Annotated in this window: 103 protein-coding genes and 4 pseudogenes; 52 read left to right on the top strand and 55 right to left on the bottom strand. The window is 61.9% G+C overall.

Going from position 1 to position 113,764, the window contains the following annotated elements; translation table 11 throughout:
• Positions 1-75 precede the first annotated feature (75 nt).
• The 3 genes from purD to GFM02_RS23340 all read left to right on the top strand — a co-directional run bounded on the left by purD (position 76) and on the right by GFM02_RS23340 (position 4,110).
• Positions 76-1,353: a phosphoribosylamine--glycine ligase gene (gene purD / locus GFM02_RS23330; protein ID WP_168322927.1), complete on the top strand. Its 1,278-nt coding sequence runs from the start codon at positions 76-78 to the stop codon at positions 1,351-1,353.
• 99 nt (positions 1,354-1,452) lie between these two features.
• Positions 1,453-1,914: a plant virulence effector HPE1-like domain-containing protein gene (locus GFM02_RS23335; RefSeq protein WP_168322928.1), complete on the top strand. Its 462-nt coding sequence runs from the start codon at positions 1,453-1,455 to the stop codon at positions 1,912-1,914.
• A gap of 372 nt (positions 1,915-2,286) precedes the next feature.
• Positions 2,287-4,110, top strand: coding sequence for a methyl-accepting chemotaxis protein (locus tag GFM02_RS23340; RefSeq protein ID WP_168322929.1), 1,824 nt, complete (start codon positions 2,287-2,289; stop codon positions 4,108-4,110).
• Positions 4,111-4,190: 80 nt separating this feature from the next.
• On the opposite strand, the gene GFM02_RS23345 is transcribed toward GFM02_RS23340, so the two are convergent.
• Both GFM02_RS23345 and glyS read right to left on the bottom strand, forming a co-directional pair.
• Entirely contained in the window at positions 4,191-4,679 is a 489-nt protein-coding gene (locus GFM02_RS23345; protein WP_168322930.1) for a DUF523 domain-containing protein, read from the bottom strand.
• A 174-nt stretch (positions 4,680-4,853) separates the two neighbouring features.
• Positions 4,854-6,968 carry a glycine--tRNA ligase subunit beta gene (glyS, locus tag GFM02_RS23350; protein ID WP_168322931.1) on the bottom strand — a complete coding sequence of 705 codons (2,115 nt, stop codon included), beginning with the start codon at positions 6,966-6,968 and terminating at the stop codon, positions 4,854-4,856.
• A 214-nt stretch (positions 6,969-7,182) separates the two neighbouring features.
• On the opposite strand from glyS, the gene GFM02_RS23355 reads away from it, so the two are divergent.
• The 5 genes and pseudogenes from GFM02_RS23355 to ubiA all read left to right on the top strand — a co-directional run bounded on the left by GFM02_RS23355 (position 7,183) and on the right by ubiA (position 13,622).
• On the top strand, positions 7,183-9,492 hold the full coding sequence (locus GFM02_RS23355) for a Tex family protein (RefSeq protein ID WP_168322932.1): 2,310 nt from the start codon (positions 7,183-7,185) through the stop codon (positions 9,490-9,492).
• A 133-nt stretch (positions 9,493-9,625) separates the two neighbouring features.
• A complete protein-coding gene (locus tag GFM02_RS23360; RefSeq protein WP_168322933.1) occupies positions 9,626-10,885 on the top strand; it encodes an SAM-dependent methyltransferase in 1,260 nt (419 codons plus the stop codon).
• A 67-nt stretch (positions 10,886-10,952) separates the two neighbouring features.
• Entirely contained in the window at positions 10,953-11,534 is a 582-nt protein-coding gene (locus GFM02_RS23365; RefSeq protein WP_168322934.1) for a histidine phosphatase family protein, read from the top strand.
• A gap of 157 nt (positions 11,535-11,691) precedes the next feature.
• Positions 11,692-12,504: pseudogene (locus GFM02_RS23370) on the top strand (MipA/OmpV family protein).
• Between the two features lie 158 nt (positions 12,505-12,662).
• Positions 12,663-13,622: a 4-hydroxybenzoate octaprenyltransferase gene (gene ubiA / locus GFM02_RS23375; protein WP_168322935.1), complete on the top strand. Its 960-nt coding sequence runs from the start codon at positions 12,663-12,665 to the stop codon at positions 13,620-13,622.
• Positions 13,623-13,706: 84 nt separating this feature from the next.
• On the opposite strand, the gene GFM02_RS23380 is transcribed toward ubiA, so the two are convergent.
• Entirely contained in the window at positions 13,707-14,273 is a 567-nt protein-coding gene (locus tag GFM02_RS23380; protein WP_168305998.1) for a DUF6101 family protein, read from the bottom strand.
• Positions 14,274-14,573: 300 nt separating this feature from the next.
• On the opposite strand from GFM02_RS23380, the gene GFM02_RS23385 reads away from it, so the two are divergent.
• Complete coding sequence (locus GFM02_RS23385; RefSeq protein WP_168322936.1) at positions 14,574-17,903, top strand: DUF1217 domain-containing protein; 3,330 nt, start codon at positions 14,574-14,576, stop codon at positions 17,901-17,903.
• Positions 17,904-17,926: 23 nt separating this feature from the next.
• On the opposite strand, the gene GFM02_RS23390 is transcribed toward GFM02_RS23385, so the two are convergent.
• The 3 genes from GFM02_RS23390 to GFM02_RS23400 form a co-directional block, all read right to left on the bottom strand.
• The gene (locus GFM02_RS23390) at positions 17,927-19,363 is read right to left on the bottom strand and encodes an FAD-binding oxidoreductase (protein ID WP_168322937.1); all 1,437 of its coding nucleotides are present in this window, start codon (positions 19,361-19,363) and stop codon (positions 17,927-17,929) included.
• A 33-nt stretch (positions 19,364-19,396) separates the two neighbouring features.
• Positions 19,397-20,371, bottom strand: coding sequence for an L-threonylcarbamoyladenylate synthase (locus GFM02_RS23395; protein ID WP_168322938.1), 975 nt, complete (start codon positions 20,369-20,371; stop codon positions 19,397-19,399).
• Positions 20,372-20,475: 104 nt separating this feature from the next.
• Positions 20,476-21,084: a DUF6656 family protein gene (locus GFM02_RS23400; protein WP_131666095.1), complete on the bottom strand. Its 609-nt coding sequence runs from the start codon at positions 21,082-21,084 to the stop codon at positions 20,476-20,478.
• Positions 21,085-21,496: 412 nt separating this feature from the next.
• Here GFM02_RS23400 and GFM02_RS23405 point away from each other — a divergent pair, with 412 nt between their 5' ends.
• Entirely contained in the window at positions 21,497-22,741 is a 1,245-nt protein-coding gene (locus GFM02_RS23405; RefSeq protein ID WP_168322939.1) for an aromatic ring-hydroxylating oxygenase subunit alpha, read from the top strand.
• 142 nt (positions 22,742-22,883) lie between these two features.
• A complete protein-coding gene (locus GFM02_RS23410; protein WP_168322940.1) occupies positions 22,884-23,363 on the top strand; it encodes a BA14K family protein in 480 nt (159 codons plus the stop codon).
• 416 nt (positions 23,364-23,779) lie between these two features.
• Here the strand turns inward: GFM02_RS23410 and GFM02_RS23415 are convergent, their stop codons facing one another.
• Positions 23,780-24,775 (bottom strand): transporter, encoded by a 996-nt coding sequence (locus tag GFM02_RS23415; RefSeq protein WP_168322941.1) that lies wholly within the window; start codon positions 24,773-24,775, stop codon positions 23,780-23,782.
• A 313-nt stretch (positions 24,776-25,088) separates the two neighbouring features.
• Here GFM02_RS23415 and GFM02_RS23420 point away from each other — a divergent pair, with 313 nt between their 5' ends.
• Entirely contained in the window at positions 25,089-26,867 is a 1,779-nt protein-coding gene (locus GFM02_RS23420; protein ID WP_168322942.1) for an acyl-CoA dehydrogenase, read from the top strand.
• A 9-nt stretch (positions 26,868-26,876) separates the two neighbouring features.
• Entirely contained in the window at positions 26,877-27,632 is a 756-nt protein-coding gene (locus tag GFM02_RS23425) for a crotonase/enoyl-CoA hydratase family protein (protein ID WP_020048716.1), read from the top strand.
• Positions 27,633-27,694: 62 nt separating this feature from the next.
• On the opposite strand, the gene GFM02_RS23430 is transcribed toward GFM02_RS23425, so the two are convergent.
• The 3 genes from GFM02_RS23430 to GFM02_RS23440 are packed head-to-tail and all read right to left on the bottom strand — an operon-like array spanning position 27,695 to position 30,740.
• Positions 27,695-28,705: an MBL fold metallo-hydrolase gene (locus tag GFM02_RS23430; RefSeq protein WP_168322943.1), complete on the bottom strand. Its 1,011-nt coding sequence runs from the start codon at positions 28,703-28,705 to the stop codon at positions 27,695-27,697.
• A 2-nt stretch (positions 28,706-28,707) separates the two neighbouring features.
• A complete protein-coding gene (locus GFM02_RS23435) occupies positions 28,708-29,958 on the bottom strand; it encodes an RsmD family RNA methyltransferase (RefSeq protein WP_168322944.1) in 1,251 nt (416 codons plus the stop codon).
• The gene (locus tag GFM02_RS23440) at positions 29,955-30,740 is read right to left on the bottom strand and encodes a TlyA family RNA methyltransferase (protein WP_205930431.1); all 786 of its coding nucleotides are present in this window, start codon (positions 30,738-30,740) and stop codon (positions 29,955-29,957) included. The genes GFM02_RS23435 and GFM02_RS23440 overlap by 4 nt, the downstream gene beginning before the upstream one ends.
• Positions 30,741-30,829: 89 nt before the next feature.
• On the opposite strand from GFM02_RS23440, the gene GFM02_RS23445 reads away from it, so the two are divergent.
• On the top strand, positions 30,830-31,825 hold the full coding sequence (locus GFM02_RS23445) for a DUF4424 domain-containing protein (protein ID WP_168322945.1): 996 nt from the start codon (positions 30,830-30,832) through the stop codon (positions 31,823-31,825).
• A 219-nt stretch (positions 31,826-32,044) separates the two neighbouring features.
• Positions 32,045-33,979 (top strand): methyl-accepting chemotaxis protein, encoded by a 1,935-nt coding sequence (locus tag GFM02_RS23450; protein WP_168322946.1) that lies wholly within the window; start codon positions 32,045-32,047, stop codon positions 33,977-33,979.
• Positions 33,980-34,401: 422 nt separating this feature from the next.
• Here GFM02_RS23450 and dxs read toward each other — a convergent pair whose 3' ends face one another.
• From dxs to GFM02_RS23475, 5 genes are all read right to left on the bottom strand, one after another.
• Positions 34,402-36,324, bottom strand: a complete 1,923-nt coding sequence (gene dxs / locus GFM02_RS23455) for a 1-deoxy-D-xylulose-5-phosphate synthase (RefSeq protein ID WP_168322947.1) — start codon at positions 36,322-36,324, stop codon at positions 34,402-34,404.
• A 165-nt stretch (positions 36,325-36,489) separates the two neighbouring features.
• Positions 36,490-37,413, bottom strand: coding sequence for a pirin family protein (locus tag GFM02_RS23460; RefSeq protein ID WP_017993137.1), 924 nt, complete (start codon positions 37,411-37,413; stop codon positions 36,490-36,492).
• A 171-nt stretch (positions 37,414-37,584) separates the two neighbouring features.
• Entirely contained in the window at positions 37,585-38,352 is a 768-nt protein-coding gene (locus tag GFM02_RS23465; protein ID WP_168322948.1) for an SDR family NAD(P)-dependent oxidoreductase, read from the bottom strand.
• An 86-nt stretch (positions 38,353-38,438) separates the two neighbouring features.
• Positions 38,439-38,690 carry an exodeoxyribonuclease VII small subunit gene (locus tag GFM02_RS23470; RefSeq protein WP_003545921.1) on the bottom strand — a complete coding sequence of 84 codons (252 nt, stop codon included), beginning with the start codon at positions 38,688-38,690 and terminating at the stop codon, positions 38,439-38,441.
• 2 nt (positions 38,691-38,692) lie between these two features.
• The gene (locus tag GFM02_RS23475) at positions 38,693-39,628 is read right to left on the bottom strand and encodes a histone deacetylase family protein (protein WP_020048725.1); all 936 of its coding nucleotides are present in this window, start codon (positions 39,626-39,628) and stop codon (positions 38,693-38,695) included.
• Positions 39,629-39,913: 285 nt separating this feature from the next.
• Between GFM02_RS23475 and GFM02_RS23480 the strand changes: the two genes are divergently transcribed.
• Entirely contained in the window at positions 39,914-40,315 is a 402-nt protein-coding gene (locus tag GFM02_RS23480; protein WP_168322949.1) for an acyl-CoA thioesterase, read from the top strand.
• An 84-nt stretch (positions 40,316-40,399) separates the two neighbouring features.
• Here GFM02_RS23480 and GFM02_RS23485 read toward each other — a convergent pair whose 3' ends face one another.
• From GFM02_RS23485 to GFM02_RS23510, 6 genes are read right to left on the bottom strand one after another with little or no spacing between them, the layout of a single operon-like run.
• Positions 40,400-41,071, bottom strand: coding sequence for a flavin reductase family protein (locus GFM02_RS23485; protein WP_027666643.1), 672 nt, complete (start codon positions 41,069-41,071; stop codon positions 40,400-40,402).
• A gap of 1 nt (position 41,072) precedes the next feature.
• Entirely contained in the window at positions 41,073-42,497 is a 1,425-nt protein-coding gene (locus GFM02_RS23490) for a M24 family metallopeptidase (protein ID WP_168322950.1), read from the bottom strand.
• A 46-nt stretch (positions 42,498-42,543) separates the two neighbouring features.
• A complete protein-coding gene (locus tag GFM02_RS23495) occupies positions 42,544-43,365 on the bottom strand; it encodes an ABC transporter permease (protein WP_072639458.1) in 822 nt (273 codons plus the stop codon).
• The gene (locus GFM02_RS23500) at positions 43,358-44,185 is read right to left on the bottom strand and encodes an ABC transporter permease (RefSeq protein ID WP_163875316.1); all 828 of its coding nucleotides are present in this window, start codon (positions 44,183-44,185) and stop codon (positions 43,358-43,360) included. Before GFM02_RS23500 ends, GFM02_RS23495 begins: the two co-directional genes overlap by 8 nt.
• 9 nt (positions 44,186-44,194) lie before the next feature.
• Positions 44,195-45,244: a PotD/PotF family extracellular solute-binding protein gene (locus GFM02_RS23505; RefSeq protein WP_348643990.1), complete on the bottom strand. Its 1,050-nt coding sequence runs from the start codon at positions 45,242-45,244 to the stop codon at positions 44,195-44,197.
• A gap of 2 nt (positions 45,245-45,246) precedes the next feature.
• Positions 45,247-46,473 (bottom strand): ABC transporter ATP-binding protein, encoded by a 1,227-nt coding sequence (locus GFM02_RS23510; RefSeq protein ID WP_168322952.1) that lies wholly within the window; start codon positions 46,471-46,473, stop codon positions 45,247-45,249.
• A gap of 503 nt (positions 46,474-46,976) precedes the next feature.
• Here GFM02_RS23510 and GFM02_RS23515 point away from each other — a divergent pair.
• The 4 genes from GFM02_RS23515 (at position 46,977) to GFM02_RS23530 (ending at position 50,916) form a co-directional block, all read left to right on the top strand.
• The gene (locus GFM02_RS23515) at positions 46,977-47,909 is read left to right on the top strand and encodes an ABC transporter substrate-binding protein (protein ID WP_168322953.1); all 933 of its coding nucleotides are present in this window, start codon (positions 46,977-46,979) and stop codon (positions 47,907-47,909) included.
• Positions 47,910-47,914: 5 nt separating this feature from the next.
• Positions 47,915-48,787 (top strand): amino acid ABC transporter permease, encoded by an 873-nt coding sequence (locus tag GFM02_RS23520; protein ID WP_168322954.1) that lies wholly within the window; start codon positions 47,915-47,917, stop codon positions 48,785-48,787.
• 88 nt (positions 48,788-48,875) lie between these two features.
• Positions 48,876-50,006, top strand: a complete 1,131-nt coding sequence (locus GFM02_RS23525; RefSeq protein ID WP_168322955.1) for a sugar phosphate isomerase/epimerase family protein — start codon at positions 48,876-48,878, stop codon at positions 50,004-50,006.
• A 163-nt stretch (positions 50,007-50,169) separates the two neighbouring features.
• The gene (locus tag GFM02_RS23530; RefSeq protein WP_168322956.1) at positions 50,170-50,916 is read left to right on the top strand and encodes a GntR family transcriptional regulator; all 747 of its coding nucleotides are present in this window, start codon (positions 50,170-50,172) and stop codon (positions 50,914-50,916) included.
• Between the two features lie 84 nt (positions 50,917-51,000).
• Here GFM02_RS23530 and GFM02_RS23535 read toward each other — a convergent pair whose 3' ends face one another.
• Positions 51,001-51,651 carry a GntR family transcriptional regulator gene (locus tag GFM02_RS23535; protein ID WP_168322957.1) on the bottom strand — a complete coding sequence of 217 codons (651 nt, stop codon included), beginning with the start codon at positions 51,649-51,651 and terminating at the stop codon, positions 51,001-51,003.
• 152 nt (positions 51,652-51,803) lie between these two features.
• Between GFM02_RS23535 and GFM02_RS23540 the strand changes: the two genes are divergently transcribed.
• The 4 genes from GFM02_RS23540 to GFM02_RS23555 all read left to right on the top strand — a co-directional run bounded on the left by GFM02_RS23540 (position 51,804) and on the right by GFM02_RS23555 (position 57,976).
• Positions 51,804-53,228, top strand: a complete 1,425-nt coding sequence (locus GFM02_RS23540; RefSeq protein WP_168322958.1) for a malonyl-CoA decarboxylase — start codon at positions 51,804-51,806, stop codon at positions 53,226-53,228.
• Entirely contained in the window at positions 53,225-54,739 is a 1,515-nt protein-coding gene (locus GFM02_RS23545; protein ID WP_168322959.1) for an AMP-binding protein, read from the top strand. Before GFM02_RS23540 ends, GFM02_RS23545 begins: the two co-directional genes overlap by 4 nt.
• Before the next feature lie 97 nt (positions 54,740-54,836).
• On the top strand, positions 54,837-56,183 hold the full coding sequence (locus tag GFM02_RS23550) for an SLC13 family permease (RefSeq protein WP_168322960.1): 1,347 nt from the start codon (positions 54,837-54,839) through the stop codon (positions 56,181-56,183).
• A 248-nt stretch (positions 56,184-56,431) separates the two neighbouring features.
• Positions 56,432-57,976 carry a methionine--tRNA ligase gene (locus tag GFM02_RS23555; RefSeq protein WP_168322961.1) on the top strand — a complete coding sequence of 515 codons (1,545 nt, stop codon included), beginning with the start codon at positions 56,432-56,434 and terminating at the stop codon, positions 57,974-57,976.
• 145 nt (positions 57,977-58,121) lie between these two features.
• Here the strand turns inward: GFM02_RS23555 and GFM02_RS23560 are convergent, their stop codons facing one another.
• The 9 genes from GFM02_RS23560 to GFM02_RS23600 all read right to left on the bottom strand — a co-directional run bounded on the left by GFM02_RS23560 (position 58,122) and on the right by GFM02_RS23600 (position 66,466).
• Positions 58,122-58,496, bottom strand: coding sequence for a DUF3307 domain-containing protein (locus GFM02_RS23560; protein ID WP_168322962.1), 375 nt, complete (start codon positions 58,494-58,496; stop codon positions 58,122-58,124).
• Between the two features lie 13 nt (positions 58,497-58,509).
• On the bottom strand, positions 58,510-60,372 hold the full coding sequence (locus GFM02_RS23565; protein ID WP_168305969.1) for an adenylate/guanylate cyclase domain-containing protein: 1,863 nt from the start codon (positions 60,370-60,372) through the stop codon (positions 58,510-58,512).
• Entirely contained in the window at positions 60,362-61,678 is a 1,317-nt protein-coding gene (locus GFM02_RS23570) for an NAD(P)/FAD-dependent oxidoreductase (protein ID WP_168322963.1), read from the bottom strand. The genes GFM02_RS23565 and GFM02_RS23570 overlap by 11 nt, the downstream gene beginning before the upstream one ends.
• A gap of 3 nt (positions 61,679-61,681) precedes the next feature.
• Positions 61,682-62,155: a DoxX family protein gene (locus GFM02_RS23575; RefSeq protein WP_168271442.1), complete on the bottom strand. Its 474-nt coding sequence runs from the start codon at positions 62,153-62,155 to the stop codon at positions 61,682-61,684.
• Positions 62,156-62,169: 14 nt separating this feature from the next.
• Complete coding sequence (locus GFM02_RS23580) at positions 62,170-62,955, bottom strand: HvfC/BufC family peptide modification chaperone (protein WP_168322964.1); 786 nt, start codon at positions 62,953-62,955, stop codon at positions 62,170-62,172.
• A complete protein-coding gene (gene bufB / locus GFM02_RS23585; RefSeq protein ID WP_168322965.1) occupies positions 62,945-63,970 on the bottom strand; it encodes an MNIO family bufferin maturase in 1,026 nt (341 codons plus the stop codon). Before bufB ends, GFM02_RS23580 begins: the two co-directional genes overlap by 11 nt.
• Positions 63,971-64,011: 41 nt before the next feature.
• Complete coding sequence (locus tag GFM02_RS23590) at positions 64,012-64,281, bottom strand: BufA1 family periplasmic bufferin-type metallophore (RefSeq protein ID WP_163875367.1); 270 nt, start codon at positions 64,279-64,281, stop codon at positions 64,012-64,014.
• Between the two features lie 243 nt (positions 64,282-64,524).
• A complete protein-coding gene (locus GFM02_RS23595) occupies positions 64,525-65,604 on the bottom strand; it encodes a patatin-like phospholipase family protein (RefSeq protein ID WP_163875371.1) in 1,080 nt (359 codons plus the stop codon).
• A gap of 31 nt (positions 65,605-65,635) precedes the next feature.
• The gene (locus GFM02_RS23600) at positions 65,636-66,466 is read right to left on the bottom strand and encodes a 3-hydroxybutyrate dehydrogenase (protein ID WP_168322966.1); all 831 of its coding nucleotides are present in this window, start codon (positions 66,464-66,466) and stop codon (positions 65,636-65,638) included.
• Between the two features lie 177 nt (positions 66,467-66,643).
• Here GFM02_RS23600 and GFM02_RS23605 point away from each other — a divergent pair, with 177 nt between their 5' ends.
• The 3 genes from GFM02_RS23605 (at position 66,644) to GFM02_RS23615 (ending at position 69,530) form a co-directional block, all read left to right on the top strand.
• The gene (locus GFM02_RS23605; protein ID WP_020048750.1) at positions 66,644-67,540 is read left to right on the top strand and encodes a LysR family transcriptional regulator; all 897 of its coding nucleotides are present in this window, start codon (positions 66,644-66,646) and stop codon (positions 67,538-67,540) included.
• Positions 67,541-67,733: 193 nt separating this feature from the next.
• Positions 67,734-68,225, top strand: a complete 492-nt coding sequence (locus tag GFM02_RS23610) for a cupin domain-containing protein (RefSeq protein ID WP_168322967.1) — start codon at positions 67,734-67,736, stop codon at positions 68,223-68,225.
• A gap of 87 nt (positions 68,226-68,312) precedes the next feature.
• Positions 68,313-69,530, top strand: a complete 1,218-nt coding sequence (locus GFM02_RS23615; RefSeq protein ID WP_168322968.1) for an MFS transporter — start codon at positions 68,313-68,315, stop codon at positions 69,528-69,530.
• Between the two features lie 73 nt (positions 69,531-69,603).
• Here GFM02_RS23615 and GFM02_RS35225 read toward each other — a convergent pair.
• The 5 genes and pseudogenes from GFM02_RS35225 to GFM02_RS23640 all read right to left on the bottom strand — a co-directional run.
• Positions 69,604-69,698 (bottom strand): annotated as a pseudogene (locus tag GFM02_RS35225) (alpha/beta fold hydrolase); the annotation flags it as partial.
• Positions 69,699-69,715: 17 nt separating this feature from the next.
• Positions 69,716-70,252: a GXWXG domain-containing protein gene (locus GFM02_RS23625; protein WP_168322969.1), complete on the bottom strand. Its 537-nt coding sequence runs from the start codon at positions 70,250-70,252 to the stop codon at positions 69,716-69,718.
• A gap of 144 nt (positions 70,253-70,396) precedes the next feature.
• Positions 70,397-70,960, bottom strand: coding sequence for a biotin transporter BioY (locus GFM02_RS23630; RefSeq protein WP_026264979.1), 564 nt, complete (start codon positions 70,958-70,960; stop codon positions 70,397-70,399).
• Positions 70,961-70,984: 24 nt separating this feature from the next.
• Entirely contained in the window at positions 70,985-71,593 is a 609-nt protein-coding gene (locus tag GFM02_RS23635; RefSeq protein ID WP_168322970.1) for an energy-coupling factor transporter transmembrane component T family protein, read from the bottom strand.
• Positions 71,593-72,267 carry an energy-coupling factor ABC transporter ATP-binding protein gene (locus GFM02_RS23640; RefSeq protein ID WP_168305959.1) on the bottom strand — a complete coding sequence of 225 codons (675 nt, stop codon included), beginning with the start codon at positions 72,265-72,267 and terminating at the stop codon, positions 71,593-71,595. Before GFM02_RS23640 ends, GFM02_RS23635 begins: the two co-directional genes overlap by 1 nt.
• 118 nt (positions 72,268-72,385) lie before the next feature.
• Here GFM02_RS23640 and GFM02_RS23645 point away from each other — a divergent pair.
• Positions 72,386-73,564, top strand: a pseudogene (locus GFM02_RS23645) (winged helix-turn-helix domain-containing protein); the annotation flags it as partial.
• Positions 73,565-73,609: 45 nt separating this feature from the next.
• Here the strand turns inward: GFM02_RS23645 and GFM02_RS23650 are convergent.
• The 4 genes and pseudogenes from GFM02_RS23650 to GFM02_RS23665 form a co-directional block, all read right to left on the bottom strand.
• A pseudogene (locus GFM02_RS23650) lies at positions 73,610-73,807 on the bottom strand (3,4-dihydroxy-2-butanone-4-phosphate synthase); the annotation flags it as partial.
• A gap of 431 nt (positions 73,808-74,238) precedes the next feature.
• Entirely contained in the window at positions 74,239-75,342 is a 1,104-nt protein-coding gene (gene ribB, locus GFM02_RS23655) for a 3,4-dihydroxy-2-butanone-4-phosphate synthase (protein ID WP_168322971.1), read from the bottom strand.
• A gap of 13 nt (positions 75,343-75,355) precedes the next feature.
• Complete coding sequence (gene aroC, locus GFM02_RS23660; RefSeq protein WP_168322972.1) at positions 75,356-76,453, bottom strand: chorismate synthase; 1,098 nt, start codon at positions 76,451-76,453, stop codon at positions 75,356-75,358.
• A 220-nt stretch (positions 76,454-76,673) separates the two neighbouring features.
• A complete protein-coding gene (locus GFM02_RS23665) occupies positions 76,674-79,850 on the bottom strand; it encodes a bifunctional diguanylate cyclase/phosphodiesterase (RefSeq protein WP_168322973.1) in 3,177 nt (1,058 codons plus the stop codon).
• A 243-nt stretch (positions 79,851-80,093) separates the two neighbouring features.
• Between GFM02_RS23665 and GFM02_RS23670 the strand changes: the two genes are divergently transcribed.
• Together GFM02_RS23670 and GFM02_RS23675 are read left to right on the top strand one after the other, a co-directional pair.
• Complete coding sequence (locus GFM02_RS23670) at positions 80,094-80,354, top strand: DUF1344 domain-containing protein (RefSeq protein WP_003569889.1); 261 nt, start codon at positions 80,094-80,096, stop codon at positions 80,352-80,354.
• Between the two features lie 23 nt (positions 80,355-80,377).
• Positions 80,378-80,620: a DUF1902 domain-containing protein gene (locus GFM02_RS23675; RefSeq protein ID WP_020048764.1), complete on the top strand. Its 243-nt coding sequence runs from the start codon at positions 80,378-80,380 to the stop codon at positions 80,618-80,620.
• A gap of 22 nt (positions 80,621-80,642) precedes the next feature.
• Here the strand turns inward: GFM02_RS23675 and GFM02_RS23680 are convergent, their stop codons facing one another.
• The 4 genes from GFM02_RS23680 to GFM02_RS23695 all read right to left on the bottom strand — a co-directional run bounded on the left by GFM02_RS23680 (position 80,643) and on the right by GFM02_RS23695 (position 84,146).
• Positions 80,643-81,233 (bottom strand): histidine phosphatase family protein, encoded by a 591-nt coding sequence (locus GFM02_RS23680; RefSeq protein ID WP_020048765.1) that lies wholly within the window; start codon positions 81,231-81,233, stop codon positions 80,643-80,645.
• 23 nt (positions 81,234-81,256) lie between these two features.
• The gene (gene fabI / locus GFM02_RS23685) at positions 81,257-82,075 is read right to left on the bottom strand and encodes an enoyl-ACP reductase FabI (RefSeq protein WP_003545976.1); all 819 of its coding nucleotides are present in this window, start codon (positions 82,073-82,075) and stop codon (positions 81,257-81,259) included.
• Between the two features lie 121 nt (positions 82,076-82,196).
• The gene (locus GFM02_RS23690; protein ID WP_205930432.1) at positions 82,197-83,414 is read right to left on the bottom strand and encodes a J domain-containing protein; all 1,218 of its coding nucleotides are present in this window, start codon (positions 83,412-83,414) and stop codon (positions 82,197-82,199) included.
• Between the two features lie 273 nt (positions 83,415-83,687).
• Complete coding sequence (locus tag GFM02_RS23695) at positions 83,688-84,146, bottom strand: RT0821/Lpp0805 family surface protein (RefSeq protein WP_168265702.1); 459 nt, start codon at positions 84,144-84,146, stop codon at positions 83,688-83,690.
• A 65-nt stretch (positions 84,147-84,211) separates the two neighbouring features.
• Here GFM02_RS23695 and pdxH point away from each other — a divergent pair, with 65 nt between their 5' ends.
• Positions 84,212-84,832 carry a pyridoxamine 5'-phosphate oxidase gene (gene pdxH, locus GFM02_RS23700; protein WP_028742776.1) on the top strand — a complete coding sequence of 207 codons (621 nt, stop codon included), beginning with the start codon at positions 84,212-84,214 and terminating at the stop codon, positions 84,830-84,832.
• Positions 84,833-84,837: 5 nt separating this feature from the next.
• Here pdxH and GFM02_RS23705 read toward each other — a convergent pair whose 3' ends face one another.
• On the bottom strand, positions 84,838-85,875 hold the full coding sequence (locus GFM02_RS23705; protein WP_168322975.1) for a polysaccharide deacetylase family protein: 1,038 nt from the start codon (positions 85,873-85,875) through the stop codon (positions 84,838-84,840).
• Between the two features lie 262 nt (positions 85,876-86,137).
• On the opposite strand from GFM02_RS23705, the gene GFM02_RS23710 reads away from it, so the two are divergent.
• Entirely contained in the window at positions 86,138-87,421 is a 1,284-nt protein-coding gene (locus GFM02_RS23710) for a D-alanyl-D-alanine carboxypeptidase family protein (RefSeq protein ID WP_168322976.1), read from the top strand.
• Positions 87,422-87,504: 83 nt separating this feature from the next.
• Positions 87,505-87,822, top strand: coding sequence for a MazG nucleotide pyrophosphohydrolase domain-containing protein (locus GFM02_RS23715; RefSeq protein WP_168322977.1), 318 nt, complete (start codon positions 87,505-87,507; stop codon positions 87,820-87,822).
• A gap of 112 nt (positions 87,823-87,934) precedes the next feature.
• On the opposite strand, the gene GFM02_RS23720 is transcribed toward GFM02_RS23715, so the two are convergent.
• From GFM02_RS23720 to GFM02_RS23730, 3 genes are all read right to left on the bottom strand, one after another.
• Positions 87,935-88,426 (bottom strand): GNAT family N-acetyltransferase, encoded by a 492-nt coding sequence (locus GFM02_RS23720; protein WP_168322978.1) that lies wholly within the window; start codon positions 88,424-88,426, stop codon positions 87,935-87,937.
• A gap of 16 nt (positions 88,427-88,442) precedes the next feature.
• Positions 88,443-89,858 (bottom strand): metalloprotease TldD, encoded by a 1,416-nt coding sequence (gene tldD, locus GFM02_RS23725; protein ID WP_168322979.1) that lies wholly within the window; start codon positions 89,856-89,858, stop codon positions 88,443-88,445.
• A gap of 422 nt (positions 89,859-90,280) precedes the next feature.
• On the bottom strand, positions 90,281-90,946 hold the full coding sequence (locus GFM02_RS23730) for an invasion associated locus B family protein (protein ID WP_205930433.1): 666 nt from the start codon (positions 90,944-90,946) through the stop codon (positions 90,281-90,283).
• Positions 90,947-91,262: 316 nt separating this feature from the next.
• On the opposite strand from GFM02_RS23730, the gene coxB reads away from it, so the two are divergent.
• The 6 genes from coxB (at position 91,263) to GFM02_RS23760 (ending at position 96,582) form a co-directional block, all read left to right on the top strand.
• Complete coding sequence (coxB, locus tag GFM02_RS23735) at positions 91,263-92,147, top strand: cytochrome c oxidase subunit II (RefSeq protein WP_168322981.1); 885 nt, start codon at positions 91,263-91,265, stop codon at positions 92,145-92,147.
• A 17-nt stretch (positions 92,148-92,164) separates the two neighbouring features.
• Positions 92,165-93,880 carry a cytochrome c oxidase subunit I gene (ctaD, locus tag GFM02_RS23740; protein WP_168271422.1) on the top strand — a complete coding sequence of 572 codons (1,716 nt, stop codon included), beginning with the start codon at positions 92,165-92,167 and terminating at the stop codon, positions 93,878-93,880.
• 66 nt (positions 93,881-93,946) lie between these two features.
• Positions 93,947-94,897, top strand: a complete 951-nt coding sequence (locus GFM02_RS23745; protein WP_168322982.1) for a heme o synthase — start codon at positions 93,947-93,949, stop codon at positions 94,895-94,897.
• Positions 94,897-95,037 carry a hypothetical protein gene (locus GFM02_RS23750; protein ID WP_020048779.1) on the top strand — a complete coding sequence of 47 codons (141 nt, stop codon included), beginning with the start codon at positions 94,897-94,899 and terminating at the stop codon, positions 95,035-95,037. The genes GFM02_RS23745 and GFM02_RS23750 overlap by 1 nt, the downstream gene beginning before the upstream one ends.
• Positions 95,034-95,642, top strand: coding sequence for a cytochrome c oxidase assembly protein (locus tag GFM02_RS23755; protein ID WP_168322983.1), 609 nt, complete (start codon positions 95,034-95,036; stop codon positions 95,640-95,642). Before GFM02_RS23750 ends, GFM02_RS23755 begins: the two co-directional genes overlap by 4 nt.
• A gap of 61 nt (positions 95,643-95,703) precedes the next feature.
• Positions 95,704-96,582 carry a cytochrome c oxidase subunit 3 gene (locus GFM02_RS23760; protein WP_003545992.1) on the top strand — a complete coding sequence of 293 codons (879 nt, stop codon included), beginning with the start codon at positions 95,704-95,706 and terminating at the stop codon, positions 96,580-96,582.
• Between the two features lie 322 nt (positions 96,583-96,904).
• On the opposite strand, the gene GFM02_RS23765 is transcribed toward GFM02_RS23760, so the two are convergent.
• Both GFM02_RS23765 and GFM02_RS23770 read right to left on the bottom strand, forming a co-directional pair.
• Entirely contained in the window at positions 96,905-98,023 is a 1,119-nt protein-coding gene (locus tag GFM02_RS23765; RefSeq protein ID WP_168322984.1) for an IS4 family transposase, read from the bottom strand.
• A gap of 283 nt (positions 98,024-98,306) precedes the next feature.
• The gene (locus GFM02_RS23770) at positions 98,307-98,948 is read right to left on the bottom strand and encodes a chloramphenicol phosphotransferase CPT family protein (protein ID WP_168322985.1); all 642 of its coding nucleotides are present in this window, start codon (positions 98,946-98,948) and stop codon (positions 98,307-98,309) included.
• Between the two features lie 139 nt (positions 98,949-99,087).
• Here GFM02_RS23770 and GFM02_RS23775 point away from each other — a divergent pair, with 139 nt between their 5' ends.
• From GFM02_RS23775 to rnhA, 5 genes are all read left to right on the top strand, one after another.
• On the top strand, positions 99,088-99,468 hold the full coding sequence (locus GFM02_RS23775) for a DUF983 domain-containing protein (protein ID WP_130820449.1): 381 nt from the start codon (positions 99,088-99,090) through the stop codon (positions 99,466-99,468).
• A complete protein-coding gene (locus GFM02_RS23780; RefSeq protein WP_168322986.1) occupies positions 99,461-100,216 on the top strand; it encodes an SURF1 family cytochrome oxidase biogenesis protein in 756 nt (251 codons plus the stop codon). The genes GFM02_RS23775 and GFM02_RS23780 overlap by 8 nt, the downstream gene beginning before the upstream one ends.
• A 257-nt stretch (positions 100,217-100,473) precedes the next feature.
• Entirely contained in the window at positions 100,474-101,475 is a 1,002-nt protein-coding gene (ispH, locus tag GFM02_RS23785) for a 4-hydroxy-3-methylbut-2-enyl diphosphate reductase (RefSeq protein ID WP_003545997.1), read from the top strand.
• Between the two features lie 69 nt (positions 101,476-101,544).
• Positions 101,545-102,510, top strand: coding sequence for a homoserine kinase (locus GFM02_RS23790; RefSeq protein WP_168322987.1), 966 nt, complete (start codon positions 101,545-101,547; stop codon positions 102,508-102,510).
• Positions 102,507-102,962, top strand: coding sequence for a ribonuclease HI (rnhA, locus tag GFM02_RS23795; protein ID WP_003545999.1), 456 nt, complete (start codon positions 102,507-102,509; stop codon positions 102,960-102,962). The genes GFM02_RS23790 and rnhA overlap by 4 nt, the downstream gene beginning before the upstream one ends.
• Positions 102,963-103,063: 101 nt before the next feature.
• Here the strand turns inward: rnhA and GFM02_RS23800 are convergent, their stop codons facing one another.
• The 3 genes from GFM02_RS23800 to GFM02_RS23810 all read right to left on the bottom strand — a co-directional run bounded on the left by GFM02_RS23800 (position 103,064) and on the right by GFM02_RS23810 (position 105,213).
• On the bottom strand, positions 103,064-104,149 hold the full coding sequence (locus GFM02_RS23800; RefSeq protein WP_168322988.1) for a zinc-binding metallopeptidase family protein: 1,086 nt from the start codon (positions 104,147-104,149) through the stop codon (positions 103,064-103,066).
• Between the two features lie 151 nt (positions 104,150-104,300).
• Positions 104,301-104,492, bottom strand: coding sequence for a CsbD family protein (locus tag GFM02_RS23805; protein WP_168306685.1), 192 nt, complete (start codon positions 104,490-104,492; stop codon positions 104,301-104,303).
• Positions 104,493-104,607: 115 nt separating this feature from the next.
• The gene (locus GFM02_RS23810; RefSeq protein ID WP_168271414.1) at positions 104,608-105,213 is read right to left on the bottom strand and encodes a YqgE/AlgH family protein; all 606 of its coding nucleotides are present in this window, start codon (positions 105,211-105,213) and stop codon (positions 104,608-104,610) included.
• A 141-nt stretch (positions 105,214-105,354) separates the two neighbouring features.
• Here GFM02_RS23810 and GFM02_RS23815 point away from each other — a divergent pair, with 141 nt between their 5' ends.
• Both GFM02_RS23815 and GFM02_RS23820 read left to right on the top strand, forming a co-directional pair.
• Positions 105,355-106,206 carry a protein-disulfide reductase DsbD domain-containing protein gene (locus tag GFM02_RS23815; protein WP_168322989.1) on the top strand — a complete coding sequence of 284 codons (852 nt, stop codon included), beginning with the start codon at positions 105,355-105,357 and terminating at the stop codon, positions 106,204-106,206.
• Positions 106,207-106,346: 140 nt separating this feature from the next.
• Positions 106,347-106,832, top strand: a complete 486-nt coding sequence (locus GFM02_RS23820; RefSeq protein WP_011650769.1) for a peroxiredoxin — start codon at positions 106,347-106,349, stop codon at positions 106,830-106,832.
• A gap of 111 nt (positions 106,833-106,943) precedes the next feature.
• Here the strand turns inward: GFM02_RS23820 and GFM02_RS23825 are convergent, their stop codons facing one another.
• Complete coding sequence (locus GFM02_RS23825) at positions 106,944-107,519, bottom strand: peroxidase-related enzyme (RefSeq protein ID WP_003546005.1); 576 nt, start codon at positions 107,517-107,519, stop codon at positions 106,944-106,946.
• Positions 107,516-107,998, bottom strand: coding sequence for a CMD domain-containing protein (locus GFM02_RS23830; RefSeq protein ID WP_168322990.1), 483 nt, complete (start codon positions 107,996-107,998; stop codon positions 107,516-107,518). The genes GFM02_RS23825 and GFM02_RS23830 overlap by 4 nt, the downstream gene beginning before the upstream one ends.
• Before the next feature lie 161 nt (positions 107,999-108,159).
• Between GFM02_RS23830 and GFM02_RS23835 the strand changes: the two genes are divergently transcribed.
• The 6 genes from GFM02_RS23835 (at position 108,160) to GFM02_RS23860 (ending at position 113,705) form a co-directional block, all read left to right on the top strand.
• Entirely contained in the window at positions 108,160-109,158 is a 999-nt protein-coding gene (locus tag GFM02_RS23835) for a LysR family transcriptional regulator (RefSeq protein WP_168322991.1), read from the top strand.
• Positions 109,155-110,642 (top strand): NAD(P)-binding domain-containing protein, encoded by a 1,488-nt coding sequence (locus tag GFM02_RS23840; protein ID WP_168322992.1) that lies wholly within the window; start codon positions 109,155-109,157, stop codon positions 110,640-110,642. Before GFM02_RS23835 ends, GFM02_RS23840 begins: the two co-directional genes overlap by 4 nt.
• The gene (locus tag GFM02_RS23845) at positions 110,635-111,375 is read left to right on the top strand and encodes an amino acid ABC transporter ATP-binding protein (RefSeq protein ID WP_168322993.1); all 741 of its coding nucleotides are present in this window, start codon (positions 110,635-110,637) and stop codon (positions 111,373-111,375) included. Before GFM02_RS23840 ends, GFM02_RS23845 begins: the two co-directional genes overlap by 8 nt.
• Positions 111,376-111,391: 16 nt before the next feature.
• The gene (locus tag GFM02_RS23850) at positions 111,392-112,216 is read left to right on the top strand and encodes an amino acid ABC transporter substrate-binding protein (RefSeq protein ID WP_168322994.1); all 825 of its coding nucleotides are present in this window, start codon (positions 111,392-111,394) and stop codon (positions 112,214-112,216) included.
• Positions 112,217-112,285: 69 nt separating this feature from the next.
• Positions 112,286-112,993 carry an ABC transporter permease subunit gene (locus GFM02_RS23855; protein WP_168322995.1) on the top strand — a complete coding sequence of 236 codons (708 nt, stop codon included), beginning with the start codon at positions 112,286-112,288 and terminating at the stop codon, positions 112,991-112,993.
• Positions 112,994-113,012: 19 nt separating this feature from the next.
• Entirely contained in the window at positions 113,013-113,705 is a 693-nt protein-coding gene (locus GFM02_RS23860; protein ID WP_168322996.1) for an amino acid ABC transporter permease, read from the top strand.
• The last annotated feature ends 59 nt before the right edge of the window (positions 113,706-113,764 follow it).

The following is a 113,764-nucleotide window of genomic DNA, read 5'->3' on the forward strand; positions in this document are numbered from 1 at the left end:
GGGCTGGTAAGCTTTCTCGCTTGACCTTTTAGCCCCTGGCCCTTAACCGCCAGACAGAAAAGGAAAGGGTGGCGCATGAAGGTTCTGTTGATCGGATCGGGCGGACGCGAGCATGCGCTCGCCTGGAAGCTGGCGCAATCGCCGTTGATGAGCGAATTCTATGCCGCGCCCGGCAATCCCGGCATTGCCGAACATGCCATCCTCGTGCCCTTGAATATCGAGGATCACGAAGCGGTCGCGGCCTTCTGCAAGGACAAGGCGATCGATTTCGTCGTCGTCGGCCCGGAGGCGCCGCTGGTTGCCGGCCTCGCCGACCGGCTGCGCGCCAATGGCCTGGCGGTCTTCGGTCCTTCCGCTGCCGCAGCCCAGCTCGAGGGTTCCAAAGGCTTCACCAAGGATATCTGCGCCCGCTACGATATTCCGACAGGCGCCTACCAGCGCTTCAACAATGGACCGAAGGCGAAAGCCTATATCCGTGCCGAGGGTGTGCCGATCGTTGTCAAGGCCGACGGCCTTGCCGCCGGCAAGGGCGTGACGGTCGCGATGACGCTGGACGAGGCGCTGGCCGCGGTCGACGACTGCTTCGAAGGCGCCTTTGGCGCTGCCGGCGCTGAAGTCGTCGTCGAAGCCTATCTCGATGGCGAGGAGGCGAGCTTCTTCTGTCTCTGCGATGGCAAACATGCGCTGCCGCTCGCAACCGCGCAGGATCACAAGCGGGTGGGCGAGGGTGATACCGGCGTCAATACCGGCGGCATGGGCGCCTATTCGCCGGCGCCTGTGATGACTGCCGAAATGGTCGAGCGCACCATGAAAGAGATCATCGAACCGACGATGCGCGGCATGGCCGAGAGCGGCCATCCCTTCTCTGGCGTCTTTTTCGCCGGGCTGATGATCACCAGGAACGGGCCGGAGCTCATCGAATACAATGTCCGCTTCGGCGATCCCGAATGCCAGGTGCTGATGATGCGGTTGAAGAGCGATCTGCTGCCGTTGTTGCTCGCCACCGCCCACGGCACGCTCGATCAGGTCAAGGCCGAATGGAGCGACGATCCGGCACTGACGGTGGTCATGGCCTCGAAGGGTTATCCCGGCGCCTACGACAAGAACACGCCGATCCTCTCCCTGCCGGATGCAGGCGAGGGCGAAAAGGTGTTTCATGCCGGCACGGGTCTGAAGGATGGCGCATTGGTTGCGACCGGCGGCCGCGTGCTGAGCGTCACCGCGTCAGGCGGCACGGTCGCCGAGGCCAAGGACCGCGCCTACGCGCTGCTCGACAGGGTGAGATGGAAAAACGGCTTCTGCCGGCGCGACATCGGCTGGCGCGCGATCGAGCGCGAAACCGGCTCGGAATGAGCATAAACCGCCGCATTTTATAAATTTTTACCCTTTCCCCTGACGGGATGGAAACAAAGCTGCGCTAATTTGCTCCGAAGATGAGACGGAGTAACTTTGATGCGTCAGATTTTCCTCGGTGCGGCAATCCTGCTGATGGCAGGTTCTGCGATGGCGTCCTCGATCGAGGTGGTCGGCAAGACCGCGCCGTCCGCTGAAGGCAGCATCGTCACCGAAACCTGCGCCCATTGCCCGCCGCTCCAGGCCGAGCTGACCAAGAAGGACTATACGGTGCCGGAGCTGAAGCCCGGCGTCCTCCAGGCGAGTGAAATCCGCGATGTCGGCGGCGAAAAGAAGATCTATCGCACCGAAGGCTGGATGGGCGGCTCGCCCGTCGTCTTCGTCAGCAAGGCGACCCCGGAAGCGATGCTTGCCGCGGTGCCTTCCGCCCCGCCTGCAGACGGCATCGACATGAATGCGACGACGGCGGCTGTCATCGGCGGCGACGCCAAGCCCGTTGCCGCCGGCATGGCGGAACAACCGGCAGCCCTTAACGTTTCCGAATTCAAGCTGCGTTTCTAAAGCATGTCGCGCAAAAGTGCGCGGCGCTTTAAAACCAAAATTCCCTGCCCCTGCCTGATCAAGGTTTCGATCGATTGGGGTTCCACCACCGGTGGACCGAATGCACCCTCGATGAGCAGCGAGGGTGCATTCTTGTTTTGATATGCTGAGATCCGGCGGTTTTGCTTTGTAATTTACCCCTCGATTTTTAGGGAAACTCGCGCCGCGAACAATAAAGTTAAAGCTTTTTTATAGGGTGAGCATCAATTGTTCCTTACCCGGTCGCAGCATGTTTGTTTTAGCAGCGGTAGACGCGTCCTCTTTTTGGCGCGCTCGCACAGGCGGTAGAAAACCGCACCGGAATGCAGCCATCCATTCCCGTTGCGAGGCGTTATGAAAAATTTGAAGATATCGAAGCAGCTCATATTGCTGGTCGTCGGCCTGATGATCGCCTTTGCGATCGCCACCTCCCTGCAGATCCGCTCCTCGGTCGATGCGATCTACAAGGAGCGTTACGACATGCTGCGCGCCGAGGTTCAGTCGGCGGTCTCCGTTCTCAAGCTTTACCAGGCCAAGGTCACATCAGGCGAAATGACGCTGGAGGATGCCCAGAAGCAGGCCTACACCACCGTCAACGGGATGAAATACGATCCGGACGGCTATTTCTTCGGCTATAGCTACGACGTCCAGATGATGTTCCACTACGATGCTGCGAAAGTCGGGCAGAACCTGAAGGCTCAGCCGGACAGCAAGGGCAAGCTCTATCGCGAAGAGCTGGTTAAGCTCGGGCAGCAGGGCGGTGGTCTCGTTGAATATTATTCCACCAGCAAGCCGGGCCAGCCGGCCGGCGATTACCGCAAGACGGCCTATGGGCAGGCCTTCGAACCCTGGAAGGTCGTCGTCGTCACCGGCGTCTATATGGACGATCTCGATGCGCAGATAAACAGCACGATCCTGACTGCACTGTCCGGCAGCATCGTTCTGTTCTTCCTTGCCATGGCCGCCGCCTACTTCGTCATTCGCGGCATATCGGGACCTCTCAACAACGTCCATGCCGCCCTGAAGGCGGTCTCGGAAGAGGACGTTTCCATCGCCATCCCGCATATCAGCATGAACAACGAAGTCGGCATGATGGCCAAGGCGACGCTCTCGCTGCAGGAAAAGATCAGGGAACGCCATCAGATGTCGGATCGCGAGGCGGCCCAGCAGCTGGCGCTGGAAAGCGAGCGCGAAAACAACTTGCGCCAGCAGCAGGACGAGGCAACGCTGCAGGCGCGGGTGGTGACGACGATCGGCCAGGCGCTGGAGATGATCGCCCGCGGCGATCTCACCGTCCGCTGCGCCGATCTCGGCCAGAAATACGCCGCCCTTCGCGACAACTTCAACGATGCGCTGTCGCATCTCGAAGCCGCCATGGCCAAGGTCAGCGCCAAGGGCACCGATATCGGCACCAGCAAGGAAGAGATCCGCCGCGCTTCAAACGAGCTGTCGCAGCGCACCGAGCGCCAGGCCGCCAGTCTCGAGGAAACCTCGGCCGCACTCGATGAACTCACAGTCGCTGTCCGCCAGACGGCCGACGGCGCCCATGAGGCGAGCAAGCGCGTCCACGCGGTCAGCACCGAAGCCACCCATAGCGATGCGATCGTCACCCAGGCGATCGAGGCGATGAGCGGCATCGAGAAGTCGTCGTCGGAGATCACCAAGATCATCGGCGTCATTGACGAGATCGCCTTCCAGACCAATCTGCTGGCGCTGAATGCCGGCGTCGAGGCGGCGCGTGCCGGTGAAAGCGGCAAGGGTTTTGCGGTTGTCGCCCAGGAAGTCCGTGAGCTTGCCCAGCGCTCCGCCGCTGCGGCCAAGGAGATCAAGGATCAGATCGCCCGCTCCTCCAGCCAGGTCGACCACGGCGTCCGTCTGGTCGGCGAGGCAGGCGAGGCGCTGAAGCGCATCTCCGACCAGATCAAGGCCGCCAACGAGATCGTCGCCAAGATCGCCCACAGCGCCTCCGAGCAGGATACGACGCTGCGCTCGATCTCGTCGTCGATGAACCAGCTCGATGCCGCCACCCAGCAGAATGCCGCCATGGCCGAGGAGACCACGGCATCGGCAGAGACGCTGGCCAGCGATACCGACGAGCTGATCGACCTTATCCGCGGCTTCCGCGTCAGTGGCGAAAGCGCTGCCCCGGCCATGCATCAAGGTCGCCGTGCCGCTTAAACGGCGCGGGGACAATAAGATATTTTATCACGAAATTCTTAACGGCCGTCGGTTCTCCGGCGGCCGTGCCATTTGGACCCCTACTCCCCGATCTGGTCGATCAATTGCTCGATTTCGTGATCGGAAAACACTTCGACACCGGCCGCTTTTAGCGCCGCCGCCGTCACGCCATTACCGGCCTGCTTGCGGCCGGAAAACGTGCCATCATAAATGAAACCGGATCCGCAGGACGGGCTGCCGTCGATGAGCAGCGCATAATGGCAGCCGGCTTGCAGTGCAAGCGTCACGGCATTCTTGGCAGCCTGCAGGAATTCTTCCGTCACATCGGCGCCCGTCAGCTCGACAACCCGCGCCTTGCCGGCCAGCACCTCTTCGCCGGTTGCCGCCTCTGCGATCTCCGCGGGCGGCCGCGGCACCGTCATGCCTGCCGACATCTCGGGACAGATCGTCACCAGCCGGCCCTCGGCCCGCCATGTCTCGATCGCAGGGTGAAGCAACGGCTTCGCCCGCCCGTCATAGCGGACGGCGTGGCCCATGAGACAGGCGCTGACGAGAATCTTGCTCTGCATGTCTGCATGAATACAGCCGGAGTCGCGGCAATGCCAGCGTTGGATAACCGCTCTTCAAGGGACAGCGAACCGCCCCTTGCATGTTCAAACTGCATCCATTGATGATGGGTGCGACCGCCAAACGTATTTAATCCCAGCACCCACGTGGCAAGCGCCCCGTTCGTGCTGGCAACATCACCCCGAAATCTTCGAGAAGTCCGCAACTGTTCCCGTCGCTTCGCGGATCAGCCGCAGCAGGGCGAGGCGGTTGGCGCGGATGGCGGCGTCCTCGTCATTGACGAGCACCTCTTCGAAGAAGCGGTCGACCGGGCCGCGCAGCTTGGAGAGCGCTTCCATCGCCGAGCGGAAATCCTCACCCGCAACGGCGTCCGAGGCGTCCTTCGAGGCGCTGGAGATTGCGGTGAAGAGCTCCTTCTCGGCGTCGAGCTTCAGAAGCGCTGGCGAAACGCCGTCGGCGATCACGGTGCCCTTCTTTTCCTCGGCGACGAGCAGTTGCGTCGCGCGTTTGGTGCCGGCAAGCAGGTTCTTGCCGTCTTCCGAGGTGATGAAGGCCGTCAGGGCTTCGACGCGGCGCGCCACCATCAAAAGGTCGTCGGCATCTGAAGTCAGCACGGAGTCGATCAGATCGTGGCGGGCGCCCTGGTCGCGCAGATAGACCTTGAGACGGTCGTGGAAGAAGGAGAGCAGGTCGCCATCCCTGGTCGTTGCCAGCAGCGGCAGGCGGATTCTTCGCTCCAGCAGGATCCTGACGACGCCGAGGGCGGCACGCCGCAGTGCAAACGGATCCTTCGACCCCGTCGGCTTTTCATCGATCGCCCAGAAGCCGATCAGCGTATCGAGCTTGTCGGCAAGGGCGATCGTGATCGCCACTCTGTCCTCCGGCACGCGGTCCGACGGACCCTGTGGCTTGTAATGGTCCTCGATCGCGGCGGCAACGGAGGCATTCTCACCCTGCAGCACCGCATATTTGCGGCCCATCAAGCCCTGCAGTTCGGGGAATTCGCCAACCGCTTCGGTGCGCAGATCGGCCTTGGCGAGCACGGCGGCGCGATCGATGAGAGCCGCGTCGGCGCCGGTGATATCAGCCAATTCCTTGGCGAGCGCGCGGATGCGGGCGACGCGCGCGCCCTGTGTGCCGAGCTTGGCATGGAACGTCACGTCAAGCGCATCGAGCTTGGCCATGCGCTGGTCGAGCGGCTTGTTGATGTCGAGGCCGAACTTTGCCGCCGAAGCCGTGAGCGTCTCGAGATCCGGCAGGTTGCCCTGGTCGCGTTTCCAGAAATGCAGCGCGTCTGAAAGCCGGGCCCGCACCACCTTGCCGTTGCCGTGGACGATTTCCTTGCCGCCGTCGCTTGCCTGGATGTTGGAAACGAGGATGAACTTGTTCGACAGCGTCTCGCTGCCGTTCGCGCGCGTCACGAAACACTTCTGGTTGGTCTTGATCGTCAGCCGGATGATTTCCGAGGGGATCGAGAGATAATCCTCCTCGAAACTGCCCATCAGCACCTGCGGCCATTCGACGAGGCCGGAGACTTCCTCCAGCAGACCTTCGTCTTCCACCAGCTCGAGCCCGTTGGCAAAGGCGATGTCGCGGGCATCGTGCAGGATGATGTCCTTGCGCCGCTCGGCGTCGAGGATGACCTTGGCCTTTTCCAGGTTCGCCGCATAATCGTCGAAGCGCCGCACCGTGATCGCCTCGGGCGCATGGAAACGGTGGCCGTAGGTGATGTTGGAGGCGGTGAGGCCGTCGATCTCGAAGGGAATGACGGTGGTCTCTTCATGCTCCGGGCCAAAGGTGCAGACGATCGACTGCAGCGGCCGCACCCAGCGCAGCGCGCCGGGCTTCGACGAGGCTTTGCCCCAGCGCATCGATTTCGGCCAGGGAAAATCGCGGATGATGCCGGGCATGATATCGGTGACGATCTCTTCCGTCGCGCGGCCGGGCTTGGAGATGACCGCGACGTAGAAATCGCCCTTCTTCGGATCGCTCACCACCTGCGCCTCGGAAACCGAGGAAAGGCCGGCGCCGCGCAGAAAACCTTCGATCGCCTTCTCGTTGGCGTCGGTGCGGGGTCCCTTGCGCTCCTCGCGCACATCGGCCGAGCGTGCCGTCAGGCCATGGATGTCGAGCGCAAGCCGCCGCGGCGTCCAGTATTCACGCGCGCCCTCGTAGGACAGGCCGGCTTCGACAAGCGCATCGGTGACGAGCTTCTTCAGGTCGCCGGAAGCCTTGCGCTGCATGCGGGCAGGAATCTCTTCGGAGCGCAGTTCGAGAAGAAGGTTTGGCATGTCAATCTTTTCCTTGCGCCCGCGGGCAGGGCGATCCAAAAACGTTGCTTCTGCTAGCAAAGAATGGCGCATCTGCACAACCGCAAAATCGCCGTCTTTCCGGCATGCTTATCCTGTGGATCGGCGCTCGGCCGTAAACTCCAACATTGCCTTGCCGCTTTTCGCCGCTATGGTCCCGCCACCTTTGTCGAAACAGGAAATCCCCAGGAACCCCATGGCCGCAGACCTCCGTTTTCTCGCAGCCCGCATCTCGGCCGAAATCAGCGCCCGGCCCGAACAGGCCAAAGCCGCCATCGAGCTGCTCGACGAGGGCGCAACCGTGCCCTTCATCGCCCGCTACCGCAAGGAAGTGACGGGCGGGCTTGACGATACGCAGTTGCGCAACCTCGCCGAGCGGCTGGTCTATTTGCGCGAACTCGAAGCCCGGCGCGACGCGATCGTCGAATCGATCACCGGCCAGGGCAAGATGACCGACGAGCTGATGACCAAGGTCGCAGGCGCCGAAACCAAGGCCGAGCTCGAAGATCTCTATCTGCCCTACAAGCCGAAGCGCCGCACGCGGGCCGAAATCGCCCGCGAACGCGGCCTCGGCCCGCTCGCCGAGACGATCCTTGCCGACCGCGCCAGGGAACCGGCGGTGTTGGCCGAAGGCTTCATCACAGCGGATGTGCTCGATGTGAAGACGGCGCTCGAAGGCGCGCGCGACATCATCGCCGAAGGCATTGCCGAAAATGCCGACCTGCTCGGCAAGCTGCGCGCCCATATGCGCCAGGCCTCGCTGCTGAAGGCGAAAGTCGTCGACGGCAAGCAGGCGACGGGCGAGAAGTTCTCCGACTATTTCGACCATTCCGAACGCTGGGCGACTGCGCCGGGCCACCGCGCGCTCGCCATGCTGCGCGGCTGGAACGAGGAGGTGCTGACGCTGACGATCGAGGCCGACGCCGAGACGATCTCTCCGAACAAGCCGGTCGAACGCATGATCGTGGCGGCCTACGAGATCGGTGCGAGCCGTCCCGGCGACCGCTGGCTGATGGAGGTCGCAAGCTGGACATGGCGCGTCAAGCTTTCCATGTCGCTTTCGCTCGACCTGATGCGGGAACTGCGCGAAAGGGCCGAAGAAGAGGCGATCCATGTCTTCGCCCGCAATCTCAAGGACCTGCTCTTGGCAGCGCCCGCCGGCTCGCGCGCGACGATGGGTCTCGATCCCGGCATCCGCACCGGCGTCAAGGTCGCCGTCGTCGACGGCACCGGCAAGGTGGTGGCGACATCGACCGTCTATCCCTTCCAGCCGAGGAACGATGTGCGCGGCGCCCAGGTCGAACTCGCATCGCTGATCCGCAAGCATAATGTCGAGCTGATCTCGATCGGCAACGGCACCGGCAGCCGCGAAACCGAAAAGCTGGTGGCCGACATGCTGGCCGAGTTGCCGGCGCCGAAGCCGACCAAGGTCATCGTGTCGGAAGCCGGCGCCTCGGTCTATTCCGCCTCGGCGACCGCAGCGGCGGAATTTCCCGATCTCGACGTGTCGCTGCGCGGCGCCGTCTCCATCGCGCGGCGCCTGCAGGATCCGCTGGCCGAACTGGTCAAGATCGAGCCGAAGTCGATCGGCGTCGGCCAGTATCAGCATGACGTCGACCAGCAGAAGCTGTCGCGTTCGCTCGATGCCGTGGTGGAAGATGCGGTGAATGCCGTCGGTGTCGATCTCAACACCGCCTCTGCGCCGCTGCTCTCGCGCGTCTCCGGCCTCGGCCCGTCGATCGCCGATGCCATCGTCCGCCACCGCGACAGCGAGGGCCGTTTCGAGACGCGAAAGGATCTGCTGAAGGTCGCCAGACTCGGCGGCCGCACCTTCGAGCAATGCGCCGGCTTCCTGCGCATCCCCAACGGCAAGGAGCCGCTCGATTCCTCCTCGGTGCACCCGGAGGCTTACGGCGTAGCCAAGAAAATCGTCGCCGCCTGCGGCCGGGATCTGCGCGCGTTGATGGGCGACAGCGCCGTGTTGAAATCGGTTGATCCGCGCCAGTTCATCGACGAGAAATTCGGTTTGCCGACGGTCAAAGATATCATCGCAGAGCTGGAAAAGCCCGGCCGCGACCCGCGTCCGAGCTTCAAGACCGCGACCTTTGCCGAGGGCGTCAACGAAATTTCCGACCTGGAGCCCGGCATGGTGCTCGAAGGCACGGTGACCAACGTCGCCGCCTTCGGCGCCTTCGTCGATATCGGCGTGCACCAGGATGGTCTGGTGCACGTCTCCCAGCTTGCCGATCGCTTCGTCAAGGATCCCCACGAGGTCGTCAAGGCGGGTGATGTCGTCAAGGTGCGGGTTGTCGAAGTCGATGCCAAGCGCAAACGCATCGGTCTTTCCATGCGCCGCGACGACGGCTCATCAGCGCCGCCACCGCGTGGTGATTCTCGTCCAAACCAAGGGTCGAGGCCGCAGAACGAGCGCCGGCCTGCGGCTCAGAAACCGGAGAGCCAGGGCGCCTTCGGCGCGGCACTGGCCGAAGCCATGAAGCGAAAATAAGGGTTTAGTGGGCATTTCGGCAAAAATGCAACAGTTTGGCAGCGTTCTGAACGGAGTGCTAAATCCGGCGCTTGTAAGGCGAAAGAGAGCTATTAAGTTGATGTGACTATCCTGTCACATTTGCGAGGCGTCCATGGCGTCGGCATTCTTATCGATCGTCCAGCAAATCATCCGCAAGGGTTCGTTGAAACTGACCCTTGCCAATGGCGAGACCCACACGATCGGCGACGGCACCGGTGAAACCGTTGTCGCCCGCCTTGCCGATCAGGAGGCCGAGGACGCCATCCGGCGCGACCCGACCATGAAGCTCGGCGAAATGTACATGCAAGGCCGGTTCATTCTCGAACAGGGCAACATCTACGATTTCCTGTCGCTGGTGAAACAGAACACCACCAACGAGATTTTCGATTTCAAGATGGCGGCACTGCTCCTCGGCCGCATTGCCTGGCAGCAGCTGAAGAGCCGCGTGCCGGTCAACCGCAACAAGCACAATGTCGCCCATCATTACGACCTGTCGGCCAAGCTCTTCGATCTTTTCCTCGACGAGGACTGGCAATATTCCTGCGCCTATTTCGAGCCGCCGGGCATTGGTCTCGATGAGGCGCAGCTCGCCAAGAAACGCCATATCGCCGCCAAGCTTCTGCTTGAGCCGAACCTGCGCATCCTGGAGATCGGCTCCGGCTGGGGCGGCATGGGCATGTACCTGACGGAGGCGACCGAAGGTGCCGAATTCACGGGCATCACGTTGAGCGAAGAGCAGCTCAAGGTCTCGCGTAAGCGCGCAGAAAAGCGCGGCCTTGCCGACCGGGTGCGTTTCGAACTGCAGGACTACCGCACCATGACGGGCAGGAAGTTCGACCGCATCGTCTCGGTCGGCATGTTCGAACATGTCGGCATCGGCCATTACGGCAATTTCTTCCGCAAGGTATCGGATCTCCTCGACGACAATGGCGTCATGGTGCTGCATTCGATCGGCCGCCCGAAGCCGAGCCTTGCCACCAATGCCTTCATCGAGAAATATATCTTCCCGGGCGGTTACATCCCGTCCGTCGGCGAGGTCGTGCCGCCGCTCGAAAAGGCTGGGCTGCTGGTCAAGGATATCGAAATCCTGCCGATGCATTATGCCTATACGCTACGCCATTGGCGCGAGCGTTTCGTGGCGCGCAAGGCCGAAGCGGTGGCGCTCTACGACGAGCAATTCTTCCGCATGTGGGAATTCTATCTGGCCGGTTCCGAAATGGGCTTCCGCTGGGACGAGCTCTTCATCCTGCAGATCCAGATCGCCAAGAACCAGTTCGCCGTTCCCGACAATCGCAATTACATCGCACGCAACGAAGCGAAGCTGAAGGAATTCGAGGCGAGGCGCGCACCGCTGGAAAAGGTGACGTTCTGATCCCGCGGAAGTGCCGCTTCCGCTGGCGCTTTTGCCGAGGGACGGATTCTCATGAAAGGACGTGCCGATGAGCAATGCGTTTCCCGAGATCTACTTGGTCCGCCACGGTGAAACCGAATGGAGCCTGTCCGGGCGCCACACCGGACGCAGCGATATTCCCTTGACGGCGAACGGCGAGGCCGCCGCCCGCAAACTCGCCGACCGGCTGACGGGCCTTACCTTCTCCGCCGTCTGGTCGAGCCCCTCCGAGCGGGCCCGCAAGACCTGCGCGCTCGCCGGATTCGGATCGGGCGCGGTGATCAAGGACGATCTCGCCGAATGGGACTACGGCGCTTATGAAGGCATCACCACCAAGGCGATCCTTGCCGACCGCCCCGGCTGGCATCTCTTTCGCGATGGTTGCCCGAATGGCGAAGTCGCCGCCGATGTCGGCGCCCGCGCAGACGCCGTCATCCATGCGCTTCGCCAAACGGCCGGCACCATCCTGATCTTTTCCAGCTCGCATTTCCTGCGCGTCCTCGCCGCCCGCTGGCTCGGTCTGCCGCCGGAAGGCGGCGCTCATTTCTCGCTCGATACGACGAGTATCAGCGTGCTCGGCTACGAGCACGATCTGACCGAGCCGGTCATCCGCCGCTGGAACCAGAGATAGGTTGGGAGCAGGTTTGCCGAGTTCGATAGCAGATGCCATCAGCCTTTCATTAGCGCCCTTTGTTTCGCCGTGGTTAACATTGGGGTAACGACATCAGGATAGATGTAGCGAGCGCCGCCCTCCGCGGCTTTGTTTTTGCGTTTTCTGGAGTGCGGACGTGTCTCATCGATCAGTCGTATCGATCTCTCTGGCTATTGCCCTTTTATCCGCTGGTTCGGTGGCCGCCTAGGAAAGCGGCCAGCATTTCTGGTCCGGCGACTGGTATCTGAGCGTCGGCGTCGCTGGCTTCTCCGCCCCGAAATTCGAGGGCTCGTCGCACTATGAATTCAAGTTCAGCCCGCTGATCTCGGTCGGTCGCCAAGGTGCTGGCCCGCGTTTTTCCTCGCGCAACGACAATCCTTCCTTCGCCCTCATCGACAAGGGTGCCTTTCGTGCCGGCATCGTCGGTAAATTTGTGCCGTCGCGCGATGATGGCGACGGCAACGAGCTGAAGGGTTTGAAGAAGGTCAAATGGGGGGCGGAAGCCGGCGGTTTCGTCGAGGTTTACCCGACCGACTTCCTTCGCGCCCGCGCCGAAGTCCGCCAGGGCATCCGCGCCCATGACGGCATCGTCGCCGATCTCGCGGTCGATGCCTTCACCGATATCGCCCCCGACCTGCAACTATCTGGCGGTCCGCGCGCGACGTTTGCCACCAGCGGCTATTACGATGCCTATTACGGCGTCAACGCCAAGCAAGCGGCGGCAAGCGGCCTTGATCCCTACAAGCCGTCGTCGGGCATCCAGTCCTATGGCGCCGGCGCGGCGCTGACCTGGAAGGCGACGGAAAACCTCTCGGCCAGTTCCTTCCTCGAATATAAGCGGCTGGCGGGCCCTGCCGCCGACAGCAGCCTCGTGCGCGAGCGCGGCTCGAAGAACCAGGTCCTCATCGGCGTCTCGGCGACCTACAAGTTCAATTTCTCACTGCAGTGAAAACGCGGCTGCGCATCTCTTTCAGATGCGCAGCGCTGTAACACTTTGAATTACCGCATAATTTCATCCTTGGATCGATTCCGATCCAAGGAATGAACAAATGGCGGCGCAATGATCACTTCTTGACCGCATCGACGGCCCGCCGCTAGATGAGCGGCATGCACGACACCGGCGACTTCAACGATCGCGTCTCCGACGCACCTTCCGACAACTGGGTCTACCGGATCCTGCCGCGATGGCTCTGGCCTTATGCGCAGCTCGCACGCTGGGATCGCCCGATCGGCTGGCAGCTCTTGATGTGGCCGTGCTTCTGGTCGGCGACACTTGCTTCCAATGCGGCGATCGGCGAGGGGATCTATTCCGGCAGCTTGCTGGTGTCTCACCTGTTCCTTTATTTCATCGGCGCGGTCGCCATGCGCGGCGCCGGATGCACCTATAACGATCTCGTCGACCACGAGATCGACATGGAAGTGGCGCGCACGCGGTCGCGTCCGCTGCCCTCCGGCCGCGTCACGCGCGCCCACGCGAAAATCTTCATCGGCTTGCAGGCGCTGGTCGGCCTCATCGTGCTGCTGCAGTTCAACTGGCTCAACGTCTTCCTCGGCGTGCTCTCGCTCGGGATCGTGGCGTTCTATCCTTATGCCAAACGGTTCACCGACTGGCCGCAATTCTACCTCGGACTAGCCTTTTCCTGGGGCGCGCTGATGGGCTGGGCCGGGATTATGGGCGGCCTCTCCTTTGCCGCCATCCTGCTCTATGCCGCCTCCGTCGCCTGGACGATCGGTTATGACACGATCTATGCGCATCAGGACAAGGAGGATGACGAGCTGATCGGCGTCCGCTCCACCGCGCGCCTGTTCGGCGACAGGACGCGGCAATGGCTGATCGGCCTTTACGGGCTGACGCTGGTGCTGATGTTTATTGCTTTCGCTCTCGCCGGCGCCAACCTCATCGCTTTCCTGGCCTTGCTCGGCGCCGCCGGCATGTTCGCCTGGCAGATCGTGCGGCTCGATATCAACGATCCCGACCAGTGCCTGGCGCTCTTCAAATCGAATAACCGCGTCGGCCTGATCATCTTCTTCGGCCTCTTCGTCTCGCTGCTGTTTGCCATTCCCTGATTGGGACGGTGGATGAAACAATAAACCCGGCGCGGGCGCCGGGTTCAAAATGGTATTGCCAAATCGGGACTTTTGCGATTTCGCTTAAGTCCGGGCGATGATTTCCTTACCTTCGATCTTCATGGCGACGCCCAGCCGACCGGTAGTGCGGCGCACGAGGAAGCGCGGACGGCGGTTGGCGAAGTAGGAATGGCGGCGGCGCGGCTTGAGGTCGCTGGTGCGCAAGGCGCCGATGTGATCTTCGAGCGGCCGGGCGACGCCGTCGGCCTCGACCATCAGCATCGGAATGCGGAAGGCCTCCGACCAGCTTCGCCAGTCGGCAGCAATGTCGCTGAGATCATGGGCGACGAGCAGCGGAATGCAGAGCTCCGGATCGGTGTGATGGAGTTCGAGAGTGACCGTGACATCGCCGTCGCCATGGTCGATGGCGCGGGCGGCGACGCCCTTGAAAACGCGCTTCGGCAGCGCAATCGAGAGCGGCAGGCCGCTGGAGGGAAGGATCTTGCGCAGGACCGCTCCGCGTTCGTCTATGGTGATATTGACGTCATCCGAACAATCGTGGATGGCGTAGCTGACCTGCTGGGGAAAGCGGGACGGATCGAGGCGTAACGTCGTGCCAGCCCAGGCGGGCTTCATAACGGGATTGTTCATTTCATTCTACCCTTGTCTTACCTGAGAGCCGATTTCCGGTCTTCTCCTTGGGACTTTTCGTCCTCTATGGCCGACAATAGGCAGCCGCCGTTCCGTACAGCTTAAAAATTGCGGTTAAGAAAACTTTGCCTCCTCTGATGGTTATCAAAACCGAATCCGGCAGGGTTTCCGGAAGGTGAACGATGTGGTGTCCTGGAATGATGCATCCGGAGGTAAGCCTCAGGTAAGCTTTCCATGGCAAAATGTGCTCACCAGCATTTCGTCGTTCTTTTAGAGATTTTGCCGAAAAGGGCGCTTTCCATGATCACGGCTTCCCTCGCTTACACGATCCTGTCGCGGGACATGACGTCGAGCCTCAACAGGGTCGCGTCGCAGACGACGGTCAAGAAGGATGCCCAGTACTACGCCGACAACATCAATAAGGTCACCGACGTCGACGACTTCCTTGGCGACTACAAGCTCTATAGCTATGCGATGAAGGCCCATGGCCTCGAGGACATGACCTACGCCAAGGCCTTCATGAAGAAGGTGCTGGAAAGCGATCTCACCGATCCCAACAGCTACGCCAACAAGCTTTCCGATACGCGCTACCGCGAATTCGCCGCCGCCTTCAATTTCAACGCGCCGGAGAAGGACGTGCAGACGGATGCGCAGGAGGACGAGCTCATCGGTCTCTACAAGCAATCCTTCGCCGACGCCGAAAAGGCCGCGAACGCCGAGAGCACCTATTACAGCAACAATATCGATAGCGTGCAGAGCGTCGACGATCTGGTCAACAACACCCGGTTGCGCACCTATGTGCTGAAGACCTTCAAGATCGATCCCACCTATGCGTCGAAGGATTTTCTGCGGCAGGTGCTGACCAGCGATCTCAGCGACCCCACGAGCTTCGTCAATACGCAGGGCGGCGACAAGTACAAGGCGCTTGCCGCCCAGTTCAGCTTCAACGCCGACGGCACCGTCACCGGCACGGCCCAGACCGCCGCGCAAAAGGCCTCGGTCATCGAGTCCTACACGCTGAATTCCCAATCGGTCATCATCGACAATTCGGTCGGCTCCGACGTCTACTACGTCGGTAAGACGGCGGCCGAATACAACAAGGCCTATTACACCGCCAAGATCGGCACGATCACCAATGTCGACGATCTGGTCGCCGACAACCGGCTGACTTCTTATATCAAGACAGCCTACAGCATGGGCGCCGACTTTACCGCCGCAGCGCTGCGCACGGTGCTGACCGACCCCGGCTATGCCCAGCTGATGGGCTTCACCAACGTCTACAATGCTTTCAATTTCAAGGCGGACGGTTCGACGTCGAACACGGCGCGCGCTCAGTCTATCGCCCAGGCGAACAATCTGCAGTCGGCTGCGTCGAACACCGGCAGTTATTATACCTTGACCTCGCAATCGAGCAGCATCACCAATGTCGACGACCTGCTCGCCGACAACGTGCTGGCGCGCTACATCAAGGATGCCTATGGTCTCGGCACGAATTTCAGCAATGCCGACCTCAAGAGCATTCTGACGGATCCGGCCTATGCCGCGGCTCAGGGCCATGCCGGCATCAATGCCGACTTCAATTTCCAGGCGGACGGTTCGATCAACGGTTCGGTGATACAGACCGAAGCGCAGCGCAAGTCGACCACCGACAAGTCGGCGGCGAACGCAGCGCATTTCAAAGGCATGATCGGCAATGTCACCAATGTCGATGGCATCATGTCGGATGCCGTTGCCGTCAGCTACATCAGAAACAGCATGCAGATCGCAGACAGCGTCTCTGATGCGACGTTGAGGACCTTCTTGGTCGATCCCGCGGCTGCCAGCGCCCAGGGCTATAGCGACGTCCACGATCTTTTCAATTTCAAGACGGACGGTTCTGTCGCCACCCTTTACGCCTCGCAAAGTGCCTCGCAGAGCGCGAGCACCACCAGCAAGGCCAATGATGCCGCCGTCTACTATCAGGCGACCATCGCCGGCATCTCGGACGTCGATCAGTTGCTGGCGGACCAGAAACTGAACAATTTCGTCCGCAACGCCTTCGGCATCCCGTCGACGGTCAGCGATCTCGATCTCAGGAATATCCTGACTGACCAGAGCGGCACCGGCACTTATGCCGACGTTGCTGCTGCCTTCAACTTCAAGGCGGACGGCACGCTTGAAGATGGTATGCAGGCGCAGACGGCCGCCCAGATCAGCAATACGAAAATTAGTGCGACAGCGCGGACCAACGACTATTCAGCACGGATGGGGGAGATCGCCAATGTCGATGATCTTATTGCCGATGACGGCATCACCAATTTCCTAAAGAGCACTTACAATCTGCCGTTCGATATCTCGAACGCCGACCTGAAGAGCATTCTGACCGATTCGACGGCCGCTGCAGCAGCCGGCCACGCGGATCTCAATGCCGACTTTAACTTCGCCGCCGATGGATCGCTTCCTGTCGTCAGTTCGGTCCAGACGGCCGATCAGGCGCAGACCACCAACGACAATTACGCGGCGCGTTATGACGACGAGCGCGACGAGGCGATCGACGAGGTCGCATCCAACTACCAGAAGCTTATGGCCGACAGCAGCAGCCTGCTGAATTTCTCCGACGTCGACAGCGTCAATGATTTCCTGCGCAGCAATTCGTCGGCCGATTTCAGCAAGAGCAACGACAATCTGCCGGATCTCTTCCATGTGGCGCTGCAGGCTTTCGGCCTGACCGACCAGGAGGTTTCGCGTTCGATGATGCGCAAGATCCTGACCAGCGATGCCTATGATCCGAACGGCTATGTCGCTTCGCTCAAGGATGAACGCATCACCAACCTTGCCCGCGCCTTCAACTTCGGCCCCGACGGCAAGGCGGCATCACCCTTCCAGGCGCTGCCTGACGCGACAATGGCCAAATACGCCACCGACTATAGATCGCATATGACCATGCTGATGAAGGACGGTCCGGTAAAGGACAAGGCGGCGAAGGATGCGACGGCGGAAGTTGATTATTTCGCCAAGGGCATGGCGAAGGTGAAGTCGCTCGACGATTTCCTGAACGACAGCCGGCTGACGGATCTGGTGCTGAAGGCGAACAACCTCGACCCGAAGAATTACGACAAGGCTACGCTGAAGAAGATCTTCACCTCCGATCCTGACGACAAGAAGAGCTACCTCAACGCCACCGCCGATGCGCGCTTCAAGGATATCGTTGCCGCCTTCAACTTCGATAAGGACGGCAATCTCACCCGTGCCAAGATCGGCACCATCCAGAACAAGGCCGCCGAGGAACACACCCAGGAGCTCTACGTCCAGCAGACGATGGAAGCCCAGGAAGGCGAAAGCAATGACGGCGTTCGCCTGGCGCTCTATTTCAGCCGCAAGGCCTCGAGCATCACCTCGATCTATGGGATCCTCGGCGACAGGGCGCTTTATCAGGTCATCACCACAGCCTACAGTCTGCCATCGCAGATCTCGGGCATGGATGTCGCCAAACAGGCCGATCTCATCAACCGCTTCGTCAAGCTCGAGGATCTCCAGGATCCGAAGAAGGTCGACAAGCTGCTGCGCCGGTTCACCGCGATGTACGACGTCCAGAACGCCACCCAGCAGTCGCCGGCGCTGATGATCCTGACCAACGGCGGTACGCAGTAGGCCTGATGACGTGCCGGTCAACCTCACGGATCGAGGCTGACCACTTTTCCCGGGTTCATGATATCGGCAGGGTCGAAGGCGCGCTTGATGCGGCGCATCAACTCGATTTCGATTGCCGGGCGAATCGCCGCCAGTTCGTCGCGCTTCAACTGGCCGATACCGTGCTCGGCCGAGATCGAGCCGCCATGGGCAAGCACCAGTCCATGCACGATAAGGTTCATCTCATGCCAGCGGGCGATGAAGGCGTCCTTGTCGGCGCCGAGCGGCTGGGAAATATTGTAATGGATGTTGCCGTCGCCCATATGGCCGAAGGCGCAGATGCGGGCGCCGGGCATCGCCGCCATCACCGCTTCTTCGGCCTCGGCCATGAAATGCGGGATCTTCGACACGGGCACGGAAACATCGTGCTTGATCGATCCGCCTTCCGGCTTCTGCGCATCCGACATGCTCTCGCGCATGTGCCAGATCGCCTTCTGCTGGGCTACCGATGAGGCGATTGCGGCGTCGAGCACCAGCCCGGCCTCGAAGCCCTGTTCCAGCACGCCACTCATCATCCGTTCCGCCGTCTCGGCCGAATCCGACGTCGAAATGTCGATCAGCACATACCAGGGATAAGCCGTTTCCAGCGGATCGCGCACGCCGTCGATATGGCGCGTGGTGATCTCGACGCCGAAACGCGGCATCAGCTCGAAACCGGTGAGCGAGGCGCCGCAGAGGCTGGAGGCGAGGTTAAAGAGGGCAAGGGCGTCCGTCACCGAATTCAGGCCGGCGAAGGCGACCTGATGGCCGAGCGGCTGGGGAAAGAGCTTCAGCACCGCGCCGGTGATGATGCCGAGGGTGCCCTCGGCGCCGATGAAGAGATCACGCAGGTCGTAGCCGGTATTGTCCTTCTTCAGGCGGCGTAAGCCATCCCAGATCTCCCCGGTCGGCAGCACCACTTCGAGGCCGAGGCAGAGCTGACGTATATTGCCATAGGCAAGCACGGCCGTGCCGCCGGCATTGGTGGAAAGGTTGCCGCCGATGCGGCAGGAGCCCTCGGCGCCGAGAGACAGCGGAAACAGCCGCCCATGCGCCTCGGCTGCCTTCTGCACCTCGGCCAGGATAGCGCCGCCATCGGCCACCAGCACATTCGCCACCGGATCGACATCGCGAATTCTGTTCATGCGTTCGAGCGACAGGATGATATCGGACTTGCCCTGACGCGGCGTCTGGCCGCCGACGAGGCCGGTATTGCCGGTCTGCGGCACGATCGCCGTTCCGGTCTCCGTTGCAAGCTTCATGATATCCGAGACTTCCTCAACCGAGCCGGGTTTCAAGAGGAGAGGCGAGGAGCCATGATAGAGCCCCCGGTTTTCGATCAGATGCGGCGCGAGATCGGCTTCGCTGCTTAGCGCATACCTGTCGCCGACGATCACCCTGAAGCGATCGAGGAGTTCGGTGGAAATGCTGGAATTGCTCATCGGGCTCGGTCCTCCATCGTGATGCGCGGTTTTTCAGTCGCGGGGTGCGGCTGCCCGTTGCAGGCGGTCGTTGATCGCCTCGCCGAGCCCCTCCTCGGGAATCGGCGAAAAGGCGATGCTCTGAGCGCCGCTGGCATCGGCCCGCTTCATATAGTCGAAAAGATTGGCGGCAGCCTCTGCCAGGTCGCCTCGCGGGCTGAGATCAAGGACGATCCGCGCACTGTCCGCGCCGGAGACCACAGCGCTGCCGAAGGCGATCAGCGCTTCGCCGGATTCGACTGCCGTTGCATTGAGGCGCACGGAAGCACCCGGCGCGTAATGGGAGGCAAGCATGCCCGGCGCCTCGATGGCCGCCGATGCCGCCTTCGCCCGCAGCAGTGGCTGGCCTGCAACACGCTCGATCTCGCGCGCCGCCAGTCCACCCGGCCGAAGCAGCCTGAGTTGGCCACCCTCTGCCTTGACGATCGTCGATTCGACGCCGACGGCACTCGGGCCTGCGTCGAGGATCAGCGGGATTTTCGCCCCGAGATCGGCTTCGACATGGGCAGCGCTCGTGGCGCTGACCCCGCCCGACGTATTGGCGCTGGGGGCTGCGAGCGGCCGTCCGAAGGCGCCGATCAAAGCGCCAGCGAAACCCTTCGGCACGCGGATGCCGACGCTGTCGAGTCCGGCGGTCGCCAGCGAATGGATCGAGCTCTGAGGCTTCAGCGGCAGCACGAGGGTGAGCGGGCCGGGCCAGAAGACTTCAGCGAGCGCTCGCGAGACCGGGTCGAACTCGGCATGTTCTTCGGCCATGGCGAGGTCGGCCATATGACAGATCAGCGGGTTGAAGCGCGGCCGTCCTTTTGTCTCGTAGATGCGGGCAATGGCCAAAGGATTGGTGGCGTCGGCGGCAAGGCCGTAGACGGTCTCCGTCGGGATGGCGATGGCAAAGCCGTCGGCAAGAGCGGCTGAGGCCGCCTGCAGCGCTGCCTGCCTGTCTGTCGTGATATCGATCGTGCGTGCCATGTCCTGCCCGGTACTTGCGACTGCACCCTTGGCGCGTCTGAAGTGACGCGCGGCGCTGTAATTCCGGCAGTCATTAGGCTTTCCGCCGCCTGCGATCAATCGCTTTAGAGCTGCCGGATGATTTCGCGCAGCTGTTCGTTGCGGGCGCCGAGCAGCAGGATGTTGCGGATCGCCGCCTGCGGGTCGTGGGTGCGGAAGAGCAGGCCGTTGCCGCGCACCGAGCGGTCGATGGTCATCTTTTCCGCGGAGTCCTCGCCGGGTTTAATGGCGACGGCGAAATACATGCGGGAATAACCGACGTCGATGCGCTCAAAGAAATTGTCGTTGTCGCCGATGTCGGAATAGAAATTGGCGATGTAGAAGGCCCAGCTCACCTCTTCGTAATGGGCGAACTTCGTCCGCGCGGCGGTGACGTGGCAATAGCCGAGATGCGGGCTGTCCTGCAGCGTCCGGTGGAAGATCATCTTCGGAAACTGGATCGAGTGGTGAAAGCCGTTGATATGCTGATGCGTCTTCTCGCCGGCCACCTGCAGCTTGCGTCCGGTCTTCGCGGCGACCTCGTCATGGGTGAAATACCGCTTTTCCTCGGCCAGCCAATGCCGCCGCTCGCGGGGGATGCGGCCGGTGCGCAGGAATTCGGAATGGGCGGCAATCAGCTGCGGCTCTTGCGATCTGCTCGCATCTTTCGCGTCGAAATAACGGAGTCTGGCCATGGTTCGCGTTCTTCGGTCGGTCGGTGATCACCAGGAGGATAGGACCGTATGCTTAAGGCGATGTTAAAAAATGGCCCTTAACCGGCCGGCTGGGAGGCAAATACCGGCAGATGTCGCAAACGCGACTGACATCGATATCAAGCAGCCGACCTCTTTGCGGAGTGGGTCTTTACGCCATGTCGCAATTGACGATAATCGCTTGGAGAGTCGGGCGATGTCATCGACCGGGATCGGCAGCTTGCGGCTTGCCGCATCCTGTCGTCAATTTCGAAGCCGATGTCGCATTACAACCAAGCGGCAGGCAAGCTCGGTGATTAAATGCATGAACAACTCTCCCCGAAGGAGAAGGAAGCGGGCGCGCTTCCGCCGGCCTTCTTGCCGGAACGGCAGCCGGATGCACGAGGACATGAAGATGGATATTCGCAGCAACGTTTTGCGTCAGCTCAAGAGCCGCCGTGAGGGCTTCAGCCTCGAGCAGCCGTTCTACATCGACGAGGATTATTTCCAGCTCGACATGGAGATGATCTATTATCGCGACTGGCTGTTCATCGGCCATGATTGCGAGCTGCCAAAGCCGGGCGCCTATTTCACCGTTCAGATCGGCAGCTATCCCGTCGTCATCGTCCGCGGCCGCGACAATGTCATCCGCGCTTTCCACAACAGCTGTCGCCATCGCGGCTCGCGCGTCTGCACCAAGGAGCATGGCTCCTCCGTGCGTCTCGTCTGCCCCTACCATCAGTGGACCTATGATCTCGAAGGCAAGCTCGCCTTCGCCCGCCACATGGGCGATGATTTCGACAAGACCGGCTTCAACCTGAAGCCCGTCCATTGCGAAATCGTCGCTGGCTATGTCTTCATCTGCCTTGCCAATGCCGCTCCGGATTTCCAGCCGGTGCGCGACAAGATCGAACCTTATGTCGCGCCGCACCGGATCAGCGAGAGCAAGGTCGCCTTCCAGAGCACGATCATCGAGAAGGGCAACTGGAAGCTTGTCTGGGAAAACAACCGCGAGTGCTATCACTGTGCCGCCAATCACCCCGAGCTCTGCCGCACCTATCCCGAAGCCCCGAGTGTCACCGGCACGGATGGCGGCGCCGACGATCCGGAGATCGCCGGCCATTGGGCGCGCTGCGAGGCGGCCGGCCTGCCGAGCAAGTTCCAGATTTCGCCGGACGGTCAGTTCCGCACCGCCCGCATGCCGCTGATCGAGGATGCCGAGAGCTACACCATGTCGGGCAAGAGCGCCGTCAAGCGCCCGCTCTCCGAGGATATCTCGATCAGCCACATCGGCACCATGCTGCTCTTCCATTATCCGACGACGTGGAACCACCTGCTCGGTGACCACGCCATCTCCTTCCGCGTGCTGCCGCTCAGCGCCAATGAGACGGCGGTGACGACCAAGTGGCTCGTCCACAAGGATGCCGTCGAAGGCGTGGATTATAATATCGAGGAACTGACCCACGTCTGGACCGAGACCAACGATCAGGATCGCCGCATCGTCGAGGAAAACGCCTTCGGCATCCGCTCGCCCGCCTATGAGCCAGGCCCCTATTCTTCCCTGCATGAGGGCGGCGTCATGCAGTTCCTCGAATGGTATTCGAATTTCATGGTGAACCGTCTGCAGGGCGACCAGGCGAAAATCTCGGCCGTTGCCTGAGAGCGTTTTGCCGCGCCGGTTAATCTCCGGTTCAGTTCAGACTCTTTAAAAGGGAGACAGCCGGCCCCGGCCGCTTCGGAACCATTCTGGCGCGAAAGCGTTGCTGGGCAAGCGGTGATCGCTGTCGAATGGGAGATGAGCAATGATAGGGCTGAGAAATAAGATCGCGACTGCAGTTCTGGCTGCCGCCGTGGTTCTGACGGGTTTTGTACCGTCGCAGGCAATCCAGATGCCCACCGCCCCGCAGGTGGAAAAATCCTCTGACGTCGAGAACGTCCAGTATCGCCGCTATTATCGCCCCGGTTACCGCCCGGGCTACCGACCTGGCTATCGTCCCGGCGCCTATTACCGGCCCGGTTATTACGGTGGCTATCGCGGCTATTCCTATTACCGCCCGGGCTATCGCCGCTATAATGGCTACTGGTATCCGCTCGCCGCCTTCGGCGCCGGCGCGGTCATCGGCGGCGCCATTGCCGCGCAGCCGCGTTACGTCGCACCTGCGCCCAGCATGGGTTCGAGCCACGTCGCCTGGTGCGCCAACCGCTACCGGTCCTATCGCGCCTACGACAACACGTTCCAGCCCTATAACGGCCCGCGCCAGCAGTGCTATTCGCCGTATTGAGGTCGGGTCTAGGAGACGCGCTACCCATCCGCTGCTTCGGGTGCTCCATCAGCCAGGCGCTTACCTCCCTCATTCCTGTGCTTGTCACAGGAATCCAGCGCACCCAAGTCCTTGGGTGCAAAAGACTCTTTTCGTTTGAGGTATCGGTTCATTCACCGCGCAGACGCGCGGTGGCTGGATTCCTGTGACGAGCACAGGAATAAGGGAGGGATAGGGGATGCCTCGCGGCAGCGGTGGCCTGCGAATGTGTCCCTCCGCCCAACTATCCTCCGTCGTGCCCGGGTTACGTCTCGATTCCCCACTTCTCCTCAGCGGGAGAAGTGGCGGAAGGCGCGGTGGGTCCGCCGGACGCACAGATTCACGGGCGTTCTGATCCCAGACCGCCCTGCGGTTTTGGCATGCCCGGCCGCCCTGCCTCAAAGAATATCCACCCGCCTCAGCAGCCACCAGGCAAGGGCAACGGAGGCGAGGATGAGGACGATGGCGTATTCCGTGCCGTAATCGCCGACGGAGAAGGGCAGGTTTGCCGTGTTCATGCCGAAGAAGCCCGTCACCAGGGTCGGCGGCAGCAGGAAGGCCGTCATGATCGACAGCAGATAGAGGTGACGGTTGGTTTCGGAGGATTGTTTCGAATCGATTTCTTCGTGCAGCAGGCGTGCCCGGTCCTGCAGCGCATAGATATCGTGGTCGACCGTTTCCAGCCGGCCCGTCAGCCGCCGTGCCACGTCGTCGAAGCCGAAGGGCATTTCGTCGTCGTCGGCCGCCGCCGCCCGGCGCATCAGCGCCAGCACGGTGCGCAGGTGCCGATGCAGCCTGACCACGGTGCGCCGCACCGGCGCCAGGCGCCGGCGTTCATCGCGTTGTGCGCTGTCGTAGACGATATCCTCGATCTGGTTCAGCTCTTCGGTGAGTTCGATGACGATCGCGATCAACGTACGCTGGAATTCGGTCACCAGCAGTTCGAACAGATCGACCGGCCGCGAGAATTTGCCCGGATTCTTCTCGATCAGGGCGCGTGCCCGTTCGACGCTGCGCAGCGGCTGCAGCCTTGTTGTGATGAGGAAGCGATCAGACATGGCGAAATGCAGCCAGCCGAGATTGTTGGTATCCTCAGCGAAATCGCGCTGGCAATCGACAAGCGTGCCATAAAGCATCTGCTCGTCGACGGTGATGGCCGCATGCGTATCCCGCGTCGTCAGGGCCGACTTCGCGTCCTCCGTCAGCCCCTCCAGCGTCTCAAGCAAGGCTGGCACGCGGGCGTCGACAAGGTTGAGGTGCAGCCAGTAGAAACAGTTATCGGCGGTCAGCTCCGCCACCGTCGCACCATTGTTCAGCCGCACCGCGGTCTTTTCATCCGGCGAGAAGCGATAGGCCCAGACGAAACCGGGTATGTTGACGGGCAATGTGTCCATTGTTCGCCGATCCTTTGCGAAGGCGAGGTCTTCCCTTAAAGTATGTCGCGCAAAAGTGTGCAGCGGTTTTGCGATAACGACATGCGTAAAAACAAAGATCTAAAGCGCGACGAGCGAATCTGAAAGATCGCGACGCGCTTTAGAGTTTGTTCATGACGTCCATTTGGCCGACGGTGCAAGCGCAAAGCGGCATATCAGGCAAATTATCGCATCGCCGCCGAGGAAATCGAAATTGACGTTTACGTAAAAATCAATTAGCCCTTGCCTCGGAGGGGCTTTGCCGCGCGCGAGGCCGGTCTGCGGAGGAAAAACCATGTACAAGGCGCCCGTCGAGGAAATTGCGTTCACGTTGAAGCATGTCGCCGGCATGGGCGAGGCGATTTCGAAAGGACTGCTCGGCGATCTCGGCGAGGATCTGGTCGACGCGATCCTCGCCGAGGCGGGACGTTTTGCCACAGAGGAAGTGGCGCCGCTTGCCGAAATCGGCGACCGCCAGGGCGCCCGTCTGGAGGGTGGCGAGGTCAGGCTGCCGGATGGCTGGCGTGATCTCTACCGCCATTGGATTGCCGGCGGCTGGAACGGCCTGACGGCGCCCGAGGCTTTCGGCGGCCAAGCCCTGCCGCATATGCTGAATGTCGCAGCACTTGAAATGTGGAATTCCGGTTCCATGGCCTTTGCGCTCGCCCCGACGCTGACGATGGGCGCTATCGAGGCCGTCAGCGCCCATGGCAGTGCTGCGCTAAAAGACACATATCTGGAAAAGCTGGTCTCCGGCGAATGGACCGGCACCATGAACCTGACGGAGCCGCATGCCGGCTCCGATCTCGGCGTGCTGAAAGCCCGCGCCGAGCGTCGCGATGACGGCAGCTACCGCCTTTTCGGCCAGAAGATCTTCATCACCTGGGGCGAACACGACGCGGCTGACAATATCATCCATCTGGTGCTGGCCCGCCTGCCGGATGCGCCGGCCGGCACACGCGGCATCTCGCTCTTCCTGGTGCCGAAATTCCTGGTAAACGACGATGGTTCGCTTGGCGCCCGCAACGATCTCTTCTGTCACTCGCTGGAGCACAAGCTCGGCATCCATGGTTCGCCGACCTGCACGATGATCTACGGCGACGGAAAATTCGGCGGTGAAAAGGGCGCTGTGGGCTGGCTGGTCGGCGAGGAGAACAAGGGGCTCGCCTGCATGTTCACGATGATGAACAATGCCCGCCTTGCCGTCGGCATGCAGGGCGTGGCGATCGCGGAGGCCGCCACCCAGAAGGCCATCGCTTATGCCCGGGAGCGTACGCAGGGCAGGGCGCCGGGTTCAAGCGTCGCCGGCATGAGCCCGATCGTCGAACATCCCGATGTCGCCCGCATGCTCCTCACCATGAAGGCGCTGACGCAAGGGGCGCGCGCCATCTCCTATGCCTGCGCCCATGCGATCGACATGTCCCATCGGGCAGGTGACACCAGTCGCCACTGGCAGGAGCGCGCCGCCCTTTTGACGCCGATTGCCAAATCCTTTTCGACCGATGCCGGCGTCGACGTCGCCTCGCTCGGCATTCAGGTGCATGGTGGCATGGGCTTCATCGAGGAGACGGGTGCGGCGCGTTATCTCCGCGATGCCCGCATCGCCCCGATCTACGAGGGCACCAACGGCATCCAGGCGATCGACCTCGTCACCCGCAAGCTGCCGCTCTCCGGCGGCGATCAGGTGAAGGGCTTCATCGCCGAGCTTAGAGAGATCGCCGATGGCGTCCGCCGCTCCAATCTCAATGGTTTCGGCGAGACCGCTGTGAGGCTCGACGCTGCGATCACCGATCTGGAACAGGCGACCGCCTGGCTGATAAAGACGCTTGCCGATGACAAGACCGCCGAGGCGCTCTCCGGTGCCACCCCCTATCAGCGCCTGTTCGGGCTGGTGCTCACCGGCTGTTATCTTGCCAAGGGCGGTCTCGCCGAGAGTGCCGATGGTGCGGCCCAAAACCGCATCGCGCTTTGCCGCTTCGCTGCCGAAAACCTGCTTGCCGAGACCGCAGCCCTGCGCGACCGGGTCGTCAATGGTGCGGCAAGCCTTGCTGCCGCCCGCATCCTGCTTGCCTGAGGAGACCTTATGACCGATCACATCATCGTCGAGCAGCCTTCCGCCCATCCAGGCGTGCAGCTGATCCGCTTCAACCGGCCGGAGAAGAAGAACGCCATCACCCGCGCCATGTACCGAACCATGGCCGATGCGCTGAACGCGGCCAACACGAACCCCGGCATCCGCGCAACCGCTTTGCTCGGCACCGAAGGCTGCTTCTCGGCCGGCAACGACCTGAACGATTTTCTCGCTGCCGCAATGGGCGGCCGCGGCTTGGAGCAGGAGATCCTTGATTTCCTCTATGCGCTGGTGAACGCCGAAAAACCCGTCGTCTCCGGCGTCGACGGCCTGGCGATCGGCATCGGCACGACGATCCATCTGCATTGCGACCTGACCGTCGCGTCCAGCCGCAGCCAGTTTCGCACACCTTTCGTCGATCTGGCGCTGGTGCCGGAGGCCGGTTCCAGCCTCGTCGCGCCGCGGCTGATGGGACATCAGCGCGCCTTCGCCATGCTTGCCGCCGGCGAAGCCTTTTCGGCCGAGGAGGCGAAGGAAGCCGGCCTGGTCTGGAAGGTCGTTGAGTCAGGCGAGGTCGATGCCATGACGCTTGGCCTCGCCGCAAAGCTCGCCGCCAAGCCGCCGGAGGCGCTGCGCATCGCCCGCGATCTCATTCGCGGCGATCGCGGCGAGATCATCGCCCGCATCGACGAGGAGGCCCGCTATTTCTCCGCGCGGCTGAAAAGTGCCGAGGCCCGGGCGGCCTTCGAAGCCTTCATGCGCCGCTGAGCGTCGCTTCGCGGCGATCTCGGTCAGCAGGCCGACCAACACCCGGAGCAAACGGATAGCGATTAGGCCGCCGGCACATCGAATACTTCGCCGGCCCTGAGCGGCCGGAACCGGTCCGGGGGAATATCATGCTCGCGCATTGCGTCTTGCAAGGCTCTTGCCGGCGCGTCGACCGCTTCATTTGTCAGTTGGAACGTGGCGAAGTGATGCCCGGCCACATAGGCCGCATTTGCCAACTTCATCCCGATCACTGCCTCCTGCGGATTCTGGTGCTGCCCTTTCATGAACCATCGCGGCTCGTAGGCGCCGAAGGGTAAAATGGCCAGGCGAAAGCCGCCATGCTTCTGCTGTGCCGCTTTGTAATTGATGCCTTGGTGAAAGCCCGTATCTCCGACGTGATAAATTTTTCCGGCAGGAGTCGACAAAACGAACGACGCCCAGAGTGCCATCCGGCGATCGGCGGTTCCGCGGGCGGACCAATGGTGGGCAGGCTCCGCATCAATGCTTATTCCGGCGTGCGAAATGCGCTCGCCCCAGTCCATCGATGTCGTCTCTATATCGGGCGCGGCACGGCGTATGATCGTGTCATTGCCGAGTGGCGTCACGACACGTGGCCGATGCTTCGCACTCAACCTCCTGAGCGTTGCGATATCGAGATGATCATAATGATTGTGCGACACCAGCACGAGATCGATTGGCGGCAAATCATCGAATGCGATGCCCGGTTGGACGACGCGCTTGGGTCCGGCAAAAGCCAAGGGACTCGCGCGCTCCGACCACACCGGGTCGGTGAGGATATTGAGCCCAGCGACCTGCACGAGCATTGTTGCATGACCAACCATGGTCACCCTGAGATCCTCGCCGTCGACGCGTGGATCTGGCTTGGCCGCAACGTACGGACTTGGGACCGACCTCGGCCAGCGCTCGCGGCCACCGCCCAATTGCCAGCGCAGCAGATCGCGGAAACCAAGGGGCTCAATACCTTCGGGATTGAAGAAATGCGTGCCGTCGAAATGATCGGACACTGGACCATTATAGTAGGGGTTGCGTTTTTTGGTCTTTCCGACAGGCACGCCTATTTCTCCAGCGTTGCCACCACCTCGACATGCGAGGTCCAGAGGAACTGGTCGATCGGCGTCACGCCGGTAATGCGGTAGCCGCCCTCGACGAGGATCGCGAGATCCCGCGCCAGCGTCAGCGGATTGCAGCTGACGGCCACGATCCTCTTTACGCCTGAGCGGGCAAGCTCCTGGCACTGGAACTCGGCACCGGCGCGCGGCGGATCGAAGACGACGGCGTCAAAGGGCTTGAATTCCTGCGTCATCAAAGGACGGCGGAAGAGATCGCGCTTTTCGACGGTGACCGGTTTCAGCCCTTGGGTGTTGCGGGCCGCATGATCGAGTGCGGCGAGCGCCTTTGCCTCGGCTTCGACGGCGTGCACGCGGCCGATCCGCGCCAGCCGCAGCGAAAACGTGCCGGAGCCGGCAAAGAGATCGGCGATCCGCTTCGCCTTGCCGGCATGGGCAATGACCAGCTCCGCCATCGCCTCTTCCGCGGGCTTGGTTGCCTGGGTGAAGCCGCCCGGCGGCGGTGAAACCTGGACGCCGCCGAATTCGACCATCGGCTTCGACGGCTCGACGAGGATTTCGCCGTTCAGCGAAACACGGGCGATGCCGCGCAGGCTGAGCGCGGTCTCGATCGCCTTGCGCCGCTGCGGATCGGAGAGTTTCTTCACCTCGTCGACTGATATGTCGAGGCCGGAAAGCGTTTCGAGCACGGCGACGCGGAAGGGTTCGGCGCTGATCGCGAGCGATGCAGCAATCGCCCTGATCGCCGGCAGCCGGGCGATGATCCCTGCCGACGAGATCGGACATTCTTCGATGGCGACGATATGGTGGCTTTCGGCCTGGTTGAAACCAACAAGCATGTCCTTTTCGGTCTTGCGCGCCGCAAAGACGAGACGCCGCCGTTCACCCGGCCGGGCCGGAACGATCTCGCCGACGTCAGGCGTCAGCCCCTTGGATTTCAGTGCGTCGATGACCAGCTGGCGCTTGAAGGCGCGGTAGGGCGCATCCGCCATATGCTGCAGCGTGCAGCCGCCGCAGGTGCCGTTGACGCCATCCAGCCCGAAATGCCGACAGGGCGGCTCCTGCCGGTCGGGCGAGGGCGTCGTGATCGACATGATCGTGCCCTGGCTCTTGACGCGGGCAATCGCCACCGTTTCTCCGGGCAGGGAAAAGGGTACATAAACAGGTCCGCCGGCGCTGCTGGCGATGCCGTCGCCCTGGGCGCCGAGCTTCTCGATCTTGACGGTTTCGGTGCTCACGGTTTCAATCCTGCCAGAAGAAATTCCTGATTGCCATCGCCGCCGGAAATCGGGGAGGGGATGAGGCCGAGGCTCTTCCAGCCCATATCCTCGATGAACCAGCGCTCCAGTTCCGCAGCAACGGTGGGAGCGGACGAGGGGTCCTTCAGCATCCCGCCCTTGCCGATCGCCTCGCGCCCGGCCTCGAACTGCGGCTTGACCAGCAGCACGGCGACAGCGCCGGGTTCGGCGATCTCAAGAGCCGGCGCGAGCGCCAGTCTCAGCGTGATGAAGGAGACGTCGGAAACGATAAAGGTGGCGGGATGGCCGATATCGTCTGCCGTCAGGTTGCGGGCGTTGAGGCCCTCCCTGTTCGTCACCCGCGGATCGCCTGATATGCGCGGATGCATCTGGCCATGGCCGACATCGATCGCGGTGACATGCGCGGCGCCGCGCTGCAGCAGCACCTCGGTGAAGCCGCCGGTGGAAGCACCGACATCAAGACAGTGATGGCCGGCGGGATCGAGCCGGAAATGGTCAAGTGCGGCGGCAAGCTTCAGTGCGGCGCGCGAGACATAGTCCTGCGCCGGATCGTCGATCTCGATTGCCGCGTCTGCGCTAAACAGCGCGCCGGCCTTCGTGACCACCTGGCCACCGATCCTGACGGTACCGCGCTGCACGGCGTCGCGGGCGCGTGAACGGCTGGCAAAGAGGCCGAGGGAGACGAGAAGCTGGTCGAGACGTTGAGTGTTTTGATCTGACATCGGCTGTGCATGACCGGCAAAGCCGCCGGTTGCAAGCATTTTGTTCCCCAGACCGTCATTGACCCTCGAAAGCTTTCGGCGATAATCCTGCCGCGGCGATCGCGGGGCGAGCCGCATGGGGGTGCTCTATGCTGAAGCTCTTCACTTTTCTAGTCGCCGCGGGGATCGCATCGCCCGCGCTGGCGAACGATACTCTGGCCGAGATCAAGACCGGCGGACTGATCTTTGCCCAATCGGACGATGTCAGCATGGCGCAAGAGGATCTCTTCATCTCCGCTTCGGAAGTGCGTGTCGACTACGTCTTCGAAAACAGCTCCGACAAGGACGTCGAGAGCCTGGTCGCCTTCCCGATGCCCGACATATCAGGTCAGGTGGACAACAATTCCGCCATTTCCGATTATGACAGCGACAATTTCCTGCATTTTTCCACCCAGCAGGATGGCAGGCCGATCACCGCCAAGCTGCAGCAGCGCGTCGTCTCTCTCGGCATCGACGTCACTGACGAGTTCGCCGAACAGGGCATTCCCGTTCTGCCCTATAGCCAGAAGACCACCGAGGCGCTGGCCAAGCTTCCCGAAACCGTCCGCAAGGACTGGATCGCCCGCGGCCTCGTTTATCCCATGGGCGCCGGCGACGCCGAGATTGATCTCGTGCCGCTCTGGACGCTGCGCTCGACCTATTGGTGGCGCACGACCTTTCCGGCAAAGAAGAAGGTCAGCGTAGCGCACCGTTACAAGCCGGCCGTCGGCGGCACCGTCGCCATCAGCTTTCTCGAAGGTGGCGAGCCGAAGGGGGAGCGCTTCGAGGAGTATTCCCGCAAATACTGCCTCGACGGCGACTTCGTCAGGGTTGCCCAGCAGCGTGCCCGGGAAGCCGAGACCGGCGGCGCCAACTATACCGAAAGCTGGATCTCCTATGTGCTGTCGACCGGCGCCAACTGGGCGGGGCCGATCAAGCGCTTCCAGCTGACGATCGACAAGGGCAAACCCGGCAGCCTCATCAGCTTTTGCGGCAGCAATGTCGAGAAGATCGGCCCGACGACCTTTCGTATGACATCAGAGGATTTCGATCCCTCAAAGGATTTAGACATCCTGATCCTCAATCCTCCGGAAACGGCACAATAATCCGCAGGTTTGGCCGCTGCTGCGCTGCACAAATTTAAACAAATTTAAAGCCTGCCCGGGTAGGGTCGGCGTGATTGCAGCGGTTCATTCGAGCCGCTCGGCGCCATGACGGCGCACGCGTTTCCACGCCGATCATGTTCTCAGATTCAAACATCCCGGCGGTTGCGTCTTGCGCAACCTGCCTCTCGCCGCGTCGACTGTCGTCAGGAGAAATCACCGATGTCCGCCAAAAACATATCCTTGAACGGTAAGCTTGCGGCCACGTTCGCAGCCCTCATTCTCATTTTCGTCGCCGTTTCCGCTTTCGTCTATTCCAAGGCGACGGCGTCCGCGGCAGCGTCTGCCGAGCAGGAAAAATCCGAGCTGCTCGTCAACCAGATCGACGATGCGCTGCAGGCGATGCTCGAACAGGCCGTCAACCTGCGCGGCTTCATCCTATTCCGCAGCGACAGCACCTATGGCGATGTCTTCGCCAACCGCGAGCGCATGCTGAAGGCGATTGCCGCCGCCAAACAGACGGCCGCCGGCGAGCCGCAGCTTGTCGAGATGATCGACGGCATGCAGAAGGCCGCCGATCTCTACTTCCATGAACTTGCCGAGCCGCAGACCAAGGCACGCAAGGAAACCGACATGCCGATCGCAGAGGTCGTCAAAATCGGCGTCAACGCCACCAAGGGCCAGCTCGACGGCTTCCGCCAGGCCTCCGCCAAGATCAAGGCCACCGCGCGGGAAAAGTCGAATGCGCTCGCCGCAATCCGGGCCGATGCCAACAGCCATCTGAAGACGACGCTCATTGCCGGCGGCATCGTCGCCTCGCTCGCCGCCGCCATGCTCGCCTGGCTGATGTCGCGCATCATCGTCCGTCCGGTCGTCGGCATGACGAGCGCCATGGATCGCCTCGCCGGCGGTCAGAACGACATCGAGGTTCCGGCAGTCGAGCGCGGCGACGAAATCGGCCGCATGGCCCAGTCCGTCCTGGTCTTCAAGCAGGCGGCGATTGAGAAGCTGCGCCTTGCCGGCGAAACCGACCGCATGCGTGATGACGCCGAGCGCCAGCGCCGGGCAGGCGACGAGCAGAAGGCGCGCGAGGAAGGCGAGATCCGCTATGCCATCGACGCTTTGGCGGGCGGCCTTGCCGAACTTGCCAATGGCGATATGGCCGGTCGTCTCCAGACGCCGTTCGCCTCGCAATATGACAGCCTGCGCAATGACTTCAACCATGCCGTCGAAAAGCTGCAGGCGGCGCTGCAATCGGTCGGCCGCAATGCCTCGGCGATCAATGCCGGCGCCGGCGAAATCCGCTCCGCCGCCGACGATCTGGCCCACCGCACCGAGCAGCAGGCTGCCGCCGTCGAACAGACCGCCGCAGCGCTCGAGGAAGTGACGACCACCGTCCGCGACAGCGCCAAGCGCGCCGAGGATGTCGGCAATCTCGTCGAGCGCGCCCGCCTCGGCGCCGAAAAGTCAGGCGAAGTCGTCCGCAAGGCCGTCTCCGCCATGCAGCAGATCGAGAAGTCCTCGGGCGAAATCTCAAACATCATCGGCGTCATCGACGACATCGCCTTCCAGACCAACCTTTTGGCTCTGAACGCAGGCGTTGAAGCCGCCCGCGCCGGCGATGCCGGCAAGGGCTTTGCGGTCGTCGCCCAGGAAGTGCGCGAGCTCGCCCAGCGCTCGGCGAAGGCCGCCAAGGAGATCAAAGCGCTGATCACCACCTCGGGCGAACAAGTCGTTGCCGGCGTCGGCCTCGTCGGCGAGACCGGCAAGGCGCTGGAGGTCATCGTCTCTGAGGTGCAGGAGATCAACCACCACGTCAGCGCCATCGTCACCGCCACGCGCGAACAGTCGATCGGCCTGCAGGAGATCAACACCGCCGTCAACAACATGGACCAGGGCACGCAGCAGAACGCCGCCATGGTCGAGGAGCAGACCGCAGCAAGCCATGCGCTCGCCCAGGAGGCAAACGCCCTCGAAGAATTGCTGCGTCAGTTCAAGCTCGGCCAGACGGCCCCGGCGCCGCGCGCAGCTGTTGCCGGCACGAGCTCCCGCCCGGTCGCCTCGCCGGCTCACGCCCTGACCCGCACCGTCGCCAAGGCCTTCGGTGGAAGACAGGCGAGCGCTGCGGCCGTGAAGGAAGACTGGACGGAGTTCTGAGAGAGCGCCCTTCGCAGGGACGTTAAATGAACAGGGCGGTGCAGTGATGCGCCGCCTTTTTTATTGGATGGACCGCTATGATAAGCACGAGAAACGAAACGTTATCCGCTGTTTCGACGGCGAGTTTGGCTGGGAAATCTCCTCACTCTCCGTCATCCTCGGCCTTGAGCCGAGGATCCATGCCCGCTGCTGGTGTGGAGGTCAGCGTAGATCCTCGGGTCAAGCCCGAGGATGACGGAGGATGGGGTGGCTCCTGGAGCAAGTATAGCGATGGGCAGAGTAGAATGAGGCTTTGCGCCTCCTGCCGGTCGTGCTCCTCAATCTTCTTAAGGACTCGAGTCCTGTCGGTGCCCGTAGGGTGAATAAGGGGGCTGACACAGCACACCTTCAAAGGGGCTACACGGCACACCCTCGCAAATCACCTATCCCGCAACCCCAACCCCAACCGCAACACCGCGCCCCAGCGCCCTGAACACCGTCGAGACGATGCCGGCGCGGTCGAGGCCGGCGTGGGCGTTCATGGCTTCGGGCTTGGCCTGCTCCATCCAGATGTCGGGCATCACGAGCGAGCGGATCTTCAGGCCGTTATCAAGCAGACCTTCGCTGGAAAGGTACTGCATCACATGGCTGCCGAAGCCGCCGATGGAGCCTTCCTCGACGGTGATGACCATCTCGTGGTGGCGGGCAAGCTGGCGGATCAGGTCGCGGTCGAGCGGCTTGGCGAAACGCGCATCGGCGACCGTCGTCGAAAGCCCCGCGGCATCGAGATCCTCGGCGGCCAGCAGACAATCGGCAAGCCGGGTGCCGAAGGAGAGCAGCGCCACCTTGCTGCCTTCCTTGACGATGCGGCCCTTGCCGATCTGCAGGATTTCGCCGCGCGCCGGCATGTCGACGCCGACACCTTCGCCGCGCGGATAGCGGAACGAGATCGGCCCGCCGTCATAGGCGACGGCGGTGCGCACCATATGCTTGAGTTCGGCCTCGTCGGCCGCTGCCATCACCACGAAGCCGGGCAGGGTGGTGAGGAAGGTGGTGTCGAAGGAACCGGCATGGGTCGGCCCGTCGGCGCCGACGAAGCCGGCACGGTCGATCGGGAAACGCACCGGCAATCCCTGGATCGCCACGTCATGCACGACCTGGTCGTAGGCGCGCTGCAGGAAGGTGGAATAGAGCGCGGCAAACGGCTTGTAGCCTTCCGCTGCCAGTCCGGCGGCGAAGGTTACGGCATGCTGTTCGGCAATGCCGACGTCGAAACAGCGCGACGGAAAGGCCTCTGCGAGCTTGTCGAGGCCGGTACCATTCGGCATGGCGGCGGTGATGCCGACGATCTTGTCGTCGAGGGTGGCTTCCTGCACCAGCGCTTCGGCAAAGACGCTGGTATAGCTCGGCGCATTCGGCTTGACCCTTGCTTGGGCGCCGGTGATGACGTCGAACTTGTTGACGCCGTGATACTTGTCGGCCGCGGCTTCCGCCGGCGGATAGCCCTTGCCCTTCTGGGTAACGACGTGGATCAGCACCGGTCCGCGCCCATTGTCGCGCACATTGCGCAACACCGGCAGCAGGTGGTCGAAGGAATGCCCGTCGATCGGGCCGATATGATAAAAGCCCATCTCCTCGAACATCGTGCCGCCGGTGACATAGCCGCGCGCATGCTCGACGGCGCGGGTGATCGCCCGGTCGATGTTCTTGCCGAGATAGGCCGTCAGCTTCTTGCCGAAGTCACGGAAGCCCATATAGGTGCGCCCCGAGGCAAGGCGTGCGAGATAGGCGCTCATGGCGCCCGTCGGCGGCGCGATCGACATGTCGTTGTCGTTGAGGATAACGATGAGGCGCGCATCGAGCGCGCCGGCATTGTTCAGCGCCTCATAGGCCATGCCGGCCGACATCGCCCCGTCGCCGATGACGGCGATGACGCGGCGGTCCGATTTGTCGAGGTCGGCGGCAATCGCCATGCCGAGACCGGCCGAGATCGAGGTCGAGGAATGCGCCGCGCCGAAGGGATCATATTCGCTTTCCGCCCGGCGGGTGAAGCCGGACAGCCCGTCTTCCTGGCGCAGCGTCCGGATGCGGTCGCGCCGGCCGGTGAGAATCTTGTGCGGATAACATTGATGGCCGACATCGAAGATCAGTCGATCATCAGGTGTGTCGAAGACGCTGTGAATGGCGATCGTCAATTCGACGACGCCGAGACCGGCGCCGAGATGGCCGCCGGTGCGCGACACCGCATCGATCATTTCGTCCCGGACTTCGCGGGCAAGCTGCGGCAGGTCGCGATCCTCAAGCTTGCGCAGGTCGGCGGGATAGGTGACCTGGTCGAGCAGGGGGGTCTTCGGCAGTTGTGTCACGGGCGGGCGCTCTTTCTTGCTTTTCCTTGTTCCGCTTTATTCGATTAGATTGCGGCAAAACAAGTGCATTTCAGGAACCGAAGCTTTTCACCTTAGAGCATGGTGTCGAAAAGTGTGAACGGTTTTCGGAGTATACCCTGGTCTATTTCTCTCATTTCGTGTCGCTCAGCCCTCCGGCAACGGCACGAATTCCTCTTCATCCCCCGGCACGATATCGAAGCGGCCGGTGCGCCATTCTTCCTTGGCCTGTTCGATCCGCTCCTTCGAGGAAGAGACGAAATTCCACCAGATATAACGTTTCGAATTGAGCGCCGCACCCCCGAAGAGCATCAGGTGACAGCCGTCACGGCCGGCTTCCAGCGTGATTGCGTCGCCCGGCCGGAAGACCAGCAACTGGTCGGCGGCGAAGCGGTCGCCTGATATGACGACTTCGCCCGAGAGCACATAGACGGCACGCTCTTCATGGCCCGCGCCAAAGGGAAATTTTGCGCCCGCCTGCAGGTCGAGATCGACATAGAGCGTGTCGGAGAAAACGCCGACCGGCGATGTCATGCCTTCGAACGAGCCGATGACCACACGCCCGCGCACGCCCGCCGTTTCGATCAGCGGCATGGCGGATTTTTCCGTATGGGCGAAGGCAGGATCGATCTCCTCCTTGTCGTCGGGCAGCGCCAGCCAGGTCTGCAGCCCCGACATCAGCAGCGGGTGGCCGCGCAGATTGTCGGGCGTGCGCTCGGAATGGACGATGCCGCGGCCGGCCGTCATCAGGTTGATATCGCCGGGACGGATGACCTTTTCGGTGCCGAGGCTGTCGCGATGGCGGATCTCACCGTCGAACAGATAGGTGACCGTCGACAGCCCGATATGCGGATGCGGCTTGACGTCGAGCGCCTCGTCCGGCTTCAGGATCGCCGGCCCCATGCGGTCGAAGAAGATGAACGGCCCGACCAGCCGCCGCTGCCGGCTGGGCAGCGCTCGGCGCACCTGGAAACCGCCGATATCGCTGGTGCGCGGGATGATCAGGTTCTCGATCGCGTCGCAGGCGAAGGCATCGCCGGGCAGGGGATCTTTACCGGGAAAGAAGGACATGAGGGATCTCCGATCGCTACAGTGCCGAGCGTCATCGCCCACAGATAGCGCCTGGAGCGCCGCGCGTCCAATCGGACGCGCAAAGGGACGCTCCAACACTCGAAAGCGCGCCGCGCGTCCAATCGGACGCGCAAAGGACGCTCCGGCACTGGAAAGCACGTCGCGATTGGTTCAGATCGCGGTAAAGCCATTGTCGACGAAGAGATGGGCGCCATTGACGAAGCTCGACTCGTCGCTGGCGAGATAAAGCGCGGCCCGCGCAACGTCTTCCGGCTCGCCGATCCGCCCCTGCTGGGCGGCAATGGCGGCATCCGAAACATCGACGCCGAGGGCCTGCAGGTCGGCCACCTCGCGAAGGCCATGCGGCGTGCGGATGAAGCCGGGGCAGACGGCGTTGCAGCGGATATTGCGGTCACGGAACTCCACCGCGATGGCGCGGGCAAACATATGCACGGCCCCCTTGGTCGTGTCGTAAAGCACTTCCATCGGCGTGGCGGCGACCGCCGAGATCGACGAGGTGCAGACGATCGATCCGCCGCCGCTCGCGATCATCTTCGGCAGCACGGCCTTGGTCATCAGGAACATCGAGCGTACATTGACCGCGTGCAGCCAGTCCCATTCCTCGACGGTCGTTTCCAGGAAAGGTTTGATGACGATCGTGCCGGCGTGATTGAAGAGCACGGTGACTGCGCCATAGCGTTCTTCGACGCCCGCGACGGCGGCATTGACGGCGGATTCGTCGGAGACATCGGCCGTCCAGCAATCGGCCTCGCCGCCGGCGTCACGGATTTGCTTCACGGTCTCTGCGGCTGCATCGCCATTGCGGTCGATGATCGCAACCCGCGCGCCTTCCGCCGCAAAAAGCTTCGAGGCGGCACCGCCCATGCCGGTCGCGCCGCCCGAGATAATGGCGACCTTGCCCTTCAACCTGTGCGTCATGTCCTTGTCCCCTCATCGTTTTGGATGGGGATCATAGATCGGTCCGAAGCCGATAGCCAAGCATCTTCAAAAGGGAGTTTGCTGCCTCAGGCGCCGTCGAGCGGCTCGACGCCCTGCGGCTTGCCGGCGCGGTCGAGCCTGATTTTTTCGATGCGGTTTTCGGCGGCCGAAAGCAGCGTTTCGCAATGTTTCTTCAGCGCTTCGCCGCGCTCGTAGATCTCGATCGATTCATCCAGCGCCACATCGCCGCGTTCCAGCCGGGCGACGATGCTTTCGAGTTCGGCGACCGCCTTTTCGAAGGAAAGGCCGGACACCTCCGGCTTGGCGCTGTCAGTCATTCTCAACCCTTCATCATTCTCAGAATATGCATGCCCGCCGATTCGGCGAGTCCCTCGAGATCATAACCGCCTTCGAGCAGGCTGACGACCCGGTTCTTCGCGTGCCGGTCCGCCAGTTCCAGCACGCGCCCGGTCGCCCAGTCGAAATCCTCGCCGGTCAGATTGATCTGCGCCAGCGGATCGCGGTGATGCGCGTCGAAGCCGGCGGAGATGATGATGAGATCCGGCCGGAAATCGTCAAGGGCGGGTAGCACGCGCGATTTGAACGCCTCGCGAAAGTGGTCGCTGCCGACATTCGGCGATAGCGGCGCATTGACGATGGTGTTGTGCTTGCCCTTCTCGTCCTTGGCGCCGGTGCCGGGATAGAGCGGCATCTGATGCGTCGAGCAGAACAGCACCGAAGGATCGTCCCAGAAGATATCCTGCGTGCCGTTGCCGTGATGCACGTCCCAGTCGACGATGGCGATGCGCTCGGCGCCATGCGTCTTTTGCGCATGCCGGGCGGCGATCGCCGCATTGTTGAAGAAGCAGAAGCCCATCGCCGTCATCTTCTCGGCATGGTGCCCCGGCGGGCGGGCGGCGACGAAGACATTGTCGGCCCGGCCGGTAAAGACGTCGTCCACCGCCGCCATCGCCCCGCCAATGCCGGTCAGCGCCGCCTGCAGGCTCTTGTTGCTGGCATAGGTGTCGGCTTCGATCTGGTTGATCTCGCCCTCTTCCTCGGGAATCTCCCGCATGACGGCGGTCAGATGTTCCTCCGGATGGGCAAGCAGCACCGCATCCTCATTCGCCTGCGGCGCCTGCCGGCGTTCCAGCCGCTCGAAATTCGGATGTTCCAGCGCGACATTGATGGCGCGGATCCTATCCGATCGCTCCGGATGGCCGGCGGGGGTCACATGTTCCAGGAAGATCGGGTGTTCATAAAGACGGGTGCTCATGAAGACACTCTATCGGTCGCTTATGTCATGTGCCACAGCAGATGGGGCATCGCCTGACGATTTCAACAAGCGGCCTTGCCGCGCCTTCCGACCGTTCGCCCATCACAACGGTCTCATTTGCGCCGTTCCCGTCGATCAGGTCCCTTGCAACGGCCCGCATCTTTCCGGTACGTGGAGGGCACTGTAACACTTTGAACTATTGCGTAATTTTATCCTTAAGCCGGTTCCGGTATAAGCAATTATGAAGTAGTGTTGCCATGGGAACTCTGTAGGGCAGATTTGTTGATGAGTCAGTCGAAACGTCCTGATGTGGCGGAAATACGCGTGCCGTTTCGCGATGTCGATATGACCGGCCGGATGTTTCTGGCATCCTATATTTCCTATGCCGAGTCCGTGCTTGCGAGCTTCTGGTCCTCACGGCCCGCTGTCGACGACGAACCCATCTATAGCCCCAGCAAGGTTTCCTGCTTTCTCCACCGCCCGCTGCACTACGACGAGCCGGCAACCTTCACCGCCACCGTCGACAAGATCGGCGTGCGCTCCATCGGCTTCCTCATCTCGATCGAGACGGGCGAGGAGCGCGCCGCCGAGGTGGAAATCATCTGGCAGGCCCACGCCCCCGAAGACGAATCGCCGGCTCCGTTGCCGGAGGAAACGCGGGACTGGCTTTATCGGTTTTTGAATTAGGGGATTCCAAATGCAAAGGGTTTTCCCGGGAGTTTTACGCCGGAAACGGAAACCACCTCCGGCTTGAGCGTATGCCAAGCCTGACTATGCGATGACCGGCTCTGAAACGCTCTTTCGCGAACTCCACTCCTCCTTGGTCTGCGTCTTGATGTCGAACTGGTCACGCGTCCTCGTGTAGGTATGGCCGCCCATTCGTCCGACGGCGTCCATCAGTTGTTGGTCGATATGCAGGTTGGTCGGATTGACCGCATCGCTTCTGACATAGACGCCGAGGACTTCGCCGAGGATGATTTCGCGGGCAGGGCCGACCTGCAGGGTGGTGTGGCGGCGGCATTCGAGCGCTGCGGGCGCGGCCAGGATGCGCGGGCTTCTGACCATCTGTCCCGGCGCCGTTGCCAGTCCGGCTTCGGAGAGCTCATCGACCTCGGGGCCGAACTTGATAGCGCAGACCTCCATCTGGTCGACAAGGGCGTCATCGCAGATATGGACCGTAAACTCGCCGGTCTCGCGGATGTTGCGGGCGGTATCCTTGAAGCGCATGTCGGCATAATTCTCGACGCCGATGGCAACGATTGCCGGGTCGTGGGTCAGGACGTTGAAGAAGCTGAACGGGCCGGCATTCGGCAGGCCTTCCTTGCTCAAGGTGGTGACCAGCGCAATTGGGCGCGGAATGACCGTGCCGATGAGGATCTTGTAACGCTCGCGCTCGGTCAGCTTGGCGAAATCGAAATGCGTGTGTTGTTTATGATGGGTCATGTCAGGCCTCGGCAGCGACGCGGTGGGTTTCAAGCGGGGTATGGTGGCTGAGGTTCTCGAAACCGTCCTTGGTCACGACATACATGTCGCCGATGTTGCAGCCGGCCGACAGCGGCTCCAGCCACTGCGTGTGCAGCACGAAGACCATGCCCTCTTCCATCCTGTCGTAGTTATGCGAGGAGATGTTGAAGCTGTTCTGGCCACCAGCCATGCCGACCGAATGGCCGAGGTTCGGATTGTGCGGTCCGTGCGTTGCCGGATAGACGTGCATGAGCTTGCGGCCCTGCGCCTCCCAGTCGATGTCCTTGACATACTGGTTGGGGATCAGGCGTGCCCCACCGTCTTCCATCGGCGACCAGTTATAGGGCATGGTGCGCGCTTCCGGTGACGAAAGCATGCCGCGCTCGATCATAGGTTCGAAGGCGGCGTTGTTGATATCCCGCATCAATGCGCCGGGCCTGATCAGCTTTTCGGCCCGCTTGACGCCCTCGGTGCAGGCGGCAAGCACCTCCTCCTGACGGCTGGTGATATCGCCGATCGCGATCATGCGGGCGGTCTGGGCGGTATAGCCGCGATAGGTGACGTTGGAAATATAGAGGTTGATGAGGTCGCCGGGCCGGACGATGTGGCCATAGGGCTTGCCGCAATGGGTGCCGAATTCGTTGATACCGATCTGGTAGCCGTCGCCGGTTTCGCCGCCGAGCGCCATCTGCGCATAGGTGAAGGCGGCAAGGATTTCATGGTCGGTGACGCCCGATTTCGCCACATGATAGGCGGCCTGCGTGCCGATGCTGATCAGCTGGGCGGCGGCGCGAAACATCTCGATCTCGGGCAGTGAGCGGACCTTCTGCATGCGATCGAGAATGGCGTTGTCGGCGACGAACTTGCTCTTCGGCATCAACTCGTCGAGTGCAGACCAGAAGGTCAGCGACGTGCGGTCGCCGATCCTGCCGATCTGGGCCTTGGCGAGGCCGAGACTGGCGAGAACCTCGGCGCATTTCTCGGCGGTCTTGAAGACGGAATCGCCGGGGCGGTCGGCATATTCGCGGCCGATCGGGCCGATCTGCCAGATTTCGTCGACGAGCACAGGCTCGCCGCCCGGCGGCAGCAGAACGGACTGCGTGAAGAAGGAAAGAAGCACCATCGCCTTGCCGGCATCGGTCGGGATGATCAGCACGCCTTCGCGCATCCAGTCGCAGATATAGCGCAAATAGGCATTCGAGGCGTGGAACCAGCCGACGCTGCCGGCATGGACGATCAGTGCGTCATGACCGGCTTCGACCGCCTGACGGCGAATTCTGCGAAGGCGATCCTCGAACTCTTCGACAGGAAGCGGCAAGGGCGCGGAGAAGTCGAAATCCGGCTGGAAATCAGCCATCAGCGATCCCATCCGATAGCCGCCTGCGTTCGTCGCGCACATATTCATGAGTTTGTTCCTTCCAAGTTCAGGCATAGGTCAAATAGCTGATCGTTCAGGCCTGCCGGGGCGGCGCGAGAACGCGCCGGGCGACCAGCAGTCCGACCAGCGTCACGGCGATCAGAATTCCGGAGATTGCCGCGACGCGCACATCGAGCGATTCCTCGATCAGCGCGAACATGCGCAGCGGCAAGACGGTGGTTCGGGCGTCGGCGAGGAAAAGCGATACCGACACATTGTCGAGCGACTGGATGAAGACAAGAAATGCGCCGGCCAGAATGCCGGGCATCAGCAGCGGCAGGGTCACGCGCCGCAGCGTCATGAACCAGCTCGCGCCCATTGTCGTCGATGCCTCGGCAAGCGAGGGGTTGAGGCCCTGGGCGACGACGGAGGCGGCGCGGTACATCAGCGGCCCGAAGACCACGACATGGCCTGATACGGTCAGCCAGAGCGACGGCTTGAAGCCGATGAAATTGGCGACGATCAAGGCGGCAAGACCGTAGACCAGGCTCGGAAGGACGAGCGGGGCGAGCAGCAGCGGCTCGATCGTGCCGACCGCGCTGCGCTTCATGCGCGTCATGCCGATGGTTGCCGGAACCGCAAAGATCAGCGATCCGAGGACGGCAAGGCCGGCGATCTTCAGCGAGTTCCAGGCGGCGATATGTTCGGTTGCCGAGCGCACGGGATCGAGCAGCGCCGCGTACCACCTGAGCGAAAAGCCCTGCGGCGGATATTTCAATGTCTGCCCCGAGGTAAACGACATCGTCAGCGCAATCACGATCGGTGCCACGAGATAGATGACGCAGAGCCCGCCGAAACCGTAGACGAATGCCTTGTAGAGCATGACGGGAATGGGATTTTCGCGACGATCACGCATGACCGACCAACCTCCGGTGACGGGATATCATGGTAAGGGCGACCAGCAGGCAGCCGGTGGACAGCAGCAGGACGACGGCGATGGCCGAGGCCAGCGGCCAGTCGAACAGCGTGCCGACTTCGCGATAGATCAACTGCGGCACATAGACGTTGCGCGCACCGCCGATGACGGCCTGGGTGACGAAGGAGCTGCTGGTGCTGGCAAAGACCAGGATCCAGCCCGCCAGCAGGCCGGGCAGCATCAGCGGCAAAAGCACGGTGACAAGGATGCGCCAGGGGCCGGCACCGGAAACCTGGGCCGCTTCTGTCAGTTGCACCGGCGTACGCGACAGGATGGCGATCAGCGGCAGGATGATCAGCGGCAGGTCGATCTGGCACATGGCCATGACCAGGCCGAGTTCGGTAAACAGCAGGCTGGTCGGCATTCCCGTCAGGCCGAGCCCGACCAATGCTTCGCTGATCGGCCCCTGGCGCCCGAGGATGACGATCCAGGCGAAGGTGCGCACGACATTGCTGGTCAGCATCGGAATGAGCGTCAGGAAAATCAGCACCTGCCGCAGGTTTCGGCCGCCATGCCAGTAGAGAAGCGCGATCGGCACGCCGAGCAAGGTCGTGCCGATGACGGTTTCAAGGCCGAGCCTTGCGGTATTGACGAGGACGCGGAAATTGAACGCGTCGCCGAAGAAGCGGGCATAATGGTCGAGGGTCGCTCCGCCGGGACCGGCGAAGCTGAAACCGACGAGGACGGCGAGCGGCGTTGCGAAGAACGCCACGGAAAGCAACAGCATCGGTAGCACGTATGGGAAGCCGCTCGCCTTCATCACATCACCTCAACCGGCAACGAGGGCGTCGAACTGGCGAATCCAGCCGTCGCGGTTCTTATTGATCGCGACCCAGTCCGGATAGACCATGGTCTTGATCTGGTCGCGGGTGACATAGGCTTCGATGCCCGGCGTCAGCGCCACGTCCTTGTTGGTCGGGAACATCTCGGTCGGCGGCTCCTTGAGCTGGTCCTGGGCGGCCTTGGAGATGGCGGCATCCATATAGGCATAGGCCGCGTCGAGATTGGCCGTGCCCTTGGTCAGGTGGATATTGACAGGGGCTGCCGGCGAGCCGGTTTCGGGTTGGACGAACTCGGCGTTGAGGCCGAGGCTCTTCAGGCGGGCGACGTTGCCGGTCGAGCACATGAAAACGGCGATTTCACCCTGCTGGAACAGCGTCATCTGATGGTTGGTGCTGTCGACCACGCCCTTCAGATGCTCCGGATGATCCTTGAACAGCTTGAAGACGGCGTCCATGTCGTTGGGGCCGGAACCGAAGATCCTGGCGATCTCGGTATAGGCCATGACGGCGGTGTTCGAGGCAAAGCCGGTCCAGGAAACCTTGCCGCTATAGGCCGGGTTTTCGAAGAGATCGCGATAACCCTTCGGCTTCGGAACGAGATCGGGATTGTAGGCGATGCCGTTGACTTCGATGGTCACGGTCGGGCCGTATTCGCCCTGGAAGGACGGATCGAGCATGCCCCAGTTCTTGAGCTTGCTCGGATCGATCTTCTGGATGAGATCCTTCTCGATGGCGACGGCCATCTGGCCGGGCGACATCAGCAGCGTGTCATAGGGCGGGTTGCCGGGGCTCGCCATGATCTTGGCAAGCTGGTCCTGCGCCATCGCCGGGGCAATGGTCAGGTCATAGCCTGCATCCTTGACCATCGGCGTCAGCACTGTGCGGTAGGCGTCTTCCCAGCTGCCTGGGAAAGTGGCGGCAACGGCTCCGCCGCCGGCAGCGCGGGCGGCAAATGGAAGCATGGCCGATGCGGCAACACCGGCCGCCAGGAAACCGAACCCACGACGGGTAATCTGAAAGTCCTTCATCACGTTCACCTCTATTGAATTGTTTCTTCACTCATGATTTCCGGTTCGGCCGGAAAGGCGTGACACCTTGCGGTGTCGATCTCGGCAAATAGCTGCGTTCCCGGTTCGGGAATGAATGTGGTGGGGCCTCTGACCTCGGAGGCGCGCAGGCCCGTGCCGTCTTCCAGAACAAGGTCATGGACGAGGGAGGGGCCAAGCGGCACGGAAACCGTCATGCGAACCGGCAGGGTGCTCTCGCCTGGCTGCGTCGACAGGCGAACCTCTTCCGGCCGGAAGGTGATCGTCACCTTCGAGCCGAGGGTGAAATTCAACCGGCGCGGCAGGAGCAGGGTCCGGTCATTGGCAAGACCGATCAGCGTGCTATCGGCATCGAGGCGCAGCACCGTTCCGTTGAGCAGGTTTGCCTGGCCGATGAAGGTGTTGACGAAAAGCGTCTTCGGGCGATCGTAGACGGTCATCGGCGTGTCGATCTGCTCGACATTGCCCTTGTTCATCAGCACCAGGCGGTTTGCGAGGCTCTGGGCTTCCTCCTGATCATGCGTGACGATCAGCGTCGTGATGCCGAGCGTCTTCTGCAGGTGAAGCAGCTCCACCTGCAGATCGAAACGCAGGGCACGGTCGAGCGCGCCGAAGGGTTCGTCGAGAAGCAGAAGGGAGGGGCGCCCGGCGATTGCGCGGGCGACGGCGACGCGCTGCTGCTGGCCGCCGGAGAGTTCCCGCGGCAGGCGGTTGCCATAATCCTTGAGCCTGACGAGCGACAGCATCTCCTCGACGCGCGCCTTGCGCTCAGTGCGAGGAAGCTTCTGGCAGGCGAGCGGATAGGCGATGTTTTCTGCGACCGTCAGATGCGGAAACAAAGCATAGTTCTGAAAGACCATGCCGACGCCGCGTGAGCGGGCCGAGACATCGGCCAAGTCTTTCTCCCCGAGCACAATCCTGCCGGTCTTCGGCTGGATCAGCCCGGCAATGGCGCGCAGCACGGTCGACTTGCCGCAGCCGCTCGGCCCGAGCAGGGCAACGATCTCGCCGGCCTCGATATCGAAGGCCACGTCGCTGATGGCATTCTGGCCACTATAGCTGTGTGTGAGGCCCTGAACGCTGAGCCGTTTGCGTTCAGCCATATTCGGTATGGGCATAGGGCCTCCCTGGTTCTGGGTCGGGGTCACGGATTGCTGCGCGGTCTCCGGCACAAGACGGAGATGCGGTCCGGCGAGAAATTTTGCGTCGAGCTTGTTCATGAGAAACGGATTGCAAGCGGCGTGCCAGTTTCGCCGCTCGTCGTTGACGAATGTGCCAAGCCAATGAAAATAAATCGATATTTGTGACTTATAAAGTTTCGAAACTTTATAATAATTATTATTAGATTTGAAATTCGCACTTGCTTTTGTATAAATTTTCGCCAGCTAAGTATATTAAATGGGCATCGGATAGAAGTAGCCACGGCCCCTGAGCGGGGATCAAGCGCCGAAAAGTGCGGGTTTTGGCCTCTGAATAGGTGTTTTTGGGTCTTGGGGGCGAATGAGGCGGTCAAAAACGATGCTGCGGGGCCTGGGAGCGTAAAAATTGTGCATTATGCGTTCGAAACTTTATGCGAATTCTATTGCGAAACTCTATCCGAAATATCGTCATCAACAAAAATCATTTTAATATCAGGTATTTATCGACAAATAGCTGCAAGTGGCACGGCGATTGCATGGATGATCCCGAGAATTCACCGATACAAAAATGACAGGGGATCACCATGATGCGCATCCAGAAAATCTTGAAGGCCGGAGTCGCCGGAGCGATGGTCACTTTGATCGCGGCCTCTGCTTACGCTGCCGGAGGTGCCGCCGAGAAGATGACGGCCGATGCCGATGTCGCCAAGCTTTCCGGTGTCGTCCTCACGCAGAAACTGGCCGACGGGCTGCCACCCTCCATCAAGTCGTCGGGCGTGCTGAAGGTCGCGACCGACCTGACGCCGCCGATCAGCTTTCATGGCGAAGACGGCAAGCTGATCGGCATCGATGCCGATATCGCTGCCGCACTCGGCGTCATCCTGGGTGTCGATGTTGAGATGACCGATGTCGGCGCGGGTGCCGCAATCGTGCCCTCCATATTGGCGAAGCGCTTCGACCTCTCGATCTCGGGCATCAACGACGATCCGGAGCTGGAAAAGCAGGTCGACGTCATCGACTATATGTATGACGCGACGACGATCATGACGATCAAGGACAATCCTCTCGCCATCAAAGGCCTGGAGGATTTGTGCGGCAAGAAGGTCGCCGTTCCCGTCGGTACCTTCCAGGCGAGGATGGTCGAAGCCGCCTCGGCCAAATGCGCGACCCCGGTCAACATCATGTCGATCCCGAAAATGCCGGATGTGCTGCAGGCCGTCCGCACCGGGCGGGCTGACGCCACGGTCAACGGTTACGCCACCAGTGTCTACACGACCGAGCACCAGACCGGAAACGGCAAGGGGCTGCAGGCGCTGCCGGATATCCGCCTTGCCGTCGGTTATCTCGGCATGCTGACCGCCAAGGACAATCCGCAGCTGCGCGACAGCGTCGTTGCCGCCTTGCAGCAGATGGTGGACTCCGGCGCCTACGAGACCATCATGAAGAAGTGGAGCCTCGGACCGCTGGCCGTGAAGACCGTCAAGGTCAACGATGCCGCCAGCATGCCCGCGGATTGACGCCGATGGCCCTGTTTCAAGCGTCACCCATATCGCTCTCCCTTGCGCCATCGGTCGGAAGACCGATGCGTTGGGGCCAGATCGCAACCGGTGCCATCGCGATTTCAGCGCTGGCCTTCTTCGCGCTCGTCGTCGGGCGGAGCCAAAGTATCCAATGGTCCGAGATCCCCCGCTACCTGGTGGATCCTTCGATCCTGCGCGGCGTGCTGCTGACGCTTGAACTGACCGCTGGCGCCATGGTGTTCGGCATCGTGCTCGGATGCCTGCTGGCGCTGATGGCGACGAGCCAGAACCTGGTTCTCAAGGTGATCGCCGCCGGCTTCGTCTGGTGGTTTCGCGGCGTGCCGCTGATTGTCCAGATCTTCTTCTGGTTCAATATCGCCCTCTTCATCCCGCAGGTCGGGATGGGAAGCTTCACCATTTCGATCAACGATCTGGTGACGCCGGCCCTGGCCGGCTTCCTCGCACTCGGGCTGCATGAAGCTGCGAACATGTCGGAGATCATCCGCGGAGGCCTGATCGCGGTCGATCGCGGCCAGCGCGAAGCGGCCACGGCGCTCGGGCTGAAAAAGACACAGACTTTTTTCACCGTCATCATGCCCCAGGCCACGCGTATCATCGTGCCGCCGACGGGGAACCAGGCCATCGGCATGCTGAAGGCCAGTGCCATCGTCTCGGTCATCGGCATGCAGGATCTGCTGACGCAGGCGCAGGCGATCTACGCCCGGAACTTCCTCGTCATCGAACTGCTGTTCGTCGTCTCGATCTGGTACCTCGCCATCACGAGCGTCGCATCCATAGGCCAGCACTATCTCGAAAAGAGTCTCGTTCCGAAAGGCCGGACAGCAGAGAAGCCTCGCGCTCCCGGACGGGGGTGATCGCCGATCCATCGACGTGAATTGAGATCAACAACGAAGGGGTCGCCAGTGCAGCGCGCCCCATCAGGAAACAGCAGAGGAGCATGACATGAAATTGGGAATCGACAGCATAAAGCTGCCCGAGGCAAAGAAGCGGGGGCCTCTGGCAAGCCTTGATCGCGTCAAGGAACTTGGGCTCGCAGGCATTTTCTTCAGTACGGCGCTGGACATGAGCCCCGACCTCGACAGCGGCCTGCTGCGCGAGATCAGGGCGAAGGCCGACGACCTCGGCCTCTATCTCGAAAGCGGCATCGGCAAGATCAATCCTTATTGCAGCGCCGAGGAACCGACCCTGCGGGCAGCCGGCGGCGGCGATATCATTGCCGGTTTCACGCGCATGATCGAGGCAAGTGCCGCGATCGGCTGCCATGAGCTCTGGGTTGCTCCGGGTAATTTCAAGGGTGAATATCGTGGCCGGCTGGCCAATGACCGCTTCCGCACCGACGTGACCTGGGAAGAGCAGTTGCTCGGGATCGAAAAGGTCCTCCGCAAGCTCGCGCCCGTCGCGCGCGCCAATGGCGCGCACATGAACATCGAAACCCACGACGAAATCACCTCCTTCGAGATCCTGCGATTGATCGAGAAGGTCGGCGCCGATTGTGTCGGCGTCGTCTTCGACACCGCCAACGGCCTGCAGCGGGGCGAGCATCCGGTCTTCGCCGCCAAGCGCCTGGCTCCCTATATCCGCCAGACCCATATCAAGGATGCCTATGTCGGGCGCGCTCCGGGTGGTCTCGATTTCCAGACCAGACCCGTTGGCGGCGGCATCGTCGACTTCGCCACGATCCTCCCCATTCTTGCGGACGCCAACCCGACGCTGAACCTGTCGCTGGAGGTTGCCCAGTCCGTTGCCGACAAGCCCCGCAAGGCCAATCCGCGCCAGTCCATCGAGATCGACGATCCTATCTGGCGCGCCGGCCACCCCGACCTGACGGCGGATGAGCTTGCGGCCTACATGGCGATGGTGGATGCCTATGAGAAACGGGTCGCCTCCGGGGCTGTTCTCGACTGGGAGGCCTATGAGAGCCGCCGCTACGGCTATCCGACCTATGAGGTGCAATCCTACGGTTTCGACGAGGCAATCGCCTTCATCCAGCAATCAGCGCGTCATGTCGAGACGGTTTGCGCCGAAAAGGGCATTGCCCTGTCGGTGCCGGAAAAGAAGCAGAAAGCGGCTTGAGTCCCGAGGCGGTGCCGGCGTTTTTCCATCGGCACCGCCTATCGAAACGCTGGCGCCGGAATTATTTACGCAAAAATATTCTTATGGAAATAATTATCGTGCTTGGATATCTGGTGATCGATCGAATCCACGCCGAGCCGCCAGAGGCAATTTGGAGACCGCAATGAGGAAGATGCGCCGTCAGAGTGCCAAGGTGATGACCGCGGCCAGTGGGCCTGTGGAAAGCACCGATACCAATGACGATGTTTCGGAACGCATCCGCGCCACGCTTGCCGCCGCCATCGGTGAAGGGGCGCTGAAGCCCGGCACCAAGATCCTGGAGGAAGCGATCGCCGAGCATTTCGGTGTCAGCCGAACGGTGGTGCGCGGGGCGCTCGGCGTGCTTGAAAGCGACCACCTGCTGGAGCGAAAGAGAAACCGCGGCACCTTCGTTGCCGAGCCGACCGTCGAGCAGGCCAAGAGCCTTTTCGAGGCGCGCCGGAAGATCGAGGGCCTGCTTCTGGAACTCGTCATCGCCCGCGTCACGCCGGAGCAGCTGGATGCGCTGCAGAAGCTGACCGACGAAGAAGAGCACATCCACCACCATGGCGACGAAAAGTCGAAGACGGTTCTGTCCGGCAAGTTCCACATCGTGCTTGCCGAAATCGCCGGCAACCCGGTGCTGACGGAAGTGCTCGCCAAGATCGTCGCCCGGCTTTCGCTGGTCATGTCTTTGTACGAAGAGGACCGCAAGGACGACTGCGGCGCGGACCACCATCGCATGATCGTTGCCGCCCTGAAGGAGAAAAACCTCGCCAAGGCGCAACAGCTGATGGACCACCATCTCGCCGACATCGAGGGTCGCGTGCGACTGACCGAAGGGCAGGGCGACCGGCACACATTCCTGGCCGTGCTGGAGAATTTTTCCTGATGGAGACCCGCGCGCATCGGATGACGGCTTCCATCGCGCGGGTGTGGGGCTTTCCTGCAGCCTGAGCTCGGTCGCGCTGTCAAATCATCTGACCGCCATGCTTGCGACCAGATCGCTGAACCTCTCCCCCTGAATGCCGACATGCGTCCGCAGCAGGCGGCGGGCTTCATCTCCGTCTCCGGCAAAGATCGCATCGACGATGGCGCAATGTTCTGAGAAGGAGGTCGACAGGCGGTTGCGCACGCGCAGCTGGAGGCGGCGATAAGGCCGCAGGCGTCGATGCAATTGCAGACATTGCTCCTCGAGGAATTCGCTTCGGCCGGCCGCGTAGATGGCCTTATGGAACTCCTCATTGTCGTAATAATAGGCATCGCTGTCACCGGCAGCGGCTGATTTCTCACAGCGGCTGTGGGTGGCCGTGATCGCTTCCCGGGAGGCCTCGTCCAGCCGTCGTGCGGCGAGCGACCCGGCCAGGCCCTCCAGCTCGGCCATCACCTCGAACATCTCATAGACGCGGTGCGGCCCCGGATCGATGACGATTGCGCCTCTGCGCGGTCGAATTTCGATGAGGCCGATCGCATCGAGCTGCATCAGCGCCTCGCGCACCGGCGTGCGGGAGACCCCGAAACGCGTCGCAAGCACCATTTCGTCGAGCCGCTCACCGGGGGAGAACTCGTTGGAAAGAATGGAATTTTCAATCTCATCGCGAAGCCATCGGCCGACATTCTCGGACATCCGTTTCAATTTCCTCATACACAAAGTCACTTCTTGTATACACGATCATTGACCTTGTGTACGAAGAGTGGCATTCTACATACTACCGGTGAAACCCGACGATGGGAAGCAGCCGTCAAAAACGGTCCGCACCCAGAAGAGAGGATAATGGCATGTCTGAGGCTTCCTTCTTCACCGACATGCTGCAGAGCATCACGGATCGCGGACGCCAGCTCCTGTTTTCCGGCTCCCGCGCCACGCAGGTCGCAGCCAAGGCCGATCTCCAGACACTCTGTGAAATGCTGCTGTCCAGCCGAGGTGAAGCCTCGGGCATGGCACTTGCGGCCGAGATACTCGATCGCTGGGGCTCGCTCGACAGCGAGGGCGCGCAGGCATTCCTCGATATGCTGCATGAAAAGTTCGGACCCGACACGACCAAGCTCGACCAGGCGATTGAAAATTACCGCACCGACAAAAGCTCTGCCGCGATCATCGCGCTCCACCAGGCAGCCGAGCCGCGGCGACAGGAGCTTCTGCGCCGATTGAATCACGCGCCGAACGGCACCGCCAAGCTTGTCCGGATGCGTGAGCATCTGCTTGCTTCCAAAGACCAATCCACAGGATATCACGCGCTTGACGCCGACTTCACGCATCTGTTCGGCTCCTGGTTCAATCGCGGCTTCCTGACGCTGCGACCCATCGACTGGTCGACGCCGGCCTACATCCTTGAAAAGATCATCAAATACGAGGCCGTGCACGAGATCGCCGGCTGGGAGGAATTGCGCAGTCGTTTGGCGCCGGCCGACCGTCGATGCTTTGCCTTCTTCCACCCCCGACTGGCCGACGATCCGCTCGTGTTCGTCGAGGTGGCGCTGACACGATCCGTGCCCAGCGCGATCGGAGATGTGCTGGTCGAGGGCAGGGAGCAGATCAATGCCGACGAGGCGACGACGGCTGTCTTCTATTCCATCTCCAACTGCCAGGATGGCCTGCGCGGCATCTCGTTCGGTAACTTCCTGATCAAGCAAGTCGTGGAAGACCTGCGCAGAGACCTGCCCGGCCTCAAGAATTTCGTCACGCTATCGCCCGTTCCGGGCTTTGCCCGTTGGCTTGCCAAGGCGCGCGCCTCGGCCGCCGACCGGTTGCTGCCGGAAGCGGCCCGCGAAACGCTGATGCTGCTCAACGATCCGAGCTGGCCTGACAACGAGAATACGGCGAGCGAAGTGGAGCGTGTGCTGCTGCCTCTTGCAGCGCGCTATTTCCTGGCCGAACGGACGCCGGAGGGCCGCCCCATCGATCCTGTCGCCCGCTTCCATCTCGGCAACGGCGCTCGACTCGAAAGACTGAATTTTCTCGGCGACCGCTCGGCCAAGGCGATGCAGCAGGCCCACGGCCTGATGGTCAACTATCTCTACAAGCTCGACGATATCGTGGCCAACCACGAGGCCTTAGCGCAGCGCGGCGAGGTGATTGCCTCGCCTGCCGTCAAGAGCTTGCTCAACCAGAACGACGAAAGCCGCCGCGGCGGCAATGGCCAGCAAGGCTCCCGGCCATTCGCACAGATAATGAACTCGACGCTTGGAGGAGGGCGAAAGTGAGCAACCATCTTTTCGACGCCATGCGGACGGCTGCGCCCGGTGACGCACCGTTCATCCGGATCGATAGCAAGCGTACATGGACCTATGATGACGCGCTCGCTCTTTCCGGCCGCGTTGCCGGCGCGATGGACACGCTCGGCATTCGCCCCGGCGATCGGGTGGCGGTGCAAGTCGAGAAAAGTGCCGAGGCACTGATCCTCTATCTCGCCTGTCTTCGAACCGGTGCGGTCTACCTGCCGCTCAACACCGCCTATACGCTGGCTGAGCTCGATTATTTTATCGGCGATGCGGAGCCGCGTTTGGTGGTTGTCGCGTCGGCTGCGAGAGGGGGCGTGGAGAAAATCGCCAAGCTTCACGGCGCGATCGTTGAAACGCTCGATGCCGACGGCAGCGGCTCGTTGCTGGATCTCGCACGCGATGAGCCGGCCGACTTTGTCGATGCCTCGCGTACCGCGGATGATCTGGCTGCGATCCTCTACACGTCGGGAACGACCGGACGCTCCAAGGGGGCGATGCTCACACATGGGAACCTGCTCTCGAACGCCCTGACCTTGCGAGACTATTGGCGCGTCACCGCCGACGATCGGCTGATCCATGCCTTGCCGATCTTCCACACGCATGGGCTGTTCGTCGCCACAAACGTCACACTGCTCGCCGGCGCCTCGATGTTCCTGCTCTCGAAGTTCGATCCGGAGGAGATCCTGTCGCTGATGCCGCAGGCAACGATGATGATGGGCGTGCCGACCTTCTATGTGCGCCTCCTGCAAAGCCCGCGCCTCGATAGAAAGGCGGTCGCCAACATCCGCCTCTTCATTTCCGGTTCCGCTCCCCTGCTGGCAGAAACCCATACCGAGTTCCAGGCCCGCACCGGTCACGCCATTCTCGAGCGCTACGGCATGACGGAAACCAATATGAATACGTCCAACCCCTATGAGGGGAAACGGATTGCCGGAACGGTAGGTTTCCCGCTGCCTGATGTGACGGTGCGCGTCACCGATCCCGCCACCGGGCTGGTGCTGCCGCCTGAAGAGACGGGCATGATCGAGATCAAGGGACCGAACGTCTTCAAGGGTTATTGGCGCATGCCGGAAAAGACGGCGGCCGAGTTCACGACAGATGGTTTCTTCATCAGCGGCGATCTCGGCAAGATCGACCGGGAAGGTTATGTCCACATCGTCGGTCGCGGCAAGGATCTGGTGATTTCGGGTGGATACAACATCTATCCGAAAGAGGTCGAGGGCGAGATCGACCAGATCGAGGGTGTGGTTGAGAGCGCTGTAATCGGTGTGCCGCATCCCGATTTCGGAGAAGGCGTAACGGCCGTCGTCGTGTGCAAGCCCGGCGCCGCCCTGGATGAGAAGACCATCGTCAGCGCCCTCCAGGACCGCCTTGCACGCTACAAACAACCCAAGCGCATCATCTTCGCCGACGACCTGCCGCGCAACACCATGGGTAAGGTTCAGAAAAACATCCTGCGGCAGCAATACGCCGATCTCTACACCAAGACGTAAAGGCGATTGCGCCCTCTGGGAGGAGGGTGCGTCGACATCCCGCATCAATCTTGAACACAACAACGACGGCGCTGGAGGCGTCGGAGGGAGGGGAATCATGGGTATTGAACTATTGGCCATAGGCCTGCTGGTCGCGATGTTCATCATTGCGACGATCCAGCCGATCAATATGGGTGCGCTCGCCTTTGCCGGCGCCTTCGTGCTCGGCTCGATGATCATCGGGATGAAAACCAGCGATATTTTTGCCGGCTTTCCGAGTGATCTATTCCTGACACTCGTCGCCGTCACCTATCTCTTCGCCATAGCGCAGATCAACGGCACGATCGACTGGCTCGTCGAATGTGCCGTCCGCCTGGTGCGCGGGCGGATCGGCTTGATTCCCTGGGTGATGTTCCTGGTCGCCGCCATCATTACCGGTTTCGGTGCGCTTGGGCCTGCCGCGGTCGCCATTCTCGCACCCGTCGCGTTGAGCTTTGCCGTGCAGTACCGCATCCACCCGGTCATGATGGGCCTGATGGTGATCCACGGCGCGCAGGCGGGCGGCTTTTCGCCGATCAGCATCTATGGCGGTATCACCAACCAGATCGTTGCGAAGGCCGGCCTGCCTTTCGCCCCGACCTCGCTGTTTCTCTCCAGCTTCTTCTTCAACCTGGCGATCGCGGTGCTGGTGTTCTTCGTTTTCGGCGGCGCAAAAGTGATGAAGCAAGATCCCGCGTCACTTGGCCCCTTGCCCGAACTCCATCCAGAGGGCGTATCGGAGTCGATCAGAGGTCACGGCGGCACGCCGGCAAAAGCGATCAGGGAGCATGCCTATGGTACGGCGGCGGATACCGCGACGACCTTGCGCCTGAACAATGAGAGAATTACCACCTTGATCGGCCTGACGGCGCTCGGCATCGGCGCCCTGGTCTTCAAGTTCAACGTCGGCCTCGTCGCCATGACCGTCGCCGTCGCGCTGGCGCTCTTGTCACCGAAGACCCAGAAGGCGGCAATCGACAAGGTCAGCTGGTCGACCGTGCTGCTGATATCAGGCATCATCACCTATGTCGGCGTCATGGAGAAGGCCGGGACTGTCGACTACGTGGCGAATGGCATATCCAGTCTCGGCATGCCGCTGCTGGTGGCGCTTCTGCTTTGCTTTACCGGTGCTATCGTCTCGGCTTTTGCATCCTCGACCGCGCTGCTCGGCGCGATCATCCCGCTTGCAGTCCCATTCCTCTTGCAAGGACATGTCAGCGCCATCGGTGTGGTCGCGGCGATCGCCATCTCGACGACGATTGTCGATACCAGCCCGTTTTCCACCAATGGCGCGCTTGTCGTCGCCAATGCGCCGGACGACTGGCGAGAGCAGGTGCTGCGACAGCTGCTGATCTACAGCGCGCTGATCGCGATCATCGGCCCGGTCGTCGCCTGGTTGGTGTTCGTCGTGCCCGGGCTGGTGTGACGGCGGGCCAGGAAACCATCGCTTTCCGCCGCAGGTCACGGCCCGCGGCGGCACGCTTGTTCGAAATGGCCCGCGATGCTAGAAAATCGCATGGACAACACCCTGATCAGCACTTTCGTGATGATGATGCCGCGCTCATAGCGTGGCGGGTTTCGTGCGTCCAGAATGCACCAGCGACCGCCCTCGAGGCGGTCTTTTCATGGGTCGATCCGTCTCGCGGGGCAAACAGCCTTCGAAAGGAAACACCGATGAACACGATCTACATCACCACCTCGATCCCCTATGTGAATGCCGCGCCGCATGTGGGCTTTGCCCTCGAACTCGTCCAGGCCGATGCCTATGCCCGCCATTTCCGGCTTCTCGGCCACGACATCAGGTTCCAGTGCGGAACCGATGACAACAGCCTGAAGAATGTCCGGTCGGCGGAAGCCGCGGGAGTGCAGGTCAAGGACTTCGTCAATGCGAACGCGGACAGGTTCGAGCACCTTGGCAGCCTGCTCGATATCTCCAACGAGGAATTCGTCCGCACCTCCCGCGATCCAAGGCATATCGCCTGCGTCCACGCCTTGTGGAAGGCAGGCGCTGAAAAGGGTGACCTTTATCGCAAGGCCTATGAGGGTCTCTATTGCGTCGGTTGCGAGCAGTTCTACGAGCCGTCGGAACTCGATGACGGGCGCTGCCCGGAACATGGCATTGCCCTTGAGACCATCCGTGAGGAGAACTGGTTCTTCCGTCTCTCCCGTTACGGCGACCGGCTCATCGAGTTGGTCGAGACCGGCGAGCTTCGGATCGTCCCGGCTCATCGGCGCAATGAAATCCTTGCCCTGCTGCGGCGCGGCCTAACCGACATCAGCGTGTCGCGCAGTGCGGAGCGGGCGCGAGGCTGGGGCGTTCCCATCCCCGATGGAGATGAGGTCGTCTACGTCTGGTTCGATGCTTTGGCGAACTACCTCACTGGTCTCAGCCTCGGGTCCGATGAACCCCTGTTGCAGCGCTACTGGAACGGCGGCCAACGCATCCATGTCGTCGGAAAGGGCATCTCCAAGTTCCACGCCATCTACTGGCCGGCCATCCTGCTGTCGGCAGGCCTGCCGCCACCATCCTCGATCCTCGTGCATGGTTACGTCACGGTGGACGGCAGGAAGATCGGCAAGTCGGCCGGCAACGGCATCGATCCGGAACGCATCATCCAATCCTATGGAACGCCGGACGCACTGCGCTATTACCTGCTCCGGCATATACGCTCGGGAGACGATGGCGATTTCTCCGCCGAGCGTCTCGAAGCCGCGTGGTCGGGCGAGCTCGCCGGGCAGCTCGGAAACCTCGCCAACCGGGTGCTTGCGCTTCTGTCCACGTCATTCGACGGAATCGTTCCGCCCGTGCCGGACAGCGCGTTCGTGGACGAGGCTGCCCGCCTTCCGGGGAAGGTGGCCCAGGCTTTCGATGCCTACGAGCTCCATGTCGGCCTCGCCGAAATTTTTGCGTTTATCGGCGAGGCGAACAGGCGGTTTACACAATGCGCGCCGTGGGCGGATGCAAAAGCCCTGCTTGCCGATCTCACGCCGGAAGATCGGAAGGCGACCGCAGCTCGTCTCGGCGCCTCCCTGGCCGAGCAGGTCTATGGCCTTGCGATCATTGCCCGCTGCCTCCTGCCGTTCCTGCCAAGTTCGGCCGCAACGCTGCATTCGAGGCTTGGAATACCGTCTCCTCGCCTCTATCGCGACCCCTTGATCGTGGGCGGGGTCAAAGCCGCTCCGCAAGCTGTCCTCTTTCCACAGAGAGCGGCAACGTGAAGGGAAGCAGCCGAGACCAGCGACCCTGCGCTGTAACCAAGGCAGCGCAGAATTCGAGCCTGGTTGGCGGCGGTAGGAGAGGGCAGTCTGCGCTGACAGCGGACATTCGCATGATCTGTAGGATCGACTAAACGTCTGTCTTCTGTCACATCGCAATAGCCAAAATCCCAGTGTAGGTCAAATGATGCAACAGCTGGTCGGCTCCGTGCGCGGCCCAGTAAGAACGGCTTGTCACGGCAGCCGGATGGCGGCGCGAGTGAACGGCCTTTAAGTGATCAACGGTGAAGTGAATTAGAAATTCGGCTAGCGCCAAGACCGCGACCGTCACGCCATCCAGCCCGAACAAAAACAATCCCGGAAGGGTGCCTGCTACGTGGATCGCTGCATGGATATAGCCGCCCGGATGGCGGATGTCGCCCTTGCCCTGCAGAATCCAGGCCGGCTGCAAGAGATAGTCGGCGGCGAAATGCTTGACTTGCAGCCAGGCGAGTAGGCCAATAAGGAAAGATGCACTTTCCATGATCCTTCCTCCCTCAAATCGGGGGCGATTTCCGGTCCAGGGTAAAGATCGGCACCGGTTGCGATTTGCCGCGCACCACCGTCTCTCCCAGCGAGCGGGCATCGAGCCGCCGGTCTGCTCGTTCCCACGTCTCGCCACTCAACACGATTTCAACGCCTTTGTCTTTGGCGACGCCGACCAGGCGGCTTGCGAGGTTTACGGCATCGCCAATCGCCGTGTAGCTCAGGCGTTCGGCCGAGCCGATATTGCCGACGAGTGCCGTCCCGCTGTTGATGCCGATCCTGACCCGCACTGCGTCATGCTGGGGCGCGAGCGGTGGGATGGCATGCATCGCGTCACGGATCGCGGCCGCGGCACGGCAGGCACGCGACGCGTGATCGGGCTCGTCGTTCGGGGCATTCCAGATCGCCATCACAGCGTCGCCGATGAATTTGTCGACCGTGCCGCCCTCGGCGTGGATCGCGGCGATGGAAAGCGTGAGGAAGCGGGTGAGATGCGGTTCGACACCGGCGCCGAGTTCCTCGGTCATCTCCGTAAAGCCCGGCAGGTCGGCGAAGAGAACCGTGATGTCGGTAAGCTTGCCGCCGGGCCTGGGCTCGATGCCGCCGTTGACAAGCGGCCTGACGACATCGAGCGGCATGAAGCGGGCGAAGGCCGATAACCCCGAAGACATCCGTTTCAGCGCGACGGAGAAGTCATTAAGTTCAACCAGCACGGTGGGCGTGTGGCTGACGGCATCGAGTTCGAAGCGTTCGACCGCATGCAGTTGTCGGGCAAGGCGGGCAAGCGGCCGGGCGAAAAGCAGGCGGGCGAAAATAATCGCGGTGACAGCGGCAAGCAGCGCGATGCCAGCAACGATGAAGAGCACGCGCTTGGTGTTCTGATCGATATCGCCGGCGAAGGTGGAGCGCGGAATCGCCGTCAGCAGCCGCCAGTCTTCAAATGGCAGCGCACTGGACGAGATGAAGACCGGCCCGAGAGCGTCACTCCGTTGCAGCGTGCGGAAGACGCTTTGAGGATGGGTTCGGCGCGCGGATGCGACGGCAGCAGAAAGCACGTCGGTTTTCGGAAAATCCGCGAGATGGGCGGCCATGACGCCGTCCGACGGTTCGGATGTAGCGAGGACCACATCGTCCTTCGCGAGCACATAGACTTTGCTCTCGGAAGGAATGTTGAGGCCCTGCAATGTCAGCGACAGCTGTCGCAGGCTGACCGCTACCATGACGACACCTTCGAGCCGCCCGAAGGCTTCGACCCGTTTGGAAAGAACGATCGAAGGCTCGAAACCGCTTGGCAATATGTCCACGACGGTCCATGCCGGACCGGTGCTGTCTTTGCCCTTGCGATACCAGGACGCGCCCTCCGTCACATAGGCGCTCTCGGTCTTGACGCGTTCTTCGAAGAATATATCGCCGGGGATCGGCTTGTATCGGTCACGGCGCAATGTTCGAGGTTTGCCGGGCGCGGCTTTGCCGATTTCAACCATCTCGATCCGGCCATCGGGGGCGGCATGCGAGCCGAAGAAGCGCCCATCGGTGAAACCGAACCCAATCCAGGCGATCGCCGGCTGCTCACGCAGCAGCGAGAGAAATAAGAACTCGCGCTTGACCTCGTCGTCGGGCTTGATGGCGCCCTGGAAGAAGACGGAGCGGATTATTTCCGCCGTGCTCGATACGAGTGCGAGTTGCGAGGCGAGTTCGTTGCGGACGGCCCCAGTGCTCTGCGCATCCAGGGCCGCCACGACTTTATCGACATTGGCACTCGCGGTGCGTTGCCAGATCAGATGTACCAGGACCGCGGTCGAGATGACGGCAAGCAGCAGCAGCATGGTGACTGCGCGGCCCATCTTCACGCGGGGAAGGAAATCAGCGCTCATGGCGGTCGGTGATGAGGCGGGCGCTCCGCTCATAGCGAAGATAGGCCAGGCCCCAATCCATGAAAACCACGAGCCGATTGCGGAAACCGACGAGGAACCAGAGATGGGCGAGGTTCCAGACCAGCCAGGCCGAAAACCCGGACAACCTGATCCGCCCGAAATCGGCGACCGCCGCCTTGCGGCCGATCGTGGCGAGATTGCCGAAATGCCGATAACGGAACGGCTCGACAGGATTGCCCGCGATGAGCGCCCGGATGGCATGCGCGGCATGCTCGCCCATCTGCTTGGCAGCTGGCGCTATGCCTGGCACGGGGCGGCCATCCTCGCTCTTCACCGCAGCGGTATCGCCGATGACGAAGATGTTGTCGTGGCCGGGGACATTCAGCCGTTCGTCGACCACCGTGCGGCCGGCGCGGTCGGCCGCGGCGCCGAGCCATTTGGCCGCTTTGGATGCCATGACACCTGCGGCCCAAAGCACGCATGCCGAGCCGATGTGGCGGCCGTCGGCGAGCATGACGCCTTCGCCATCGCAATGGGTGACGGCAGCCGTGGCCAACACTTCGACGCCCAGGCCTTCAAGCTGACGCTGCGCCTTTGCCGAAAGGCAGGCCGGCATGGTGGGCAGGATACGGTTGCCAGCTTCGACCAGGACGACGCGTGCCGAAGCGGCATTGATGTGACGGAAGTCGCGAACCACGACCTTGCGGGCAAGTTCGGCAATTGCACCGGCCATTTCGACGCCTGTCGGGCCGCCGCCGACCACAACGAAGGTCAGTAACGCCTCGCGCCGCTGATCATCCTCAGTGACTTCGGCGCGTTCGAAAGCGGAGAGAATCCGGGCACGGATCTCCGTCGCGTCGCCGATCGTCTTCAGGCCCGGCGCGCTTTCGGCCCACTCCTCATGGCCGAAATAGGCATGACGGGCGCCGGTCGCGACAACAAGATAGTCGTAGGGGATAGAGCGCTCGGCGGTGTGAACAACCTGCATGGATTTCTCGATCCGCTCCACCCTTTGCATCAATACCGTCACATTCTTCTGGCGCGACAGGATGCGGCGGATCGGCATCGCGACTTGAGCGGGGGATAGGCCTGCAGTCGCCACCTGGTAGAGCAGCGGCTGGAAGAGGTGATAATTGCGACGGTCGATAACGGTGATATCGACCGGGATGCTCTTGAGCGCTACGGCTGCGGCAAGCCCGCCGAAGCCGGCACCGAGAATGACCACGCGTGGGCGGCCATTCCCGGGCATTGGGCGGATCATGTTCGGCGCACCGCCCGTCATCGCGCCCTCGGCTTCGATCCGCATGGCTCAGCGCTCCCGCGAGAAAAAGCGGCCGGCGAGATGGTCGAGCGAAATGACGCCCGCGCCTCGCGCGAAAATCAGCAGCAGCGGAGCCGCCCAGGTCAGATGTTCGCCCCAATGGGTGGGATAGACGAAGATCTGGATGGTCGCCACGACCCCAAGCAGTATCAGTGCCGCGAGACGCGAGAAGAGGCCGAAGAAGATCAGGATTGCACCCGACAGTTCGGCGGCCGTGGCGAGCAGGGCCGCGACACCGGGATCGAGCACCGGCAGGCGGTATTCGAACGCGAAGAGCTGGACCGTGACGGGCCAGGAGGCGAGCTTGCTCTGCGACGATTGCCAGAACACGTTCGCAACGGCGAGCCGCGCGACGAACTGCACCGCCGAAAGCGGCACGGATGAGGCCAGCCGGAGTGCCTGCGAATAAAGGCCAGCGAAACCGCCCCGTTCGGGCATGGATGTCGGGGTCATCATGGTCATCGATCCATTCCTTGTCAGTTGATGTTTGCAGGTTGGTGGCGGACGCGCGTAACGAGTCCGTCGGCAAAGAGACCGCCGAGCGAGGCGACGAGGTCGAAATTCGGATCGCGCGCGGCGGCTTTCTTGACGGCATGTTCAAGTCCGCGGCCGTTCTTCAGCGCCTGCAGAAACGCGTAATGGGCGCCGTTGAGGCGGAGAAAGCGAACGCTGTCCTGGTTCCGCCACAGCGCGATCCGCTGCGGTTGCCTTCTGATGTCGCTAAGCTGATCCAGATCGCCGCTTGCCTGGTGCGCCGACCAGATGTCGAGCGCCGGCCAGCGGCAAAAGAGCAGTCGCAAAGACCGTTGGAGGATCAGGTCGGGCATGGTGCCTTCGCCACCCCGGGAGAGTTCCGCCATATTCGCAGGCTGCAGCGCCGGCGCATCGAGCGCCTCGGCGATCAACCATTCAAGCCGCGCCGTATCGGCGATGAAGGGCATAGGCTTGAGGTCTTCGAGGCGGCCGAGGAAATCGGCGAAGTCGCTGCCATAGCGTACCAGCCGCGCTTCGGACGGCGGGCTCACGCGAATGAAGCTTGCGGCAATATGGCGGAAATACCGCTCTCCAATCAGGCTGACGGCAACAGGGAAGACCGACACGAGCGTGGCACTCAGCGATGCGAATGTGTTGTTGCGGTAGATGTTGAAGCGGCGCATGGGATCGAAGCGGCCGCCCGTATCGAATGAGGGGCCGAGATCCGGCCCTCCACGGCTAAGGATAGAATCCGCGACGGCGTGCTGCAGTTCGAGTTCAGACAGCATAACGCGCCCTCCGTGTGACGGAGTTGCTCGCGAAAACCGACGGTGTGATCGTCGTCAAGGCCGAGATCGCAGGCATGGCGCCGCGTGCGAGATTGCTCGTGGAGGGCAGCTCGATGCCGTGGAACCGGCGGTCCGGCTGCTGGGCGATCTGTGGCGCACCACGCTTCTCGAAACCGATCGAGGCGGCCATCATGTCGGCCCACATTGCTTCGCCGAGCAGCACATCGAGCGCGGGAACTTCGGTGTCCCATTCGATCAGCGTCGGGCGTGGGCCGATCTTGCGCAGCACATGCGCATAGAGCGACCAGACGGCCGGCGGCACGCGCGAGCCATGATCGTCGATCAGCACGATGTCGCCCTCGACCTCGTTGACCGCATGGCCGGCGAGATGGATTTCGCCGATGGCATCGGCGGGCAGGTCGTCGATGAAGGCCCTGGCGTCGAAATCGAGATTGCAGGCCGAGACATAGACATTGTTGACGTCGAGCAGGAGGCCGCAGCCAGTGCGCTTGACGAGCTCGGCGAGGAATTGCGCCTCGGTCATGGTGGAATTGGCGAAGGCGATATAGGCCGACAGGTTCTCGATGAAGACGCGGCGCTGCAGCCTGTCCTGCAACTGACCGACATTGACCGCAACGATATCGAGCGTATCTTCGTCGTAGCGGAGCGGCAGGAGATCGTTGAGATAGGCGCCGTCGGCAACGCTCCAGGCGAGATGTTCCGAGACCAATGCTGGCTGAAACCGGATGCACACGCTCCGCAACCGGTCCAGATGGTCCCGATCAAGGCCCGAAGCGCTGCCGAGCGAGAGACCGACGCCATGCACCGACAGCGGATAGGTCTCGCGCAAATTTTCCAAAGCATCGACGGCGGCGGAATCGCCCATGTAGTTTTCAGCATGGACCTCCAGCCATCCCGCCGAAGGCCGGCGGGAGATCATATCGGAAATATGCGGGGAGCGCAGACCAATGCCCGCGGCATCCGGTACTGGAAGATTGGGAAATATCTTGGACATTGGTCACTCCTTCATATGGGTTGAATGAAGCTTGGGAGGCCTCAGGCCTTGGGTTCGATCGCGCCGCCGGAAATCTTGGCGCAGGTGCCGGCCGGCACGTAGACCCAGGCATCACCCTGGTTGTCGGCCGTCGAGGTGCCGGCGCAGGAATGGGTGGCCGTCTGGCAATCGTTGAGGCCGGCCTTGACGACGCCGTAGCACTTCTCGAACGAGAATTCGGGTTGTGCAGCCGGGCCGGCAAAGGCGCTGGAGGCAGCCATGGAGGTGATGGCAGCAAGGGCGGAACCGATGAGGATGCAGGTCGAGTTCATGGAAATGTCTCCTGGTTGAGGTTGGATCAAACCGGTTTCCGGCTTGACTGGAATTACTTTCCCGCATTGCCGGTGATGTTTGAAATGCTGTTGCGGCATGGTTTTCATAGACTGGCGCTATGCGCGGCAGCGGCTGGCGAGAAGGCAAAAAATACCCCCCGGGGCGACCGGGGGGAGGAAGTGGCATGCAGCGAGGGAGGGCGCGGGACGGAACCGGCGACGCGGAAGGAACTCCTTGGAAAATCAGAGATATCGTTCGCGAATGTCGACTGTCGATCGCTTGCCGATGTCCTGGTAGTTGGCCAGCAGCCACATGTCGGCGCATTCCCGGCCGCGGTCGCGCAGATCGACCAACGCCCCCCAATCGGCATTGAGCTTGCTCGACACGGAGAGGCTCTTCATCGTCTCGTCATCGGAGATGCCGTGCACGAAGATGCGCTTGAGATTGCCGGTACTTTCCGGAGATGCATCGATCAAATCGGTGACGAAAGCCACCGCCCGCATTTCCCGCAGCAGCGACGAATTGAAACTGATCTCGTTGATGCGATTGAGTATCTCGGAGGCGGTGTGTGGCACCTCGGCACGCTCGATCGGATTGATATGGACGACCAGCACATCCGGCGTGTCGCAGCCATAGATCAGCGGAAAGATCGCCGGATTGCCCATATAGCCGCCATCCCAGTAGGACTCGCCGTCGATCTCGACCGCCTGAAACAGGAAAGGCAGACAGGCCGAAGCCATGATGGCATCGATCGACAGTTCGTCATTGCCGAACACCTTGACCTTGCCGGTCCGGACATTGGTGGCGCAGATGCTGAGCTTCACCGGGCAGCGCGCCATCCGGATCGCATCCATGTCGACCGATTGCTCCAAGATCTGCCGGAGCGGATTGAAATTGAAAGGGTTGAACTGGTAGGGCGACATCAGCCGCGTCACCATGTCGAACATCATGAAGGCCGGCGAGAATTCCAGCGCCCGAGATCCGGTCACCCTGTCGAAGATCGTCGGCTGCAGAGGCCCGGACGCCGACGCATGGCTGACGCGCCGCCAGAAATTGGCGAGCGCGGTCTGCGCCCCGCTCCGCCCGCCTTCGGCCAGGCCATAGGCCAATACCGCGGCATTCATTGCGCCGGCGCTGGTTGCGACGACACCTTCCAACGACAGATTCGGCTCGTCGAGCAGCCGATCGAGCACACCCCAGGTGAAGGCGCCATGCGCGCCTCCGCCCTGGAGCGCCAGATTGAGCGTCCGCGGCTCTCGCTCAGAGGAGGCGACAACCGCGCTATCGGCGATTATTTTCTTCACACCTGCGTGTTTGTTCATGGTCCTCACTCCCGATTTGTTCGTGTTGAGATCAATGCGCCGTCCACCCACCGTCGACCGGAATGGCCGTGCCGGTGATGGAGCTCGCCAGGTCGCAGCAGAGAAAGACGCTGAGGGCGCCCATTTCCTCGACGGTTGCGAAACGCTTGGTCGGCTGGTTCTTGAGAAAAACGTCGCGGATCACTGCGTCACGTGCGATGTTATGCGACTTCGCCTGCGCGTCGATCTGCTTCTCGACAAGCGGCGTCCAGACATAGCCGGGGCAGATTGCATTCGACGTCACGCCGAACTCGGCACCCTCAAGTGCAATCGACTTGGTGAACCCCACCATGCCGTGCTTTGCTGCGACATAGGCCGACTTGAAGGGCGAGGCGACAAGGCCGTGAGCTGAGGCGACATTGATGATGCGGCCATAACCGCGCTCGCGCATGCCGTCGAAAGTGGCCTGGACAAGATGAAAGGCGGCCGACAAGTTGATCGCAATGATCGCATCCCACTTCTCGGGCGGAAATTCGCCTATGGGAGAAACATGCTGGATGCCGGCATTGTTGACGATGATATCGACCTGGCCGAACCGTGCCTGTGCGCGCTCCACCATCATCAGGATAGCGTCGCGCTTCGACATATCGGCGCTGTCATAGGCGACATCGACATCGTTGCCTTCGGCCATCTCGGCTCGCAACGTTTCAATCTCGGCCGGATCGCCGAAACCATTGAGCATGATCGAGGCGCCCGCCCTTGCCAGCGCATGGGCAATGCCAAGGCCGATGCCGCTGGTCGAGCCCGTCACGATCGCCGTACGACCTTCGAGCATCTTCCGGCCAGCCAGGGATTCGGTTTCGGTAGCAAGTAGATTGAGCATCGCATTCTCCATTTTTAGGCGCTACGACGTGTAGCTTCCCGTTCAAAATGGCGCGGTCGCAGTTATAAGAGAAATGCCGCTCACTAATGGAATTGATAATTCAGGGGCATTGGCGGAAGATAGCGTGCGGGACCAGAATAGATACATGGGCATACATTTGAATTGTTGGGGGCGGATATGGATATCCATCACATCCGGTATTTTCTGGCTGTTTGCGAAACGCGCAATTTCACGCGCGCCGCGCAAAACTGTAACGTCACCCAGCCCGCGCTGAGCCGCGCCGTTCAGCAGCTCGAGGACGAGGTGGGCGGGCTGCTTTTCCGTCGCGAACGGAACCTCACCCACATCACCGATCTCGGCAATCTCTTGCGTCCGCGTTTCCAGCAAGTGCAGGACGAACTCCTGGGCGTCAAAACCGAAGCATCGAAATTTCTCTGCCTCAACGATGCGCATCTCAAGGTCGGCATCATGTGCACGATCGGGCCGCGGCGTTTTACCGGCCTGCTCACCGATTTCAACATGCGCCACAAGGGTATCCAGCTCCAGCTCGTCGAGGGCATTCCGGCCAAGTTGTCGGGATTGCTGGAGCAGGGCGAACTCGATATCGCGATCATGTCGAGCGCCGACAATTTTCCGGAGCGCTTCGATGTGACGCCGCTGTTTCGGGAACGGTTCATGCTGGCCTTTCCGGCGGGGCACCGGCTCAGTCAATACGATGCCATTCCGATCGCCGCGATTGATGGCGAGATCTATCTTCGCCGTGTCAATTGCGAGTACTGGGACTACCTGACAGATCTCTGCGACGCCCAGGGCGTGAGCACGATCGTCTCCTATTCGAGCGAACGGGAGGATTGGATTCAGAATCTTGTCGCCGGAGGGCTCGGTATCTGTTTCATTCCGGAATACAGCGCGGTCGTGCCTGGCCTGCAAGTCCGGCCCGTCGCCGAACCGGAGGTGACCCGCGAAGTCTGCCTTGTAACCGTAACTGGCCGCCGCTTCTCCCCCGCCGTCTCGACTTTCGTCAGCGCGGTCAAATCTTACGGTTGGGCCACGCTGCCAGGCCGCTCGCACTGAAAGCATAACGAATGCAATGATTTGTGCTCCGTGTTCTGGCGATGCGGAGGCGTCCGTACGTCCTGCGTTTCACGATAGCTTCAGGCTATGGAATTGAGAATAAGGCGGCATTTCTCATTCGCCATCGAACTCTCCATGCTCCTTGTCATGCCCGGCGCGAACGCTTCATCCGGGCTCAACAAGGAGAACTCTGATGAAATTCGACCTCAATGCCAAGCGCATGACACTCGCCACCGTCCTCACCCTCGCATCCTTCACCGCCATCCCGACCGGCTATGCCTATGCCGGCGAATGCCCGGCCGATCAGGTCGCCGAAAACGGCATGCAGCCCGGCGAAATGATGCCGAAGAACGTGATCGACGAGGTCATTTCCTCGATTGATCTCGCCTCCAAGGGCGATGCCTGGAAGAACAGTGCCCTACGCATGCGCAAGCTCGTCGTGCAGCCCGGCGGCGTCGTGCCGTGGCATTCGCATGAGGCTCGCCCGGCCAACATCCTGATCGTTTCGGGCTCGATCACCGAATACCGCAGCACTTGCAAAGTGCCGATCGAGCACAAGGCCGGCGACGTGACTGCCGAATTCGGCATGCTGTCGCATTGGTGGAAGAACAATGGCAGCGAGCCGGCTGTCCTCTACTCCGCCGACATCCTGACCTCGGAAGCGCAAAAGCACGAATCCATGTGAGCTGCTCCCAGGCTCGCTGAAAGGCGTCTCCGGTCCCGCCAGATCGGAGATGCCGCACCACTTCATTCAACCGTTGGAGCGATCGCCATGACCGGCATCGAGCATGTCCTCAATCCGCCGAGAACGACCCTCGGCGCTACCGCCGCCGATGGCCGGCGCTTTGCCGTCATCGCGCTGATTTCCTTCCTGACGCTGGTCGACCTCTTCGCGGCTCAGGCGATCCTGCCCGCGCTTGTCGAGAAATTCCAGGTCAGCCGCGCCGCCATGGGCTTTGCCGTCAATGCCAGTACTTTCGGCATGGCCGTCGCCGGCCTTGGCATTGCCTTCTTCGGTCGCAGGATCGATCGCCGCAGCGGTATCTGGATCAGCCTTGCGCTGCTTTCCCTTCCCACGACAGCTCTCGCCTTTACCCACGATCTGAAAGTTTTTGCCGCCCTCCGGATCGTCCAGGGCCTCTGCATGTCGGCAGCCTTCACGCTGACCATTGCCTATCTGTCGGAACACTTCTCGCCAACCCAGGCGACAGGCGCGTTGGCGGCCTATGTCACCGGCAATGTCGCGAGCAACTTCTTTGGTCGCATCCTGTCCGCAATGGTGGCCGGGTTCGGTGGGCTCGAAATCAATTTCCTCACCTTCGCGGCCCTCAACATCGCGGGAGCGCTGCTTGTCTGGCTCACCCTCAAAAAGACGTCGGCCATGATGCAAACCAGCGATGACGGATCATTCAACATGCGCGGCTGGACTTATCATTTCGCCGATGGTGAGCTGCGCCGCGTCTTCGCGATCGGCTTCCTCATCCTTTTCGTCTTCATCGGAACCTTCACCTATGTGAATTTCCAACTCGTGGCTCTCGGCCTGTCGCCGATGACGCTCGGCCTCGTTTATCTGGTATTCTTGCCGTCGATGCTGACCACGCCGATGGCAGGCAAGCTTGCGGTCCGGATAGGGGCAAAACTCGGGATCATTTCGACGCTTGGGCTCGCCATTGCCGGCCTCGCGGCACTTTTAAGCCTCAGTTTACCTCTGGTGTTGGCCGGACTGGCGCTTGTGGCAATAGGGACATTTCTCGCCCAAGCGATCGCTACCGGATTGGTTGGCCGACGCGCAGTCACGGACAAGGCAGGCGCCAGCGGAATTTACCTCGCCTCCTATTACACCGGGGGTCTCGCAGGCAGCCTCGTACTCGGCCAGATCTATGATCAGGTGAGCTGGCCGGCCTGTGTCGGCGTGCTCGTCACAGCGCTGCTTGCAGCCATCGTGATCGCCCTTCCCATCGGCTCAATGCCCGGTCCATCCCGGCGATGATCCAGGGTCATTGAAATGGAGATCGAACGGCATTCTCTATGTTCTCATCCATCGGACGAAGGACGGTTCGGTGCCACATATTCTGGTCGCACCCGAATCCATGCGAAAAGATCATCGCACGCTGGCCATCGCCCGGACTTGAACATGATTTCGATCGATGACGGTCATCTCGCCCTCTTCCCTGCTCAGCCCGTCACTTTCCGGAGCTTGAAGAAGAACCGCCGCGGGTCGTCGTGCACGCACATCATCCCGGCAATCCCGTCATCGTCAATCCTGTGGAAGTAGTCCACGATCGGCTGTTTGTCGTAGATCATCGCGGCCGTTTCGATGCCGTCGAGAGCCTGAAGCTTCAATGAAGCTGTCGTGCCTCTCGCTCGAAGCATCTTCTGCAGGTATGAGAACCAGTGGCGGGCGACGAACGTCCGGCCAAAGGGCGCCATCTTGATCGCCAGCCGAACAGGGAAGAAACTTGGCTCGATCGGAACAAGCCGGCCCGGTCTCCATGTGAAGAGCAGGGCGTCCGCCCGCATGTCGGAATGGAAGCGCTTGCCAAACCAGTTGAGATTCTCGAGCACGCCGTCCAGTGGATGACCCGACGGAATGCCGACGCCGCTCCAAAGGCCGACCATGTCCTTTGGCTGGACGGGCTCCAGCGACCGGAACCAGGCAGCCATCTCCTCCTGCTGGTCGCCTGGCATGGTTTCTCCTTCAGGGACGGTCATTGTAGAAAAATGAAAAGAAGGTTTGGAAGTTCCCGTTCATGCGGCGGAACGCCTGGTGAGGCTTTCGCATAGGTTCTATGTCTTTAAGCCCAACGGCCCTCGAAGGAGCCGTTGGGCATTGGCCAGACAAGATCGACCTCTGCGTCAGGCGCGTGACGGCAGCAGGGGATAGCCGACCATGACGGCGCGGCCAAGCAGGGCTGCGACGAAAGCCTTGATCACATCGCCGGGAATGAAGGCCATCGAGCCGACGAAAGCTTTCGTGAAGCCGAGGCCGGCGACGGTCGCCAGATAGGTGATACCGAAGGCGTAGAGCACGACGATGCCGCCGACCATGGCGGTGAGGAAGAAGCTCACCGTCTGCACCAGGCCGGATTGCTGATCGTTGACCAACCGTTCGCTGAGATAGCCGGTGACGAAGGCGGCAAAGATCCAGCCGATCAGGAAGCCGGCCGTTGGCGACGCGAAGATCGCAAGCCCGCCGCGGCCGCCGGAAAGCACTGGCAGCCCGATGGCGACCAGCACCAGCACGATCAGCACGGCAATCGCGCCGCGCCGGGCGCCGAGCACGACGCCGGCCATCATGACGCCGAGGGATTGCGCAGTGATCGGCACAGGAATGAAGCCGAGCGAGATCGGCGGCAGCAGGCCAAGCGCCACGATGATTGCGGCAAAGAGGGCGGTAAGAACGAGGTCGCGAGTGCTCATCATGAATTCCGTGTTTATCAATCGTTAACTCACATGCCGCCGAATGCCGCGCGCGTCAATCGCCGCGGCGATATTATCCGCATCCCTGAGCGTCAGGATGATCAGCGGCGCCAGCAGCGTCGTCGGCCGGACCTTCAGCCCGCGTGCCTTATGCGCCTCGCGGATCGCCTGATAACGGCCGACGATCTCCGGCACGAAACGCAGCACCAGCCCGAGCGCCAGGCCGATATCGTCGGCCTGCACCCAGCCGGTGCGTTCGAGTGGGCGGGCAAGCGCCGTTACCTCGTCGATGAACTCAGCGATCGACGTCGTCGCCGTCACGGTAGCGGCAAGCAGCATCAGTGCCGTCAGCCGCAGCAGGGGCACGAGTGCTTCCTGCCAGGGATTGAAGATGAGGTTGAAGAGTGCGACGACCGCGATCGTCAGGAAGATCGGCCGCAGCCGCCTGAGGCCATCGGCAAACGGCAGGCCGATCATCCGGTAGAGAGCCGCCGTCAGCAGCACGGCGATCGAAAGCAGGATGAGGTTCCCACTGACGAACAGCACCACGCCGAAGATCGTCAGCGACAACAGCTTTAGCCGCGGCGAGAGCCGGTGCATCACGCTGTTGCCTTCGACATAGAGCGACTGCATCAGGCGGCGATCTCCTTGTAGCGGGCGATCGCCTCAGTAGCCGGCGCATCGGCGGCAAGCCGCCCTTCATGAAACAGCAGCACCCGCTCGAAATCGGCGATCAGCTCCAGATCATGCGTGATGATGATGGCGCTTTCCGGCAGCCCGGCGATAATCCCTTCGACCAGCGCCCGGTTCTTGAGGTCGAGCTGGTTGGTCGGTTCGTCGAGGATCAGAATGCCTGGCCCCGTTGCCAGCACCGAGCAAAGGGCCGCCACCTGCAGCTCGCCGCCGGAAAGCTCATGCGCGCGCCGATCGGCCAGCGCCTCGGCGCCGAAGCGGGCCAGCACGCCCTCGACCTTCGCCTCGATCTCAGCCTTGGTGAAGCCTCGCCGCTTCAGCCCGAAGGCGATGTCGTCTTTGACGATCGGCAGGATGATCTGGTTCTGCGGCGACTGAAAGATGAAGCCGACATCGGCCACCGCAGTCTTTTCGCCGCTGGTGTCGCGGCCGTTGACGGTGACACGGCCGACCGACGGTTTGGCCAATCCATTGATGAGCCGCGCGAACGTCGTCTTGCCCGAGCCGTTCAGCCCGATGACGCCGATGCGTTTTCCGCTGATGCCAAGCGTCAGCGGCTGCAGCGCCACCCGTGCCCCGAAACTGACCCCGGCACCTTCGAAACGAATATCCAAACCAATCCCTCGCATCCACGCGATCCCGCTTCTATACGGGTAATCGAGGGTGATGAAAGAGCAAAGTGCGCTGTCGATATCGGGTGGCTAGGAAGATTTTCCGGATTATGATGGGGTCATGACGAATCTGCTTTCCAATTCCGACGCCCGCCGGGTCTTTCTTGCCAAGCAGGGACTCAGCGCCCCGCCGAACCGCGCCTTGACCAAGGCAGGCCTGCTGCAGCTCATCCATGAACTGGGTTTCGTCCAGGTGGACAGCATCCAGACGGTGGAGCGGGCTCATCATCAGATCCTGTTTTCCCGCAATCAGACCTATAGGCGCGAACATCTGAAGGCGCTGCTCGAAAAGGACGGCGCGCTGTTCGAGCACTGGACACATGATGCTTCCATCCTGCCGAGCGCCTTCTTCGTCTATTGGAAGCACAAGTTCCTTCATCAGGAAAGGGTGATCATCGAACGCTGGCGCAAATGGCGCGGCGAGGGCTTCGAGGCGGCTTTCGAGGAGACCTATGAGCGCGTGCGACGCGACGGCGCGATCCTGTCGCGCGACATCAAGGCCGATGGACACATTTCCGGCGGCTGGTGGAACTGGCACCCGAACAAGACGGCGCTCGAATATTTCTGGCACACCGGCAAGCTCGCCATCGCCGGCCGCTCGAACTTCCAGAAGATCTATGATCTAACCGAGCGGGTCATTCCGGCCGAATTCCGCGAGCCGGAGGTGAGCCGCGAGGAGTTTGTCGACTGGGCCTGCCGCAGCGCGCTTGCCCGCCTCGGCTTTGCTACCCATGGCGAGATCGCAGCTTTTTGGAACCTCGTCTCGCCCGATGAGGCCAAGACCTGGGTATCAGCCCATCGCGACGAACTGGTCGAAGTGCTGATCGAACCGGCGCTCGACGGCAAGGCGCGACCCTCCTGGGCCTTTGCCGATTTCCCGTCGACGCTCGACAGCTATCCCGATGCTCCGCCCCGCATCCGCGTGCTCAGCCCCTTCGACCCGATGATCCGCGACCGCAATCGCACCGAACGCCTGTTCGGCTTCTTCTACCGCATTGAAGTCTTCGTGCCCGAGCCGAAGCGCGAATATGGCTATTACGTCTTCCCGCTGCTCGAAGGCGACCGTCTGATCGGCCGCATCGACATGAAGGCGGATCGCAAGAAATCGACGCTCGATGTCAAACGGCTCTGGCTGGAGCCGGGCGTCAAGCCGTCGGCCGGCCGGCTGGAGAGGTTGGAAGCCGAGCTGGAGCGGGTCGCGCGGTTTGCCGGTGTGGAGAAGGTCGTGTTTCTGGAGGGGTTGGGGAGGGGTCTTTGTCTCTGCCTTGCCGACCGCGGGCTCCCCTCAGCAGATCTCCGTCGTGCTGATCTTGATGCCGAACCCTTCGAGGCCGACATAGTGGCGCTCGCGGCTGGTGAGCAGCTCGATCGAGCTGACGCCGAGATCCCTAAGGATCTGGGCGCCGAGGCCGATTTCCAGCCATTCGCCGTCGCGCGTCTGGGCTTCGGCATGGGCTTCTCGGCCCTGGTTGCGGCACTTGCGGTCAATCTCGAACGATGTAAGATAAGAAAATCCAAGGAGAAAACATTGCAAAGCAGACGCTTATCAAATATGTGTATTATATTAGTATATCCACTATTATTTATTGTATTGTTTGTGTATAATTATTTCAATCAATATTATTTAGTATTAAATGGTAATTTTCTCGGCGACGGTGTTTGTTATAATGATATTAAGATGCACTTCATTAGACATGTCGCAGCAATAGTATCGTTTTGTGTTGCCTACATATGTATTTTCCTTTTGGCAAGGAATCGGTTTTCCGTTAGCGTGGCTGTTTCAGCATTGGTTGCTTTTGCATGCTCCATCGTTCTTTCTGGGCAGATTATAAGTAATTTTGTTTGCCCAGAATAACATCTCCGGGTCGTAAAAACTACGTATGAATATCGCTTGGCGGCAGCCGCTAAGCTCCTTCAGCAGATCTCCGTCGTGCTGATCTTGATGCCGAAACCTTCCAGGCCGACATAGTGGCGCTCGCGGCTGGTGAGCAGCTTGATCGAGCTGACGCCGAGATCCCTAAGGATCTGCGCGCCGAGGCCGATTTCCAGCCATTCGCTGTCGCGGGTCTGGGCTTCGGCATGGGCCTCGCGGCCCTGGTTGCGGGCCTTGCGGCCATTGTCGGTGTGGCCGACGCCGACGGAGCCCTCGCGCAGATAGACGATGACGCCGCGGCCTTGCTCGGCGATCTTCTGCATGTAGAAATCGACCGGGCTGTTCTTGCCGAAGAGGTCCTCGGCGACGTTCTCCGGATGCAGGCGCACCGGGATGTCGACGCCGTCGCGGATGTCGCCGAAGACGACGGCGAGATGCTGCATCGGGTCCCAGGGCAGGGAATAGGTATGGGCCTTGGCCTTGCCGAACGGCGTCTCGATATCGAAGCTGGTGCCGAGTTCGATCAGCGTTTCCTTGCGCTGGCGATAGGCGATGAGATCGGCGACGGAGACGAGCTTCAGCCCGTGCTGTTCGGCGAACTCCACCACCTGCGGCCCGCGCGTCACCGTGCCGTCGTCGTTGACCAGTTCGGAGATGACGCCGATCAGCGGCAGGCCGGCAAGCTTGCAGAGGTCGACGGCGGCTTCCGTATGGCCGGAGCGCATCAGCACGCCGCCTTCGCGGGAAACCAGCGGGAAGATGTGGCCGGGACGGACGAAATCGGAAGCGCCGACATTCGGATTGGCGAGGTTGCGCACCGTCAGCGTCCGGTCGTCGGCCGAGATGCCGGTCGTCGTGCCGTGCTTGAAATCGACCGAGACGGTGAAGGCCGTCGTATGGGCGGAATCGTTTTCAGCCACCATGGCGTTGAGGTTGAGGCGCTTGGCCTCTTCCTTCGGCATCGGCGCGCAGACGATGCCGGAGGTGTGGCGCACGATGAAGGCCATCTTCTCGGGCGTGCAATGCACGGCGGCGACGATCAGGTCGCCCTCGTTCTCGCGGTCGTTGTCGTCCATGACGACGACGATCTCGCCGGCCTCGAAGGCCCGGATGGCGTCGACGACGCGCTTCTGGTCATAAGACATGGGGCGAGAACTCCTATTTCAGACGGCCGGTCTGGCCGCGGTCGCGAAGATAATGGTCGGCGATGGCGCAGGCGACCATCGCCTCGCCGATCGGCACGGCGCGGATGCCGACGCAGGGGTCGTGCCGGCCCTTGGTGCGGATATCGACGTTCTTGCCCTCCGCATCGATCGACTGGCGTTCGGTCAGGATCGACGAGGTCGGCTTGACGGCGAAACGCGCCACCACCGGCTGCCCGGTGGAGATGCCGCCGAGAATACCGCCGGCATTGTTGGAAAGGAAGATCGGCGTGCCGTCATTGCCCATGCGCATCTCGTCGGCATTGTCTTCGCCTGACGTTTCGGCGGCGGCAAAACCATTGCCGATCTCGACGCCCTTGACGGCGTTGATCGACATCAGCAGCGAGGCGATATCCTGGTCGAGCTTGGCATAGATCGGCGCGCCGAGGCCGGCCGGCACACCTTCGGCGATCACTTCGATGACGGCGCCGATCGAGGAGCCGTTCTTGCGGATGCCGTCGAGATATTCCTCCCAGACCGGCACGATCGCGGCGTCGGGCGAGAAGAACGGGTTCTGCCCGATCTGATCCCAGTCCCAGTTGCGGCGGTCGATCTTGTGTTTGCCGATCTGCACCAGCGCGCCGTGCACGGTGACGCCAGGCACGACGAGGCGGGCGATGCCGCCGGCGGCAACGCGGGCGGCAGTCTCGCGCGCCGAGGAGCGGCCGCCGCCGCGATAGTCGCGAATGCCGTATTTGAGGTCGTAGGTATAATCGGCATGGCCGGGGCGGTATTGCCGGGCGATCTCGCCGTAATCCTTGGAGCGCTGGTCGGTGTTTTCGATCAGCATCGAGATCGGCGTGCCGGTGGTCGTCATCGTCTCGCCATCGGCATCGAGCATGACGCCTGATAGTACCTTCACCAGGTCGTCCTCGCGCCGCTGCGTCACGAAGCGGGATTGGCCGGGCTTGCGCTTGTCGAGCCAGACCTGCAGGTCCTCGAGCTTGAAGCTGAGCCCCGGAGGGCAGCCGTCGACGACGCAGCCGAGCGCCGGACCATGGCTTTCGCCCCAGGTGGTTACGCGGAAGAGGTGACCGAATGTATTGTGCGACATGTGTTCCCACGGTGGCGCGCCAAAGCTGGCCGCGCCATTGCTTGAAAAGGCGCGACACTCATAGGCCAAAAAGCCGCCGAGGCAAAAGCCTTTCTTTGCACCAAACCGGCAGCTCAGGAAATGCTGTTTCCGTTCGGTGCCGGGGACGGGCGGCCCATATTGCCGCCACTCTCTTCGCACAGGCGGGGAGGGGTAGGGCGAGAGCATCGGCAGGCCGCGATCACGACGCCAGCCGCCACCCCGCTCCTGTGGCTTCGTTGGTGAAATCGTCGAAGGAGAGCGGCCGCGAGAAGGCATAACCCTGCAGGATATCGCAGCCGAGATCGCGCAGCAGTGCGGCATGGGCTGCCGTCTCCACCCCTTCGGCCACGGTCTCGACGCCGAGCGAGCGGGCGATCTCGATGATCGAGCTGACCAGCGCCCGCTCCTGCGAGGCATTGACGATCGGCTGCACCAGCTGGCGGTCGATCTTCAGCCGTTTGGGCTTCAGCTTCAACAGGCTGACGATCGAGGTATGGCCGGTGCCGAAATCGTCGATCTCGATATCGATGCCAAGCGCCTTGATGCGCTCGAGATTCTGCGAGACGACGTCCTCGCTCTCGTCGAGGAAGATCGATTCCACCAGTTCGAAGGAGATCTCGCCGGGACGGATATGCAGGTCGGCGAGCGATTCCAACAGGCTGCCGTCATGCAGCCGCCGCGCCGAAACATTGACCGAGACTTTGGGCACCACAATGCCGCGCGCCGTCCAGCGCATCTTGTCGCGCAGCGCCGTTTCCAGCACGATCCGGTCGAGCATCTGTACGACGTTGATCTCGTCGGCGATGCGCAGGAACTTGTCGGGGGCGAGCCACCCTTTGGAGGGATGCTTCCAGCGGACCAGCGCCTCGACGCCCGTCAGCTCCATCGTCCGGGCGCAGAATTGCGGCTGATACCAGGCGGTGAATTCGCCATTCTCGATGCCGGCGAGAATCTCGTCGGCCGTGCGCTTGGTGTTGATGATATCGGCCTGGAGATTATGATTGAAGAATTCGAAGCGGTTGCGGCCCGTGCTCTTGGCGCGGTAGAGCGCGATATCGGCATTGATCAGCACCTTGCGCGCATCGACATGGATGCCGTTGGCAAGCGCGATACCGATCGACACGCCGCAGCGGCAGGAAAAACCCTGGAAATCGATCGGCTGGCGCATCTCCTCGATGATCCGCGCCGAAAGCTGCGCCATCTCCTTGTCGCCGACGTCAAGGGCGAGGATGACGAACTCGTCGCCGCCGATGCGCGCGACGATGTCGCTGCCACGGACGTTCTTGGCGAGCATCTTGGAGGCGTGCACCAGCATCGCATCGCCGGCGGCATGGCCGAGCGTGTCGTTGATGTCCTTGAAGCGGTCGAGATCGATATGCAGGATCGAGAATTTCTGCCGCTCCCGGCGGCCGTCCTGGGTGAGATTTTCGAGCGCGATGTCGAGCTTGCGGCGGTTGGCGAGGGCGGTCAGCGGGTCGTGCAGCGAATTGTGCTCGATCCTGTTCTTGACAAGCTCGAGCTCGATATTCTTGGCGACTGCCTCGTCCTTGGCCGCTTTCAGCCGGATCGTCATCAGCACGTCTTCGGTGGCGTCGAAGGCGATGCCCATGATCTTCATCTCGCCGGTCCCCGTCTGGTGGACCTTGCCGACCGAGCGTACATAGCGCACCGAGCCGTCGTCGACGAGCACGCGGCAGACGAGGGTGTGTGTATCGCCGTTTTGCTTGAAGTGACGCGCGCTTTCGAGCGCGAGAGCCCGGTCCTCGGGGTGGATGCAGCCAAGCCAGGTCTCTTCGGTCATGAAGCCGTTGCGCGGCGCAAGGCCATAGAGCTCGTGCATCCGCTCGTTCCAGATCGAGCCGCCGAGGCCGGGCCGGGCTTCCCATATGCCGCACTGATAGGAATTGAGCGCCAGGTCGAGCCGGCTGGAAAGCTCGGCGAGCTGCCCCTCGCGGCTCGACAGCTCTTCAAGCGCCAGCTCCAGCTCGGCATTCTTGACCTCGCTCGTATCCTTGGCCTTGCGCAGCGTATCGGTGATCTCCGCATCGGCGGTCACATCCCAGACGATGCCGATCGTCTTGCTGACGCCGCCGGCATCCGTATAGAAGGCGCCGACCGAGCGCAGGTGGCGGATCCGGCCGTCGGCGAGCACGATGCGGTATTGCGCCGTGCAGGCAGCACCGGCAATGCTGCAGCTGAAGAAATGCACTTCGGCGACGTCGCGGTCCTCGGGCAGGACCGCCGCCAGCCACTCGTCGAGCGCCCAGCTTCCTTCCTCAGCCGGCTTGCCGTGCAGGGCCGCGGCGCGCGTGTCCCAGAGCAGGCTGCTCGAATCATCCTGCAGCTCCCAAATGCCGATATTCGAGGATTCCAGCGCCAGATTGAGCCGCTGCGACAATTCCAGCAGTTTTGCCTCGCGCGTTTCCAGCGCGGTAATATTGCGATTGCGCTCGCCGAGCAGAAGGGTCGCGAAGAAGATCGGCACGATGATGATGAAGCCCGCGGCAAGGATGATCAGGCGCAGCTCGGTGCGGTTTTCGGGTATCGCGTTCCAGCCGCTGTTCGGGACCGCGGAAAGCTCCCACTTGCCGCCGGCAAAGCCGATCTTCTGACGCATCGGATGCTTGTCATCGATATCGGACGAACCGAAGAACGGCGCCGGCAGAGCAGCATTGGTCGCGGCCGCGCCGATATCGCGGATAGCGATCGAAAGATGGCCGAGATGCGGATAGCGTTCCCGGTTCTCGCGGTCGCGCGCCGGCATCAGCCCGGTCGCCTGGTAGAACATCGTCTGGTCGATGGCGACTTCGACCGCCCCCCAGAGCCGCCGTTCGCCGTTCTCCCTGACGAAAACCGGGAAGAAGATGGCAAAGGCGTCGCGGCTGTCAATGCTGATCGGGCCGTAGAAGCGCGCCGACTGGTCGCCGGCCGCACCGGTCATCGCCTGGCGAAAGAAGAGAGCCTCGCGCACGTCGCGGCCGATCCGCTCGTTGCCGGATTGCGCGGGGTGAATGTCACGGATGATGAAATCAGGTGCGATGGCGATATGAATGAAAGACGGGTTCTGGATCAGCAGCCAGTTGATCTGGCGTTCCATCTCCTCTCCGTTTGCCGTGCTGACGGAGATCAGGTTCGTCAGGTCGCGCACGACGCTGAGGTCCATATTGATCTCGGCCATGACGCGGGCGCGGATCAGGTTCGTCTCGTTTTCGGTGCGGATATGAAGTTCGCGAACATGAGACGCAGTATTGGCCTGGTCGAGCCCGAAGCCGACCACGATGACGACCAGGGCGACAAGCGACGAAACCAGAAACGAGACGCGGCTATTCTTCAACACGCGCCGCAACTGCTTGCTGTCGCTGAGCCTGGATAACAAAATGAAACCCCCATGTTGACGAGCAACTGTAGGGCGCGCGGGTTAATTTACGATTGCCCGCCGGCGATGCCGAGAGATCGCGGGAAGGGAAAACCGCGGATTACCGCACCATCTTGATTATATTTAAAATCCTATTCATCAATTGGGCGGGAAAAGCCATTCTTAAGGGCAATTTTCGCCATATTCAGGAGCTTATCTGTGGCCAGTCATGTTCTCGTGCAGCGTCTTAAAAGGATTGTCGCCATGCGTTTCGTCGTCGCCACGCTTTTGGCAACAGCAAGCTTCCTGTCACCGATGAGCGGTTTTGCCGAGAGCGCCGATGTCGAAGCGACGATCAAGAAGGTCGACACGGCCAACCTCGTGCTGACGCTCGATGACGGAAAAACCTATCAGGCGCCCGAGGAATTCAATTTCGACGGCCTCGAAGCCGGCGTGAAGGTGATCGTCTTCTATACCGAGGTCGACGGCAAGCGCGTCATCAACGATCTCGATATCGTTAAATAGGCAGTTCTCTGGAGAATGACCGGATGAAGCACGCCTCGATCATAGTGCGCGCGGATTGGGATGAAGAGGCTGGTGTTTGGGTTGCCAGTAGCGACGATATCGAAGGGCTGGCCGTCGAGGCCGATACTTTCGAAACCCTCGAGCCCAAAGTCGTCGCTGTTATAACCGACCTTTTCGAGCTGAACGGCTTCACCTCGAGCCTGCCGGAAATCCCCGTCCACATCATGGCGGAACAGCTCGTTCGCATCCCCAATCCGACCTACTGAGCGCATGGCAGGCTGGCAATGGCTACAGCCAGACGATCGTCCGCTCATTGGTTTCGATCCTGGCGATCCGGTCCTGCGGGATCGCGCCTTCCGCAGCGCTGCTTTTCGGCAGGTCGGCGATCGTCTGGAAAAGCGTTCGGATGACGCCGCCATGGGTCACGCAGACCGTCGGACGATCGACGGAGTTTAGCCAAGAGCCGGTGCGCCAGGAGAGGATTTCATAGCTTTCCGCGTCATCGCCAGGCGGGATGAAATCCCATTTCGAGGCGTTGCGTTCCGCCACCCGCTCGCGCTGCGTTGCCTTCAGCTCCTTGATCGTCGAGCCCTCCCAGTCGCCGAAGGAAATTTCCACCAGCCTCGGATCGGTGCGATAGGCCAGCGGCGCCAAGCCCATGGCGGTGCGCATGATTTCCATCGTCGCGCGTGTGCGCTGGAGCGGGCTTGCGACGAAATCGAACTGGTCGATCGTGTCGCCGAGAATCCCGGCAAGCGCGATGCCGTTCTGCCGGGCCTGTTCCAGGCCCGTGGCATTCATCGGGATATCCTTCTGGCCCTGCAGGCGGCGCTCGGCATTCCAGGCGGTCTGGCCGTGTCTGATCACGTAGATAAGCACGGTCTCGCATCCATATGGAGAAATCAGTCCTTGACGACGGAAATGTCGGGCGCGTCGACCGCCTTCATGCCGATGACATGATAGCCGCTGTCGGCATGGTGCACTTCGCCGGTGACGGAGCGCGACAGGTCCGACAGGAGGTAGAGGCCGACATCGCCGACTTCCTCGATGGTGACGGTGCGGCGCAGCGGCGCGTTATATTCGTTCCACTTCAGAATGTAGCGGAAATCGCCGATGCCCGAGGCGGCAAGCGTCTTGATCGGTCCGGCCGAAACCGCGTTGACGCGGATGTTCTGCGGCCCGAGGTCGACTGCGAGATATTTGACGCTCGCTTCGAGCGCGGCCTTGGCGACACCCATGACGTTATAGTTCGGCATCACTTTTTCGGCGCCGTAATAGGTCAGCGTCAGCATGGCGCCGCCATCCGTCATCAGCTTCTCGGCGCGGCGTGCGACCGAGGTGAAAGAATAGACGGAGATCTGCATCGTCTTGGCGAAATTGTCGGCCGAGGTGTCGACGTAGCGGCCGGTCAGCTCGTCCTTGTCTGAAAAGCCGATCGCATGCACGAGGAAATCGATCTTGCCCCAGAGCTTTTCGACGTTCCCGAAAACCTCATCGATGGTGGCTTCATCGGCGACGTCACAGTGGCCGACGAGCGTCGCGCCGATTTCGGCAGCGAGCGGCTCGACGCGCTTCTTCAGCGCATCGCCCTGATAGGTGAACGCGACTTCTCCGCCCTGCGCATGAATGGCCTTGGCAATACCCCACGCAATCGAACGATTGTTGGCGACACCCATGATGACGCCGCGTTTGCCTGCCATGAGGCCGGATGCTTGAGCCATATTTCGCTCCCTAGGATTCTGATCGATCCTGCCTATGGCATAGGCCGTTAATCGGTTCAAGCTTGGCCTGGATCATCAACTGTTAGGGATCGTAATAAAGGGTGCGAATGTCATAAAAATTTCATAGGAACAGGCCTTCGCGCATGCTCCGCATGAGATCGGTGATTTTGTCGTCGGGTTTTTCCCACAAGATAATGCGCAACTCGACGACCAGATCGCCTCTGCCGCCCTCTTCGCGAGGCAATCCCTGGCCGGGAATTCTAATCGTCTTGTCCGAGCCGGACCATGCGGGGATCGTCACGTTCAGCGGCCCGCTCGGTCCTTCGATACGCGCCTCTGTGCCGAGCACGGCATTTTCGATGCTGAGCGGCAGCACGGCGTGCAGATCGAAACCGTCGACCGTAAAGCGCGGATCGGGTGCGATGCGAATGTTGATGACGGCGTCGCCGCGCTGCATGCCAGGCAGCTTGAAGCCCTGTCCCTTGAGCCTGATCTCGTGACCGTCGGTCGTGCCTGCCGGCAATGCGAAGCCGATTTCGCGGCCCTCCGGCAACGATGCGGTGATCCAGCTGCTCTTCAACACGTCGTCGATCGTGACCGTCGCCGTCGTCACCTCGTCCGGTGCTTTCTCGAGGCCGGTATCCTTGGCACCGGTGAAACGGCGCACCAGGTTCGTCAGGATGCTGAGCGGCAGCGACAGGTTGGCGGCGGCATTTGGCCCAGCTTCGCCCGCTTCCTCGTCGCCCTTGGTGTCGGTCTCGGCGGCATCGCCATCCACGCGCCTGCCTGCCTCGCCCTGAGCGTTTTGTGTCTGCTGATTTTGGGCGTGCTGATATTGTGTCTGCTGGGCGCGACCCTGCGCCTGGCCGCCGCCGGCCGCGCGCGCCTGGGCGCCAAAAATGCGATCCACCATCTCGTCGGCGGCCTCGGTAGCGCCTGCCTGTTGCCTGTTGCCGTCGGCGGCCGCCTTCTGGGCGGCGCGCGCCAGCTCTTCCATCAGGCGCTCGGCATTGGCCTGCGCCGCCTTGGCGCGCACGGCCGCCTCGCGGGCAGCCTGGCGCTGCTGCATGATCGTCTGTTCGTGCTTCTTGGCTTCGGCCATCCGCACGGCATTGTCGAACAGGCTGCGTTTGCGCGGGTCCTTCAGGGTTTCATAGGCACGGCCGATCTCGGCGAACCGGGCCGTCGCCGTCGGATCGTCCTGATTGTGGTCGGGATGGGCTGATTTGGCCATGTTGCGCCAGGCGGCCTTGATCTCGTCTGCTGCCGCGTCGCGCTTGACGCCCAGAATTTTGTAAGGATCGCGCATGTTAAAACCGCCGGTGTTGCGATGCGGCAAGCCTCGTCCTTGCCCGGCATCCCCGTCCAATAAAACGTGTGTGGCGTCACCCGCCGCAAAGGCAGGAACAGCCACTCTCAACGCCGATCCTGCGGGCCGAGTTGCTAATCACCTGTTATTTCTGTGAAGAGATGTGGGGTGTTTCGCGGTAAATGGTTAGCTCTTTGCTAAGCATTCGGCAGAAAGCGGTCACACGTTAACCTGTTGGGGAGGGCGCCTCGCGTCTTTTCGACGCGCAAAGGACGCTGTAATATTTGAACGACCTCAGGAAGATCAGCTCTCAGGCTGGAAACTCAGAAGCTGCCAGTTGCCGCCGCCGACGAGGCAGGTCTTGCCGTAGAATTTGGCGATGCCGACATAGGAATGCCGGGTCGTGCGGAACTGGCGACAGACCTGGCCGGACTCATTGTTCTCGACGATCGTATCGATGACGCCGGCACTGCCGGTCGATGCGTTCGCCCAGGGAAGCGGCTGGCCCTCGAGCCTTTGCACATCGGCCGAGGTTACGGCGTTGCGCACGGTCATTTCGTCGGAAAGCGTGTCGGTGCTCGGCGGCGTCTGCGGCACGGTGCCGGTTGCCACCGACCGGTCGACCTTGGCTTCACTCAGGAAATCCATGCCGCCGCCGACGCAGCCGGATAGCGACAATATCGCGACGCCGGTGACGAAGAACACACTGCTGCGTCGCCGCAGGCCCTTTGTATGGCGAGATGACTTTGCTATGACTTCCACCCTGCATCCTGTCCAGTTATCAAAAGCTGGGCGAGTTTTGAATAATCCGGGGCATTTGAACCAATATGTCGGCAAACGAGTTAACAAGCGGTGACTTTACCGAAAGTGGCGAGCCCTTCAAGCTCTTTGCCGAATGGCTGAAAGAAGCCGAGGCTTCCGAGCCCAATGACCCCAATGCGGTGGCGTTGGCAACGGTCGATGAGGATGGTCTTCCCAATGTCCGCATGGTTCTCCTGAAGGGATTCGACGACGACGGTTTCGTCTTTTACACCAATTTCGAGAGCCAGAAAGGCCGCGAAATTCTCGGCCAGAAAAAGGCCGCCATGTGCTTTCACTGGAAAAGCCTGCGCCGGCAGGTCAGGCTGCGCGGCCCGGTCGAGATCGTCACCGACGCCGAAGCCGACGCCTATTTCAAGACGCGGGCGCGCGGCAGCCGCATCGGCGCCTGGGCCTCAAAACAATCACGCCCGCTCGAAAGCCGTTTCGCGCTTGAGAAAGCCGTGGCCGAATATACCGCCCGTTATGCCATCGGCGAGATTCCGCGCCCAGCCCACTGGTCGGGCTTCCGCATCCGGCCGACCTCGATCGAATTCTGGAAGGACCAGAAATTCCGCCTGCATGACCGCGTCGAATTTCGCCGGCCGTCACCGGAGGGCGAATGGGACAAGGTGCGAATGTATCCGTAACGGGCTTACCTGCCCATCAGCTTCAGCGGTATGCCGGAGGCGAGCGCCGAGACGTAGCGTCGCTTCTGGTAGAAGCCGTTGAGCGAAATGCGCGGGAGATAGCCGGTCAATTGCGCTGACGGCAGCCCGGGCTGCGTGGTGACCGCAAGGGTAAAGCCGAGATTGCGAGCGATGCGCGCCTCGCGGGCGGTCGCAGCCTCCGGCGTGCCATAGGGATAGGCGATCGTCTCGGGACGGATGCCGGTCAGTGCTTCGACGTAATCCGCCGAAACCTGCATTTCGATTCGGGCTTCGGCTTCCGGCAGGCGGGCGAGCGCGCGATGGCTGATCGTATGGGCGCCGAGCGTTGCGAGCGGGTGTGCCGCCAGCCATTGCAATTCGCCGGGCCCCATCACCAGCTCGCGGACGATATCCGTCGGCTCGATGCCGTTTTCGCGCGCCAGCAGATCGATGGCGGCAACGGCGCGCGCCTCGTCGGAGCCGTGGATATACCAGGCAAAACGGTCGAAGGCATGCCATTGCTGCTGCGGGCTGTCCAGCACCAGGCGCTCTCTGCTGCGGCCGAAATCGAAGTAGATTTCGCTTGGCCGGCGCAGGAGGACGGCGAGCGTCTCCCACCAGATGCTGTGAGAGCCTTCGGCAAAACCCTTGGCGACGAACACCGTGAACGGCGCCTGATGCCGCTCGAATACCGGCAGCGCATGCTCCAGATTGTTGCTGTATCCGTCGTCGAGCGTGAAGGCCGCAAAAGGCTTTGCGCCCTCGGGCTCCGCCAGCAGCGCCGGCACCTGATCGAGCGGCACGAAGCGGTAGCCCTCTCGCCGCAGCCGCCGCAGCGCCGCATCGAGAAAACGGGGAGTGATTTCGAGATGCGCATTCGGCTCGAAGGCCTGGGGCAGGTGCGGGCGGACATGATGCAGCGTGAAGACAACGCCGCGCCCGCGTGCTTCGCGCATCAGTCCGACTGACGCCAGCAGCCAGGAAAATTCGAGCCCGGCGCCGATCGCCAGTCGTTTGCCCAATCGCTTGAATTGTCCCGTCATGCGGCGCCTATCCCTTGCCTTTTCAGGAAACTAGCAAGTGCGACTTAAGCCTTGCTGAATCCCGATCCGGCACGGGTCTTTCATTTCCTGTTTACCAAGACGATGAAAAGACTAGAAAAATGATAGGCGTTGCCTCAAAGTCGCGCCAAACTTACGGCTTCTGTCACATTACGGCACAAATGCCGGTCTGACCGAGAGCCGGCATCAATGGCTGCGCATCGGGGGCCAGCGTATGAGGGGCCAGGGTATGAGGGGAAAGTGCATGAGAAAGCTTTTGGCGGCTGTTTTGACCGTAACGCTTGCCGTTTCGGCGCCGCTTGCGGCCCTTGCCGGCAACGCTTCGCTGATCCTCGATGCCCGGACCGGCAAGGTTCTCGCCTCCGAAAACGCCGATACGCTGAACCATCCGGCCTCGCTGACGAAGATGATGACGCTCTATCTCACCTTCGAGGCATTGAAACGCGGCAAGATCGCCTGGGACACCCCGATCCGGATGTCGAAATACGCCGCTACACGCCCGCCGACCAAGCTTGGCGTCAAGGCGGGCGGCACGATCACCGTGCGCGAGGCGGTCTATGGCATGATCGTCAAGTCCGCCAATGATGCCGCCTCCGCCATGGGTGAGAAGCTCGCCGGCTCGGAAAGCGGCTTTGCCCGGGTGATGACGGCCAGAGCCCGCCAGCTCGGCATGAGCCGCACCGTCTTCGTCAATGCCTCCGGCCTGCCGGACGGTCGACAGGTCACGACGGCGCGTGACATGTCGACGCTCGCCATCGCGCTGATGAAGAATTATCCGAACGAATACCGGCTGTTTTCGACGGCCAGTTTCAATTTCCGCGGCCGGACGGTGCGCGGCCACAACAATCTCATGTACCGCTACCAGGGCATGGACGGCATCAAGACCGGTTATACCAACGCCTCCGGCTTCAACCTCGTCAGCGCCGTCAGAGACGGCAACCGCCGCGTCGTCGGCGTCGTGCTCGGTGGCCGCACGGCCCGCAGCCGCGACGCCAAGATGGCTGGTTTGCTCGACCGTTATCTCGGCCGTGCCTCGTCCTCCGGCGGCGCAAAGCTCGTCGCGAGTGTCGGCGCGAGGGAACCCGTCGAAGTCGCGTCTGCCGCTGAGGCCTCCGATGTTCCGGTGCCGCTCAACGCACCGCGCCCAGCCGACGATCTCGCAGCCAAAAGCCTTGCCTATGCCGACGATACCGTCGTGCCGCTGGAGCGTCCCGTCGCGATGGACGAGATCCTGAACGCCGGCAAGACGCCGAAGACATCGGCAGAGAAGACCAATGGCGACTGGCAGATCCAGATCTCGGCCGCACCAAGTGCCGATGCGGCGCGTGCGCTTCTCGCCCAGGCGAAGTCGGAAGGCGGCGCACCGCTCGTGTCCGCCTCGCCCTATACGGAGGCGGTCGGGCAGGGGGTCAACAAGATCTATCGCGCCCGCTTCGTCGGCTTCGCCAGCAAGGATGCCGCCGTCTCGGCCTGCGACGCGCTGAAGCAGCGCTCCTATGACTGCATGCTGCTGCCGGACCACGGCTGACCGCCGCCCGGCAGTCTGGACAATCCAGTTCTGGACAATCATTGGGAATCAGCGTCTCCTCCATAAACAAAAGGAGAACGTTTATGCTGCGCCGTCTCGCCGATCAGTTCGAAATTTCTTCCTCCACCCATGTCGCGGCCCACGGCATCGAGCGTGATGCCGATTGGTTCCTTCTGAAACTGCAGGAGGAAATGGGCGAGCTGACACAGGCCTGGAATCGGCTGACCGGGCGCGGTCGTGCGAAGGGGCGTTCACCGGAAGATATGCAGCAAGACCTTGCCGACGAGACCGCCGACGTCCTCGGCCACCTCCTGCTCTTCGCCCGACACAACGGTATCGACCTTGCCGCCGCGATCGAACGCAAATGGCTGTTTCAGCCGGCGCAAACGTCGAAGAGCTGATGCAAGGCGCCGAAAATGCGCAGTGTGTTTGCGGGCGACGGCATTTCGATGTGACGCGCTTTAGGCGAGACTGTCCCTCGTCAACCGCACCAGGATTCTCCCGCAGCTTAAGTCAGCCGACTTTATAGCGGTAGAATTTGCTGTCCACCGCCATCAGCGGGAAGGCGCGGGGCAGGGCGCTCTTGGCAATCTCGCTAAAGCCGTTCTTCTCGTAGAAACGGTGCGCGGCGACGAATTTGTCGGTCGTGCCGAGGAAGATATCGGTGAGGCCGGCATCCCTGGCATGGGCAAAAAGGCGATCGAGAAGCCGCGCCGCGACGCCATGCTCGCGGCCGCGAACCGCAGCTGAGACGAACATCTTGCGCAGCGCCGCCTGATTGTTGCCGATATCCTTGAGCCCGACGGTGCCGACGATGGCGCCATCCTTGACGGCGACCCAGAACTGCCCCTTGCCGGACTGATAGAAATCCGGGATGACCCTGAGATCCGGCTGCTCATCCGCGGTGATATCGATGCCGAATTCCTGGCGCTGGATCGGCAGGATCACCGAAAGCACGGCATCGGCGTCATCGGCGGTGAAGGTTCTGATCTCGACATCCGCCATGACGGGTCCTTTCGCCTCAGGTCTGCGTGCCGCCGACCGTCACCTGATCCATGCGCAGATGCGGCTGGCCGACGCCGACCGGAACCCATTGGCCGGCCTTGCCGCAATTGCCGATGCCGGTATCGAGCTTCATGTCGTTGCCGATCATCGACACCCGCTTCATCGCATCCGGGCCGTTGCCGATCAGCATCGCGCCCTTGATCGGCGCACCGACCTTGCCGTTCTCGATCAGATAGGCCTCGGTGCAGCCGAAGACGAACTTGCCGGAGGTGATGTCCACCTGGCCGCCGCCGAAGGAGACGGCATAGATGCCCTTCTTCACCGAGGCGATGATCTCCTCGGGCGTCTTGTCGCCGCCGAGCATATAGGTGTTGGTCATGCGCGGCATCGGCACATGCGAATAGCCCTGGCGGCGGCCGTTGCCGGTCGGCGCCATGCCCATCAGCCGGGCATTCTGCCGGTCCTGCATATATCCGACGAGCTTGCCGTTCTCGATCAGCACATTATAGGCCGAGGGCGTGCCCTCATCGTCGATGGTGATCGAGCCGCGGCGATTGTCGATCGTGCCGTCATCGACGACAGTGACGCCGGGAGCGGCGACCATCTGGCCGAGAAGACCGGCAAAGGCCGAGGTCTTCTTGCGGTTGAAATCGCCTTCCAGCCCGTGACCGACAGCCTCGTGCAGCATCACGCCCGGCCAGCCGGAGCCGAGCACCACGTCCATCGTGCCCGCCGGCGCATCGATCGCCTCGAGATTGACGAGCGCCTGGCGCAGCGCCTCGTCGGCGCCGTATTGCCAACTGCCCTCGGCGATGAAATCACCGAAGCCGATGCGCCCGCCGTGGCCGTAAGAGCCGCTCTCCTGCCGATCGCCTTCGCCGACCATCACCGAGATGTTGATGCGTGTCATCGGCCTGATGTCGCGCACGCGGTGTCCGTCGGCGCGCAGGATATCGACGACCTGCCAGCTTGCGGCAACCGAGGCCGTCACCTGGCGCACCTTGTCATTCTTGCCCCTGAGATAGGCGTCGATGTCCTGCAGGACCTTGACCTTCTCCTCGAAGCTCGGCTGACCGATCGGGTTCTCGTCGCTGTAGAATTTCTTGTTGGTGCCCTGGGGCGCTGCCGCATAGGAGCCGGAATAGCCGCGCGTCACCGCGCCGACGGCATCGGCCGCCCGCTTCAGCGCCGCCACCGAAAGATCGCCTGCATGGGCATAGCCGACGGCTTCGCCGGCAACCGCACGCAGGCCGAAACCCTGTTCGGTGTTGAAGCTGCCGCCCTTGAGCCGGCCATTGTCGAAGGTCAGCGCTTCCGCCTGCGCATGCTCGATGAACAATTCGCCGTCATCGGCGCCGGACAAGGCTTCGGCGACAAGGTCACGCATCGTGGCTTCGTCGGCATCGAAAAGCGTCAGGAGATCGGTGTTCATGATAGGGCTCCAATGGGCATGCGTTCAGGAGTGCACTTACTCCTTAGATAGGGCTCCACATCATAAGGAGTGAAGCCCTGCCGTCGAATTATTCTTTTTTGGGCAGGGCGATATTGGAAATGGAATGGCTTTGTGGTGAGGCGCCGCCGTATCCCACCCTCATTCCTGTGCTCGTCACAGGAATCCAGCCACCGCGCGTTCGCGCGGTGAATGAATCTCTGCAACAGCTAAAATGTCTCCCGCGCCCAAGGACTTGGGCGCACTGGATTCCTGTGACGAGCACAGGAATGAGGGAGGTGAGCGCATATGTGCGTGCTTTCACCGCCCAATTCGCGCCTTTACCACCGCCTCAGCCGGCTAACAACGCCCGCGCAACTCGAAACGCGCTTCGGGGCCGAAACACGGAACTCGTAGCCCCCGCATCACGGCAGGGCGTCGAAGCCTTCGGCGAAGCCCTTGAGGTCGACGGGGATGCCGATGCCTTCTTCCGGGGTCTGGAAGACGATGAAGGTTGCCTGCGCACCGCTGCGGAAGGTCTTGAGCAGCTCATCCTCGAGCACGACCTCGGCGTAGCAGCCGTCGGCAAAGCAGCGGACGAAATAGGCGCGGCCGATATCCTTGCCGTCGACATTGAGCCCGAGGCCGTTCGGCAGCAGCACGCCAAGTGGCGCCAGCACGCGGAGGATCTTCGACTTGCGGTCGGCCGTCTTCAGGACGACGACGGAAAGCCCGACCTCCGGCCGGTCCTCGGCGATGACGTTTTGCATCAGCGCGCATTGTTCGGTCGCCGCACCCGCCGGCTTGTCGCAGACGACGGACCATGCGCCATGATTGGACTTCACCGTGCCCGGCGCCGGCGGCTGTGTCTGGCCAGGCACCGGTTCGACATTCGGTTTGGCCGCACTCGGCTGTTGCGGCGCCGGAGCAGGGGCCGGCGCCGGCGCGGAAGCCGGGGGCTCGGCCTGTGACGGGGTGGGTTGCTGCTGGGCGAAAACGGGCGTCGTCGCTGCGGCCGCGATGCTGGCAGTCAGGAGAAGCGACTGCGCGAGGGAACGGAAACCCATGGAAACCTCTGGATATCGAATCATTGCGGCTATTGTTGAAGCTGCCCACCAAAAATGAAAAGCCCCACCCCGTGAAAACCGGGGGACTGCGGCGGAAATTGGACCTTTGCGAAATAATGTGTCGCGCGCGGATTGGCCGGAAAGCCGATTTTTCATATGCTGATGAAAAACTTGGGATGTTTTGCCGTTCGAGCCTGCCTATGCTTTGAGCAAAAATGCCGCATAGACAATTGCTCTGACCTGTTGCGGCAAATGCCAAACTGTGGTTTGAAGCGCTGAAGATGGCAAGGATTCTGCGTTCTATTTTGCAGGTCAAGCGCTCGAGGGAGATAATAAGGTGATGAAGAAGGCTTATGCAGCCCTGACCACGCTGGTCTGTCTGCTTTTTGCTTCCGGCACATATGCCGACCAGCCCACGCCGTGGCAGGCGACGCTGCAGCCGGCGGCAACGCCGATCATGCGGGAAATCCACTGGTTCGAACAATATACCCTGTGGTTTATCGTTCCGATCACGCTTTTCGTTCTGGTCCTGCTCATCGTCGTCTGTTTCAAGTTCCGCGCCAGCGCGAACCCGGTTCCCTCGAAGACGAGCCACAACACCCTGATCGAGATTGCCTGGACCGTGGGGCCGGTCCTGGTGCTTCTTCTTCTCGCCATTCCTTCGTTCAATTTGCTGACGGCGCAGCTGACGCTGCCTGAAAACCCCGACGTGACAATCAAGGCGACCGCCACCCAGTGGCAGTGGAATTACGAATATGAAGGTTCGGGCGAAAGCCCGCTGGCTTTCGATTCCTACCTCTTGAAGGATCCGGACCGCGCAGCCGCCGGCAAGGAAGACAAGTCGATCTATCCCAGGCTTCTCGCCGTCGACAACGAGCTGGTCCTGCCGGTCAACAAGACGGTCCGCGTTCTCGTGACCGCAGCACCCACCGACGTCATTCATGCTTTCGCCATGCCTTCCTTCGGCGTCAAGATCGATGCCGTGCCGGGCCGCCTGAACGAGACCTGGTTCAAGGCCGAACGCGAAGGCCTGTTCTACGGCCAGTGTTCCGAGCTCTGCGGCAAGGACCATGCGTTCATGCCGATCGCCATCCGCGTCGTCTCCGAGGACAAGTACAAGCAGTGGCTGACCGCAGCCGCCAGCGACCTGCCCGGCGCCTACAAGACACTCATGGCCGCAACCGATGGTCCCGCAAAGACCGTCAACGTCGCCGAAGCACAGTAATAAAGGGGATCGGGACAATGGCTGGACCTTCCGCTCACGACGATCATTCTCATGATCACGATCGCACGCATGGCGATCACGCCGCCCATCATGACCACGCGCATGACGATCACGGGCACAAGCCGAGCTTTGCCAATCGCTGGCTGTTCTCGACCAACCACAAGGACATCGGCACGCTCTACCTGATCTTCGCGATCATTGCCGGCATCATCGGCGGCGCGCTGTCGGTTGCCATGCGCATGGAGCTGCAGGAACCGGGCATCCAGATCTTCCACGGCCTGGCCTCGATGGTCTACGGCTATGAGGGCGATGCCGCGATCGACGGCGCCAAGCAGATGTTCAACATGTTCACGACAGCGCACGCGCTGATCATGATCTTCTTCATGGTCATGCCGGCGATGATCGGCGGTTTCGCCAACTGGATGGTGCCGATCATGATCGGCGCGCCGGATATGGCTTTCCCGCGCCTCAACAACATCTCCTTCTGGCTGATCGTTCCCGCCTTCGCGCTGCTGCTGCTGTCGATGTTCGTCGAAGGCCCGGCAGGCGCCTATGGCACGGGTGGCGGCTGGACGATGTATCCGCCGCTGGCGACAAGCGGCACGCCGGGACCGGCGGTCGACCTTGCGATCTTCGCGCTCCACATTGCCGGCGCCTCGTCGATCCTCGGTGCGATCAACTTCATCACCACGATCCTCAACATGCGCGCTCCCGGCATGACGCTGCACAAGATGCCGCTGTTTGCCTGGTCCGTGCTGATCACCGCCTTCCTGCTCCTGCTGTCGCTGCCGGTTCTGGCCGGCGGCATCACCATGCTGCTCACCGACCGCAATTTCGGCACTGCGTTCTTCTCTCCGGAAGGCGGCGGCGATCCGATCCTTTACCAGCACCTGTTCTGGTTCTTCGGTCACCCCGAGGTCTACATCCTCATCCTGCCGGGCTTCGGCATGGTCAGCCACATCATCTCGACCTTCTCGAAGAAGCCGATCTTCGGCTACCTCGGCATGGCCTACGCCATGGTCGCGATCGGCGCCGTCGGCTTCGTCGTCTGGGCCCACCACATGTACACGGTCGGCCTGTCGCTCGACGCGCAGCGCTACTTCGTCTTCGCGACGATGGTCATCGCCGTTCCGACGGGTGTGAAGATCTTCTCCTGGATCGCGACGATGTGGGGCGGCTCGATCTCGTTCCGCACGCCGATGCTCTGGGCGATCGGCTTCATCTTCCTGTTCACGGTCGGTGGCGTCACCGGCGTCCAGCTCGCCAATGCCGGTCTCGACCGCTCGCTGCATGACACCTATTATGTCGTGGCCCACTTCCACTACGTTCTGTCGCTCGGCGCCGTCTTTGCGATCTTCGCCGGCTGGTACTACTGGTTCCCGAAGATGACCGGCTACATGTACAACGAGTTGGTCGGCAAGCTGCATTTCTGGATCATGTTCGTCGGCGTCAACCTGGTGTTCTTCCCGCAGCACTTCCTCGGCCTCGCCGGCATGCCGCGCCGCTACATCGATTATCCGGATGCCTTTGCCGGCTGGAACTATGTTTCCTCCATCGGCTCCTACATCTCGGCCTTCGGTGTGCTGATCTTCCTCTATGGCGTCTTCGAAGCCTTCGCCAGGAAGCGTGTCGCCGGCGACAATCCGTGGGGTGAGGGTGCAACGACGCTCGAATGGCAGCTGCCTTCGCCGCCGCCCTATCACCAGTGGGAACAGCTTCCGCGCATCAAGTAATTTGCGCTGATATCAGGACGCCGCATTCGATACGGCGTCCTGATCGTAAGACTTCAGGACGGAATGATGACGGTTATCGACAATCACGAGGTGCTTGCAAAGGACGGCGAATTGTCGGAAGCGAGTGCGCGCGATTATTTCGAATTGTTGAAGCCACGGGTCATGTCGCTCGTGGTCTTCACTGCCTTTGCCGGTCTCGTGCTGGCGCCGGGCCATATCCATCCCGTCCTCGGCGTGATCGCCATCCTCTGCATCGCCGTCGGCGCTGGCGCCTCCGGCGCGCTGAACATGTGGTATGACGCCGATATCGACGCCATCATGAGCCGCACCGCCAACCGTCCGATCCCGGCCGGCCGCATCGCGCCGTCCGAGGCTCTCGCCTTCGGCCTGGTGCTGTCGGGCTTTTCGGTGGTGATCCTCGGTCTGGCGGTCAACTGGCTCTCCGCCGGCATCCTCGCCTTCACCATCTTCTTCTATGCCGTCGTCTACACCATGTGGCTAAAGCGCTCGACGCCGCAGAACATCGTCATTGGCGGTGCTGCCGGCGCCTTCCCGCCGATGATCGGCTGGGCCTGCGTGACCAACAGCGTGACGATCGAGAGCACCGTTCTCTTCCTCATCATCTTCTTGTGGACGCCGGCGCATTTCTGGGCGCTCGCCCTCTTCAAGATGCGCGATTACGAGGCCGTCGGCGTGCCGATGCTGCCGAACGTTGCCGGCGAACGGGTGACCAAGCATCAGATCGTCGCCTATGCGGCGCTGACCGCCGCCTGCGCGGTATTGCCATCCTTCCTCGGTTTCGCGAGCCTCGGCTATGGCCTCGTTGCCGCCGTCCTCGGCGCGATCTTCATATACTGTTCCATCGCCGTCTGGCGCATGCCCGACGGCGATCTGAAGATGATCCCGGCGAAGAAGCTCTTCGGCTTCTCGATCTTTTATCTCTTCGCCGTGTTCTCCGCCTTGATGATCGACCGGCTGACGTCGGTGCTGGTCTCGCATACGGGAGGTTGGTTCTGATGGAATTGGTCAAGCTCACGGAAAAGCAGCTCAAGTCGCGCCGCAACCGCAACATCGCGCTGGGGCTGGTGCTTGCCGGCCTCGTCGTTCTCTTCTACGTGATGGCAATCGTGAAGATCGGCGGGGGAACGGCCGGATGAGCGAAAACGCCGCCGCACCGAAGAAGCAGGGCCGCAACAACGGCGCCGTGGTCATGATGTGCCTGAGCTTCGTCTTCGGCATGGGCGCGATGAGCTATGCCGCCGTGCCGCTCTACCGCATCTTCTGCCAGGTGACCGGCTATAACGGCACGACGCAGCGCGTCGACCAGGTGTCGAGCGTCGTGCTCGACCGCACGATGCGCGTCACCTTCGACGCCAATGTCGCCCCCGGGCTGCAATGGGACTTCAAGCCGGTCCAGCGCGAGGTCAATCCGAAGATCGGCGAGACCATCCAGGTCAATTTCACCGCCGAGAATCGTTCGAACGAGACCCAGCGCGGCCAGGCGGTTTTCAACGTTACGCCGGGCGAAGCCGGAGTCTATTTCAACAAGGTGCAATGTTTCTGCTTTACGGAAACGGAGCTGAAGCCGGGCGAGAAGCTCGACATGCCGGTGGTGTTCTACATCGATCCTGAAATCGTCAAGGCGGTGGAATCGAAGAATATCCATACGGTTACGCTGTCATATACGTTCTACCCGAAAGAGGGTCAGAAGCCGGTGGCTTCGAATGAGGGTGGAGCGGAGAAGATTGAAAAGAAACTTTGATCAAGGCTCGTTTCCGGCTATGCCGGGAGCGGAGTGAAGGAAGACATCCGGGGATAGCGACATGGCCGATGCTCATCAGAAGAATCACGACTACCACATCATCGATCCGAGCCCGTGGCCGATTCTCGCCTCGCTCGGCGCCTTCATCATGGCGCTCGGCGGCGTCTCCTACATGCGTTACCTGAACGGCGGTTCGTTCAAGGTCGCCGGCTTCGAGCTTGCCAATCCCTGGGTTTTTTATATCGGCTTCGCGTTGGTGCTCTACGTCATGTACGGCTGGTGGGCAGATACGGTGAAGGAAGCCCATGAGGGCGCCCACACCCGTGTCGTCTCGCTGCACTTGCGCTACGGCATGATCATGTTCATCGCTTCGGAAGTGATGTTCTTCGTCGCCTGGTTCTGGGCCTATTTCGACGCCAGCCTCTATCCGAATGAAGCGATCCAGGCCTCGCGCCTGCTCTATACCGGCGGCACCTGGCCGCCGAAGGGTATCGAGGTTCTCGACCCCTGGCACCTGCCGATCTACAACACCGTCATCCTGCTGCTGTCGGGCACCACGGTCACCTGGGCGCACCATGCGCTGCTGCACAACGACCGCAAGGGCCTGATCCAGGGCCTGACGCTGACCGTGCTGCTGGGTATGTTCTTCTCTGCCGTTCAGGCCTACGAATATGCTCACGCTCCATTCGCCTTCAAGAGTTCGATCTACGGCGCGACCTTCTTCATGGCGACCGGTTTCCACGGTTTCCACGTCCTCGTGGGCACGATCTTCCTGGCTGTCTGCCTGATCCGGGCACTGCGCGGCGACTTCACCCCGAAACAGCATTTCGGCTTCGAGGCGGCAGCCTGGTACTGGCACTTCGTCGACGTCGTCTGGCTGTTCCTGTTCTTCTGCATCTACGTCTGGGGCGGCTGGGGCGCACCTGTCGCGGCCGGCTGACCGGAACGATCTTCAAGCAAAAGGCGGGCCTCATGCCCGCCTTTTTTGTTGGCGAATCTCGTTTTGCTTCGCCTGGTGCCACTGATGTCCGGTTTGCGCGGAAGCTGCCCCTCACCCTAACCCTCATATGCGCTAGGTTAGGCGGTCGCTTAGACAATCGCATTGTTTTCGGCGTCGTCGCGGCGGCTCGCAGAGGTGGCGACGACTTCGCGTGACGAGATTACAGATGGCCTGCCACAGAGGTGGTCCGCGGATGGCGGCGCAAATGGTGGCCAGAGCTAACTTCATGAGACGCCAGCGCGAGGGACTTGCCAATGGGGGGCTAGCCAGTGGGGTTGCCGCATCCAGAGGGGGGAGAGTCCGGGACTTGCCCGGCAATCTGTTCGGCGATGATGGCGACGATCAGCCTGGCGTAGAGCCATGCCCGGGCCAGTTCAGGCTTCTTGGCCGGCAAGCTGTCGAGGCCGGCCAAGCTCTTGAACCGTTTGAACGCCAGCTCGATTTGCCAGCGGAAGCGATAGAGGGTGAGGATATCGGCCGGTGCAATGGTGGCGGCCGGCAGCGAGGTCAGCAGCAGAATGTATTTCGCCGCCTCGAGACTGCGCGGATCGGGTTGTTTGCCACGCTTGCGGGCGTCCTTGAGCAGACGCTCCTGCTCGGCTTGCGCCTGTTGCGGATCCTTGCGCCGGACAATGAGGCGCAGGACCAGCGGCGGCGTTGGCGGCGTCCCCGTCATACCTTCGTGGACACGAACCTGCACCTCGCCTTCCTGCTCTTGCTGAGCGGCGAGCGCGGCAAACAGATCAAAGGGCTCGCCATTCGGCTGCAACAGGCGCAACGAGTTCCAGCCGGTCCGCACGATGAAGTCTGCACCGGCCTCGATCACGGGCCGTAGATCGCGCGGTCTTGCATAATAGCGATCGGCCAGCACGATATCGCCGGGTGCGTAGGTAAGGCGCTGAAGGTTTTCGGCACCATGGATGTCGGTCAACTCAAGCTGATCGACCTGAGCCGTTGCCAGGTCGTAGCCGACATGCAACCGCCATGTCGTGCGGTCAGCGCCCGGATGGCAGATCGACGTTCCATCGAGCACACGCAAACGATATCCCGCAAAGCGCCCCGCCGGCACTTTGGTCTGTTCGGCAATCAGCGCGGCGACGATGTCGCCAAGCCAAGGCGCCGCTTTGCACAGTCGCTCGAGCAGCGATGGGTCTGACAAGCGGGCGATCCCGCCCGCTTCGGCCCAGGCACAGGTCTCGCGCAGCGACATGCCAAGGCCGCCATAGGCAAGTGCCAACCGCAACAGCGTCTCGGCATTCTTGATTTCCCGCACCCGCGTGAAGGCGCCGCGCAACCGCGCCGTTGCTTCCAAGTCAAAACCCGCCGGAAGCCGCTCGCGCACTTCCGGCCAATGATCCAAAATCTCAGGACGAATCTTCATCCAAAGCTTGAATCACAACCAGATTCCTTATGTCCAGCGCTAAACCTAGCGCATATGACCCTAACCCTCTCCCCGTAAAAACGGGGCGAGGGGACATGCCCTGCGAGAGGTCGGCGGGGAACGGAGAAGGGCGCGGCACATCCCCTTCGCCCCGCGAGCGGGGTCCGCAGGACGGGTCGAGACCCGTGGCTCGACCCCGGTCGGTGCCGGCAGGCGGATGAGGGGCTGGCCTCGGCAAACTTCCGGGCCGAGGTAAGAGCCCCCGTGCCTGCTTTTTATCGCCTCAGCGCGCCCCGGCGATCCGTTCGAAAGCCGAAGACTCGGGAATCCCGAGATCCAACTGGTGGCGGATCGCTTCGGCACATTCGAGCGGTGTCAGCACTGACGTATCGACCTCCATATCGTAGATGCCAGGCCGATGCACCTCGTCCTGCCAGCGTTGCACCGGTTCTGGAATGGGCACTTCCTCCGTGGCGCTGAGATAAAGCGTCTCGCGCCCCTCTTGGACAATGTCGCGCCGCTGCATGATCGTCTCGATCGGACAGCGCACGCCGACGAACAGCACGGGAAAGTCTTCCAGTCGCCGGGCGCAATCGCCGAGGATGCCGAGCGGCTGCGAATAGCTGTCGTGGTGACCGAGATCGGCGATGACATTGAGCCCCAGGCTGGCATGGATGGCGATCGATTCGTAGAGCGCCGCATAAAAGAACGGCACCAGTTCCTCGAGATCCGGCCGCTCGCCGCCCGGCCGCAGTCCGATGCCCGGAAGGTAGCGCTTCGGTGTCATGGCATTGTAGCTGTCGACGCCGAGGTTGATCCACGGCCCCTCGAAGTGTTCCTGGATTGCGCGCGCGATGCTTGATTTGCCGCTTCTGGGCGCACCGTTTAAAATAATGATCTGTCCGGCATGGCTGTCTTTGGTCATCAGTCTTCTTCTTCTGTTTGGCGCGAATCGCTCGGCAGAGACCGCGCAAGCATTTCCATTTGGGATGCGAATACTTTATGGGAGAGTTAAGGCAGCATCGAAAAAGCCGCGGCTGCAACTGGCCGCTCAAAGGAACAGCATGAACGAGGACAGCGCCCATTTTCCCCCCGTCGATCCGGTGAAGACAGGCATCAAGGGCTGCTGCCCGCGCTGCGGCCAGGGCAAACTCTTCGATGGCCTGCTCGGCGTGAAGCCGCGCTGCGCCGCCTGCGGCCTTGATTATTCCTTTGCCGATTCCGGTGACGGCCCGGCCGTCTTCGTCATCCTCATCGTCGGCTTCATCATCATCGGCATGGTGCTGTGGCTGCAGGTGAATTACGGGCCGCCGATCTGGGTGCATATCCTGCTCTTCGCTCCGCTGACGATTATCCTGTCGCTGCTGACGCTGCGCTGGTTCAAGGGCATCCTGATCGCCATGCAATACCGCCATAATGCCCGCGAAGGACGCCTGAGTGACTGAAATAGTGCATGCAACGCCGCGCCGCCGGCTGCCGGTTTTCACCGGCATCCTGGTGCTGATCGCTCTTGCCATCCTGATTTCGCTCGGCACCTGGCAGGTGGAGCGCCTGCACTGGAAGGAAGGCCTGATCGCCGATATCGCCGCGCGGCAGGCAGCAAGCCCCGTGCCGCTTGCCGATATCGAGGCGATGGCGGCTGCAGGCGGCGATATCGAATACCGCAAGGTGACCGCCACCGGCCGCTACATCAACAACAAGGAGCGGCACTTCTTCGCCACCTGGCGCGGCCAGACCGGGTTTTACGTCTATACCCCGCTGGAGCTTGCCGACGGGCGCATTCTCTTCGTCAATCGCGGCTTCGTTCCCTATGACAATAAGGAGCCGGAAATGCGCATGCAGGGCCAGCTGACGGGAGAGCAGACCGTCACCGGCCTGGCGCGCGAAAAGCTCGCCCGCAAGCCTTCCTGGGTGGTGCCCGATAACGACGTCGCCAAGAACATCTTCTACTGGAAGGATCTCGACGTCATGGCCGAAAGCGTCGGGCTGGAGAAAGCGAAGGTCATTGCCTTCTTCGTCGATGCCGATTCCACCCCCAATCCGGCCGGCCTGCCGATCGGCGGCGTCACCCAGGTGGATCTGCCGAATGACCATCTGCAATATGCTTTCACCTGGTACGGGCTGGCCGCCGTGCTCCTCGTCGTGGTGGCGATCTCCTGGTTCCGCAAGGGCGCCAAGGCACCTCAGCAATAGTATCACTTCAATTCTCGACCATATTGGGCTAGAGGTCGCTTAGCCCTACGCGGGACGTTGCTGTTGAAGCTGGACGTTACCAAGTTCTCCCTCATTCCTGTCCTCGGGTTTAACCCGAGGGATGTCACAGGAATCCAGTGCACCCAAGTCCTTGGGCGCGGAAGAGGGGCGAGGATGTTGACAGTCATTCACGGCGCCGACGCGCCGTGGCTGGATTCCTGTGACGAGCACAGGAATGAGGAATTTGTGGAACAGACATGAATATTGCGGCGAAACCTCCTTTGACGATCAGGCTCTGCGGCCCGCGCGGCTTCTGCGCCGGCGTCGACCGCGCCATCCAGATCGTCGTGCTGGCGCTGAAATCCTATGGCGCGCCGGTCTATGTGCGCCACGAGATCGTCCACAATCGCTATGTCGTCGAGGGGCTGGAGGCCAAGGGCGCCGTCTTCGTCGAGGAACTGGACGAGATCCCGGCCGAACATCGCGCCCAGCCGGTGGTCTTCTCCGCCCACGGCGTGCCGAAATCCGTGCCGGAGGATGCGGCAAGCCGCAACCTCTTCTATCTCGACGCCACCTGCCCGCTGGTCTCCAAGGTCCACAAGCAGGCGATGCGCCACAATCGCCTCGGCCGCCATGTCGTCCTCATCGGCCATGCCGGCCATCCCGAGGTGATCGGCACGATGGGTCAGCTGCCGGAGGGGTCCGTTTCGCTGATCGAGACGATCGAGGATGCCGATGCCTATGTCCCCGTCGATCCCGACAATCTCGGCTATGTCACCCAGACGACGCTGTCGGTCGACGATACGGCCGGCGTCATCACCCGCCTGCACGAACGCTTCCCGAACCTGACGGCGCCGGCGGCGGACTCGATCTGTTATGCGACGACCAACCGCCAGGAAGTGGTGAAGCAGGCAGCGCCCGGCTGCGATCTCTTCATCATCGTCGGCGCGCCGAATTCGTCCAATTCCAAGCGCCTCGTCGAAGTGGCGCTCAGGGCAGGGGCGAAGAAATCGATCCTCGTGCAGCGCGCCGCCGAACTCGACTGGGACGAGATCGGCGCGATTTCGACGCTCGGCCTTTCCGCCGGCGCCTCGGCCCCCGAGGTCATCGTCAACGAGATCATCGAGGCTTTCCGCGCTCGCTTCGACGCCCGCGTCGAACTGGCTGAAACGGTCCAGGAAACCGAAAACTTCCTGGTCAACCGCGAGCTGCGCAGTATCGAGCTGACGGCGGCCGACATGGCCTTCGTCAACGGCTAGATCGGCCTTCGGCCTAGGCGTCCACTCCGGCAAATCCAATATCAACAAGGCATGAAGGCGAGACCTCACTTGGCAGTCTATACCGATATCGCCGAAGACGATCTGAAGTGGTTCCTGACGGAATATGACGCGGGCACGCTGCTCTCCTACAAGGGCATTGCCGAAGGCGTCGAAAACTCCAACTTCCTGCTTCATACCTCCAAGGATCCGCTGATCCTGACGCTTTATGAGAAACGGGTGGAAAAGAGCGACCTGCCGTTTTTCCTCGGCCTGATGCAGCATCTTGCCGCCCGCGGCCTGTCCTGCCCGCTGCCGCTGCCGCGCCGCGACGGCGCGCTGCTCGGCTCGCTGTCCGGTCGTCCGGCGGCGCTGATCTCCTTCCTCGAAGGCATGTGGCTGAGAAAGCCGGAGGCGAAACATTGCCGCGAGGTCGGCAGGGCGCTGGCCGAGATGCATGTGGCCGGCGATGATTTCCAGTTGAAGCGGGCGAATGCGCTGTCGATCGACGGCTGGCGGGGCCTGTGGGAAAAATCCGAGGCGCGCGCCGGCGAGGTCGAGCCCGGCCTGCAGACCGAGATCCGCAGCGAACTCGATTTCCTCTCGGCCGCCTGGCCGAGTGGCCTGCCGGCCGGCGTCATCCACGCCGACCTCTTCCCCGACAACGTCTTCTTCCTCGGCGACCAGCTCTCCGGCCTGATTGACTTCTATTTCGCTTGCAACGACCTGCTCGCCTATGACGTCTCGATCTGCCTGAATGCCTGGTGCTTCGAGAAGGACGGCGCCTATAACATCACCAAGGGCACGGCGATGCTCGAAGGTTACCAAAGCGTCAGGCCGCTGAGCGATGCCGAAATCTCAGCCCTGCCGGTGCTGTCGCGTGGGTCCGCGCTGCGGTTCTTCCTGACCCGGCTCTATGACTGGCTGACGACGCCTGCGGGCGCCATGGTCACCAAGAAGGACCCGCTCGAATATCTCCGCAAGCTGCGGTTCCACCGCCAGATCAAATCGCCCGCCGAATATGGATTGAGCCTATGAAACACGTCGATATTTTTACCGACGGCGCATGCTCCGGCAATCCCGGCCCCGGCGGCTGGGGCGCGGTGCTGCGTTATGGCGATGTCGAAAAGGAGCTTTGCGGCGGCGAGGCGGACACGACCAACAATCGCATGGAGCTGCTGGCGGCAATCTCGGCGCTGTCGGCGCTGAAAAGCCCTTGCGAGGTCGATCTCTATACCGACAGCGCCTATGTCAAGGACGGCATCTCCAAGTGGATTTTCGGCTGGAAGAAAAACGGCTGGAAGACCGCTGACAAGAAGCCGGTGAAGAATGCCGAACTCTGGCAGGCGCTCGAGGCGGCCCGTGATCGCCACAAGGTGACGCTGCACTGGGTCAAGGGCCATGCCGGCCACCCGGAAAACGAACGCGCCGACGAACTCGCCCGCCGGGGCATGGAGCCCTTCAAGAAGGGCAAGGCGGTTTCGTTTTAAGTCAGTTCGGCTCCTGACGGATGAGAGAAGAATACGGCGCTGCCACACGTCTCTTCTCCCCGCTGGGGAGAAGAGGGAGCAAGCAGCTCGCCCGAACCTCTTCAAGCCGCCCGCTGCTGCGGCGCCGTAGCCGCGCCCTGGATCAGCCGGTGCAGATATTCGAGCTTTGCCACAACCGGCGAGGACAGCACGAAGGGGTAGGAGTCGGGCTGGCCCATGCTGCGCTGGATGGCGTTGATCGCGATGCTGAGCGGCACCCAGGCGCTGACCAGCTGTTCGGCGCTTCTTGCCCTGTAGGGGATGAAATCCACCTCGCCTGATATTTCCTCATGGCCGCTCGGATCGATGGCGATGCCGAAGGCGCGCGCGGTTTCGAGCGTATCGACGATATGGAGGTAATGCGCGAAGCATTCGGCAAAATCCTCCCAGGGGTGCGACGCCGCATAGGCGCTGATGAAATTGTCCTGCCATCCCAAGGGTGCGCCGCCGGCATAATGGGTCTGCAGGGCTGCCATATAATCCTGCCGTTCGTCGCCGAAGACGGCGCGGAAATCGGCAAGGCCGCCCCGGTCGCGCACCAGCTTGTTCCAGATGAAATGGCCGGCCTCGTGGCGGAAATGGCCAAGCAGGGTGCGATAGGGTTCGTTCATCGAGCTGCGCGCCTGTTCGCGCGTCGCATCGTCGGCCTCCGCGGCGCGGATGGTGATCAGGCCTTCCTCGTGACCGGTCATAGCAGGCACGATAAAGCCGTTGCTCTCGATCGAATCCTCGAGGAAATCGAAGACCAGGCCGCCTTGCGGGTCTTGCGCCCGATCCGGATGCGGCAGCTTCCAACGCAGCAGCGAATAAAACAGATGACGCTGCGCCTGGCTGATGCGCCGCCAGCGATCGATGCCGTCCTGGGTATCGGTGTTCGGAACCAGCCGGTTATGGCGGCAGGCAACGCAGAATTCACTCTCGCCATCGCCGTCCACCAGCCAGTTGCAGATGTCGAGGCTGGCATTGGCGCAGAAGCGGACGTCGCGATCGGGATTGGAAACGAGCTGCCAGAGCGTCTCGTCGCGCGGCTCCAATGCATGCATGGCGAGATCGCCGGGCAGGAAGCCGAGGCGATGGTTGCAGCGCACGCATCGTCGGTTGTCGAAGTGGACGACCTGATCGCAATTGTCGCAGGCAAAAAGCTTCATCTTGTCTATCTCTGCAGAGCATGAGGGTGGGGGATTGAAAATGCCTGCCGCGCGCTTGCGCAGCAGGCATGGTGATAAAGGATGAGCGTCTACTGCGCATTCCTTAAATCGGAATCACAGCGTCTTTGCGTGTGTGAAGAGACGCTGTCGCTCAGAGCCGGTCGACGGCGCCCTTGAGCTTGTCCTTGACCTTGCCGGTTGCGACCTGTCCCTTGCCCTTGGCTTCCTGGACGGCACCCTTGGCTTGCATGTCGCGATCGTCCGTCGCCTTGCCGACGGCCTGCTTGGTCTTGCCGGCAATTTCGTTTGCCTTGCCGGAAATCTTGTCGCTGGTGCTACCCATCTTGTGATGTCTCCTTGGTCGGCATGGGCCTCTTGGCCATGCTCGCCGAAATGAAACGTCACTCGCGGCTATTCGTTCCCGCTGCCGTCAGGTCAGCTGCTGTCAGGCAAGCCTCTCAAGCATGGCCGGCTTCGGCCGAAAGCATGGCAGCGGTCACGCCCATGCCGGCGAGCGCCCGCTCGTATTTGTCGTCGAGGCTGCGGTCGAAGATCAACTCCTCGTTGGCCGGGCAGGTGAGCCAGCCATTGTTGACGACCTCGCTTTCGAGCTGGCCGGCCGCCCAGGAGGAATAACCGAGCAGCATCGTTGCCCGCGTCGGCCCGTCGCCCTTGGAAATGGCGCGCACGATGTCGAGCGTCGCCGTCAGGCAGATATCGTCGCTGACGGGGATGCTGGAGTCGCTGGAATAATCGTCCGAATGCAGCACGAAGCCGCGGCCGCTTTCCACTGGGCCGCCGGTCTGGATCGGGAATTCGCGCGCCCGCTTCGGCAGCACGATCGAGTCTTCCGGCTTGATCATGTCGAGATGCTGCAGCACATCGGTGAAGGTAAGGCTCTGCGGACGGTTGATGACGAAGCCCATGGCGCCGGCATCCGAATGCGCGCAGATGTAGATGACAGCGCGCGCAAAATTGCGGTCTTCCATGCCCGGCATGGCGATGAGGAACTGGCCATCGAAGAAGCCACGTTCCCGTCTGTTCTTCAGGGTCAATAAGGACATCGTTCCTCCTGCTGCTAGACCGCACCAAGGCCTCGACAAAAGAAACATGGGCCAATGTCACACATCAATCAACTGAAAATGAAGAATTAAATTGCCGCCACTTCTGGCGGCCAAACTGCACATTCGGTAAACCTTTGTTCCATGATGATTATTTCCTCAGGTCCGCGCAGGCTTTTAATCGCGGTTGTGTCGGTGGTCACAGCCCTTGTGCCGTTTTCTTCCACCCATGCGGAAATGAGCGCCTGGGCGGACAGCGAGGGCGGCCGCATGCGCCTCGTGGCGCTCGCACCCGATGCCGGCGGCAAAATCCGCGCCGCCCTTCAGATCGAGCCGAAGCCCGGCTGGATCACCTATTGGAAAGAGCCCGGCAACAGCGGCATTCCGCCCCAGATCACCATCGCGGCGGAAAGCGGCGTCACGCTCGATGCCATCGCCTATCCCGTTCCGAAGCATTTTTTCAACGGCGCGATCGAGGATATCGCCTATGACGCGCCGGTGACGCTGCCGCTGTCGCTGACGGCGGCCGGCAAAGGCCCGGTTACGATCGACGCCGCCGCCTTCATCGGCATCTGCAAGGATATCTGCATTCCCTTCCAGGCGAATTTGCATCTGAAGCTTGGCCCCGCCATCCAGTCGCACCCGCAGGAGGAGGCGATCCTTCAGGCCGCCGATGCGAGGCTGCCGAAGCCGCCATCGCAGGATTTCGACGTGACGGCGCATGCGATGTCGCCCGACAGGAAGACGCTGTCGCTCGATCTTGTCTTGCCGGGCGGAGGGCAGGGCGAGGGGAAGGCCGCGCCGGACATCATCGTCACCGGCCCGAGCGGTTATGCCTTCACCAAGCAGATCGGCGGCAAACGCGACGGCGCCACCTTCAAGGTCGATATATCTATCGGCAAGCTGCCAAAGGATTACGACATAGCAGGCAAGCGCTGGCGCGTGCTGGTCATCGACGGTGAAAGGGCGATGGAGACCACGCTTGCCTTCGAATGACCGGCCTTGCCTTTCAATGGCCGGCCTTGCCTTTCAATGATGGGCTCCTATAGTCGCCTCCGATCCCCTGCTGCGTCCACCGCCGCCAAGCCGGAATTCCCAAAGACAGAACCCCCAATTCAGAACTCAAGGAGAAGACCATGACCATCGCGATCGGCGACAAGCTTCCTGCCGCCACCTTCAAGGAAAAGACGGCTGACGGCCCCGTCGAAATCACCACCGATCAGCTCTTTGCCGGCAAGCGCGTCGTGCTCTTTGCCGTGCCGGGCGCCTTTACGCCCACCTGCTCGCTGAACCACCTGCCGGGTTATCTCGAAAACCGCGATACCATCCTTGGCAAGGGCGTCGACGACATTGCCGTCGTCGCCGTCAACGACTGGCATGTGATGGGCGCCTGGGCGCAATCATCAGGCGGCATGGGTAAGATCCATTTCCTCGCCGATTGGGATGCCGGCTTCACCAAGGCCGTCGGCCTCGACGCCGACCTCTCCGCCGGCGGCCTCGGTCTTCGCTCCAAGCGCTATTCGATGCTGGTGGAAGACGGCGTCGTCAAAGCCCTCAACGTCGAGGAAAGCCCCGGCCAGGCAACCGTCTCGGGTGCTGCCGCGATGCTGGAACAGCTCTGAGCGTTCCTTCCTGATGGATGAAGTGGGCGGCCGTTCGGTCGCCCTTTTTATTTGCGTGAGTAGCTCCCGGAGCAGTCCTCGCAGGGTTCCATCTGATAGTCGCGACGCGCTTTAGTCCTGCATCGGCTCGCCGAGCGTATGCATCAGGCGGTTCGCCCAGCCGAAGATCGCTGAGGAGAGGACGAGATCGAGAGCCTCCAGCTCGTCGAGCCCGACGTCCGCCAGCGCCTGCGCGTCGGCCGCGACCGCTTCGGGCGGCGTGGTCGACAGTCGGGCCGAAAAGTTGAAGATTTCCTGGAGGTGCTCGTCGAGCGTCGCCTCGAGACCATCGGCGAACACGGCTTCGATGACATCCGTGCGTTTTGTCAGATTGTTGAACCGGGATGCATGGACGGCGGCGCAGTAGACGCAGCGGTTGACGACGGAGGCGGCGACGGCACCCAGCTCACGCTCGCTGGCTGCCAGTCCGTCCTTGCCGTACATGATCAGGTTGAACAGGGGCGAGCGGACCGCGAGCGTCTCGGGGTCGTGCGCCAGGGTCAGCACATAGGGCGAAATGCCCTTGTTCGACGGCGTCGTCTGCATCGCTGCATGCTGCTCGTCGGTGGCGGTCGCGAAATCGACCGGAACGACATAGGGCTGCCAGCGCGGCACCGTGGTGGTGAAGGTGTGGACGACCTCGCTCATCGCATCTCTCCCAGCAGCTTCAGGCCGGCGAGAACCCGCACCTGGTAATTGACGAAAGCCGCAAGCTCCGCGAGCCGGACGATGTCGGCGTCGGTTGCGCCGACCTGGCGCAATGCCTCCACATGGGCGCGCGTGGCATCGCGCGGCGCGACCGTGAGCCGGTCGGCATGACGAACGATCTCGGCGGTGCGCGGATCCGACACGTTTGTGTCCGGCTCGGCGAGCAAGGCCGTCGCCGGTTCGTCGGCGCGGGCAACGAGCGTGTCGTAGTGGCTTGTGAGCGCCGGGCTGCGGTTGTGGCGCGCCATGCGGGCGGCGAGCGCAGCCCTCAGCCCGTGCGACAATCCGCCGGGATCGCGTGGCAGAAGCACTGCGTCGTGGGCCGCTTCACTGAGGCGCAGGATCTCGGCGCGTTTCTCCATGGCTTCCGCGAGCGCGGAACCCGGCCTCACAGAGGCAAGAGTTTCGATGAGTGTCAAAACAAGCTCCTCAATACGTCAGCGGACACAAGTCTTAGGTAGGTCGGACCTCTCACTATGTCAAATTAGAATGCTAAACAGGTTTTGATGTGAATTTTTTATTTATTGACAGTCGTCAAATGAGAATTGTCATGCTTTACTGACATGAAGGAGAGTGTTTGATGTCCAGCATGCATTCTAACTCGTTCGATATCCGGCAACTTGAAGCCTTCGCAGCGGTGATGTCGACCGGCAGCGTGACCGGGGCGGCAAGGTTGCTCGGCCGGTCGCAGCCGGCGGTCACGCGGCTGATCCAGGATCTGGAGGCCGATATCGGCTATGCGCTGCTGCATCGAAGCGGCCCGCGCATCAGCCCGACCGCGCGCGGTCTGCTCTTTCACGCCGAAGTGGAACGCCATCTCGCCAGCCTCGCCCACATCCGCGAACGGGCGAACGCCATCGGTCTCGATGAGCCGCCGTCGCTGACGATCGCAGCCACCCCGTCGCTTGCGGCCGGCGTTCTGCCGCAGGCGATCTCGGCCGTCGCGCCGGACCTGATACCGCGTCATCTCCATGTACAGGCGCTGGCAGCAGAGAACGTCGTGCAGGCGGTGCTCGCCCGCTCGGCGGACTTCGGGATCTCAAGCCTGCCGCTGGAACATCCCGGCCTCGACGTGCACTGGATTGCCGAAGCGCCCTGCGTCGTCGCTCTCGCCGCCAACGATCCGCTCGCCAATGATGACGTGGTGCGTCTCTCCGATCTCGCCGAGCGCCGCATCATCACGCTCGCCAATCCCTACCGCCTGCGGCATCGCATCGACGAGGCCCTGGAGCGGGCGGGTGTGGCGCCGCAACGGATGATCGACGTCAACGCCTCGCTGACGGCCCTGACAATGGTTCGGGCCGGACTGGGCGTCGCCATCGTCGAGCCGGCGACGGTCTGCGGCGTTCCGCTCGAGGGGATCGTGATGCGCGTTCTCGACCACACCATCCCCTTCCTGTTCGGCGCCATCTCGCCTGCCGCGATGCCGCTGACCCTGACGGTCGCCGCCGTGATCGATGCGGCGCGCGCCGTGGCGCTGGCGATGCCCGGTTGCCGGCTGCATGACGCAGGCGGCGTCGAAGCCTTGGCCGACACCGTCTACGGCGGCAGCCCGATCACCGAGGACGTGCCGTCATGAGCGATCTCTCGACGTTTCCGAACAGTCTCGAAGCGCTCGAGGCACGCCTGCGCCAGGACCTTGCCTGGCTGGAGCTGCCGGCCAAGTCATGGGTTCCGCCTCGCGTCCTCGACGGCCAAGCGGTCGTCGACGTCGTGATCATCGGTGCCGGCATGGCCGGGCTCGTGGCCTCCGCCATGCTGAAGCGGCTCGGCGTTGCCAACCACATCCTTCTCGACAAGGCGCCCGCCGGAAGCGAGGGTCCGTGGGTCACCTTCGCCAGGATGCGAACCCTACGCTCTCCCAAGCAACTGACCGGGCCGGCAATGGGGCTGCCGGCGCTGACGTTCCGCGCCTATTACGAGGCGCTGCATGGCCGCGATGCCTGGGTCGCGCTCGACCGGGCGCCGCGTCAGACATGGATGGACTACCTGGTCTGGTACCGGCGCGTGCTTGACCTGCCGGTGCGTAATAGGATCGCCGTCGATGCCATTCGTCCGCGCGCCGACGGCCTGCTCGATGTCGTCTGTCGTCATGATGGCCGGTCCGAAACGACGATCGCGCGCCATGTGGTTCTGGCGACCGGCCGCGACGGCCTCGGCGGTCCCTTCGTACCGTCGATCGCCCACGGCATCGAGCGCAAGTTCTGGGCCCATACCGCCGACCCTATCGATTTCGCCGCATTGCGCGGCAAGCGGGTCGGCGTCGTCGGAGCCGGCGCCTCGGCGATGGACAACGCCGCCACCGCGCTCGAGGCCGGCGCCGCCCGGCTTGACCTGTTCGTGCGCAGGAGCGACCTGCCACGGATCAACAAATTCACCGGCATCGGCAGCCAGGGCGTGGTGCATGGCTTTGCCGGTCTGCCGGATGACTGGAAGTGGCGCTTTCTCGACTACGCCATGCGCGCGCAGACGCCGCCTCCGCGCCCGAGCGTCCTGCGTGTCAGCGCATTCCCGCAGGCCCACCTCCATCTCGGAAGCCCGATCGATCGATTGCAGCAGCAAGGCGACGATATCGTTGTGACGACGCCGAAAGGCAGCTATCCCGTCGATTTCCTGATCTTCGGCACCGGCTTCACGGTCGACCTGACGAACCGGCCGGAACTCGCTGCCGTCGCATCCCATATCCGCCTCTGGCGCGACCGTTTTCCCGTGCCCGCAGACATGCGAAACGACGAGCTTGAAACCTCGCCCGACCTCGGCGACGCGTTCGAGTTCCTCGAGGCCGAGCCCGGCGCCTGCCCGGCGCTGGCCCGCATCCACTGCTTCAACTTCCCGGCGACGCTCAGCCACGGCAAGCTCACGGGCGACATTCCCGCAATCAGCGAAGGCGCCGACCGGCTCGCGCGCGGCATCGTCAGGGCGCTCTTCGTTGCCGACCGCGAGCGTCATTTCGCCGATCTCCAGGCCTTCGACACGCCCGAATTGCTCGGAGACGAGTGGGCCGACGAAACCGCGACGTTTTCCGACCTATCTGCCGAAAGGACACCGACCCGAAATGCTTGAGCTCAAAAACCTAAAGCTGTCCTACGGAAACACCCAGGTCCTCAACGGCGTCGATCTCTCGGTGAACCGCGGCGACGTGGTGTCGATCATCGGCCCCAGCGGCACCGGCAAGACGACGTTGCTGAAGTGCATCAACTATCTGGCCAAGCCGGCCTCCGGCACGATCGCCTTCGATCAGGTCAGGATGGACTACCGGAAACCGGACCACACCGCGGTCCAGGCGATCCGGCTGCGGACGGCGATGGTCTTTCAGCAGTTCAACGTCTTCAAGAACATGACCGTCATCCAGAACGTGATGGATCCGCTCGTGGTCGTGCAGCGCAAGTCGAAGGACGAGGCGCGTTCGATCGCTTTGCAGGAGCTTGAGCGGGTCGGCCTTTCGAACAAGGTCGACAGCTACCCGTCCCAGCTTTCCGGCGGCCAGCTGCAGCGGACCGGCATTGCGCGGGCGCTGGCCGTCAAGCCTGACGTCATGCTCTTCGACGAACCGACGTCGTCGCTCGACCCCGAACTCGTCGGCGAGGTTTTGAAGGTGATCAGGGACGTCACGTCGTCAGGCATCACCTCGCTCCTCGTCACCCACGAGATGCAGTTCGCCAAGAATATCTCGAACCGCATCGTCTTCATGGATCGGGGCGTCGTCGCCGCTCAAGGCAGCCCTGCCGAGATCTTCGACACGCCCTCCAACCCGCGCCTTGCCCAGTTCCTGAGTTCCGAACACTCCATCCAGTAAAGAAAGGATGCCTGACATGTCTTCCATCAAGTCGACTTCCCGCCGCACCTTCGGCCTCGCTGTCGCCGGGGTTGCCTTTGCCCTCGCAACCGCGGGCCTATCCCATGCCGAGGACGTGCGCACCGTCAAGATCGCGACGGCTGCCGAATCCAAGCCGCTCTCGTGGGGTGCCATCGGCGTCGAGCCGCAGGGTTACGAGCCCGACGTGCTGAAGGCGATCAACGCCAAGCTGCCGCAGTACAAATTCGAGATGGAGGGTGCTGCCGACATCGCTCAGGAGACCGGCCTCGCCACCGGCAAGTACGACATCGCGACCGGCGGCTACTACCGGGCGCCCGCGCGCGAAAAGCAGTTCCTCATTCCGGAGAGCCCGATCGGCGCCAGCCTGATCAAGATCTACAGCCGCAAGGACAGCGGTATCAACGAGATGAAGGATCTGGTCGGCAAGAAGATCGTGCCGGTGACGGCCGGTGGCGGCATCTACAAGTTCGCCACTGCCTGGCAGGAAAAGAACCCCGATTCTAAAATCGAGATCACCGCCTCCAGCGCCGGCATTCCCTATCCGGACCGCCTGAAAGAGGTCGAGAACGGCAAGTACGACGCGCTGGTTCTGCCGTCGAACCTCGGCGAGCAGACGGTCATCGACCAGCAGAAGCTCGAGGTCAAGGCGAGCGAGCCGGTCGCGATCAACAACACCTTCGTCCTGATCCATCGCTCCGAGGAGAACAAGGCGCTCTCCGCAGACATCGACAAGGCTCTGAAGGAGCTCAAGGCCGACGGCACGCTGGCAAAGCTCTCGCAGAAATGGTTCGGCGAGGACATCACCACGTACATGAAGTAACGCCGGCATGAAGTAACGCCGGGAAACGATCGGCGATCAGGCTAAGACCGAAACAAGGAGTGTTCCGAAGTGGACCTATCCATCATGATCCCTGAGCTGCTCAAGGCGCTGCCGCTGACGCTTGCGATCACGTTCACGGCCATGATCGCCGGCTTCCTGCTGGCCCTGATTGCGACGACGTTCCGGGTGCGCAGGATACCGGTTGTGAGCCAACTGGCCGACCTCTACGTCTCCTACGCCCGGAGCGTCCCCGTCGTGCTCCAGTTGTTCGTTGCCTTCTACGGACTGCCGCTGGTCGTCGCTCTGTTCGAGGTCGAGGACTTCGTGTCCCCGAACGTTGCGGCCATCGTCGGCCTCAGCCTCTACCATGGAGGCTATCTTTCCGAGGTTCTGCGGCCAGCCTACCTCGCCGTAGAACGCGGCCAGCACGATGCTGCCGACAGTCTCGGATACACATTCCTTCAGAAGATCCTTCGGGTCGTCGGACCCCAGGCGGTGCACATTGCCCTGCCAGGCTACGGCAACTCGATCATCTACCTCATCCACAACGTCGCACTGGTGATGTACATCGGCGCCGCTGATGTCATGGCGACCGCCCATCTCGTCATGGAGCGCGACTACAACCAGTACCAGTTCGAGACCTACCTTGTGCTGGCGGTGATCTATTCGCTGCTATGCCTGGTGGCATGGATGGTCGTGCGCTTTTTCGAAACCCGAAACGCAAAGTTTACGCCCAATACCGCACCGGCCAAGGCCACCATCATGGCAAGCGTCTGATCGAATAGGAGGTCATCACATGTTCGATTCCGAAGTCCTTCTTCCCGATCTCTGGGACATCCTCGGCGCGGTTCCGGTGACGCTCGCCATGGCGCTTGGCATCTTCGTCTTCTCGACGATCGTCGGCAGTCTTTTCGCGATGGTGGAATATCGGCGGGTCCCGCTGCTTCGGGAACTGGTCGTCGCCTACAAGGTGGTCTTCAAGGGCGTTCCGATGGTCATCGTGATCTTCCTCGCCTATTACGGCCTGCCGCCGACGCTGCAGTTCCTGACCTCGCTCGTCGGCATCGACTATAACGGTCACTCGACGCCGAACTGGATCACGCTCATCGTCGCCCTGACCGCCTGCGTCGCAGCCTTCCAGGCTGAGGTCATCAAGGGCGCACTCAACTCCTTCGACAACGGTCAGGCCGATGCGGCCTACTCCCTGGGCTACAAGCGCAGCCAGGTGTTCCGCCGGGTGATGCTGCCTCAGGTTATCGTCGCGGCCATCCCCGATCTTGCCAACTCCATCATGGTGATCATGAAGGCGCTGTCGCTGGGATTTGCAATCGAGGTCGTCGACATCTTCGCGCAGTCGCAGCTGACCGCCGCGCTGAACTTCTACTACCTCGAAGCCTTCCTGATCGCGGTCGTCATCTACATGGTGATCGCCTATATCGTCACATACGCCGCCGACCGGATGGAACGGGCTCTGAGGGTTTGGGCCTAGGGGCAGTTTGCGCTTTCTCGGAGCACGATGCACGGGATCAGGATTTCCACAGTCGTTTC

Origin of the sequence: Rhizobium leguminosarum bv. viciae (genome assembly GCF_012276115.1) — a bacterium.
Lineage (GTDB): Bacteria > Pseudomonadota > Alphaproteobacteria > Rhizobiales > Rhizobiaceae > Rhizobium > Rhizobium leguminosarum_T.

Excerpts from the sequence above, each read along its gene's own strand:
- glyS (WP_168322931.1), bottom strand. The coding sequence starts at position 6,968 with ATGCCAAACCTTCTTCTCGAACTGCGCTCCGAAGAGATTCCTGCCCGC.
- GFM02_RS23345 (WP_168322930.1), bottom strand. The coding sequence starts at position 4,679 with ATGCAGAGCAAGATTCTCGTCAGCGCCTGTCTCATGGGCCACGCCGTC.
- GFM02_RS23425 (WP_020048716.1), top strand. The coding sequence starts at position 26,877 with ATGACCGATCACATCATCGTCGAGCAGCCTTCCGCCCATCCAGGCGTG.
- GFM02_RS23475 (WP_020048725.1), bottom strand. The coding sequence starts at position 39,628 with ATGAGCACCCGTCTTTATGAACACCCGATCTTCCTGGAACATGTGACC.
- GFM02_RS23805 (WP_168306685.1), bottom strand. The coding sequence starts at position 104,492 with ATGGGTAGCACCAGCGACAAGATTTCCGGCAAGGCAAACGAAATTGCC.
- GFM02_RS23390 (WP_168322937.1), bottom strand. The coding sequence starts at position 19,363 with ATGAGCAATTCCAGCATTTCCACCGAACTCCTCGATCGCTTCAGGGTG.
- GFM02_RS23600 (WP_168322966.1), bottom strand. The coding sequence starts at position 66,466 with ATGCTCAATCTACTTGCTACCGAAACCGAATCCCTGGCTGGCCGGAAG.
- GFM02_RS23705 (WP_168322975.1), bottom strand. The coding sequence starts at position 85,875 with ATGACGGGACAATTCAAGCGATTGGGCAAACGACTGGCGATCGGCGCC.
- GFM02_RS23765 (WP_168322984.1), bottom strand. The coding sequence starts at position 98,023 with ATGAAGATTCGTCCTGAGATTTTGGATCATTGGCCGGAAGTGCGCGAG.
- GFM02_RS23825 (WP_003546005.1), bottom strand. The coding sequence starts at position 107,519 with ATGAGCGAGGTCGTCCACACCTTCACCACCACGGTGCCGCGCTGGCAG.
- GFM02_RS23465 (WP_168322948.1), bottom strand. The coding sequence starts at position 38,352 with ATGACGCACAGGTTGAAGGGCAAGGTCGCCATTATCTCGGGCGGCGCG.
- rnhA (WP_003545999.1), top strand. The coding sequence starts at position 102,507 with ATGAAACACGTCGATATTTTTACCGACGGCGCATGCTCCGGCAATCCC.
- GFM02_RS23405 (WP_168322939.1), top strand. The coding sequence starts at position 21,497 with ATGGATATTCGCAGCAACGTTTTGCGTCAGCTCAAGAGCCGCCGTGAG.
- GFM02_RS23520 (WP_168322954.1), top strand. The coding sequence starts at position 47,915 with ATGGCCCTGTTTCAAGCGTCACCCATATCGCTCTCCCTTGCGCCATCG.
- purD (WP_168322927.1), top strand. The coding sequence starts at position 76 with ATGAAGGTTCTGTTGATCGGATCGGGCGGACGCGAGCATGCGCTCGCC.
- GFM02_RS23820 (WP_011650769.1), top strand. The coding sequence starts at position 106,347 with ATGACCATCGCGATCGGCGACAAGCTTCCTGCCGCCACCTTCAAGGAA.
- GFM02_RS23395 (WP_168322938.1), bottom strand. The coding sequence starts at position 20,371 with ATGGCACGCACGATCGATATCACGACAGACAGGCAGGCAGCGCTGCAG.
- GFM02_RS23555 (WP_168322961.1), top strand. The coding sequence starts at position 56,432 with ATGAACACGATCTACATCACCACCTCGATCCCCTATGTGAATGCCGCG.
- GFM02_RS23560 (WP_168322962.1), bottom strand. The coding sequence starts at position 58,496 with ATGGAAAGTGCATCTTTCCTTATTGGCCTACTCGCCTGGCTGCAAGTC.
- GFM02_RS23635 (WP_168322970.1), bottom strand. The coding sequence starts at position 71,593 with ATGCAGTCGCTCTATGTCGAAGGCAACAGCGTGATGCACCGGCTCTCG.
- GFM02_RS23835 (WP_168322991.1), top strand. The coding sequence starts at position 108,160 with ATGTCCAGCATGCATTCTAACTCGTTCGATATCCGGCAACTTGAAGCC.
- GFM02_RS23595 (WP_163875371.1), bottom strand. The coding sequence starts at position 65,604 with ATGAACAAACACGCAGGTGTGAAGAAAATAATCGCCGATAGCGCGGTT.
- GFM02_RS23615 (WP_168322968.1), top strand. The coding sequence starts at position 68,313 with ATGACCGGCATCGAGCATGTCCTCAATCCGCCGAGAACGACCCTCGGC.
- GFM02_RS23525 (WP_168322955.1), top strand. The coding sequence starts at position 48,876 with ATGAAATTGGGAATCGACAGCATAAAGCTGCCCGAGGCAAAGAAGCGG.
- GFM02_RS23450 (WP_168322946.1), top strand. The coding sequence starts at position 32,045 with ATGTCCGCCAAAAACATATCCTTGAACGGTAAGCTTGCGGCCACGTTC.
- GFM02_RS23750 (WP_020048779.1), top strand. The coding sequence starts at position 94,897 with ATGGAATTGGTCAAGCTCACGGAAAAGCAGCTCAAGTCGCGCCGCAAC.
- GFM02_RS23605 (WP_020048750.1), top strand. The coding sequence starts at position 66,644 with ATGGATATCCATCACATCCGGTATTTTCTGGCTGTTTGCGAAACGCGC.
- GFM02_RS23770 (WP_168322985.1), bottom strand. The coding sequence starts at position 98,948 with ATGACCAAAGACAGCCATGCCGGACAGATCATTATTTTAAACGGTGCG.
- GFM02_RS23630 (WP_026264979.1), bottom strand. The coding sequence starts at position 70,960 with ATGAGCACTCGCGACCTCGTTCTTACCGCCCTCTTTGCCGCAATCATC.
- GFM02_RS23840 (WP_168322992.1), top strand. The coding sequence starts at position 109,155 with ATGAGCGATCTCTCGACGTTTCCGAACAGTCTCGAAGCGCTCGAGGCA.
- GFM02_RS23480 (WP_168322949.1), top strand. The coding sequence starts at position 39,914 with ATGAGTCAGTCGAAACGTCCTGATGTGGCGGAAATACGCGTGCCGTTT.
- GFM02_RS23420 (WP_168322942.1), top strand. The coding sequence starts at position 25,089 with ATGTACAAGGCGCCCGTCGAGGAAATTGCGTTCACGTTGAAGCATGTC.
- GFM02_RS23340 (WP_168322929.1), top strand. The coding sequence starts at position 2,287 with ATGAAAAATTTGAAGATATCGAAGCAGCTCATATTGCTGGTCGTCGGC.
- GFM02_RS23385 (WP_168322936.1), top strand. The coding sequence starts at position 14,574 with ATGATCACGGCTTCCCTCGCTTACACGATCCTGTCGCGGGACATGACG.
- GFM02_RS23410 (WP_168322940.1), top strand. The coding sequence starts at position 22,884 with ATGATAGGGCTGAGAAATAAGATCGCGACTGCAGTTCTGGCTGCCGCC.
- GFM02_RS23460 (WP_017993137.1), bottom strand. The coding sequence starts at position 37,413 with ATGTCCTTCTTTCCCGGTAAAGATCCCCTGCCCGGCGATGCCTTCGCC.
- coxB (WP_168322981.1), top strand. The coding sequence starts at position 91,263 with ATGAAGAAGGCTTATGCAGCCCTGACCACGCTGGTCTGTCTGCTTTTT.
- GFM02_RS23625 (WP_168322969.1), bottom strand. The coding sequence starts at position 70,252 with ATGACCGTCCCTGAAGGAGAAACCATGCCAGGCGACCAGCAGGAGGAG.
- GFM02_RS23610 (WP_168322967.1), top strand. The coding sequence starts at position 67,734 with ATGAAATTCGACCTCAATGCCAAGCGCATGACACTCGCCACCGTCCTC.
- GFM02_RS23810 (WP_168271414.1), bottom strand. The coding sequence starts at position 105,213 with ATGTCCTTATTGACCCTGAAGAACAGACGGGAACGTGGCTTCTTCGAT.
- GFM02_RS23490 (WP_168322950.1), bottom strand. The coding sequence starts at position 42,497 with ATGAATATGTGCGCGACGAACGCAGGCGGCTATCGGATGGGATCGCTG.
- GFM02_RS23850 (WP_168322994.1), top strand. The coding sequence starts at position 111,392 with ATGTCTTCCATCAAGTCGACTTCCCGCCGCACCTTCGGCCTCGCTGTC.
- GFM02_RS23730 (WP_205930433.1), bottom strand. The coding sequence starts at position 90,946 with ATGATTCGATATCCAGAGGTTTCCATGGGTTTCCGTTCCCTCGCGCAG.
- GFM02_RS23445 (WP_168322945.1), top strand. The coding sequence starts at position 30,830 with ATGCTGAAGCTCTTCACTTTTCTAGTCGCCGCGGGGATCGCATCGCCC.
- GFM02_RS23500 (WP_163875316.1), bottom strand. The coding sequence starts at position 44,185 with ATGAAGGCGAGCGGCTTCCCATACGTGCTACCGATGCTGTTGCTTTCC.
- GFM02_RS23530 (WP_168322956.1), top strand. The coding sequence starts at position 50,170 with ATGAGGAAGATGCGCCGTCAGAGTGCCAAGGTGATGACCGCGGCCAGT.
- GFM02_RS23860 (WP_168322996.1), top strand. The coding sequence starts at position 113,013 with ATGTTCGATTCCGAAGTCCTTCTTCCCGATCTCTGGGACATCCTCGGC.
- GFM02_RS23355 (WP_168322932.1), top strand. The coding sequence starts at position 7,183 with ATGGCCGCAGACCTCCGTTTTCTCGCAGCCCGCATCTCGGCCGAAATC.
- pdxH (WP_028742776.1), top strand. The coding sequence starts at position 84,212 with ATGTCGGCAAACGAGTTAACAAGCGGTGACTTTACCGAAAGTGGCGAG.
- GFM02_RS23845 (WP_168322993.1), top strand. The coding sequence starts at position 110,635 with ATGCTTGAGCTCAAAAACCTAAAGCTGTCCTACGGAAACACCCAGGTC.
- GFM02_RS23415 (WP_168322941.1), bottom strand. The coding sequence starts at position 24,775 with ATGGACACATTGCCCGTCAACATACCCGGTTTCGTCTGGGCCTATCGC.
- fabI (WP_003545976.1), bottom strand. The coding sequence starts at position 82,075 with ATGGCTCAAGCATCCGGCCTCATGGCAGGCAAACGCGGCGTCATCATG.
- GFM02_RS23380 (WP_168305998.1), bottom strand. The coding sequence starts at position 14,273 with ATGAACAATCCCGTTATGAAGCCCGCCTGGGCTGGCACGACGTTACGC.
- GFM02_RS23590 (WP_163875367.1), bottom strand. The coding sequence starts at position 64,281 with ATGAACTCGACCTGCATCCTCATCGGTTCCGCCCTTGCTGCCATCACC.
- GFM02_RS23515 (WP_168322953.1), top strand. The coding sequence starts at position 46,977 with ATGATGCGCATCCAGAAAATCTTGAAGGCCGGAGTCGCCGGAGCGATG.
- GFM02_RS23800 (WP_168322988.1), bottom strand. The coding sequence starts at position 104,149 with ATGAAGCTTTTTGCCTGCGACAATTGCGATCAGGTCGTCCACTTCGAC.
- GFM02_RS23815 (WP_168322989.1), top strand. The coding sequence starts at position 105,355 with ATGATGATTATTTCCTCAGGTCCGCGCAGGCTTTTAATCGCGGTTGTG.
- aroC (WP_168322972.1), bottom strand. The coding sequence starts at position 76,453 with ATGTCGCACAATACATTCGGTCACCTCTTCCGCGTAACCACCTGGGGC.
- GFM02_RS23580 (WP_168322964.1), bottom strand. The coding sequence starts at position 62,955 with ATGCTGTCTGAACTCGAACTGCAGCACGCCGTCGCGGATTCTATCCTT.
- tldD (WP_168322979.1), bottom strand. The coding sequence starts at position 89,858 with ATGAACACCGATCTCCTGACGCTTTTCGATGCCGACGAAGCCACGATG.
- GFM02_RS23720 (WP_168322978.1), bottom strand. The coding sequence starts at position 88,426 with ATGGCGGATGTCGAGATCAGAACCTTCACCGCCGATGACGCCGATGCC.
- GFM02_RS23550 (WP_168322960.1), top strand. The coding sequence starts at position 54,837 with ATGGGTATTGAACTATTGGCCATAGGCCTGCTGGTCGCGATGTTCATC.
- GFM02_RS23510 (WP_168322952.1), bottom strand. The coding sequence starts at position 46,473 with ATGAACAAGCTCGACGCAAAATTTCTCGCCGGACCGCATCTCCGTCTT.
- bufB (WP_168322965.1), bottom strand. The coding sequence starts at position 63,970 with ATGTCCAAGATATTTCCCAATCTTCCAGTACCGGATGCCGCGGGCATT.
- GFM02_RS23400 (WP_131666095.1), bottom strand. The coding sequence starts at position 21,084 with ATGGCCAGACTCCGTTATTTCGACGCGAAAGATGCGAGCAGATCGCAA.
- GFM02_RS23360 (WP_168322933.1), top strand. The coding sequence starts at position 9,626 with ATGGCGTCGGCATTCTTATCGATCGTCCAGCAAATCATCCGCAAGGGT.
- GFM02_RS23440 (WP_205930431.1), bottom strand. The coding sequence starts at position 30,740 with ATGCTTGCAACCGGCGGCTTTGCCGGTCATGCACAGCCGATGTCAGAT.
- GFM02_RS23570 (WP_168322963.1), bottom strand. The coding sequence starts at position 61,678 with ATGCGGATCGAAGCCGAGGGCGCGATGACGGGCGGTGCGCCGAACATG.
- ispH (WP_003545997.1), top strand. The coding sequence starts at position 100,474 with ATGAATATTGCGGCGAAACCTCCTTTGACGATCAGGCTCTGCGGCCCG.
- GFM02_RS23335 (WP_168322928.1), top strand. The coding sequence starts at position 1,453 with ATGCGTCAGATTTTCCTCGGTGCGGCAATCCTGCTGATGGCAGGTTCT.
- GFM02_RS23365 (WP_168322934.1), top strand. The coding sequence starts at position 10,953 with ATGAGCAATGCGTTTCCCGAGATCTACTTGGTCCGCCACGGTGAAACC.
- ubiA (WP_168322935.1), top strand. The coding sequence starts at position 12,663 with ATGCACGACACCGGCGACTTCAACGATCGCGTCTCCGACGCACCTTCC.
- GFM02_RS23760 (WP_003545992.1), top strand. The coding sequence starts at position 95,704 with ATGGCCGATGCTCATCAGAAGAATCACGACTACCACATCATCGATCCG.
- GFM02_RS23755 (WP_168322983.1), top strand. The coding sequence starts at position 95,034 with ATGAGCGAAAACGCCGCCGCACCGAAGAAGCAGGGCCGCAACAACGGC.
- GFM02_RS23495 (WP_072639458.1), bottom strand. The coding sequence starts at position 43,365 with ATGCGTGATCGTCGCGAAAATCCCATTCCCGTCATGCTCTACAAGGCA.
- GFM02_RS23535 (WP_168322957.1), bottom strand. The coding sequence starts at position 51,651 with ATGTCCGAGAATGTCGGCCGATGGCTTCGCGATGAGATTGAAAATTCC.
- GFM02_RS23565 (WP_168305969.1), bottom strand. The coding sequence starts at position 60,372 with ATGAGCGCTGATTTCCTTCCCCGCGTGAAGATGGGCCGCGCAGTCACC.
- GFM02_RS23710 (WP_168322976.1), top strand. The coding sequence starts at position 86,138 with ATGAGAAAGCTTTTGGCGGCTGTTTTGACCGTAACGCTTGCCGTTTCG.
- GFM02_RS23670 (WP_003569889.1), top strand. The coding sequence starts at position 80,094 with ATGCGTTTCGTCGTCGCCACGCTTTTGGCAACAGCAAGCTTCCTGTCA.
- GFM02_RS23775 (WP_130820449.1), top strand. The coding sequence starts at position 99,088 with ATGAACGAGGACAGCGCCCATTTTCCCCCCGTCGATCCGGTGAAGACA.
- GFM02_RS23575 (WP_168271442.1), bottom strand. The coding sequence starts at position 62,155 with ATGACCATGATGACCCCGACATCCATGCCCGAACGGGGCGGTTTCGCT.
- GFM02_RS23745 (WP_168322982.1), top strand. The coding sequence starts at position 93,947 with ATGACGGTTATCGACAATCACGAGGTGCTTGCAAAGGACGGCGAATTG.
- ctaD (WP_168271422.1), top strand. The coding sequence starts at position 92,165 with ATGGCTGGACCTTCCGCTCACGACGATCATTCTCATGATCACGATCGC.
- GFM02_RS23715 (WP_168322977.1), top strand. The coding sequence starts at position 87,505 with ATGCTGCGCCGTCTCGCCGATCAGTTCGAAATTTCTTCCTCCACCCAT.
- GFM02_RS23540 (WP_168322958.1), top strand. The coding sequence starts at position 51,804 with ATGTCTGAGGCTTCCTTCTTCACCGACATGCTGCAGAGCATCACGGAT.
- ribB (WP_168322971.1), bottom strand. The coding sequence starts at position 75,342 with ATGTCTTATGACCAGAAGCGCGTCGTCGACGCCATCCGGGCCTTCGAG.
- GFM02_RS23675 (WP_020048764.1), top strand. The coding sequence starts at position 80,378 with ATGAAGCACGCCTCGATCATAGTGCGCGCGGATTGGGATGAAGAGGCT.
- GFM02_RS23485 (WP_027666643.1), bottom strand. The coding sequence starts at position 41,071 with ATGACCCATCATAAACAACACACGCATTTCGATTTCGCCAAGCTGACC.
- GFM02_RS23470 (WP_003545921.1), bottom strand. The coding sequence starts at position 38,690 with ATGACTGACAGCGCCAAGCCGGAGGTGTCCGGCCTTTCCTTCGAAAAG.